Origin of the sequence: Shewanella subflava (assembly GCF_025971955.1) — a bacterium.
Taxonomy (GTDB): domain Bacteria; phylum Pseudomonadota; class Gammaproteobacteria; order Enterobacterales; family Shewanellaceae; genus Shewanella; species Shewanella subflava.
This window is the reverse complement of the sequence record NZ_JAPDMX010000024.1, coordinates 159,562-272,310: the sequence shown is the minus strand read 5'-3', so window position 1 is coordinate 272,310 and position 112,749 is coordinate 159,562. Positions and strand designations below refer to the sequence as shown.

Here is a 112,749-nt window from a genome sequence, read left to right as displayed (position 1 = left end):
GAATTGTCTGATTTACTGCCGTGGAATGTTGATCTAGGTAAAGCAGAATAAGCTTCACCGGTTAATTGACCGCTTACAAATAAAGCCAAATCGAAGCGATGAATGTCGCGGTGTTGATACGGCTGAGGGTATCGCTGTTGAGACCCTTTTGGCCGATGCAAGATGGAATCCTGCAATGTTAATCCAAACGAAGTTTGGAAATACTAAAATGCAGTCAAATCGAAGAGATAGAATAACCCAGTACAGATACAGCTAAGGATATCGATAACAACGACGACTTCGTTAAGCGGCTGCGACTGCATCGATAGCTTCATTCCGGCTAGCTTCAATTGCCGCAATCACATCTTCTGGTTTATCGACACTTAAATAAATCTTAGTCATAGCCTCAGGTAGCTGGCCCATGCCACCGTGGTAAATCACCGGTTTACGCAATAATAAAGTGACATTAGTTTGCCCGCGGCCAATAAAAAGCGCGCGGTCATCATCTTTATTTTCGATAACGGACTCTTGGCGATTCACGTGTGAGATCTCACTACTATCAATCACCATAAAACCCCATAAACCATTATTGATAACCAATTTATTACGCAATAAATACAACGAATAATGACGCGATATACGATGATTGGCGACAATTGCCATTAAGGTATAAGAGATGAAAGAGGCAACTATAATGGCGACTATTTCGCTCCATGATTGCAATAATACATAACTGATTGTCGATGCTACAACACAGCCAAGCACCATTAGCCAAACGTGCCAACGACGGGCGCTTAACAAATTAATATGCGCTATGGTTGGTGGATGTTGGCGTGAAAACCAAGGTATTGAGTAATACCAATTGGTCGCTTCACTGGCCACAATCAATGCCATTGTTAAGGTTTTTTCTGCCCCTTCGTTGTAGGTTTCAACCGCACCGACGCGTGGATCACCTTTAAGCTTGCGTGCATTAAACAACCCGCGGATCACGCTAAATATCAAGTACAGCTCGATAAGCAAGAGCACCGCAATGATGGGGTAACGTAACCACATGACAAACTCAAAATAATGACTCAGTTCGGCGGGATAACTTAATCTAGCGACCAAACTACTTAAACTGAAAATCATAATCAGCTTCCACCATTTTTGCTGGCCAATTTTGATAATGCAGTACCAGTAGCCGATGGGAAGCAGTAAAAAATAAACCGCCGAAATGACCCCAAGTTGCCATTTATCAGCTGCTGAATTCAAGGTATCTGGGGTAAAGTTGACCCCCAAACAAAAACAAATTATTGCCAAGCTTAAAAACAGTAAACGAAATTTCACCTTTGAACGCATCCAACAATCCTTGTAGCTTGATAATAGTGAGTGAAGAAACTCACCTTAGTTCCCCATAAACCCATCGTAATAAACGCGGCGAATTGTGCCCAATTTATCCTCTTAATGAATCAGAATAGGACTCACTTAACGCTAAACCAGCATAAAGACAAACAAATGATTAACAAACCTAAATTTGTCAGTAAATGTATTTGGTGGATGAGAGAAAGCAAAAAGCCGCTATGTAGCGGCTTGAGGGTGATTATACCTAAAAGGCATTTAGCATTTAGCATTTAGCATTTAGCATTTAGCATTTAGCATTTAGCAAGATTAAATCCAGTAGTCTGCACTTAAGGCAGCAAACAAAACAAAACCAGCCCAGTTATTGTTTAAAAATGCTTTAAAGCATGGCGCGCGCTCACGGCCATAAATCAGCCATTGTTGATAACAGCTAAAACCAACGAAAGTCACAATACCCAAACCGTACACTAGGCCGCGTTCGGCTGATAAGCCCGCCATAATAAAACATCCAAGGGCGGCCAGCTGAAATAGGCCTATCCACTGTCTATCATACCGACCAAATAATATCGCGGTCGATTTAATCCCCACTTTGACATCATCATCTCTATCGACCATGGCATACATGGTGTCGTAAGCCACTGTCCAGCACCAATTGGCAGCGAACAACCACCACGCTTCAACCGGAACACTGCCAAGCTGCGCCGCATAAGCCATTGGAATAGACCAGCTCCACACTATGCCTAAAAACATCTGCGGCATGTTAGTGATCCGCTTCATAAACGGATACATCACAGTTAAAATAATACCAACAACGGACAGTTGCACCACTAAGGTATTTAACAATAGCACTAACGAAAATGCGGCAAGACCCAGTATTACAAACAGTATTAGGGCTTCTTTTACCATTATTTCGCCTGACACCAAGGGCCTATTTTGAGTCCGCTCTACATGGGCATCTAAGTTACGATCGGCAAAATCATTAATGATGCAACCGCAGGCACGCATGATCACCACGCCGACCACAAAAATCAGTAACACCTTGGTATCGGGCATTCCCTTTGCCGCAAGCAGTAATGCCATTAAACACGGCCACAACAGCAACAACGTACCGATAGGTCGATCGATACGCATTAAGCGGGCATAAGCATGCAGTTTTTGTTTCACCCTCATCTCCTTTACTTAACACGCTTCCAGCTTTGCTAGGCTAACGAGTAACCATTTACTGCCAAAATCACGAAAGTTAACTTGTACGCGGGCTTTTTCACCCGTGCCTTCAAAATTAGTGACGACACCTTCGGCAAACTTAAAGTGTTTGACCTTTTGCCCCACGCTGAATCCGGTCGTATTCGCCGATGACTGACTAAATGCAGGACTTGCTCCACGAGCCGGAAAACGTTGACTGATTGATGGGGATACCTGTGCACGCAAACGAATTTGTTCAACGTATTGTTCAGGGATTTCGTTAATAAATCGCGACGGGCGCGCATAATCTTCACGGCCGTAAATACGACGAGACTCGGCATAACTGATGTACAATTTTTGCATTGCACGCGTCATACCCACATAACACAGGCGGCGCTCTTCATCTAAGCGATCGCCCTCATCTAATGCCATTTTGCTTGGAAATATGCCTTCTTCCACACCCGACATAAACACCATTGGAAATTCTAACCCTTTAGCCGAATGCAAAGTCATAAGTTGCACTGCATCGGTAAAAGCATCAGCCTGCCCCTCACCCGCTTCTAATGCGGCGTGGGATAAAAAGGCATTTAACTCGCCCATATCTTCAAGCTCTTCGGGAAGTTCAAAGCTTTTAGCCGCAGTAACCAGCTCATTTAAGTTTTCAATACGCGCCTGCGCTTTTTCACCTTTTTCGGCTTCATACATTGCCCGTAAACCAGATTGGTTAATGACGCTGTCTGTCATGCGATAGAGCAACATGTCGGCGGTATCGGTGCGCATATGGATAACCAAATCCATAAAACCACGCACTGCATTTGCTGCGCGACCTGCCAATACTTTTTCTTCTAACAACCGCAGGCTGGCCTGCCATAACGTTAATTGCTGCTGCCTAGCAGTTGAACGAATAATCTCTAGGGTGCGATCGCCAATACCACGGGTAGGCGTATTCACCACCCGTTCAAAGGCGGCATCATCATCTTTATTATTAATAAGACGCATATATCCCATGGCATCTTTAATTTCTTGACGCTCGAAGAAGCGTAAACCGCCATAAATTCGGTAAGCAAGCCCGCGGTGTAACAAGGCTTCTTCTAACACACGGGACTGGGCATTTGAACGATACAAAATGGCGCAATCGCTTAAGCTGCCACCTTTATCTTGCCAGTCATGAATGCGACCAACGATAAACTTAGCTTCATCCATTTCATTAAAGGCACAGTAAACTGAAATAGGCTCGCCATCTTTGTCTTCTGTCCACAGTTTTTTGCCTAAACGATCGGGGTTGTTGGCAATCAAGTCGTTAGATGCTTTCAAAATATTGCCACTTGAGCGATAGTTTTGCTCAAGACGAACGGTTTGTGCACCTGGGAAGTCTTTTAAGAAACGGTGTAGGTTTTCAATTTGCGCCCCACGCCAACCATAAATTGACTGATCGTCATCACCCACTATCATCACATTCGCACTGTTGCCTGCCAATATGCGGATCCACGCATATTGAATGGCGTTAGTATCTTGAAATTCGTCAACCAGAATATGGCGAAAACGGTCTTGGTAATGGGCTAAAATATGCGGTTTATTCAGCCATAACTCATGGGCTCTGAGTAAAATTTCAGCAAAATCGACTAGGCCAGCACGATCGCACGACTCTTGATAGATTTTGTAGATATTTAACAAATTTTGCTCAACCGGAAAGCCACCAGCATCAATGTGCTTGGGTCTTAATCCCTGATCTTTTTTACCATTAATGTAAGCCTGAGCCTGTCTGGGTGGATATTGTTTATCGTCTAAATTGAGGCTTTTTAAAATTCGTTTTAATAGTCTGAGCTGATCATCTGAATCAATAATCTGGAAGCTTTGCGGTAAGTTAGCATCTTGAAAATGAGTACGTAAAATTCGATGGGCTAAACCATGGAAGGTGCCAATCCACATGCGCCCCATATTACTGCCAACCACTTTTTCAACGCGCTCACGCATTTCTGCTGCCGCTTTGTTGGTAAAGGTTACCGCCAGAATAGAATATGGACTTTGTTGTTCAACCTGCATCAGCCAAGCAATACGATGGGTTAATACCCGCGTTTTACCGCTGCCAGCGCCCGCTAACACCAACATGTTGGATAAAGGTGCACCTACTGCTTCACGTTGCTTGTCATTCAGGCCGTCTAATAATGATGATACGTCCATTTTTCCTCCCAGAAATCTGCACGCATTATAACGTCAAAATTACCCCAGATGCGATGACAGTCAGCGGATTTATGTGGCAATCAAGTATTGCGATTAAGCAAATAACCTTATTGCCTAAGTTTTACCCAACTAGTTGTCGCCAAACAGGGCTTAAATTGACAAAAACCAGTCCGAAAACTACTATAATTCCTCATTTATGCGATAGGGTTGAACTAATTTGAATATCAATGATTTAGAGTTATTTATTTTAGTTGCTGAGCAAGGGAGTTTTGCTAAAGCCGCTGAATCATTGAACACCCGCAGGGCTTTAGTCAGCCGCCGCATTGCCGAATTAGAAAAACAACTTGGCGCCTCATTATTTACCCGCACCACCCGCGCAATGTCACTCACGCCTTCGGGTGAGTTATATTTAGAACAAGTTGCCCCACTGATCAAACAACTGAAAAACGCCTCTTTTGTATTCAAAAATCGCTACAACGAAGTGCAAGGACGCGTTCGAGTTGGCTTGCTCCCGTTTGCCGACAAAATGCTCGACCAGCAAATTGCTAGCTTTGTGCACAGTTACCCGCAAGTGCAGTTAGACATTGTGGTGATTTCGGGTGGTTTTAACGATATTGCGCGTCTAGGGTTAGATTTCGTGATTGATATAAACCAGCCGCATGACAGCCTGTTTATCTCTAAACATCTGCTCAGCTTCGAACGCAAAATTTACGCAAGTCCAAGCTATTTAGAAAAGTCATCAGTAATTGAAACGATTGAAGATTTACAACATCAATCATTACTCGGCTTTCGAGTTACCAGCGGTGTAGTTGAAGACAAATGGAGATTTCAACACACGGCTATCACGGCCAACCACAAAGTCATTTGCAGTGATTACAACACACTGTACAACCTCTGTTTAGGTGGGGCGGGGATCACCCTATTACCTGAAATCATTGTGCATAAAGCAATAGAAAATAAATTATTGGTCAATGTGCTGCCCGAATTAAGCGCTGGTTTCAGTGACCTTAATTTGATTTACCCTGAAGACGCTCACTTTTCGAATGCCGCTAAAGTGTTAGTTGAGCATCTTACTGCGGTAAAGTAACGGAACTCCATTGCGTTATTTTTCTTATTTACACGGGCATAAAAATGGGCTTCATTGTTGGCAATGCAGCCCATCATAATTGAATAAATATCAGGTTAACAAAACCGATAACCACTGTTGTTATGTAAAGTAAGTGCGTCACTCACCATTCAATTTAACCCAACGCCATACACCTTAATTGATAACAAGCTGCTGCTGGGCTTGATCAGCGGCGTATTGCCAATGTAAATACTGTGGCTGATTACCATCATAAAACCAAACTACTGCCATTAAATCACGTTGATGGTTAGCAACCAATAGCGATTCATTCAATTGGCCATTATCAAGTGCGCCACGCAGTAAACAGGATTCATAGTTCACACTGATAGTTTGCCCTTGCTGCTCAAACTTATCGCACAACGAAAAATACCCTCTTTTGCCACTAGCGATGTCGACGTTAATCGATAGCGTAAATGTGGCTTGTAAGTCAAAATCAGGATCCACAACCAAGTCATCAAGTGAAGTCGGATCCGGCACAGGCTCGACAACTGGAGGCGTTGGTGTTGTGGGCGTTGGTGTTGTGGGCGGTGTTGTCGTTGTGTTTGTCGGCGGCGTGGTTGTCGGGGGTGTAGTAGCCACAGGCGTCATTTGAGTGGCAGGTGTACTGTCACCGCCACCACCGCCGCCACAAGCACTTAACTGTAGCAAGAGCGTTAACGTTAATAGGCCAAATAAGGGCTGACGTTGAGCCTTGATATTAAATAACTCTTTTACCTTTGAGCTTATGCTTAATCCGGTCATGTTTACATATTTCATATCGTTCACCTTCATTATGAATTAGGTTAATTAATGCTGATAATTACGGGCATTAATCTTCAAAAATTAATGCTTCTATGGCGGTCAGATACCAATAGGGGTTCGTGGTACCACTTGCATCGGCAGCAAAATCAACAAACTCTTGATAACTTCCATCTAAACGCTGATTCTCAACAGGATGCTTCCAAGTATCAGGCACTTCTATGGCCCAGCTCATGCCGTTTTTATCTTGAAAATATTGTCCAGCTGACGCATTGGAAGCATCATCACGTTGACCTAAAAAGGCTGGGTTAAATAAATCAGTTGGTGCATGATTTTTAAGATGAATTTCTAATGCTCTACCGGGCTCTTTACCCCCATTAATATTTTTAGCGGCTAATCCATGATCAGTATTGGGGGTTGCGAAGATAAACGGATCATAGGGAAACTCAGGCATTTGATCTTCATCAACCGCATTGACAAATGGCACTGTCATTTGCCAAGTCGCACGATAAGTTGTGCCACAACCCGGTTCGGTTCTGAAATACTCGCAACCATTCCCACGGGTAGCATGCTGCCACAAATCATCAGTAAACTTGAGCACCGCATTAGTTTGCCCATTTTCGAGCGGTGATTGGGTTTGTTTGACCCCTTGTAATGTCCAATCGATTGCAGACTCTTGGACATTACTGCGTGCAATACCAGGAAGTTGAATCGCAAAACCATTGTGATACCAAGCTCCCATAGCAACTAACTGGGCGTTAAATCCCACACGACGCACTTGGTTGTTTTTGACAAACTGAGTAATACGTAATTGCATCACCACATCATTCATATCAAAATCCCCCTGATCTGGGTACAAATCTTCATAAGCTAATGTGGTAAATCCTGACGATGATGGGTAATAGGTCATGGTAACGCCGGTTTCAGTTACCGTAATGGGATAGTCTTCTACTTCACCATCACTAACACCGCCTGTGGGTAAAATATCTGCAACTGAACTTAATCTAAATCTGGACCAAGTTTCTCCAGGTTTTGCCCAGTTAGGTACATTAATCAATATTGTTTGTACCCCACTGGACATAGCTTTGGCACTAATTACGCGATCCTCTTCATCAAATTTTCCATCTTGTGCCCAATCAATCCACCCATTTAAAAAGCCACCTTGACCTGAAGTCGTCACCAGTAAAATAGCATCTTCACCAATCTCAAAACCCGTAGGCATACTGATACCATCTTCATCATCAATACCATCACTGCTGTCATCAGATAAAGGTGCTGGTGAGCCATCGGCTTCGTTATCATTCAATACCCCTAATGCCAATGATTCGATAATTCCATGACGCGCTCCATTATCTGCCATTAAAGTGCCATAACTTGCAGGGGAATCACCAAAATCAACCGCATCGCCAACAGGCACATCAGCTAAGGCGCATCGTGCGCCATCATTAGACGTTGAAGAAGGCCCATATGAGAACAATTCAGCTTTTGGTGAACTTTGCTCTACATTGACTTTATACACATTACCTGTGCCATTATTGCTTAAGTACAAATTACCTTGCGGATCAAAAAACTGCGCACCAAAAGTAAAGTTTGCATTACCACTGATCACCAAGCCTAAATCTTCGAAGCCACCTGTGGTTGGATCTATTTTTATCAGCCTTCCATCCTTTCCATTGGTAACGGCATACAAAAAGCCATCGGTTGGATGAAAAGCAAAATCAGTAATATTAAAGCTCGCCAGCGAATTACTGCCTGGGACTAATGTCATAGGATGGTTTTGATCATCCAAATCAACACGAAATAAACCCACATTTTTGCGATAACCGTACCAAGCGTTTTCCACTAATGCCACGTCACCGACAAAGAAGTTACCCGCTGCGGCAGCCGCGGTATCTTTGGCTAATGTCAAAGGAATAACTTGATAATCATTACCGACTTGACCTAGTGTTTGATGCTCGTAATCCCAGCCATATAAATAGTTGTCATTGTAACTAAAACCTGTGCCATTGAGTGCCCCATTAAGGCCCATATTATTTGACAAGGTGAGATAACTACCCGTACCTAAGTCAACACCGTAGGCGATGGGTTTAGATGCAGGTGTTTGAATAATAAATGCTTCATGGGGACATGCCTGAAACGGTTCGCTTGCCTGTGCAGAGGGTGTCAATGCTAACGTCAAAGCCCCTAGGGTAAATAAGCCAGATAAGGAATGACGGGGTAACTGAGATAATGGTGTTAATTTCATATTAGTGATCTCATCTTTTGCTGAACGTGACAATCGTATTGCACATAAGATGCCAAAATATAAACTATTGAATATTATTAACTTTTAATTATTTGATGTCGTTTTTTCATTTTGCAAAATGCGAATAAATTGCAAAAAGAGACTTAAGGAGTCCAATTAACACGGTATGAAAATAGATTTTGTCGACCTCAAAAGGAGATCTCAACATCACCCGTTGCGAAATGATAAGTAGAATGAAATGGGGCGTATTACGGATTACGGATTACGGATTACGGATTACAGCAAGGGAAAACGAGATTTAATAAGGATAACAAACGGCAAGATTGGTCGACCAAATATTCAAATAGACTTACTTGTATGCAAGCCTATTTAACCTAAACTGTGGCTAAACGATTCGCTAACACACTTATTTAAGTGTTAATAGGGTTAAAGAGGTCATGCAAAGCCCCCATTATACTAGGGCTTTGCTGTTCACACTCATAACACTATCGGCAAATTCCTTTGGGCCTTTAAGTATTGCTCGGCCAACCGCCGCTAAATCAAACCACTGGTTTTCAAGCGCCATATCGATATAGGCAGCAGTTTCTATCCCCCCGACACCAATAATACACGCCTGTAATCCAGCTTTTTTCAAGTAAGCGGCTTCTTCAACCAAGAAGCCCTCACCACGACGCTCTTTAGGGCGATTCCAACCACCAATACCGGATGAAACATCCAGTATCACCACGCCTGCATCAATGAAATACTTGCAGGACTCGACAATTTGCCTCTGGGTAAGCCCTTGGGGATAAAGATCTTGCCCTGGCACTCTTACCATAATGGATAACTGGGTATGCAGCTTAATTTGTTTTATAATTTCAACAACTAACCGTGCACGATTACGCTGACAACCCCCATATTGATCATCGCGTTGATTGGTCAAAGGTGATAAAAACTGATTCAGACCATAGCCGTGTGCGCAATGTAACTCCACAAAATCAAAGCCGGCTAATTCAACTCTTTTGGCCGCATCGACAAATTGTTGTTTCAGTATCAAGATGTCGTTCAGCGACATCATTTTGGGCGTAGGTAAAATGCGATCATAGGCAGGAACCGTTATCCCTGAAGGCGCCATTAAATCAGGGCAAACATCAAGCTGCGCTTTGCCACCGCAATGGGTTAATTGCAGGCCCGCTTTAGCACCAGTTTGATGAATAACCTTAGCAATCGCCGTAATCCCCTCAATACAATCATTATTATGTACGCCTAGCTGATGAGGTTCACTGCGGCCAGAAAGCGCCACAAAGCTATATTCCACCATCACTAATGCGGCTTTAGATTGCGCTAAATTGGCATAATGGTGCAATGTTTTGTCGGTTACCTTGCCATCAAGGGTTGAAGTTTGCGAGGCCATAGGCGCCACGACTAAGCGGTTTTCCAATACATGGTCGGCGATTGGCAAAACAGAAAAACGGTTCATAGTGACGATTTCATTTCGATTTATTTTTGGTATTGTATCGAGCGCAGGATAATCTTTCGAGGTGAATTTAGCGTTTAGCGGAGGATGACGGCAAAGCGCGATCAAAAATATCTCTTGTAAGAGTGTCTTAGATGTACTTTTTTGTATGACGGCTCACAAATAGCCAAAGATAAATGCAGGGTATCAAGGCAGAATTTTATGGTAAGTCGTTATGCTACAAACTCAAAATTTAACCTCATGATCGAGCATTTTCACAAACCAGCATGAGCGGTTATTGCTTACGATTAACGGTATAAAATAGTCTTTAGGGATAAGGTAAGTATCAAATAATTTATAGCGCCATACTTAAGGCACTATTTTAGCCAACAAATCACGCCATCGTGTTTGTACCTGCTCCCACTGCTCAATAGACCAAATTTGCATCTGAGTATGTTCATCTGGACAGGCCGAATTTGAATAGCGTTCATCTAAATATAATTCATCCGCGCGGCCTATATTTGAGCATTCACTAGCGCGATAAGTTTCATTGTGTGGTGGTTGTTCTGCAGCTGGCATACTCAGCCGCTTATCCCCCGTTGAAGCTGCCTGAGCCTCGTGCCAATCAGTAATAAACGCTTCAATCGCTTGAGTAATCGCGGTTACTGAAACCGCCTTTATCGGGGTAGCAAAAGCCTTAGGGTTACGTGATTTCATCTCAGTCAATTGGTCACCCAAGCCATCAACCTCGGTAGATATGATCCACTTCTGCATGGCTAATGCTTCAATAAACACTAACCCAAAGGGCTCCCATCGAGAAGGAATAATCACTGCATCACAGGACATGAGAAAATCAGCGACATCATCTACCCGACCGACTAATTCAACATGGGTTAACGGCGAGGCTAATTGGGTTAATGCACTTAATTGTGGCCCTTCTCCAGCAAGTTTGAGCTGACATTGGCTTGGCGCAATATTAGCCATAGCCTGAAGTAGTAAATCAAAGCCTTTTTGCTGATGAAACCGCCCATAAGCTGCAATGGTAGGTATTGGATGATTTGAGCTAACACGCCGAGTATGCTTAGTGGCAAACCTACTGAGATCACGCCCTTGTCCCACAAGTGCTATGTTACTTTTGCCCACAAGGTTATTTGTTATCATCCATTGTTGCTGCGACGGAGAAATGGCGATCACGTAATCCATTAAGGCATAGGTCAGTTTTAACATACGATAAAAACGATTTACTGAGGGGATTTGTGACACGACAAATTGCTGGCAGTAATGATGCTCTTGCAACAGAAAAGGTGTCGAAGGATACTGCAACTTTAACCATACTAACCCAATCAGTTTTCGCCAGCTAGCGGCACCATGAAAACAAATAATATCTGCAGAAGTTGATATGCGGCTCAGGCGAGTCAAATCGACATAGCGGATCTCAAAATCATAGTCTTGAGCTAACGATGATTTACACAACGCCTGCAAGGCATAATTCACCCCACCCATGCTATTATCATCAACACAATGCAAAATTTTTGGCCGCATTTAACCCCTATTTAGGCAAGTAACCTGTACGTAAATTGTTGCACAACAAATAATAAATGCAAAATGGGCCAGTATTAACTGGCCCATTTGTCTCTAAATAGCTAAGCAAAATTATTTTTTATCGTCTTTTAAGCCAATACTGTCCATCCAGTATTCAAAATTAACCAAATTACCCGGTAATACAATGCGGCTACCAGGCTTACTTAAGCCATCAAGTTGCTTCATGTACTGCTCACCTAGTTGCATTCTCAAAGCACTTTGACCACCTTCAGATGCAATCACCGAGGCTAAGCGCTCAATTGACTCAGATGTCGCTTTCGCTAAGGTTAAAATCTCTTGGGCTTTACCTTCTGCCTCGTTAATGCGCCGCTGCATTTCACCTTCTGAGCGGTTAATGGTTTCAGCCATCACACCTTCAGAACGATTAATTTTACTTTGTTTATCACCTTCACTTTTCGCCAGTAATGCACGGCGCTCACGCTCGGCGTTTACCTGCATTTCCATGGCATTTTTTACGGTTTCTGGCGGGGTAATATTCTTAATTTCATAACGATGAACTCGAATACCCCAAATGGCGCCAGCCTCATCTAACACTTCCACCACCTTAGCTGAAATTAAATCGCGCTCTTCAAAGGTGCGATCTAAGTCTAAAGTACCAATCACTGAACGAGTGGTCGTTTGGGCGAGTTGAATGGCCGCATAACGATAATCAGTAATGCCGTAACTGGCTTTCACGGGGTCAGTAACAGAAATATAAATGACCCCATCTACTTCTACATTGACTTCATCGCTAGAGAAACACTCCTGTGGCGGCACGTCGATGGTTTCTTCTTTTAAATCGTGAATGTAAGCCACTTTATCGACAAAGGGCACCAAAGCATGAAAACCTGCATCCAATGTGCTGTGATATTTCCCTAAACGTTCAACAATATAAGCGGACTTTGTCGGCACTAAACGAATAGATTGAAATAACTTCATCACAAAGATAGCAAAAATAATGCCCCAAATTGCCATGACGGCTATATCGGTATCAATGCCATTAATAATCATTAGCGAGCTCCTTTTGCTTGAGTTGATTGAGCGCCTGAAACAGCATGTGTTACCTGCTCCATACCTTCAAAAAAACCTTCCAGCTTTGCCATTTCAGCAGGCACAACAGATACATCTGACTCAGCTAAAATTTTGCCAACTTGACCAATAAATTGCTCTTTAAGCAGCATGTTCATCGCATCATTACCGCCATTGACGGTAAGCGCCTTGCAGATCATCGCCATGCCTTCGGCTTTGGCATTAGCAATAATCGAGATTTCTTGTCCGGTACCAATCGCTTCATTAATGCGCTTTTGCTTTTGACCTTCAGATAAGTTGATCGCCTCTTGACGCTCACCCTGCGACATATTAATCATGGCAGCTTTTTCTGCATTGGCTAAGGTAATTTCAGCACGTTTACGGCGCTCGGCTTCCATTTGTTTTTCAAGTGTGTGGATAACATGGTGCGATGGGGTGATGTTTTTAATTTCATAACGCAGCACCTTAATTCCCCAAGGGTCGGAGGCTTTATCAATTTCACGCACAATAGATTCATTCAAGCTGTCGCGCTCAGAAAATGTTTGCGATAAGGTTAATTTACCAATTTCAGAACGCATGGTCGTTTGCGCCAAGTTCACAGCAGCTTTACGATAATTTTCAATGCCATAGCTAGCAAGCTTGCCATCCATTACTTTTAAGTAAACCAGTCCATCCACTTCCAACTGGGTGTTATCTTTTGATATACAGCTTTGTGGCGGAACATCGAGCACTTCTTCACGGGTGTCATGGCGATACGCAACGCGATCAACAAATGGCACTAAAAAATGAAACCCAGGTTGCAACACGGTGCGAAACTTACCTAAACGCTCGATTACGTGCACTTCGCGCATAGGTACAATCAGCATCAGTTTATACAGAATGAAAATGATGAACAAAAATATTATGGTAAACATGAACATACTCTATTCCTTTTGATTAAACATTAGGTGGGCCTAGTTGGGTAGCTGAACCTACTCCAATAAAGGCTCGACCACTAATGCAATGTTATCCCGACATATAATTCTGACTTTGGTACCCGATTTAATTTCACTGCCATCCCCTAACGCAGTCCAATCAGAACCTAAACAACTAATGCGTCCGGTTTGCTGACCAGGCCCAATAGTTTCCTTCACTATGGCTTGCTGGTTGTATAAATCTAACTCTTCATCGGTATTATCAACATGCGCATCACCACCAACTAGTCGTTGCGTGACATGGCGAAAACTTAACAGCAACACCATTGAAGAGATGAACCACAGAGTCAAACTCTGAGCAATACCCTCAACCACGCCAAGCGCCAGCGCCGAGGCGACAATCAGACATGATGAGCCTAATAAAATAACAATACCACCTGGGATAATAATTTCAGACAACATTAAAATAATGCCCAAACAGACCCAAACCGTTATAGGATTTGCAAGCTCCATATTTCCCCCTGAAATAGAAATTTACACCCATTTAAAACACTCAACAGCAGTGCACAACAAATGACATATTATGTCAACCATACATGATAGGGGGGAAATTGCAAAGTGAATTTTTGCTTAACCAATATAAAACAAAACGCCCACCAGTTTGCACTGATGGGCGTAATTTATTTGATTAGCGGTAAAACTAAACTGATATTAGCTCAGTAATTTTTTAGCTGCCGCGACAACAATAGATACTGCTACACCTTCGGTTTTTTTCATGCTGGCTTCATCTGGGATCTCTTGCTGAGTGCGGTTTACGATCACACCCGCAACACAGGCTGCACGCCAACCTTGAGTAGCACACATAGTAAATAAAGTGGCTGACTCCATTTCATAGTTCAGCACACCCATAGACTGCCACTCTTTCATAGAACCGACAAAACGTTGAGTGATGCGGCCTGATACCGTGTCATAACGCTCTTGTCCTGGGTAGAAAGTATCCGAAGATGCTGTAATACCCACATGCGGTTCAATACCCGCATCACGACAAGCCGCAACCATAGCGGTTGTACAGTCAAAGTTCGCTGCCGCTGGAAACTCAAGTGGTGCAAAATGCAAACTGGCACCATCTAGACGGACAGAAGCTTGGGTCACAATCACATCGCCCACATTGACATGCGGTTGAATGGCTCCCGTTGTACCTACACGCAAGAATGTCGTCACGCCTAATTGTGCTAACTCTTCAACCGCGATAGACGTTGAAGGGCCACCAATACCGGTTGAACAAACGACGACAGGCTTGCCATCTATGTAAGCTAAATAGCTAGTATATTCGCGATGACTGGCAAGAAAAGTGGCACCGTCCATTAATTCGGCAATACGCTTCACACGCTCTGGATCGCCCGGCACAATTGCCAAAGTTGCGCCATCTAGCATTTTTTTGGTCAAACCTAAGTGGAATACGTCAGACATGCTGAACCCCTATATTATTTCTAAAATAAAACGCTGTATTTCCTAAACGATACCGTAGTATGCATTAGGAAAAGGTTAACTAGATCACATTATTATTCATCATCTAAATTAATTGTTACTGAATGATTACAACCCCAAAAACAGCCTAGTTAACCAAGGCTGATATTTTAGCAATAATTAACCTCGGCGCGGGATAATAAATGCTTACTAAACAGAACTTTGTCTGGCTAACTGCGTTTGATTAACGTGCGATAGGCTCGCTATTGATTTGTTAATGCGCCTTGCTTTCAAAACAAATGACAAGTTTGCTAAACAATAAGCTAACGCTATTGAGGTTAATTAATCTAAAGCGTTGAAAATTTGATTTACATCAATTTTTTATTACCCATTTAGGCGTAGGTTTAAGTTAAGCAGTAAAACAAATCACCCTACAAGGAGTTAAGCATGTTCCCAGAGTACCGCGACTTAATCACCAAACTAAAAACCACTGATGCGCATTTCACTCGTAAATTTGATGAACATAATCAGCTAGATGAAGAGATTAAACGATTAGAATCCCATAGCAGTAGCGACACCACCCCTGAAGTTAAAGTGCTAAAAGCGAAGAAGCTACATCTCAAAGAAGAGATTTTTGAAATACTCAAAAAGCATGAAACGGCTTAAGCTCTTTAAAGTAATATCCATCACAGTACATAAGTGATCAGAAATAGCACAAGAAAAACGCATGATAATAAGGCATATTTTTACAGTAAGTCGTAATTCTACAAGCTAAAAATTTAACGCCGTTATCGAGTACTTTTCACAAGCTAGATGATTACGATTGATATCAGTCGATAGAAAAATTAAAGGACGCCTCGGCGTCCTTTATGATTTATCTATAACTCAAATTTATAGGTAGTAATCTTTAAGCGGTGGAAAACCGTTAAAACACACTGCGGAATACGTTGTAGTATATGCACCCGCGGTTAGCCAGTACATACGGTCACCAATAGCCAAGTCAACAGGTAAACCATAGCTATAGTGCTCATACATGATGTCCGCACTGTCGCATGTTGGTCCTGCGATGACACACTTATCTAACTCGCCAGTACGGTCGGTATAGATAGGAAACTTAATTGCTTCGTCCATGGTTTCAATCAAACCAGAGAATTTACCCACATCGGTAAACACCCAACGTTCAAGTGCTGTATGTGATTTACGCGAAATCAACACCACTTCAGACACTAATACACCGGCATTTGATAACAATGAGCGACCTGGCTCTAAAATGATTTCGGGTAAATCGTCACCAAAATCTTCATGCAAAAAGTGCTTAATTTGCTGCGCATAGGTTGCAAGCTCATTGGTTTTATCTAAGTAATTAGCTGGGAAACCACCACCTAAATTAATCATTTTTAACACAATACCATGCTCGTCACGTAGACGATCAAAAATGCTTTTAACCTTTCCAATTGCTGAGTCCCAAGCGCCGATATCACGTTGCTGAGAACCAACATGGAAAGAAATACCATGCGGTTGTAAACCTAATTCTTTAGCTAATACCAGTAAATCGTATGCCATCTCATTCTGACAACCAAATTTACGTGATAAAGGCCAATCAGCTGTATGTGTCCCTTCGGTAAGAATACGAACATACACTTTAGCACCTGGTGCTTCTTCAGCAATCATACGTAAATCAGCTTCAGAGTCTGATGCAAACATACGCACACCTTGCGCATAGAACGACCGCACATCGGCACGCTTTTTAATGGTGTTACCGTAGCTTATTCTGTCAGGGCTGACGCCAATGGAAGTCACCATCTCTAATTCATATATAGATGCGATGTCGAAGTTTGAGCCTTTATCACGCAACAAAGTTAATACTTCTTTTGCTGGATTGGCTTTGACTGCGTAATAGACATTTGCAAATGGAAAACTTCTTACCATGTCATCGTATTGTTTCGCAATGATTTGAGTATCAATGACTACAAACGGTGTGGGTTTGTCTTTCGCAAATTCTTTAATACGTGCGAAAGTGTCTTTATCATAATAATCAGCTACATCAATAGATTGAAATTGGCTCATTAGGCCAGTGCCTCCTCATAGTTGGGCAAAAATAACTGGATGGTGCTTTAACAAAATAATCACAATAAATCGTTTTTTTACAACATCAAAAAACACGCGCAGTAAACGCTATTTTAAGCGACAACGCAACGAATTTTTATGCGTTTTTGGTAATTTTTTATTCCTACAAAAAACAGATCTATTACAGCCTGCCCATGGGGCTATTTGCCCGCAATAGACTAGTGTTAAAGTCAGCAGTTGCTGCCTCTATTCAAACAAAAACCAGCCAAAATAACAAATAATTAACCAAATTAAGTTTTACAAGGGGCAGTTACCACTGTGATATAAGCGTTTTTGCATCTTGAGCAAACTCAATTGATTGTATCTTCAAATCGGTGAGTTTTATGATAGTCGCCTGCCCTTTCACTGCGGGTATTGCTGCGGTCATTTCCCCTTCCCTATCAAGTCCTAATAAAAATGGATAATCTTGCATTTTTGGCACAGCAATAAATCGAGCTATTAACGAGGGCATCCCACTGATATCGGCCACATAGGCTAAGTGAGCTGGGCGTTGTTCTTCAGGGGTATCAGCAAATGCAGCCTGAATAATCTCGCCACCATCCATATCACGACTAAAGAGCAACACTTTCGTTTCTGCACTCACCTGTAACGGTTTATCAAACTGATCTTGTAAGCTAATCGGCACCAGTGTATCGCCCACTTTAAATATTGGGGTTTGCGCGATGGCGACAGATGAAAATATCAGGCTGATAATTAAGATTATGTATTGCATTGGTTTCTCCAAAAGGTGTTTTCAGCAAACTATCAACATAATATGAAACCTATCTGAAATGTGCGGCCTAAAGATGACTTTTTATAAAATGGATCAACTTGTTATGATAAGGTTCACAAAAGTGCTTCATGCCTTATCGTATATTTTTTAAAGAAGGGATAGCAGATGGACCAGCCAAGTTTAGACCAAGAACTCGCCCAACTTCAAAGCGCCTACAACCTGATTACCGAGTTTTTAGTGCAATACAGTTTTCAGCTTATCGGTGCCTTGTTGATATTTTTATTAGGCTTGTGGGTTGCCAGTAAAGCGGCCAATTTTGTCGCCAATCAATTTGAAAAACATAACATTGATATCACCTTAAGCAACTTCACCTCAAATTTGGTGCGTATCATTATCATCATCATGGTAGCAGTGATCTGCTTAGGGAAATTGGGGATCAGTGTCACCCCCATGGTCGCTGCTATCGGTGCAGCTTCACTTGGGGCTGGACTGGCATTACAAGGAATGCTGTCAAACTATGCCGCTGGCGTAACCATTATCGTGACCCGCCCTTTTGTTGTTGGAAACACCATAGAAGTGAAAGGTGCCAGTGGTGTGGTTACGCAAATTAAATTAGGGTTAACCATACTGACAAATGAAGAAGGCGAGCAAATTAGTATTCCCAATAAACACATCATCGGTGAGATTTTACATAACTCATTTGAATATAAACTAGTAGAAACGTCTCTGAACATCGACTATCAGGCCGATCCTGGTGCTGTTATTGCCATTATCGAGCAAGCAATTTCCCAATCCGATAAGGTAAACAAAAATCAGCCACCTTTAGTCGGTATTAATGGTTTTAATAGCATAGGCATGGAAGTAGGTATTCGATATTGGGTGCCTACAGCTCATTATTTTCAAACAAAATATGAAATTAATCAGTTTGTTATTTTAGCTTTAAAACAAGCCAACATTCATATTCCTTGCCCCGTAAGAGAAATTCAAATTCAACATTAATCCCTTGCTGCGGGCCGCTGAAAAGCGGTCCTTTTTTATCGATTAAAAAACAAAAGACTTATATGCACGACAAAAAGTCATTAAAACTTGACACAGCTTAATTGTTAACACACTCTAAAGTAAAGCTTGCTTGACATAAAGACAAGCTAACTTAAAAAGGAAAGTGAAATGACATCACCTGAATCATCAAATACAAATTGGAAACAACGTAATAATCTCAACACGAAACGCTTAGCCAAATGGACTGCTGCCTGGGTGCTTTCATTAGCCCTCGCCACTTTTGGCGATAAATTTATCTGGCAACAAAGTGAGTTAATCACCGCAATCGCTATTGGAATCAATTTTCTTATCGGAATAGTGATGATCATGGTCAATAAGCAGCACTTAACCGACTTAGATGAGTTACAGCAAAAAATACAACTCAACGCGATGGCATTAAGCTTAGGCATTGGGCTAATAGTGGGCATCAGCTATTCAACACTGGATACAACCGGACTTATCAGCAGTCATGCCGAAATCTCCCATCTTATTATTGTGATGGCACTGACGTACATGATTGGTATCATATTTGGCAATAGGCAGTATCAATGAAAAATCGTTTAAAGGTATTACGTGCTGAACGTGACTTAACTCAGGCACAACTAGCGGATTTATTAAATGTGTCACGACAAACCATAAATGCGATAGAAAAAGGTAAATTTGACCCTAGCTTACCTTTGGCGTTTAAAGCCGCACGTTTATTCGGGCTCACCATTGAGGATATTTTTGAAGATGAGCCACCCGAGTAATCAATTATTACGTTGGACTTTATTGCTTGATGCAATTAGCTAAGTGTGACTCTGCTAGAGGATGTTGAGTATCAATATTAGAGTCACAACATTTTGTGCATAAACAGACTGTTTGGGTCTATGCCGTAATCGGCAAATTTATCACCTTCCAGAAAACCAAAACGGCTATAAAGCTGCCTTGCGGGAGCAAAAAAATCCATCGTCCCCGTTTCTAAACTTAATTTTTGATAGCCTTTAGCCTGTGCAAAATCCAGTATGTGTTGTAATAGTTTAGCAGCAACCCCTTTTCGTCGATGGGCATTAGCCACACGCATAGACTTTATCTCAGCGTGAGTATTGGTTAATTGCTTTATCGCACCACAACCCGCTAATTGGCCATTATCCCAAACCGTCCAAAACGTGATCTCGGGCTGACGCAACTTTGCAAGGTCAAGCGCATGGACGGACTCTGGCGGTGAGGTTGCGTACATATCCGCTAAGTGCTCATTGAGTAGTATGGCTATTTCTGGTCCAAATAAATCATCAATGCGTATTTCCATAATACGACTCATTTCCTTTAGGCTGCTGAAATCACCTTTATGCGGCTAGTGACTTCCATTCAATATTACACACAACTTATAGGCCGCGCTGCCACTCTTTCCTTAATGGCACCATACCTTGTAATGCCTGAGTAACCTGAGCCAATAATTGCGGCTTATCTTTACCTAAGACGCCTTTTAGCACCAGATAATTAGAAGCATGATCGGATCTAAAAATGGTTTTATCCAGTTCAAGGTGGGTCAACAATGTTTGCATTTCCACTAATAACCCTTGCTGATTGGGCAGCTCAAACTTACCATCAAATGCCGCATCCATTCGCGCCGTCCCCAATGGCAGTGTCACCACCAGCGTCGACAAATATTCTGGCTGAGCATCGTTCATTAATTTAGCGGATGCTATAGCATGTTGGGTCGATAATTGAGTTCCGCCTAAGCCCATTAAAATCATCACCGATGACTTAATACCTGCCTGCTTAATTTTTGTTAACGCTGCAAGTGAAGACTGATAACTTTCACCTTTTTGAATCCGAGTCAGCACTTCATCATCACCACTTTCACAGCCGATATACAATAAAGATAACCCCATTTCACGAAGCTCAGCCAACTGTTCAACGGTTTTGTTTTTTAAGTTACGTGGTAAACAATAACTACTTATCCGGGTCACCGATGGCAAGTGAGTATTGATTAACTCACAAATCGCTTTTAAGCGATTAAAAGGCAAGCTCATTGCATCACCATCGGCAAGAAATACCCGAGTTATGGGATAACCTGATGCTGCGGCGACAAGGATATCTTGTTCAATACTGTCTACCTTTTGGGCGCGGAATTGTTTTTGCGGTTGGGTATACATATCGCAAAAACTGCAGTTATTCCAACTACATCCATTGGTAACCTGCAATATCAACGACTTCCATTCTGATGGTGGTCTAAAAACAGGTTCAATATATTTTAACAAGATCACATCCTTCCATAACGAATAAATTTAAACTTTATCAGAAGTTCGGCAGTATAAATAACTGCATTAGCATTAAAAAGTACGGCCTTTGCTTCAATGGGTTGTTATACAAGCCAAAGAAACACACCATTAGCATAATGAAATGTTAAATAAGAGGTATTAAGATGAATCAATCAGCACTTGATATCAGTGAGCGTCGGGGTAACCCGCTGCCCAATAGCGAACTTTGGGAGCAGGCCACCGCAGAACAAAAACTGGCCTTATATGATTTACATCGTTTTGGCTACCGCTTACTGTTTATGAGACATAGTGTAAAAGGCCCGATCGCTGTGGTTTGCCAGCAAGATGATATTGCCTTGATATACCATGATGGTGAGATAGATTTACACCCCAAAATATCTATACGCCAGCAGCACTAAGGCATTGCAATAATCTAAAAGTATGATTAAAAAGGCTGGACGCATTTATTAACATGAATATTGATATCACTCACAGAGCATATAAAAACAATAAGATAAATATCGCGGGTGTGTTAGATTAGTGGTTGAAATGGATTTCATTTAACACAATAGGTATATCAACATGGATGTCGCTTCCTATCAATTCCAAGAACAACGCAAGCACTGCTTTTCCAATCTCGAACACTGGGATAACGCCTCAGCAGAACAAAAAATCACCTTGTACAAACTGCACAATTATGGCTATCGATTGCTCTTTATACGTCACACCACAGCGGGACCTTTAGCGGTGATATCGCAAGATAATGATATTGCAGTTATCGATGCTGATGGCGCACTAAATTTACAACATCAAATAAAACTGCGGCACAACCCAGCAGAATGAATATTGATAAAAAAGATTGCTGTTGCACTCTTTTTGTCTAAACGTTAAGCCATTACCTGATGAAACACTTCCACATGGTGTGACTCAACCAACTCAGGCATTACGTTATGAAAATAATCTTGAATGGCCTCTTTAGCACAATGCTTATCAAACGCTGCGCGATCAACAAACTTTTCAACAAAAGCGACTTTATTGTCGTCATCCACACTGACATTCAGTTCATAGCGGATACAACCGGGTTCTTGACGTGTATCTGCAATTAAACTGACCAGTGCTGCCACTAATGCATCACGCTTACCTGCTTTAGCAACAAATTGCGCCACACAAACTAACTGAGTGTAGTTAATAACATAATCCGACATTACTACTTCCTTAATCTTGATACATCATATCGATATGGGGGATGCCATCTTCTAAATACACCTTGGAATGATTAATAAAACCAAGGCGCTGATAAAATTTTTGCAGTTGCTCTTGCGCGCCAATTTGTACGCCGGCGTTAGGCCAGTTAGCCAAGGTTTTCTTCAACGCTTGTTGCATTAATGGCTCTGCTAAGCCCTGACCACGATGACTGGGGGTTACAACAACGCGACCAATACTGGCTTGAGGATAACTTAAGCCAGGAGGCAAAATTCGACAATAAGCCACAAGTTGGCCATCTCGGTTCTGGTTCAACATGTGCACTGTTTGTGGGTGACGATCTTTTTCATCTAGCTCAGGGTAAGGACAATTTTGCTCTACTACAAACACATCCACCCTTAGTTTGAGTATTTCATAGAGTTCATCACGTGTTAGTTGGTCAAACTTCAATGTACGCCAAATCACTTCTGACTCCTTTTTCCTATTAATTCAATCGCATTGTAACACTTCTTGTTACGCCACAGTCTATCGATATTGCACCTGCTTTTCTATGCCAAGGTGATAGCACATATTAAACTAATGCTAGACTAAAATATTCTATCCTTACCCTAGCTCAAATTCATTCAATTAGTGCTACGCTGCTTTTACGGATCAGGTAACACAAAAACCTTCATTCTGTTTAAATTATTTCGTAACCGTAAACCCTTACATTTTTGGGAGTGCAACATGAGTAAAGAACGTAATAATTCTAAAGAAGCCAAAAAACAGCCACAACTGTCGTTAAAAGAAAAACGTGCAGCGAAACAAGCTAAAAAGGCACCAACATCAAATATCGTGTCTAAAGCGAAATAAATACCCTTTAGTGATGCTGATAAGAAATACCGAGCATTGCTCGGTATTTTTGTTTTCAGCCCATAAACCACCTATTTCAGTAGGTGATTATCATCAATTAGGCTTTGCCTGAAGGATGTTCAATAGCTTATTAATTCAAGTGATAGGTGAGCTGTGCTAATGGTGCGGTACAAGCTTCTAAATCAGGGATGATTTAGTAAAGCCCATATGGATATATTTACGACGTCTTGTTAACGCACGGCAGGAAAGCGCCCTTTTAGGGATTGATATCAAAGCTACCTTCTTCAGAAGGTGGATTCTTTACTTCTGACGGCACACTTTTACCTTAGGTCTATGACTCCCTTTATCAGCCAGTCATTAACGACTCAATAATCTGTTAAAAATATCTCACATCGCTATCAGGAACAGTATTGTCGATCGCACAACTCTTTGTATGTTGCGATTAGCAAACCAAGCACCATTCAGGATTCGGTGTTTAATCTAGGGCAATAGAGGATACCCATTGTGTGAGTAAAGCATAAAAAATGGGAACTAATTAGCTCCCATTGATGCTTTAACTGTATGCCTTAATCAGCCCTTATGGGCATTCAAGATTACTCAATAGCATAATTAACGTTGGAAATGATGGAACTTATCAATACCGAATGATTTGCCTTCAGCATGACAGGTTGCACAAGATTCACTTGTTGGTTGAGTAAACCAAGTTCCATCGTTGCCATTGCCTTTTTCAGCGCTAATCTCGCCACCATTTTGTTGCATATGGTTTAGGGCTTGTGCATCGCTATGACAAGCAAAGCAGTTAGCTGTGATTGGGCTAGCCATTTTGGTTTGATCGCCATTGTTAAATGCTTTAGCCCGAATGTATTGATTAGGGATTGCATTTAAATCCACACCGTTTGCATGACACGACACACAATTGTCCGCATTTAAACTATCAGCTGAGTTAGCAATGTTATTACCATCCTCATCTTTTTTAGCCCCAGACAATGCATTACCAATTCCCCAGTGCATACTGTGTACCATAGGGCCGAAGCCTGGTGCAGAGTTTTTAGCGCTTCTGTCTTGGCCATTGTTATGACAAGCGACGCAATCGACACCGCCATCGTTATAGGCACCATTTTTATGATAGTTAGTTTCACTATTATGGCAGGTTGTACAACTATCATTGGTTACCGCTAGACGACGTTCATATGGCACTTCTTCGCCACTGATTTGGTTAGTAGCATCAGAGTATGCCGTAAATGATAACGACTCTTTACCGTCATTATCTGTCCAACCATCATAGCTTAGCGAAATACGTGCCGAAGCCATGATATCTGCCGCATCAAAACCTGTTGATGGCGATGGGAAACAATGCGTGCGCGTGCCGTCTGCATTATCGGTTTTAATTTCATCTTTTCCATGGCCTGCAAAGCGACCGACTATTGAGTTATTGTAGTAGCCATGTAAATAAGCCCCAGCATACACAATCGGCGTGTCGGGATGATGACTGGTTAAATCGTGGCTATAATTATCACCTATATGCACCGGTGTTTTGCTATCACCATCAAGCTTAAATAACGCCATTGTGGTACACCAAACACCATTGTCATCTTTAAACGGTACTGATGTTTCAGCAGAGTAACCATTGCGCATAGCTTTCAAATTCGCTAAACCACTTTTTTGTGCGTGGAAATCACGGGCATCAAAACCACTGCTGGTTGCACTCATCACACGATCATACTTAGCGCCTTCGACGCTATGACAATCACTACAACCATTACTTGCAAGATTAGTATTAATTACAGGTTGCGCATGGCAGGTATAACAATTAACAGGGGTGAAATCTTTTTCAAATTTCTGGTGATTAATGTGACCCAACTTCTGCATGCTGTTTTTAGCATAACCACCCGTGTTTAAAGATGAACCATCTTCAGCAATATCCCGTGGAACATTGTTGTGACACACCATACAGCCACCAACAAAATCCACTTCGCCTTCAGTATTTAATGCCACATAACCCGCATGCTTTAAGTCTGAAGTTGCATAATCAACGTGACATGAATAACAGGTTTCAGTGGTTGTAGTATGAGTCATTTCAGGTTTATCAATAATGATATAGGGTGATTTAGCAATTTCACCGCCGCCCACTTGTAAACGGATCAGCCCTTGGGTGTCAGCTTGCACCGCAGCCATTGGCGCAATAAATTGATAATTACCATTATCTAACATTGTCAATGACGCCCCTTCTGTTGGCTTGTCGCCGCCTACCGTGGCATTACCACCGACACTGCCATCACGGCTACGCTGAATACCTTGTTCAGTCATGGCGGCAAGGTATACAGAGGCATCTTTTAATCCTGTAATTGCGATGCCATCTTCGTTTGTTATCGCAAATTCGATAGTCAACTGACCTTCTTCAACCATGTGGTTAATCATTTCCAAATTCGTGACAGTTGATGTTTCCACCACTGGAGGTAATGGACTTGGTCCTGGTTCACCAGGCTCTCCTGGCGCGCCATCTTTACCATCACTACCACAAGCAACAACCCCCATTGCCGTTGCGATGAGAAATGCAATTTTACAGACATTCATCTTTTTCATCATTCACTCCGTTCTTGTTATTATAAATACTACTTATTAGGTACAACCCGTTTAGATAATAAGCAGCTTTAACTTGTTGCAACGAGAGCAAAGTCACATAAAGTTTGCTGAAAAGTATTGAAATATTCAGTTTAAAGTCAAAATCAGACGTAGATCTTATTTTTAACAAACTAATATAAATATGCCTAAATCAGCAAATACTGAAACCCTAAAAAAACAGAACGATACATAATGAAACAAACAAAAAAACTACTCATAAAACCATTGTTCATGAGCAGTTATTGATCGCGATTGAAACTATCAAGAGGCATTTTTAGGCAATAAAAAAGGCCGTAAAGGCCTTTAATATGACGAACGTTAAAATTGCATCACTGTCGGTTCAAGCTATGAGCAACAAGCTGCATCTTTGTTTTTTTTCGGCAATTTATCCCACAATACTTTAGCCATAAGAGCGGCAAGGACTATTCCCGATATCGCCACCACACTTTGAGGTAAAAGTTCGTGTTCTGGGCCAATTTGCGGTAGCACTTCAAATCCGAAGTTGGCAACTAAGTAATTCACCAACATCCCTGAAATCAACGCGACCCCAAGCACACCGCCTAGATACCCCACTAAAGCCCGCTTTCCTAGCTCTTTGCTTACAACGCCAAGGGTGGCAATGTTAGTCGCAGGCCCAGCCATCATAAACACCAAGACCGCTCCTGGTGATACACCAGCAAGTAGCAGCCCTGCCGCAATAGGGGTTGATGCCGTTGCGCAGATATACATAGGCACTGACACTATCACCATCACGAGCATAGCCAGAATACCATCACCCCATTTCGCTAAAAAGTCACCCGGTACATAGGTTTGCACTAAAGCGGCAAAAAATAAACCGACCAACAACCATAGGGTTGTATCGCGCACTAAATCAGTAGCGGCATAGTGCAAACCTGAGCCCACTCGGCTTAAGATTGAGTTTTGCTTTAACGCTGTCGCCATATCATCGGTTGAGGCACAACAACTGTCAGCCATTTCAGTTGCTTTAGGCGTAACCTTCGCTTGATTAGCCGACTTGCTGCTACAACAACTGGTTTTAGCCGGTACTTCGGAATCGTTTTTACCGTGAGCAGGAGTTTGGACTGAAGACAAAGTGGTTGTACTGCAACAGCTCGATTTTTCTGGTGCTTTGTCGACGGATGTTGAACTACAACACGTTTTTGTCTGCTCTAGATTATCCAATGGTTTCTCTGCCACAGCCTTAAATGACTCAGCTTGGAACAACTTAGTTTCAGCCACTACCGGCTTAAAGCTCATTGTGGTTATCGCTTTATTTTTAGCAGGCTGGCTTGCACAACAACTGCTGCTTTTGTTTGCTTCAGCTAATGCAGCGGCAGGTTTTTCCTCCGCGGCTTGGTTAGCTTTATCATTGGGCTTGCCATCATCGTCATCTCGCCCCACTAATAAACCAGCAACAACAGCGCTGGTAATCGCCGCAATGGGGCGCACTATCGCCATAAAGGGGCCAAGTAACACATAAGAAACCGTTACCGAATCAACCCCTGTTTCAGGTGTTGATACAAGAAATGACGTTGTCGCCGCTTTTGATGCACCAGAGCGGCGTAACCCTACCGCAGCAGGAATTACACCACAGGAACATAAAGGTAACGGCGCACCTAAGATGGCCGCTTTTAGAACGGTTTTAAAACCATGGCCACCTAATTGTTTTTGCATCCATTCCATAGGTACAAACACTTTTAACAAGCCAGCCAGCACTAAACCCAATAATAACCAAGGTGCAGACTCTAAAAACAAATGAATAAAGTTTTCAATTAACATAACAACGTCTCCAACGACTTAACTTATATACAAGCCGTTTAAGGCTAAAACAGGTAACAAAAGACCACGGATAAACATCACTTTATTTAGGGGCATGATGATGTCCATTATGCGCAGTCTCATTTCTGGCATTCAGTTGTTTATCTTCAGACTCAAGCGCTTCTAAAATGCTGCAATGCTCTGCACTATCAGGCCCGCCACAACAGGCGTTAGATAAGCTTTGCAGTGAATTAGCAAACTGAGTTAACTCGGCAATTTTTGCTTCAACCTGCCCAAGTTTATTATCCACCATGCCTTTGACGTCAGCACAAGCCCAGTTGGCTTTATCGAGTTCGATAGACAACAGCTCAGATATTTCATTTAAGGTAAAACCCACCGCTTTAGCACGCAAAATAAAGCGTAACCTTGATGCATCTTCTTTGGTATAGAGACGATAGCCAGATTCTGAACGGCTGGAAGGAGCAAGTAAACCGTGCTTTTCATAAAAGCGTAACGTGTCTGCCTTGATATCACATTGACTTGCTAACTCGCCTATTCGGTACATAAGCATCCCGTTTTAGATCAGTAAACCGCTTGAATATAGGTCCAGTATAAACCTTAGAGTTTAATCTAAGGTCAAGGGTTTTAATGCGTTTTATTTTATGTTGCGTTGTTCGGATTTCAATATTGTGAAATCACGCAGAAAAAACACTCAAGCCCTATGGTTTACGGTAAAATACGCGCGCTTTAACGGCACTCATAATAATCACAATAAACAGCTGCACATTTTGTTCAAATAATGAACCCGAGGAGCTTTGGCAAAACAGATTCACTTTTGGTATTACACACCATCAAGCATGATGAATCTGGTTTGCGAAAGATCCTTGAAATTAAATAGTGGACCCTGTACCTACATGAATACTGTCAGACCAATTCGTCGCGCGCTACTAAGCGTTTCAGATAAAACTGGAATCCTTGAATTTGCACAAGCTTTGCATGCTCAAGGTGTTGAACTGTTATCGACCGGAGGCACTGCTAAGTTGCTGGCCGATAACAATATCCCTGTCATGGAAGTTTCTGATTACACAGGTCACCCTGAGATCATGGATGGTCGTGTTAAAACATTGCACCCTAAAGTACACGGTGGCATTTTAGGTCGTCGTGGTATTGATGAGTTAGTGATGGAACAAAACGCCATCAAACCTATCGATTTAGTCGCGGTAAACTTATACCCCTTTGCAGCAACCGTTGCTAAAGAAGGTTGTACATTAGCTGACGCAGTGGAAAACATCGATATCGGTGGCCCTACCATGGTCCGTTCTACAGCGAAAAACCATAAAGACACCACGATTGTTGTTAACGCTAAAGATTACGCGCGCGTGATTGCTGAAATGCAAGCAAACAACGGCAGCACAACGCTTGCAACCCGTTTTGATTTAGCGATTGCCGCATTTGAGCACACCGCAGCCTATGATGGCATGATCGCCAACTATTTCGGCACTATGGTGCCAGCACACAGCAAAGATGAGTGTCACGAAGATTCAAGCTTCCCGCGTACATTCAATACTCAGCTGATTAAAAAGCAAGATTTACGCTACGGCGAAAACAGCCATCAAAAAGCGGCGTTTTATGTTGATGCACACATTGATGAAGCATCCGTTGCCAGTGCAACTCAACTTCAAGGTAAAGCGTTATCTTATAACAACATCGCAGATACCGATGCAGCCCTTGAGTGCGTTAAAGAGTTTGAAGGCCCAGCGTGCGTGATTGTTAAACACGCTAACCCTTGTGGTGTGGCATTAGGTAGTACCATTTTAGAAGCTTACGAGCGTGCTTTTAAAACAGATCCTACATCAGCATTTGGCGGTATCATCGCCTTTAACCAAGAGTTAGATGCAGAAACAGCCAAAGCGATTGTAGACCGTCAGTTCGTTGAAGTGATCATCGCCCCTAAAGTTAGCCAAGCGGCACGCGATATTGTTGCTGCAAAAGCAAACGTACGTTTATTAGAATGTGGCGAGTGGAGCACTAAAACCACTACACTAGACTTTAAACGTGTTAACGGTGGCTTGTTAGTGCAAGACCGCGATCAAGGTATGGTTAATGTTGAAGACGTTAAAGTGGTTTCAAAACGTCAGCCTACAGCTGAACAGCTCACTGACTTAATGTTCTGCTGGAAAGTGGCTAAGTTTGTTAAATCAAACGCAATTGTATACGCCAAAGATGGCATGACAATCGGTGTTGGTGCTGGTCAAATGAGCCGCGTTTACTCAGCTAAAGTGGCTGGCATAAAAGCCGCTGACGAAGGCTTAGTGGTTGAAGGTTCGGTAATGGCATCGGATGCCTTCTTCCCGTTCCGTGATGGCATCGACGCTGCCGCTGCAGCGGGTATCAGTTGTATCATCCAACCGGGTGGTTCAATTCGCGATGAAGAAATCATCGCCGCTGCCGATGAGCACGGCATTGCTATGGTGTTTACCGGAATGCGTCACTTCCGTCACTAATCAGATTTGACGCCACTTATTTTCTAAATTTAAGTGGCGTTTTTGACTTTAATTTTTAACATATTAGAGCCAGCCGTTGTTTCAAGTTCAATGAAAGTAGGCGGAGCTTATAAGTATAAGTGAGCATACTTGAAGCAGAAATTGGAACAATGGCGCAGCTATAAAAGGATTAAAAAATGCAAGTACTTGTAATTGGTGGCGGCGGTCGTGAGCATGCTTTAGCTTGGAAAGCAGCACAGTCTGCTCAAGTTAAAAAAGTGTTTGTTGCGCCAGGTAATGCGGGCACATCACTAGAGCCAAAACTAGAAAACGTTGCAATTAAGGTTGAGGCTATTTCAGAGTTAGTGAAATTTGCGCAGGACAACAAGATTGAACTCACCATTGTTGGTCCAGAAGTGCCGTTATCATTGGGTGTTGTTGATGCATTTCACGAAGCTGGACTGCCCATATTTGGCCCCACTAAAGGCGCCGCGCAACTTGAGTCTTCAAAAGCGTTCACCAAAGACTTTTTAGCACGTCACAATATTCCAACCGCTGATTATTCAAACTTCACTGCTATTGAACCTGCCAAAGCTTACGCCGCTGAGTTAACCGCTAAAACAGGATTCCCCGTAGTAATTAAAGCCGATGGCTTAGCCGCAGGTAAAGGCGTCATTATTGCAGCCAACCAAGCTGAAGCTGATGCCGCCATTGAAGACATGTTGGCGGGCAACAAATTTGGTGAGGCGGGTTCACGCGTTGTTATCGAAGAATTCTTAAAAGGTGAAGAAGCCAGCTTTATCGTCATGGTAGATGGTAAAAACATCTTGGCTATGGCCACCAGTCAGGATCACAAAGCCCGTGACAATGGCGATTATGGCCCAAATACCGGCGGCATGGGAGCATACTCACCAGCGCCGGTGGTAACTCAAGCAGTTCATGACTGGACCATAGCAAATGTTATCCGCCCAACAGTTGATGGCATGGCCGCTGAAGGCAATGTTTACACTGGCTTTTTATATGCAGGGTTGATGATTGCACCAGATGGCAGCGCAAAGGTACTTGAGTACAACTGCCGCTTTGGCGACCCTGAAACTCAGCCAATCATGATGCGCTTACAATCTGACATCGTTGAGCTGTGCCTTGCTGCCACCCGTGGTGAATTGGATAAAGTCAGTGCAGAATTTGACGCTCGTCCTGCTGTTGGGGTGGTGTTAGCAGCTGGCGGTTACCCAGATGCTTATCGTAAGCATGATGTCATTGATGGCTTAGCTTTAGGCGACAACAATGCCAAGGTATTCCACGCTGGTACAGAAATGAAAGACGGTCATGTCGTCACAAATGGTGGCCGCGTATTATGTGCTACCGCATTAGGCAACACAGTCACTGAAGCACAAAAAGCCGCTTACGCTTTAGTTGATGCTATCCATTGGGATGATATCTACTTCCGTACTGATATTGCCTATCGTGCGATTGCACGCGAGCAAGGTAAAGCATAAACAGCAAAGCAAAAGAGGTTGCCATTCGGTAATCATCTTCCTTTAGCGAATAAAAAATCCCTGTGATTGTCACCACAGGGATTTTTTTATTCGAGTATTTAAATACAATCACCATAGCGCTTAGCGACTCATCACACACCATTAATCACTATTCAGCTGGAGGTGTCGGTGTTTTTTTAACAAGTGCTACGGCTTGGTGTTTGGTTAAATTTAAAATCAACGCACCCACCAAAATGGCGATAGCAATGGATAACAAACGTAAAAACTCTGCCGACAAAGATGCGGTACCTTGATGCTTAATCACTTGGTAAGTGAGCACCACAAAATTAGTAAACATTAACTGATATATGCTGAAGCGACATTGACGACGAATGGCATAACAGGCTAATTGAATCCCGCAAAAAATGGTGACGCCAATTAACATCCAAGTCGACACACCAAACATAAACAAAAACATTACAGGTAAAGTAAAGCAGATGCCTATCACTGTGGTGATAATTTTATTATAACTATAGGTGCGATGGTCATTAGCAATAGGGATCATAATCATGCTGCTAATTGTCAGCGTAATCAGCATGGTTTGCGAGCTACCCACCCCTATTAACACCACCATTACCAAACACATGGCTGATGCTTTAAATACAATCAGGCCGATATTGGTTTCCGCTCCCTCTTTGCTAGTTTCATCCATTAAAATATCTTTTTCATCACCCGGAAAAAGTAAGAAACTGATATAGGTAATCACCATAGCTATAAAGAAATCTTTAAACATCAACCAAGGTAGAAAATCTACCTGAGTGCCCATCTGAAAATTCATCACGGTCATAATAATAACCACCATGATAGTCAAAGTGGCAAAGATATCTTTAGGATCATTATGGCTACGGTAAAAACTCCAAAAAAATAATGACCAGCAAAACAAACCGTACCCGGTTGGAGTGTCTTGTAATACTCCACCAACAAACACTAAAACAAAACTAACGAAAAACAATACCAACATTAATTTCAGTAACAAATTCAATGGTGGTTTAGATGGCATTAAGGTTAAAAAGATCACTGTAAATATCGGTGCCAAAACCGGCATCAACGCTCCACTGTATTGCAAGTGAAACAATAAAAGGACCGGAAAAACAACCAGTCGTATTATCGGATTAGCAGCGCTACGAAACATAAGTCCATACACTCACTACGCGGATCCAAAGTTTTGCTAATAATTCACCAAAGCTGCTTTGCTCAGTAAAAAATGCCACCGTTGCCTGTGAGCCATATCGAATATTTTGTGGTACATCTTCATTTTCAAACACAATGTTAACTGGATAGCGTTGTGCTTTCATTGACTGAGTATCTGCCGTTAAAAAACCAGTATTTTGGTCAATATTGTTACTGCCACCTGTTCCCCAACCTATGCTGTCAACTCTGCCACGAAGTACTCGACCTGGAAGCGCATCTAGGACAACTTCGACTAACTGACCCGTTCGAATGTGTTCAAGTGAATTTTCTCTGACTAAAGCTGAAATCCAAACACCACGAGGATCAATGAAAGTTAAAATGGGTGTGCCAACGCTGGCTTTTTGACCTACCGTTAGCTGTAAATTAGTAACGATACCTTTTGAGGGCGCCAGCACCTCTGTGCGCTGTAAGTCTAACTGTGCTTTTTCGAGGTTGGCCATCGCGGCAAGCAATTGCGGGTTATTCTCGCCTTCAGGGCCTAAGTTTTGTTTTGCCTGCACTAACGATGCTTCAGCGGCTTCATAACTGGCTTGGGTTCTGTCGCGTGATTCAGTCGCATTATCTAAATCGGCTTTACTTAATACACCCTGCCCGGCTAATTCCATCACTCGAACATATTGTTCTTTCGCATTGTTACGTGCAGCAATAGCATCAACCACTTTTGCTTGTGCTACAGCTACCGCAGCGGTATTCGCACCAATGCCCTGACCAGCAATAGTCAGATTCGCTTGGGCAGACTGTAATGCGATTTCATAGTTTCGCGGATCGATTTTAAATAGCACACTACCCGCTTCAACCACTTGATTATTTTTTACATTTACCTCAACCACGTTACCGGTCACTTCACTGGCAACTCGCACAAGGTAAGAGTGCACTCTCGCCTCTCCTGTCATTGGCGTAACGCGATCCGCCCATAGGCTATATAACCACACAAATAGGATAACACCGATGATATAAAAACTCAGTTTGCGAGATGATTTTTCCGCAGCAGACATGTCACTACTCTCTAATTATATTGATGTATATGATTCTAACAAAAATAACACTAAGTGAAAGAAATGGATGTTAAATTTCTAATGACCAACAAGCCTATGTGCCCTTTATGACAAAAACAACAAATATCTCCAACAGAATATTCATAAAACAACGATATATTGAATAAAACACAAATAATCTCCAGCATGATGACTTGCATACTTAGGCAGCAAATTCTCACTATTTAGCATAAATACCAACTTTACCGAAAAATTTAATCAATACCAGCATCAAATCTTGATTTTGATTTATAGCCAAACCGCCTCTACACAAGGTTTTAGACTCGACTTTGCTGTGTGACCTGTGTCACGATAAAGTCAGATAACAAGTTAGTAACAAGCTAATACGGCTAGTGTAAAACAGCTTATAACTCCCCCGAATGAGTTCATAAACCCACATAACACACCACTACCCGTTGACCATAAATATAATAATAAATCATCAAAGGGATCCACTTATGCCTGACACTCAGCACAAGCAACCAAGTTTGCTTGACGCGCTTACGCCTGTATTTGCTCTAATCATTATGCTCGCTGCGGCGGTCTATCTTTTTTCATCGGACAGCTCATCTGGTGCCAATCAAATAGCCTTGGTACTAGCTGCCTGTATCGCCATGGTGATTGGGTTTAAAAATGGCTACAGCTGGAATCAAATGGAGCGCGGTATTGTTAAAAGTATTGGTGTAGCAACAGGTGCATTATTGATTTTGTTTAGTGTGGGATCACTGATTGGTACTTGGATTTTAGCTGGCACCGTACCCACCATGATTTATTACGGTATGCAAATCCTTAATCCACAATACTTTTACAGTGCATGTTGTCTATTGTGCGCGGTAGTGGCGTTAAGTATTGGTAGCTCATGGACGGTTGCAGGCACCTTAGGTATTGCGCTAATTGGTATCTCATCGGCCATGGGGCTAGATATTAATATCACCGCCGGAGCCATTATCAGTGGTGCCTATTTTGGTGATAAAATGTCGCCCATGTCCGATACCACCAACCTCGCACCTGCGGTTGCCGGAACCGATATTTTTAGCCACATTAAACACATGACTTGGACAACTGTCCCCAGCATTATTATTGCGCTTATTGGCTTTACCTTTTTAGGCTTAACCGCTGAAGCCACCCCAGTAGAAAATCAACTCACCGACAGTTTAGCTTTGCTTGAACGCACTTTTAATCCTGGCATTCACTTACTGTTTCCGTTACTGGTGGTTTTATATCTTGCCAATCGCAAAATGCCTGCATTTCCAACGGTTATTTTAGGCACATTGGCAGGGGCTGTTTGTGCCGCTATTTTCCAATACGATAACGTGCTGGCATATGTGCATGATGACACTATCTCTCCCCTCTTAGCGTTAGTTAAAGGCATTTGGATTGCCATGTTTGATGGCTATGTGGCTAACACTGGGGATGATGTTTTAGATAATTTATTAAGTCGTGGCGGCATGAGTAGTATGGTTACAACGGTTTGGTTAATTTTGTGCGCTATGGCCTTTGGTGGCGTTATGGAAGTCACAGGTCTGTTGGGGCGAATTCTACAAAGTATTTTAACCCTAGTGACAGGTACGTCTAGTTTGATCATCACCACACTCGGTGTATGCATCGGTGCCAATGTGATTACCGCTGATCAGTACATTGCGATTGTGTTGCCGGGTAGAATGCTAAAAATGGAATATACTAACAGAAAACTAGCAGCAATTAATTTAAGCCGCGCCCTTGAAGATTCTGCCACAGTAACCAGCCCACTTGTGCCCTGGAACACCTGTGGAGCTTTTATGGCCAGCACATTAGGCGTAGCGACCGTGGCATATTTGCCCTATGCATTCTTTAACTTAATTTGCCCTTGTGTCAGTGCATCTTACGCCTACTTCAATTTTAAAATTGAGCCCTTAGATGAAAGCCTAATACATGATGGTACTGTAGTCGGCTAACACCCAAACATATCGCGGTAAACTTGGATGATAAACCGCTTTAACCAAAGCGGTCTTTCATCCAGCCATAATGATAATACCCCCATTGGCCCAAGCGTTTAAGCTGACCAAAAGGCAATATCGAGACTGGCTGAGCGGGTAAAGGTTGACGATATAAAGGCAAGTTAGGTGGTGTGATACCCGCCATACTTTGGGCTAATCGATAGGCCGCCTGACTGCTAAAAGACACCCCTGCACCACAATAGCCTAAGCTGTATCCCACCCCATTTTGTGAAAACACATGGGGCATATCATCAAATGATGCCGCTATCCAACCAGTCCAGTTATAGGCAATGCCTTTGTGTTTTAATGCGGGAAAGCACTTGTCCAAGGCCATTTTTAGCCGTTGCCCATACACAGGGTTAGCACCGTCTTTGCCCCATACAGCGCCTCGACCACCAAACAACAAGCGGTTATCAGGCAAAAGACGGTAGTAATATTTTAAAATCCGTGTATCCATGGTGACTTGCGAAGTATAAATCCCCGCTTGCTGTAATTCTTCAGTAGTCAGTGGCTCAGTCACAATGATATTACTTAAAATTGGCAAATATTTATTATCCATAATTGGCGAAAATTGTTTTGGGGTATAAGCATTGCCCGCACAAATCACCCTGTTAGCCATAAGCTCACCAGACTCGGTTAGCAAGCGATGCTTTGCGCCCGTTTGTTGCCATTCAAGCACGCACGATTGCTCCGATATCGAGACCTTTGCTTGCTGCACCATCTGCTTATAACCCAGTAGCAATTTGAGCGGATTAATCCCAAAACCATCATTAAGTCGCAGTGCACCATAGGCTTGCTGGTGATTCATGTACTGTTCACAAAACGTGTTTCGGTCGATAAACTCAGCACCATCGCCAAAATGTTGTTGAATAAACCCCGCTGCTGCCTGCAGTTGTGCGAGCGCTTTGGGGTTATGAGCCACTTTTAAGTATCCTGTATCTTGTACATCACAACTAATTTGATGTTGCTTAATTAACCCTGAAACGCGCTCGACCGCCTCGGTAAACTCCGCATAAATCCCTTTAGCAGTATCAATATTCCATCGCTGTGCCATGGCGCTATACCCTAAACGGCCAGAGCCTTTAAGCACAAAGCCGGCATTGCGCGCACTGGCACCAAAACCAACTTGATTAGCTTCAAGCACATGACAATCAATATTAAATTCAGTCGCCAAATAGTAAGCGGTTAATAACCCCGTGTAACCGCCACCAATAATAGCCACATCGGTTTGCTGACTGCCCTTTAATGCGCCTTCTGGCGCAGGTAATTGAATTGTACTCGCCCAATAACTATTCGGCAGAGGTTGCTGTTGTGGCGTGGGATTAACGAGGGGATCATAAAGTTGCATTGGGTTAGCCTAATAACGGTAAAATTTGATCCCAGTTGCGTGCCATTAACACTATAAGTTCGGCAGCTGAAGGACTAAAAATTATCAATTGAACACATTTCAAAAAAAGCACCACTTTGACAATTTCAGCTTCTGTAACGCAAGCAGGTTTAATTCGAGTGAAAGTAACTCACGCTCTTGTGCTATTATCTTAGGCGTTTCTGACGTTGTTTGGGTGGATGTTTTCATCATTAAAATACTAATAACATTTCACAGGCGACACAGTGGCAATCAACCCCACAAAGCACGCAGATATAATCTTCACCCATATGTCGTTGATGCCAGCGCTGGGGATGCTGCTTAATTAATTTCCCACCCGCTTTGGTAAAGTATCGAACCGCAGCATTGTTGGGACTTTGTTGCCACAAATGGCTCACGCCAGCTTTCGCCCCTTGCGCCATCACAGCTTGTTTAGAGGCTTGTAAAAGTTGCCCACCTAATCCTTTACCTCGACCATGTTCAGCAATGGTATTGGATTTAAAGTAACACACATCTATAAAGTCAAATCCCCATTCCTCGACTGTGCACCATTGATCCTGCTGCCAATTACCTGCGGCATAGGTTAACCGAAAGCCCAGTAATTCATTGTTTTCAATCGCGACAAAATTGGCATTAATGCCATTTTTTATGCCCTTGTGATAAATGGCTGTTAGCTCATCCATATCCATATACCCTTGGCCATGCACTTGCTCACCAAGCTCTAATACCGCTTTAAAATCATCTTGTTGTAACGTTCTAATCATGTTTTTTATTCTTTTTTGATACCCAGAAAAATTATTTTGGTCCACATTTACAGGCTAATTTAGCATAACAAAAAAGCCTCAAACCAACGATGTTAAACTTTTGTGATAATTTGGCAATAACCTAGTGAACTCCCTTTGTCATACTCACTGCAATTAAACAAAAGGAGCTCAGTTATGAAACGGTCATTAGTTAACGCTAGCCTATTAGCAGCAGGTTTATTCAGTTTATCAACTCAAGCAGCAGACATTGAAGTCAGTGTTACCAATCTTACCCATGGTAATCACTTTACGCCTCTGTTAATAGCAGCTCACACCCGCGACAGCCATTTATTTCACGTCGGTGAAATGGCGACTCCGGCATTACAAAAAATGGCTGAAGGTGGCGACATAGCCGATCTTAATACAGCGGTAATCGGCGCCAATGGCATCACCTCAACTAACCCAGCCATGGGCTTACTTGCCGCTGGCGCTAGCATTAATGATGTCATGTTAGATACAGGCGATAACACTCACCTGTCTATCGTCGCAATGGTGCTGCCAACCAATGATGCATTTATTGGTTTAGACAGTTGGAAAATTCCAACTGAAGCGGGCACGTATACCGTCTATGTTAATGCCTATGATGCTGGCACAGAAGCCAATGATGAAATCATTAATGGCGGCGGTATGTCGGGCGTACCGGGTATTCCTGTCGCTCCCGGTGGCAACGGTGGAGCGAATGGCACCGGCGTAATGGACGGTGCAGATAACATGTACGTGCATACTCACCCAGGCGTATTAGGTGATACCGACCCAATGGGTGGAGCCAGCGATTTAGACAGCCGTATTCACCGCTGGTTAAACCCTGTGGCGAAAGTTGTGGTCACAGTAAAATAAGGAGGTAAAACATGAAAACCACCGACATTAAACTGAAAACCAGCTTACTTGGCTTATTTGTTGCCACAACCTTGCTCAGTGGTTGTGGTAATGATGATGACGATGTTGTTGTCGCGCCAGCGCCACCAGTTGTTGTTATGCAAACCTTTACCGTCACGGTAACAAACCTAACGGCAAATCAGCCTATGTCCCCCATGATTCTTGCCGCGCACAGCGCCGAAGCCAGCTTATGGCAAGCGGGAGAAAAGGCCAGTGTTGCTATTGAAAAAATGGCCGAAGGTGGCGACACCGCAGATATTGCAGCCCTTGCAGTTATTGAAAGCAGTGTTAACGGTACAGGGATGTTAATGCCAGGCATGAGTGAAACCCTTACCCTCACATTAGCACAAGCCGATGTTGCCAATATCAGCCTAGCCACCATGCTAGTGAATACGAACGATGCCTTTACCGGCATCAACAGTTATCACATTGCTGAAATGGAAGTTGATAGGCCACAAATGATGAAATACATGGCTTATGACGCAGGCACTGAAGCCAACAGTGAAGCCAAAGGCACTATGCCTGGCCCAGCAGACGGCGGTGAAGGCTTTCATGCCGCCCGTGATGATGTGGATTTTGTCCATATTCACCCAGGAGTTATCACTATGTATGACGGACTAGCCGACTCAGTATTAATGCCATCACACCGTTTTGACAACCCAGTTATCGCGGTAACCATTACCCGCACTGAATAAAATTTCGACACATTTGAAATTTTATCGCCTCAATACAGGTCTGTTGCAATGGAAGCAAGGACCTGTCTTGAGGGATACACATGAAAAGTTCAGCGAAACATAATGGCCACGCAAGCCCACAACATATTTTATTAGTTGAGGACGAACAAGATTTAGCCAAACTCATTTTGATCAATTTAACTGCATTAAATTATCAGGTATCTCACGCCACCACCTTAAAGCAAGCCATGCAAATAATCGAACATAAGAAACTTGATTTCATTTTAATGGACAGAATGTTACCCGACGGCGACGGCATAATGCTTTGCCAGCAACTCAGACAAGCACAAAATCAGGTACCAATTATGTTATTGACCGCCAAAGATTCTGAAGCAGACATAGTGCTAGGGCTTGAAGCGGGCGCAGATGACTACCTAGTAAAACCTTTCAGCGTGCTAGAACTGCGCGCCAGAGTAAAAGCGCATTTAAGACGGGGGCAAGTTCAGCACGAACTTCAGCAACAACTCGAGTTTAATGGTGTCAGCATTAACGCCAGCACGCGTGAAGTATTAGCGTTTAATAATGCTTTAGAGTTAACCGCACGCGAGTTCGATTTACTCCTGTTTCTTGCCCAACATCCACAACAAGTATTCAGCCGTTTACAGTTATTAGAAGCGGTGTGGGGCTATCATTACAGCGGTTACGAGCACACAGTAAATAGCCATATTAATCGCTTACGCAGCAAATTATCCCGCTGTTCAGAACACGACCTAGTCAAAACCGTCTGGGGTGTGGGCTATAAATTTTCGCCACCTGAGGCCCATACACACTAATGAATCGCCTATTTAACCGATTATTCTTAGTCGCAACCATCATATCGCTGATGTTATTTGTCGCGTTATGGCAGTGGCTGCAATTAAATCACGAGTTTAGCCGCAACCAAATTCAGCAATCACTGCACCAAGAATTGGCTGACCATATGGCACACATTAATCCGCTGTTATCCAAGGGGATCACCTCTGATGCCGCATTAAAAGAAGCTTTTCATGATTTTATGTTGCTGGGTCCAAGCTTCGAAATTTATACCTTAGACCCTGATGGTAAGGTCATCGCCTATGATGCCAAAGAAGACAAAATTAAAAATCATCGTGTCGATATTGGTATCATTGAGCAATTTTTAACAGGCCAAAGCTTGCCCATTTTAGGAACAGATCCCCGTTCAAACAACACCCAAAAAATATTTTCTGCCAGCAAACTCATTAATGCTGATGGACTACACAGCGGCTATTTATATGTGATAATTGGCGGTGAAGATTACGATAGTTGGCAAGCATTAATTAATGCCGAAAACCAGCCGAAGATATGGGGGGCAACTATCGGTTTCTGGGGAATATTCGCCTTATTATTATTTGTGATGTTACTGCGCTATTTTACTCGCCCAATCGATAAACTCGCCCGTGACTTAAACCAGTTAACAGCCTTACCCATGAGCGAAAACCTCACCTTACCCAAACGCTATAGAGGCAGTGTAGAGATAAGCCAATTGAGTCAGCATATCAATCATTTACTGCAAGAAATTCAACAGCAGCAGCAACAGGTCAAACGTCAGCAACAGACCAAGCATGACTTTTTACTGCACTTGTCCCATGACCTAAAAACCCCGTTAACCGCATTATTAGGCTATATCGACACTTGGTTGATTTTGCCCGCTGATGAACGCGATGAAGCCTTGATTCAGTATGCGGCCAATTCAGGCCAAACCTTACAGCAATTATTAGCACAGCTACTCGAACTCGCTGCATTAGAAAATGGCCAAATTCATGCTCAACTTCAATCAGTCGAATTAACTGAGCTCCTCAGTGAAATACAACAAACCTTTACCCCAAGAGCAAAAAAACTCGGTGTAACATTAAATTTCGAGCAAGTTAACGTCAGCTCCATTTTAACCGACCCACAATTGATGCGCCGCATACTCAATAATCTTATTGATAATGCCTTACGCTACACGCCGACCGGTGGCGAAATCACCATTTTTACCCAACAGGACTGCAATCAGGGTAAAAACCAACAATGGCTGGCGGTAAAAGATACCGGCTCAGGCATGCATCAACACGAAGTAGAAGCATTAAGACAGTTATCATTAAGCCCTGCGGCAGTCCAACAGGACAAACTGACCTTTGATAATAATCAGGCACTGCCTCAACTCGGCGTAGGGCTGGCTATTGTGCGTCAACTGTTAGGGCTATTGAAATGTAAAATTGAAGTGCAAAGCCAACCCGGTATTGGCAGTGAGTTTAAAATTGAATTAGTGACGCAATTTTAATGCAACTCAGGTGACAAAAATCAGCATCACGCTTAAATCACATCGATGACACCACTATTTCTGTCACTATCTTTGTTTTTACTGAGTTAGCAATAAAACATTGTTCATGAGCTTGATGATGCATTTTTTCAAGTTGCGCCAATGTAGGCTGCTTATCCCCAGAGCACTGCACAAACGGCCTAAGGGTAACCTGAGTCATACTCATTTTGCCCTCACTATCTTTGGCCATTATACCAACAGCATCATCAACATAGGTATCAACCACATATTGCTTTTTTGCTGCAATCGACAAAAAGAACAACATGTGACAGCTCGACAATGACGCCACAAAAGCCTCTTCAGGATCCACATTATCCGCCACGGAATAAGGCAAAGGCACAACATGTGGAGATGAAGACGCAGGTACCATTATGCCGCCATCAAAAATCCACTCATGTCCTCGACTATATTGATTATCAATATAAACCTCATCATCGGCTCTCACCCACTTCACTTTGGCAAAATATTCTGACATTTCAATTCCTTTAAAATTATCATTTGCTGACGGCCCATAAGCGACCATTCCCTTACTGTCAGCTTAAATAGTCTGTGAAATAGCTAAGAGATACCGTCAACATGAAGCGTTAAACAGTCTGCAAGCTAGCATTTAACCTCAAATATACGATAAAAAAATCACAAAAAAAGCGAGCCATTTGGCTCGCTTTAATTTGTATCATCACGTTAGCTAAGTAGCTTACTTGTGGTATTTAACTGACAGCTCAGTAACTGACTTAATAAATGCGCCTGCATGCTCAGGATTAACATGCTGGTGAATACCGTGACCTAAGTTAAATACATGGCCAGTACCTTCACCGTAAGAAGCTAAAATTTGTTCAACTTCTTGACGAATACGCTCAGGTGAAGCATAAAGAACTGATGGGTCCATATTGCCTTGTAAAGCCACTTTGTGCCCTACGCGACGACGTGCATCACCAATATCAACAGTCCAGTCTAAACCTAAGGCATCACAACCGGTTTCAGCCATGGCTTCTAACCATAAACCGCCACCTTTAGTGAATAAGGTTACTGGAACGGTACGACCTTCTGCTTCACGGGTTAAACCATCAACGATTTTCTGCATGTAACGTAATGAAAACTCACGGTAAGCGTGGTGAGATAGTGCACCGCCCCATGAATCGAAAATCATTAACGATTGCGCACCGTTAGCAACTTGTGCATTAAGATATAAAATCACTGAATCAGCTAATTTATCCAACAACATGTGTAATGTTGCAGGCTCTTCGTAAGCCATTTTCTTAATTTTTTCAAAGGTCTTACTTGAACCACCTTCAACCATATAGGTGGCGAGTGTCCAAGGTGAACCAGAAAAACCAATTAAAGGCACTTCACCTTTTAGCTCACGACGAATGGTGCTAACAGCACGCATTACATAGCCTAGCTCGTCTTCTGGATCTGGCACGCAAAGCTTTTTGATTGCATCGATTGTGTCAGTTGGACGCTGAAAACGTGGGCCTTCGCCAGTTTCAAAATACAAACCTAAGCCCATTGCATCTGGCACAGTTAAAATGTCAGAGAAAAGAATAGCGGCATCTAAATCATAGCGGCGTAAAGGCTGCAAAGTCACTTCACACGCTAGATCTTGATTCTTACATAGAGACATAAAGTCACCAGCTTCAGCGCGGGTTGCTTTATATTCTGGAAGATAACGACCTGCTTGACGCATCATCCATACTGGCGTTCTGTCTACAGGTTGTTTTAATAAAGCACGTAAATAACGATCATTCTTTAGTTCTGCCATGGGGGCTATTTTCCTAGATTGTTATGAATTTTGCAGGGCGGTAGTTTAGCACTTACGCGATTAATGTAACCACTTATGCGATATTTATGTGAGCTATTCCTAAATCTGTTGCTAAAAATATCAAAACACATCACATTTCGCTCAAAAAACCAGCAATATCGATATCAAAAACACATAACATCGATTATTAGTTGCACCACGAGTGTGCGTTTGGTATAAAAAGTATGCGCTAGCAAGAACAATCAAGAAGCTCGATTTATCGAGCCCTTAAAAGCTTATTTACCCAGTGATAGCCTACTATCGCTGGGTTTTTTATTTTAAATCCCAGCGGAATAAAATTAAGCTGGTTTGTCCTTTGATAAATAAAGCATAAAACAGTTGATCAATTGAGCACTTGTCCAATACAGTAGGTAATATTGTAAGGTAGCAAGTTAAGGGCATCAACATGCTTACACAACTCGAAAAAGCAGAACAACGTTGGGGTGGGGCCAATAAATTAATTGATCAATGGTTAACCCATCGTCGTAAATTGCTTATACAATATTTCTCCCTCGCTGGCCTTGCTCCTTCTACCCGTGCAGAAAAAAGCTTACCCAGTATTAAAGATGTGAAAGAGTTTTGCGCTCAGCTGGTTGATTATGTCTCTGAGGGGCATTTTGAAGTATACGACCGTGTCGTTAGTGAATGTGCAACTTACGGGCAAGACAGTAAAGCCACCGCACAAAACTTACTACCAAAAATCAGTGAAAGTACCGATACGGCGCTTGATTTCAATGATAAATATACTGAGTCTGAGGACGATAAAGTGCTTTATCAACTGGATAAAGATTTAGCGCAGCTTGCTCAAGCCATGGAGTCTCGTTTTGAGTACGAAGATGAATTAATAGAAATTCTTCATAGCCGTCATTCATAAAGCACCATACAAAAAATAAGCCCTAAGTGTTATGCATTTGGGGCTTATTTTTATCTGCACTAACGCTATTTTACTGACGTTTACGCCAATTTTCCGGTAATTCAACCTGCGACCATAGCTGATCACACAAGTGTTGTGGCTGTTGCCAATCACCTAATGTTAACCAATCGACTAAGGCATCTCCCACTTTTGGATAATGGATCGCTTCTGGTGACGGCGCTTTTAACCAACGGGTGAGTTTGCCACTATCTAATGTTTGCATACTGTCTGCTGCAGCAAGTAATTCCAATGCTGCCACATTTGCCGATTGCTCAAACTGCCCTAGCAAGGGTTTTACCAACAGTTTTTTACCTAATGCCATTGCTTCACTGGCCAGTTCAAATCCTGCATTGGCCATCACACCGCCGCAATGTGATAAATGTTGCTTAAAGCCATCTCGGCTAAAACCATGCCATTGAATATGTTCAGGCAAAGGCTTGATTGGTTTGACACTGTGGTAAACAAAAAATTGGTAATCATCAAACGGCGTTAAAAACGCTGCAATGTCATCGGCATTTTCGAATGGTAGATATACCAGTATTTGATGGCAAAATTGCGTTGAAGACTCATCCACTTCCACAAATGGCGGTAAAATAGGAAAACCAAAGTGATGCCAGTGACAACCTAAAGCAATATCTACCGGGGCAAAATGATTAAGGATAACCTCATCAAACCAACTGCCACCTTGCTTAGGTACTGGGTATTGCAATGCCGCTTGATGACTAATTGAAACGGACTTTACCCCTTGCTGCTTCGCCGCCCAGGCGGTGATAGGCTCAAAATCATTTAGCACCAGATCATAGCCCTGCAAATCCAATTGTTTTACCTCATTGAATATTGAGCTTCTGACACTATTTTGCGCGGTTTTAAGCATATTAATCCGGCCACTTTCAGTCACAAATGATAAACCTTTGCGCACCTGATAATCACCAAACTCTTGCATATCAAAATAATGATCTTCTGGCCTGCCACTAAATAAAAAATCAACTTCAATGTTTCTGTTTTTCATTGCTTTGGCCATGACTCGCGCGCGACTAATGTGGCCATTCCCTGTGCCTTGTACCCCATATAGGATTTTCATGTTTTTGATCCCTATTACACAATTCGTTGAGTTAACATTACCGAACCTATGCCTAGTCCCATACCTGCAACAATATCTAACGGATAATGCACACCTAATGCGATACGGGATAAGCCAACTGTTAGCGCCCATAAATAAGCCAAAGGGGCCAAAACAGGAAAGCAAATATGAATAACACTGGCCATAACAAATGCACCCGCTGTATGTCCAGAGGGTAAGCTAAATTTATCCGATGGTTCAAAATGACCATTGAAATCGACCAAGGCATAACAAGGACGCTGACGACGAATTGCATTTTTAAAAACTAGGTAAAGCGGCAATTCGATGATAAAACTGAGTAGCAGTAGATTAAAAAACTGCTGCCCTTGTGCCTGCATCAACAGCATGGTCACTGAAATGTACACATACCAATGGCCATCACCCGTTGAGGACACGTTCAAGGCTGCGGTTGAGAGTCGTTGTTTACGTGTAAAATCAATAATGCAATAAAACAGGTATTGATCGACTTTGTTAATCAAATTCATTGCCACTCCTGTCGCGCTCCATGCGCTCATTTTTTCTGTCTATTGCAGATTAGTCAGATCCAATGAATACAAAGTGACAATTATTCGAAGCTTTTATGACAAGGTAAAAAAAGGCGTAAAGAAGAGATAAAGAGAATGGGGTAAATTATTCAGTCTTAGTTGTTCAAGTGAACAATTAATGCTGAATACATTAAATAACCTCAACCCGGGTTAAGAGATAGACTGAGTATCACGGGCTGAGGTTAAATAGCACTTAAACAGAGGCGGCTTGTACTTCAGGGGCTTTAGTGCGATAAATTTTCACTAAGTGATAGATATTAATCCCCGCCACAAACGCATTCATTCCGGCAACTGGCCATGCATCAATAGCATATCCGTAGGCAGCAAACAAACCACAGCCAACAAAGTTTAACCAACGTAACATGATGATATCTTTCATCATTAACGAAATTGCGACCATAACAGAAGCAACATAGCCTAATATTTCAATCATATTCGTACTTTCCATAAGAACCTCTTTAAGGCTCTCTGCCATCCTTAAGCGTAACGAGGGATCCGTGCCCCTAAAGCAAATAAATAAAATAATCTGATGCCTAAAAACCACTGATATGTTAACAATTCGCTAGCTATGTTAGTAATTTATAAACGTATTTTAGTGATCATGATCTATAGTTGATGGATAAATAGTTAAATTTTAAAGTAAATAAACTTCAAAATCAGCAATTGTTCTCAATACAAATCATTGCGTTCTATATATAGTATTATCATTCAGATTTGATTTGCAACAAGGTCGTGACGAATAACGCTTTTAATTTAAAAAAAACCCCATATAATTCATTTAACTTTGCCTTTATTAGCAATTAAACTAGTGCAATGAACCTATTGCAGCCATTAGGAGTTATCTATGGAATACAACACCTCAGAACTGTGCGACATGTATATCGATGTGGTAGACGTGGTAGAACCCATGTTCAGTAATTATGGTGGTTGCAGCTCTTTCGGCGGCTCAATTAGCACCATTAAATGCTTTGAAGATAACGGTTTAATTGCTGAAGCGTTACAAGAAGATGGCGAAGGCAAAGTATTATTGGTTGATGGTGGTGGTTCATTACGCCGTGCATTACTGGATGCCAGTATTGCTGAAATAGCAGTTGCTAACAACTGGGAAGGAATCATCATTTACGGTACGGTCCGCGATGTTGATGCATTAGAAGAACTTGATATCGGTATTCAAGCCATTGCTTCAATTCCTGTGGGTGCAGACAGCAATGGCGTCGGCGAAGTGGAAATTCCAGTGAACTTTGGTGGTGTAACCTTCTTACCTGGCGATCATATTTATGCCGATAATACTGGCGTAATTTTATCTCCAGAGCCATTAGATATCGACTAAGTTTTAAATAAATAAAAAGCCAGCATTGCTGGCTTTTTTTGTCTCTGCTTAGTGCAATTTTGAGGTATTCCAATGCTAACCCTATTTAATAAAGCTGATATCGCATCATTAGTAAACCAACGAGACGGCGAAACAAAACTCGGTGAACAATTTCTCACATTAGAAAACACCTCAAAAAAACCAAATGATATATCTATCGGGCTCGAGCATGCCGCTGCACAAGGGGCGAAATTTGCCATTGTTGGGATAAGTGAAGACATTGGTCCTCGAGCGAATTTAGGCCGAGGGGGGTCAGATGATGCTTTTACCGCCAGCGTCAGTCAATTTGCTAATTTACAATCAAATCGTTTTTGTCAGGGGGGCCAATGCCTTGTGGTTGGCATTATTAGCCCTGACAATTTAATCGCAGATAATGCCGATACAGAAAGCTTACGCCATGCTACCGCAGAATTAGACCGTCAAGTCATGACCTACATGGGTCAAATTTTTGCTGCTGGCTTAGAGCCCATCGTCATTGGTGGCGGACATAACAATGCTTTTGGTTTACTGACTGCTGCCAAGCAAACATTCAATCAACCTTTGGCGGCAGTCAACCTTGATCCGCACAGCGACTTTAGGCCTCGTGAAGGCAGGCATAGTGGCAATGGTTTTAGTTATGCTGCGGCTAATGGCGCGCTAGATCATTATCATATTTTAGGATTACACGAACTGAAAAACAGCGAAGCTACGTTGGAACAACTCAGCTTATTTGGGGCAAGCTGGCACAGTTTTCAACAAATTTGGGTTCGTCGTGAAATCAGTTTAGATAGCGCGCTAAGCCAAATATGCAAAGAGTTAAACAATACCAATCTGCCTGTAGGGCTAGAGTTGGATGTGGATGCGATTGCAAAAATGCCAAGTAGCGCATCCACTTTTGCAGGCGTACCGCTGTTAGATGCCTGCCACTATGTGTATCGCGTCGCAAAACAATGTGATTGTGCTTACTTACATTTAGCTGAAGCTGCGCCGTCCTGTCACGAGGCTGGTATTAGTGCGGGATATCGAGATGTGGGACAGGGCATAAGCGAACTAATTTACAGTTACATACAAGGCAGAAAAGCAAAACTGAGTTAACCTAAGCCTGACTCTATCAGTCAATTTATGTGGTTGACCACCATGGCAGAGTAGATTTTCATGCCAAAATTATGCTCTAATGCGGAGCAAAATTATGCTCTACTTTGCCGAAATAGGCACCACGATTTCACTGTGGTCTTATTAAGTTAATGCTACGTATCACATATTATCGGCTTGATTGTTATCACACTCTCGCATTTAGGTGATGTTGCAAGTTACAACAATGGCATAAACTAGCAATTCATTATCGCACATTATAGGAATATACCCATGTCTGAGGGCGAATCAAAAAACACCCACTTTGGCTACAAAACCGTAGAGGCTGAAAAGAAAGCCGATCTCGTTGCGGATGTATTTCATTCTGTTGCTGCAAAATATGACATTATGAACGACGTGATGTCGTTTGGCGTTCATCGTTTCTGGAAACGTCACACGATTGAAGTTGCCGCAGCACGCCCCGGCATGAAAGTGTTAGATTTAGCCGGCGGTACTGGTGACTTAACGGCTAAGTTTTCTCACCTCGTTGGGGAAACGGGCCAAGTGATTTTAGCTGACATTAATGACTCTATGTTAAAAGTCGGTCGAACTAAACTGCGCGATAAAGGCATTGTGAGTAACGTAAGTTACGTACAAGCAAATGCCGAAGCCTTACCGTTTCCTGATAATCACTTTGATATCATTACCATCGCATTTGGTTTACGCAACGTTACCGATAAAGATGCCGCATTGCGCTCAATGCAACGCGTATTGAAACCAGGTGGTAAGTTATTAGTGCTTGAGTTTTCTAAACCTCAGCATGAAATAATGCGTAAAGTCTATGACCTTTATAGCTTTAAAGTGTTACCCAAAATGGGCGCGTTAATCACCCAAGATGCTGACAGTTATGAATACTTAGCGGAATCTATTCGTATGCACCCTGATCAAGAAACCCTGAAACAAATGATGATCGATGCAGGGCTAGAACAAGTAGATTACACCAACATGACTGACGGTGTTGTCGCCCTACACAGAGGTTATAAGTTCTAATGCGCGTGAATCACTTTGCCTTGTTAACCTGCGCAGCCATCGAAACAGCATTCGCTAAACTGCCGCCGCAAGCACAACAAAATTATGCCCGTTTAAAAAATTTACACGGCAAAGTGTTCTGTATTCAACTCACCCAACTGTCTTGGCCACTGTATTTTATTTTTGCTAAAAACATTCAGGTCATGAGTCAATTTGAGGGTGACGTTGCGGTCACCGTGCATGCCGATGCATCGACCCTCAATAAACTGCGCGAAGGCGCAAACCTGACTGAACTTATCAAACAGGATAAGCTCAGTATTGATGGTGACATTCAGCTACTCCAAACCTTTAGCCATTTTATTCAGCATATTGAGTTTGATTTTGCTGAACCTTTATCTCGCTATATTGGCGATGCTCCAACCCATAAATTACTGACCACTACCCAACAATTGGGGCAGGATATAAAATCAGTATGGTTAAAAACCCGTTCACATATTGGTCAACTCACCACAGAAGAATATCGACTAGCGCCGCATAAAATAGATTATCTGCATTTTCGTGATAACCTTGAACAACTTGTTTCGCAAACCGATAATATCGCTGCGCGAATTGCCAAATTAAGAGAAAAATTCCCCTCATGACAGTTGCTAGTATCAGGCGTGGTTACCATGTCATTAAAACCGTACTTCTCTTCGGCCTAGATGATTTATTACCACGACACAAAACGCCTTGGTACTTCAAATTATTGCGGATGTGTTTTTTCTGGTTACGCAACCACCATAAAGACAAAAAGCCCGCTGAACGCCTAAAGCTGGCCATGCAAGAGCTAGGGCCTGTTTATATTAAATTAGGCCAGATGCTGTCCACTCGACGAGATTTATTAGATGACGAGTGGGCATATCAACTGGCAATGCTGCAAGATCGCGTGCCGCCATTTGACTCAGCCTTGGCTCGAGAAGCAATTGAAACCGCCCTGGGCGAACCCATAGAAAACCTCTTTGATGATTTTGAAGATACGCCTCTTGCAAGCGCCTCAATTTCTCAGGTGCATACCGCTATTTTAAAATCAAACGGCAAAGAAGTGGTGTTAAAAGTGTTACGCCCCAATGTTGAAGCCAACATCAATGCCGATTTACAGCTTATGGTACAAACCGCCAATCTATTGGAGCGCTTACTCGGTGAAGGTAACCGCCTGCGCCCTGCCGAAGTGATTGATGATTATCGCACCACGATTTTGGGTGAGCTTAACCTTAAACTAGAAGCGTTAAACGCCACAAAACTAAGAAACAACTTTTTAGATTCAGATGCACTTTATGTTCCTTATGTATATGAAGAACATTGTTATCAACGCCTCATGGTGATGGAACGTGTATATGGTATTCCCGTCTCCGACACGGCAGCGCTTCGTGCCCAAGGCACTAACTTTAAATTACTTGCCGAACGCGGAGTTGAGCTATTTTTTACTCAGGTGTTCAGGGATAACTTTTTCCATGCTGACATGCACCCTGGCAATATTTTTATTAGCACTGAACACCCAGAAAACCCTTATTACATTGGTTTAGACTGCGGCATTATGGGCACCTTAACCGAGATAGATAAACGCTATCTTGCTGAAAACTTTTTGGCATTTTTTAATCGCGATTACCATAAAATTGCCCAGCTTTACATTGAATCGGGGTGGGTATCTGAACACACTGACGTATTGGCATTTGAACAAGCTGTAAAAGTGGTTTGTGAGCCTATGTTCAATAAACCCCTTGATGAAATCTCATTTGGCCATGTGTTATTAGAACTGTTTAGAACCGCCCGTCACTTTGACATAGTGGTGCAACCTCAACTGGTATTGCTTGAAAAAACCTTATTGTATATTGAAGGCTTAGGCAGACAGTTATACCCCCAACTTGATTTGTGGCAAACTGCTAAGCCATTTTTAGAAAACTGGATGGCAGAACAGGTTGGCCATAAGGCTATGTTTAATAAAGTTAAAACTAATGCCCCCTACTGGGCTGATATGCTACCTGAATTGCCTGAATTAATTTATGACAACCTTAAAATTGGTCGTAAATTATTAGGCACTCAACAACAAATGCTTGATAAGTACTTGCGTTACCAACAAAAATCTCACAAAAGTAACTACTTGCTTATCACTTCTGCCGTTTTGTTGATCTGTGGCACAATATTATTCAATCAAAGCGCTACACTATGGCCCGCTTACACTTGTATCTGTGCTGGCAGTATTTTATGGATAGCAGGATGGCGATCTAGGCCAAAAAATCGTAAATTTTAGCTAGCACTAATTTATTAGAAGTTCATAATACTTAAATAAATTGACCTTATTATGGTTTTTTAAGTTTTGTGCAACAAAACACCATTTATATTAAAGAGGAAATCCCATGGGCGGCATCAGTATTTGGCAGCTTTTAATCATAGCGCTTATCGTTATTCTATTATTCGGTACTAAAAAGCTCCGTTCATTAGGTGGTGATTTAGGCGGTGCGGTAAAAGGGTTTAAAAATGCCATGTCATCTGAAGATGAAAAGAAATCATTAGAAGATACCACTGTGCAAACAGCACAAACCTCACAGCAGGCGACTGAAAAGAAACCTGAGTCTAAGGACAAAGAACAGGCGTAATTTATTATGTTTGACGGTATCGGCTTTATGGAGCTGCTGCTAATAGGTATTTTAGGGCTGGTTGTTCTCGGCCCTGAACGTCTACCTGTTGCAGTACGTTCAATTACAGGATGGATCCGTGCCATAAAACGCATGGCAAATTCAGTGAAAGATGAACTTGAGCAAGAGCTTAAGATTGAACAATTGCATGCCGACTTGAAAAAAGCCGAAAGCAAAGGTTTATCAAATTTATCACCTGAATTACAGCAGTCCATCGATGAGCTAAAACAAGCAGCCCAGTCGGTTAATCGCCCTTATCAGGTTGAAGACAATAACCCGACGCAATCATCTGCACCCACTGCACCAGCAGTAGACACACCTGCCGATGAGGCCGCTAAATCTTTATCAGATACTAGCAACTCTAGTTCAACTAAATCCAACGGATAATTCATGTCGCAGCAGCAACCGCTTATTAGCCATTTGCTAGAATTACGCACCAAATTACTTAAAGCAATCGGCAGTGTTTTACTGGTTTTTATTGCCACAGTATATTGGGCTAACGATATCTATCATTACATCGCGCTACCGCTAATGCAGTCTTTGCCTGAAACGGGTAGCATGATTGCAACCGATGTTGCTGCCCCGTTTTTTGCGCCGTTTAAACTCACATTAGTGCTATCATTTTTTGTCGCAATACCTTATGTGCTGTTTCAAATTTGGTCTTTTGTGGCCCCCGGCTTATACAAGCATGAAAAACGCTTAGTTTTGCCGTTATTAGCCAGTAGTACCTTTTTGTTTTACTTAGGTATCGCGTTTGCTTATTACGTTGTGTTTCCTGTGGTATTTGGCTTTTTTACCAGCGTTGCGCCTGAAGGCGTGCAAGTCGCAACCGATATCAGCAGTTATTTAAGTTTTATTTTAAAACTGTTTTTCGCCTTTGGTTTAGCATTTGAAATCCCAGTCGCTGTAGTATTACTGTGTTGGGCAGGGGTAACTACACCAGCTGAATTGAAAGAAAAACGTCCATATATTGTTGTAGGTGCATTTGTTATTGGCATGTTGCTTACTCCTCCTGATATCATCTCCCAAACTATGCTAGCCATCCCTATGCTACTGCTGTTTGAAGGTGGTTTGTTAGCGGCTAAATTGTATACACCCAAAGATGACGAAGAAGATGTGCCGGACAACGAGCACACCCATAACTAATCCTTAATGCATCAGTGATTAGTTAATAATAACAAGGAATAAATCATGCGCTTAACTTGGATTGCTACAGCCCTTATACTGGCATCGACGACTGCTCAAGCAAATACTGGATTAGAACAACAACTTTCAATTTGTGCGGTTAAAAGCGATAAGCTTGACCGCCTAATTTGTTATGATGCTTTAGCTGAAAAAGTACAGCAAGCTAATCAAAATGGCCACGCTGTAGCCGTAACATTACCCGCGGTTGCAGTGCAATCAACGGCCGCAACTCCTACTGTCGCAACTCCAGCAGTTGCCCCAACACCCGTTGTAAACAACACAACTCCTGTAGTAAGCAATACTGCGCAAGATCCTGCTGCAGCTTTTGGTTTACAAAAAACCATCGAAGAGGAAGTCGGTAAGCTATACTTTGAAGTCGCAGAAGTGAGTAAAGATCCCTACGGCGCTTTTATCATCACGTTAAACAACGGTCAGGTATGGAAACAAACTGAAAGCGATCGCTTTAAAATCAATAAGGGCCAAACAATTTATATTGAAAAAGGCGCATTAAGTTCATTCTTACTCGGCACTGATGATCGTAATTCGACCACTCGAGTAAAGCGCTTAAAATAAGTTATCAATGACCCAGCACATTGATATTGCCGTTAATCTACTTAACCCAAGTTTGGTAGATAAATGCGGCGACATTATCGAACAAGCGGCGAAACAACATGTTTCGCCTTTGATCGTGATTGGCAGTGAACTTGACGAAAGCCGTCAAGCGCTCAATCTATGCGATCAATATCCTTCGCAGTTATTTTGTACTGTTGGGGTTCACCCTCACTACGCCAGTCAATGGACTAATGCCAGTGCGGATGAGTTAACGCAACTTGCCAAACAATCCTCCGTGGTTGCGATTGGTGAGTGTGGCTTAGATTACAATCGAGACTTTTCTCCCCGAGATCAACAACGACGCGCATTTAGTGCCCAACTGGAACTAGCCTGCGAGCTTAACATGCCAGTTTATATGCATTGTCGTGATGCTCACGATGATTTTATCGAAATCGTTAACCAGTACAGAGCTGATTTGCCCAATGCTCTTTTGCATTGTTTTACAGGAACTAAGACTGAGTTAGATGCTTGTTTAGCGGCGAATTTATATATTGGTATTACGGGTTGGATTTGTGATGAACGCCGAGGACAAGGGTTAGCTGATCTGGTTAAGTTCATTCCGAATAACCGCATTATGGCCGAAACCGATGCGCCTTACCTATTACCTAGAAGTATGCGACCTAAGCCCAAATCCAGTAAAAACTTACCTCAATATCTCCCCTTTATTGTCGAGGAAATGGCAAAACTTCGAAGCCAAGATTATGCAGAGCTGGCTCAACACTGTTATCACAATAGCCGCGCATTTTTTAATTTATCCTCGACCATTTCAGGCAAGCAATAATGCACTTAATTGGCCCTGCGATTTATAAACCAGAATGGTTGTTTGGATTAATATTCGTCATATTAAACTTGGTATTGATTTGCCCAGCAAATGCAGCAAATAATCAAAACCAACCTGCTGTGCGCTTAAGTAATAGTTCAATTACGCAAATTAAATTGACCGATTGGCTGTTTATTCAAACTCAAAATGACATAAAAGATTTACATACGTTAGAGCTGCAGCCGGCATCGACATGGCGAAAGATCACCCGAGATGACACCCAAATAATCGGTGTCAAAGATATGTGGCTGCGTTTCAGTATATATTCACCAGATGATTATCAAACTCGCATACTGGCTTTAGATAATCCTTTATTGGATAGCATTGTTTTATACCATAAAGTGAATGACACTTTAATCACCAGCACTCAAATGGGTGACTCCTTAGCTTTTAAACATCGGCCGCTGCAAAGCAACACGTTTTTGTTTCCTTTTGCGCTTAAACCCGGCGAAACGCATCAATTTCTTCTCAAAATTAATACTAATGGCAGCTTAAATTTACCGCTGGTGCTGTGGTCACCGAATGACTTAACTCAGGTAATCGAAACCAAGAACCTCAATCATGGATTACAAATAGGTTTTCTGCTCGCAATTGGTGTGTTCAGTCTGTTTATCGCCCTCGCATCTGGCTCATTCAGTTTTAGTTACTACAGTGGTTATGTGCTCAGTTTAGCTTTATTGATGGCGACAATTTACGGTGTATCCTTTCGATATTTATGGCCTGACTGGCCTGAGATTCAAAATGTCATTATTCCCTTCATCATTCCTATGGTGATGGGATTCAATTTAATGTTCACCGAAAAAGTATTATTGCTGAAGTACCACAACCTACAAATGCTGCGGTCATGTCGTGTACTCGCTGCCATTTCTTTTGCCTTGGCCTTTATACTGCCGTTCATTTCATACAATATCGCCATCCAAATTTTGATTTATTTCGTCAGCTTGGTGTGCACTATTTTAACCCTTTTTGCTGCTATGCAAGTGTGGGCCGGCCAGCGCAATGCACGGCTGTATGGCTTGGGTAGAGTGACCTTATTGATTAGCTGTATTGTGTCTGGCGGGATCTATATTGGCCTATTTGACATCGATATCCCATTGCAAACACCCATGATGCTGGGGGTAACACTTGAAGTGATCACCATGGCAGCAGTACTTGCCATTCGTTATAACGATGAACGCAAAGCGAAACTTAATATCCAGCAACAAGCCTTAGAACAAGCCGAACGCCTGAGGATAACTCGAGAAGAGTCTCTTAAAGCAGAAGCTGAATCGAATGAGCGTTTAGAACAAATGGTGCAAGAGCGAACCTTAGAGTTAGAGATCACTTTGCGCGAATTGAACGAAGTGAACCAAAAGCTGACTGAACAAAACACCATTGATAGTTTAACCGGAGTAAAAAATCGCAGCGTTTTTGACAGACGCCTGATAGCCGAAGGTCGTATTAGTCGACGCCAACAAACCCCGATGGCATTACTCATGCTTGATATTGATAAGTTTAAAAACATCAATGATCAATATGGTCATTTGGCTGGGGATCATACCTTACAAATTATAGCTCAATCTTTATCTGAAAATTTAAAGCGTCCAACCGATCTGGTGTCACGTTTTGGCGGTGAAGAATTTGCTATCATCTTGCCTAACACTGATGAAGATGGTGCAATACAAGTTGCCGAAATGATACGTAAAGCCATTGAAGTATTGAGTATTAAGTGGGATAGCCATGATATTCCGCTTACCGTCAGTATCGGAATTTCAGTGGCGATTGTCGACAGCGATGATCACCCAACAATTTTATTAGACCAAGCTGATAAAGCGCTATACCAAGCTAAGCGCAATGGTAGAAATAAAGTCTGCCTTTACTCGGCTGAATCAGAGACATCTTAACCCTGGAGTAGAATGTGAATATTATTACTAGTGCCTTTCCCCAGCGCAGAATGCGCCGCATGCGTAAACATGAATTTAGCCGTCGATTGATGTCTGAAAACACACTCACAGTGAACGATTTGATTTACCCAATGTTTATTTTAGAAGGTACCCAGCGCACCGAAAAAGTAGCGTCTATGCCAGGTGTAGAACGTTTTTCTATAGACTTACTGCTTAAAGAAGCCGCTGAGTTAGTTGAGCTAGGTATTCCATTAATCGCTTTATTCCCTGTCACGCCAGCGGACAAAAAGTCATTAATGGCTGAAGAAGCTTATAATCCTGATGGTTTAGTTCAACGCGCCGTGCGTGAATTAAAAAATGCTTTCCCACAACTGGGCGTAATGACCGATGTCGCATTGGATCCCTTCACAACCCACGGTCAAGACGGCATCATTGATGACACAGGGTATATCTTAAATGACATCACCACTGAAATTTTGGTGAAACAAGCGTTATCTCATGCAGAAGCCGGTGCCGATATTGTGGCACCATCAGACATGATGGATGGCCGTATTGGTGAAATACGTAAAGCATTAGAAGCAGCAGGTCATGTCAATACCCAAATTATGGCTTACTCTGCAAAGTATTCTTCTAACTATTATGGCCCTTTCCGTGATGCAGTCGGCTCTGCTGGTAACTTAAAGGGTGGCAATAAACACAGCTATCAAATGGATCCAGCTAACAGTGATGAAGCCTTACATGAAGTTGCTTTAGACATCCAAGAAGGCGCTGATATGGTCATGGTTAAACCCGGTATGCCGTATCTTGATATTGTACACCGAGTTAAAACAGAATTGGCGGTGCCGACTTTTGCTTATCAGGTCAGTGGTGAATACGCCATGCACATGGCAGCTATTCAAAACGGTTGGTTAGCTGAAAAAGCGATCGTGATGGAGTCATTACTTTGCTTTAAGCGGGCCGGGGCTGACGGTGTATTAACCTACTTCGCCAAACGTGCCGCTCAATGGCTTAAAGAAGAAAAGTAACCCATTGATGGTGAGATACCAAAAGGAAGCATAATGCTTCCTTTTTTTATGTATAGTTCGCTGCATCAACTCGCAAAAAATACCTAAATAACGCCATATCCGTGATCAGGATAACATCAGCAATGGTTAATACTTAACAGTTAATACAAGCCGTGTTTGAATGACGAATGCACTCTTTCTCTTCTTCATTGAGGCTTTATCATGCACAATAACGTTAAAACATTATTAGCCACTACGGCATTATTCTTTAGCAGCCAAATGATCACACCTAATGCTTTCGCCAACAGCGGTTGCAGTTTTGATGAGGCATCACAAGGCTTTATAGCAACCTGCAGTGAGGAGAAAAAAGAAGTGATTATTACTGGTATTGTAACGACCGAAACCCTTGCAAAAGATTTACCTGGCTACAGTGATGAGTACCAAAACTATGCAACTGATGCGGCTCAAATTGATATATTAAAAACCATTTCTGAGCCAACCAACATAGTGGTAATCATTGGTACTTGGTGTCCAGATTGCCACCGTGAAACGCCCCGTTTTATGCGCTTAATCGAAGCTGCTGCAAACCCAAATCTGACGGTCACCTATATTGGGGTTGATAGAAGCAAACTTGATCCACAGGGATTAGCTGCACAATATGAGTTTTCACGTATTCCGACCTTTATTGTCGAGCAAAAAGGTAAAGAGATTGGCCGTATTGTTGAGCGTCCACAAGTGACACTGGAAGCTGATTTAGTCAACATTTTACAATAATACCCATCAGAATGATTGTGATGGGTATAGTAAAGAATCCACCTTCTGAAGAAGGTGGCTTTGATATCACGCCCTAAAAGGGCGCTTTCCTATCGTGCATTAACAAGACGCCGTAAATATATCCCTATAGGCTCGACCAAATCATCCCTGATTTAGAAGCTTGTACCGCACCATTAGCGCAGCTCACCTATCACTTGAGTTAATCAGCTATTGAACATACTTCAGGCAAAGCCTAATTGATGATAACCACCTACTGAGTAGGTAGTTTATGGGCTGAAAATCAAATTCAGCTATGACTTGTCCTGAAATAAGTTGACACTTTTTGCAGTTTAAAACGCTCGATGAACTTGATCGGGCGTTTTGTTTTTTAAGGCCATACGCCGCGTAGGGTCATGTATTCAAGCGTTGAGTTTGTGCCTCGGCTAAATCTTGAAGCACGCCTTCACGCAATGCCCCGCCAGCCAGATGTAACTGCTTAATTGACAGCAACTCAAACAAAGCCAGAAGAATGGCAACACCGGATGCAAAAGTCGGTGCTTGCTCTGGCGTTAACCCTCTAATATCAGATAATGCCAAATCTGCTTGCGCTAAAATTTCATCTCTAAATGCCTGCAATACATTAAGGGTAATGACTTCTGAAACTTGTCTATGCTGCAAAACCGACACCACAGATTGAATCACCCCCGAAGCCCCTACTACAGTATCCCAACCTAAGTCTGTCAGCGCTGACATATGCGGGAGTAATGTGGCTTTCACGGCGTCTTTAGCTTGGGAAAAGTCGAGTATTTGAAAAGGAGTAGTATGGAAAAAACGCTGGTTAAATACCACGCCGCCCATAGATAAACTGGTTTTAAATAACACCTTTCGACCTTTACCAACAATAAACTCAGTACTGGCGCCGCCAATATCAATGACTAGGCGTTTTCCTTCCCCCGCAGTTGTCGCCACCATACCTTGATAGATTAGTTCAGCTTCGCGTAAGCCTGAAATAATCTCAATCGGGTGACCCAATATAGGCAATGCTTTTTGTTGGAAGGTGTCGGCATTGGCGATCAGGCGTAAAGTCGCGGTAGCGATAACGGCAACATCATCATGGAAAACTTGATGTTTTTTAAGCATAGCCGCAAACAGACCTAAACAATCTAAGCCCCGTTGCATCACCTCATCCGACAAATAACCATCGTCTCTAATACCTTCCGCAAGGCGAACCTTGCGTTTGTATTTAGCGATAATCTGTGGCTTGCCAGCAACCGTGGTGGCTACCAGCATATTAAAACTGTTAGAGCCTAATGTAATTGCAGCATAAGGCGTTAAGGTCGATAAGGTTGGCATTTACGAAGGTCTACGAGTCCTATGACGTGGAGCTCGGCTATTGCTATTACTACCACTTCGGTGTGCACCTTTACTTGCACCATCACGAGTACGACTTGTCGGGTGCTTACGATGAATGCGCACTGGAGGCGGAATATCATCTAATAATGCTTCACGATCATAATCTGACACGGGGATAGAGTGAGTGATGTAGGTTTCAATAGCGGGTAAATTTAGGGCATATTCTTCACAGGCAAAGCTGATTGAAATCCCTTTTTGACCCGCACGGCCTGTACGACCAATACGGTGAACATAATCTTCACAGTCATCTGGTAAGTCGTAATTATAGACGTGTGACACATCGGAAATGTGTAAACCACGCGCAGCAACATCTGTCGCCACCAGAATATCTAGCTGACCGCTAGTAAATTGCTCAAGAATACGAATACGTTTCTTCTGTGGAACGTCACCAGTTAATAATCCAACACGATGACCATCACCTTCTAAATACGACCACAATTTTTCACAGCTGTGCTTTGTATTGGAGAACACAATGGCTTTATCTGGCCAATCTTCTTCAATCAAAGTGAGCAACAAGCGCATTTTATCTTCCATTGAAGGATAGAAGATTTCCTCTTTAATATTTTTCGAGGTTTTTTCCAATGGCTCAATTTCAACTTTTTCAGGATCATTCATATGATCATAGGCCAATTCCTGCACTTTCATTGAAAGTGTCGCAGAAAACAGCATATTCAAACGCGCTTTGGCGTCTGGCATACGACGAAATAAAAAGCGAATGTCTTTGATAAAGCCTAAATCGAACATCCGATCTGCTTCATCTAACACCACGGCTTGAATGTGATTTAAGCTAATAACACCTTGGCGAACATAATCAATAATCCGGCCAGTGGTGCCGATAAGAATATCAACGCCTTTATCTAATACTTCACGTTGGGTCTCGTAGCTTTCACCGCCATAAACAATACCCACTTTTAAACCGGTATGTTTTGCCAGTAAGTTAGCATCTTTGGCAATTTGAATCGCTAACTCACGCGTTGGCGCCATGATAATGGCACGAGGTTCAGTATTTTTTCGGTCTTCGGGTTCGGCAACCGTTAATAAATGATTAAACGTGGCCACTAAAAAAGCCATGGTTTTGCCTGTACCTGTTTGCGCTTGGCCGGCAATGTCTTTCGCTTGTAATAAAATAGGTAATGATAAGGCCTGAATTGGGGTACAAAACTCAAAGCCGTTCTCGTTTAAGGCTGATAAAACTGCATCTTGCAGTGGAAAGTCAGCGAACTTTTTGGTCGATAAATGTGTTTGGCTCATGGCACCAGCATACTAGTTGGGGTTGCAAAAAAAGATACGATAGTTTGAAATAGCTGCATTGTTTATCCGTTCATATTGTATATGCAAAGTTTCAGAGCACCTCACTGCCCAGGCTTCTTTGTTGGTAAACAATGAGTTATCAAAAAAAGACTGGGCACTGAGAAGCTCAAAAAAAGTCATTACTGTTGTTTAACAACAGGTGAGGCTCTGCGTATAATGGCAAATATAAAATTTGCGGATATTTACACGTTCACTTGAAAAGCTTTTCAACGAACCCAATATACATGGTAAGCCATTAATAAACTAGCAATGGAACCAAATCTGGAGAACAACATGAGCGATAAAATAGTATACCTAAGCGACGACAGCTTCGAAAACGACGTATTAAAGTCTGACACGCCTGTGTTAGTCGATTTTTGGGCTGAGTGGTGCGGTCCTTGTAAAATGATTGCCCCAATCTTAGATGATGTTGCACAAGAGTATGCTGGCAAAGTCACTGTTGCAAAACTAAACGTTGACCAAAATAACACCACTCCGGCTAAATACGGTGTTCGTGGTATTCCTACATTGCTTATGTTCAAAGCTGGTGAGTTAGTTGCAACTAAAGTTGGCGCACTGTCTAAAACGCAATTAAAAGAGTTTATTGACGCCCAAATCTAAACCGACTTTGAGTCGGATCATAAAATGGCACAAGTTTTATACAATTTGTGCCATTTTTGTACCTAAAATTCTGGACGCCAGCGCCATATAGTGATAACTTTATCCACAGATTTTTTCAATAAACCTTTTCTCGCTTATCAATCATAACAATGTTCAATACCCTTACTGATTGATTGCGGTAAGCTTCGTCGCGTAACACAAGACTCCCATACATGAATTTAACAGAATTAAAAGACACGCCTATATCGGATCTCGTTTCACTTGCTGAAAGCATGAAACTCGAAAACATGGCTCGTACTCGTAAACAAGATATTATCTTCTCAATTTTAAAAGCACATGCAAAAAGCGGAGAAGACATCTTCGGTGGCGGTGTATTAGAAATCCTCCAAGATGGATTTGGATTTTTAAGAAGTTCAGACGGTTCATACCTTGCGGGTCCGGATGACATCTATGTTTCCCCTAGCCAAATTCGTCGTTTCAACATGCGTACTGGCGACACCATTTTTGGTAAAATTCGCCCACCGAAAGAAGGTGAAAGATACTTTGCGTTATTAAAAGTATCTGAGGTTAACTTCGACAAGCCAGAAAGCTCACGCAACAAAATTCTGTTTGAAAATTTAACCCCACTACATGCTGAAGAGCGTTTGCGCATGGAACGTGGTAACGGCTCAACAGAAGACATCACTTCACGTATTCTTGACCTATGTTCTCCTATCGGTAAAGGTCAACGTGGTTTGATTGTTGCTCCGCCCAAAGCGGGTAAAACACTGTTGCTGCAGAACATCGCCCAAAGCATTACTTACAACAACCCAGATGTGGTGTTGATGGTATTGCTAATTGACGAACGTCCTGAAGAAGTGACTGAAATGCAGCGCATGGTTAAAGGTGAAGTTATTGCTTCTACTTTCGATGAGCCAGCCAGCCGTCATGTCCAAGTTGCTGAAATGGTAATTGAAAAAGCCAAACGTTTAGTTGAACACAAAAAAGACGTGGTGATTTTGTTAGACTCTATCACGCGTCTAGCCCGTGCTTATAACACTGTCATCCCATCATCAGGTAAAGTGCTGACGGGTGGTGTTGATGCTAACGCCCTTCACCGTCCAAAGCGTTTCTTTGGTGCAGCTCGTAACATTGAACACGGTGGCAGCTTAACTATCATTGCAACGGCACTGGTTGATACGGGTTCTAAGATGGACGAAGTGATTTACGAAGAATTTAAAGGTACAGGTAACCAAGAGTTGCACCTTTCTCGTAAAGCGGCTGAAAAACGGGTATTCCCAGCGATTGACTTCAACCGCTCAGGTACACGTCGTGAAGAAAAACTGACTACGCCAGACGAACTACAAAAAATGTGGATCCTGCGTAAAATTCTTCACCCAATGGATGAAGTTTCAGGCATGGAATTCTTAATTGATAAATTGGCCATGACCAAAACCAATGAAGACTTCTTCACCGCGATGAAACGCGCTAAATCTTAACTAAGTTGTTTACTCACTCCTTGTTAGTTGAGTCTACCGTTTTAGAAAGATAAAAAATGCCGCTACTCAATCGAGTTAGCGGCATTTTTATATTGAATGACGTCACTCACGTTCAAGGTATTTGACTACAAAATCCGATTTGGGTTAGTCATTGCCATTTTTCTGCGTAAATAGGCAATTTGGGTCATATGAGGTAAATCCTTAGGGCAAGCATCCTGGCAACCCAGTAAAGTCATACAACCAAACACCCCATCTTGATTCCCAATAACATGATAAAAATCATCAGCGGTACGGGTATCTCGACTGTCTAATTCAAAACGGGCAATTTTCATCATGCCGACTGCGCCCACAAACGTCTCGCGCATTTGTTTGGTGGCACAGGCGGAGACACAGACACCACATTCTACGCAGCGCTCAAGTTCATACAGTTTGGCGGCCTCTTCAGGGTCCATAGGTTGCTCCATGCGATGGATATCACTATCAAGGCTATTGGGTTGCAACCATAACTGTAAGCGCTCTGACAACTCGCGCATAAACTTACCTGTGTTAACAGACAAATCACCGATTAATTCAAACCCCGGTAACGGCATTAATACAATGTCACCTTTGGGGTAATTGGCGGTTAGTGTGCGGCATGCTAATGTTGGCTTGCCGTTAATGACCATGGCGCAACTGCCGCAAATACCTGCTCGGCAAACAAAATCAAACTGTAATGAGGGATCCTGCTGCTCACGTAACATGTTCAGCGCAATAAACACTGTCATACCCGGCGCTTCGGTCACTTCATAGTTAACCATTTTAGGTTTGTCGTGAGGGTCTTGGGGATCAAACCGAAAAATTGAAAAACGGATAGTTCTTGCTTGGCTCATGTTATTTGTCTCCCGCCACGTTTGCGGTTTTTACTAGCGACGATAAGGTGTCGGATAGTCTTTCATTATTTGGCAATAAAGCATCGGGTAATTCAAACGGCATAATGGCAGCTTGCTTTACATATCTGTCGGCATCGGCGTCTAGCTGGGCAAGTATGTCAGCTATTTGTTGCTCACGCTTTTCTGTATCAGGGTGAGCAATCGCATTGTTCACGCCATAGCCTCGATAACCTGGTGGTAACTCCATCGCCATCACATCAAGCGGTTCGTAGCTGAGCGTGGGGATTAAGGCATTGGCATCTGGCCAGCTTGATAACGTACGGTTTAGCCAATCTTTATCATTACGCTGCGGGAAATCTTCACGTGAGTGTGCACCGCGACTTTCAGTACGCGCATTGGCACCGCAGGCTACCGTTAACGCAACCTTGAGCATTCGTCTAATGCGTAAAGCCTCAACCAGCTCTGGATTTGCATGGCGTTTTTTGCACTTCAAGCCGATATTGCTAGCGCGTTTGAGCAACGCGCTTAATTCATCTATCGCTTGCTGCAATTCAACCCCATTTCGGAAAATCCCTACGTAATCCATCATAATTCTTTGCATCGTAAGCTTTAGCTCAAACGCATTTTCACTGCCATTGCCGTCAACGAGTTGATCAATTTCATCGCTTAAATCCTTACCAAAACGATTGATCAATGCCGTATCGACAACCAAATCATGCTGCTCACCAAAATCTGCCACATACTTGCCAATAATCATGCCGCCAACCACGGTTTCAGCAAGGGAGTTACCTCCTAAGCGATTAAAGCCATGCATATCCCAACATGCCGCTTCACCGACACTAAATAGTCCCGATAATTGCGGACTTTCACCGGTTGGCGTGGTGCGTATGCCGCCCATAGAATAATGCTGTGTTGGCCTAACAGGGATCCAATCTTTAGCCGGATCAATCCCGAGGAAGTTTTCACATATTTCTTTGACTTCACGCAAGTTGGTTTCAATATGCTTTCGGCCTAATAAGGTGATATCTAACCATAAATGTGGGCCGTAAGGGCTCTCTACCCCCTTACCTTTGCGCATGTGTTCGGTCATTCGTCTAGAGACCACATCCCGTGATGCGAGTTCTTTCTTTTCTGGCTCATAATCGGGCATAAAGCGATAACCGTCTTTATCTCGCAACAAGCCACCGTCACCACGACAACCTTCGGTAGTTAAAATGCCCACGGGCACAATCGCTGTGGGATGAAATTGTACTGCTTCCATATTACCCAGTGTTGCCACACCCGTTTCTAAGGCTAACGCCTGGCCAATACCCTCACAGATAATGGCGTTGGTAGACACTTCATAAATACGGCCATAGCCGCCGGTCGCAATGGTGGTGGATTTAGCAATATATGCCCTCAGCTCACCCGTAATTAAGCAACGTGCGATCACCCCATGGCAGCGCTTGCCATCATGAATAATCTTTAAGGCTTCCATACGCTCGTGTACCGGAATACCTAACGAAATCGCTTTATTGTCCACCGCATACAGCAGTGAATGTCCGGTACCATCGGCGGTGTAGCAGGTGCGCCATTTCTTAGTGCCGCCAAAATCGCGCGCATTAATCAGCCCATGGGCGGCGGCAGCTTCATGAATCGTGACCTTTTCGGCATTGACTATCACCTCGCGGTCACCCTTTGTTACCCGTGTCCAAGGCACTCCCCAGTTTGCTAACTCACGCACCGCTTTAGGGGCACAATGGGCGAACATTCGGGCAACGGTTTGATCGCAGCCCCAGTCAGACCCTTTTACGGTATCTTGAAAATGCACATCTTCATCATCGCCCATGCCTTTTACTGTATTGCCAAGGCTTGCCTGCATGCCTCCTTGGGCAGCTGCGGAATGTGAACGCTTAGCGGGGATCAGGGATAAAACTAAGGTATCAAGGCCACGTTCTTTTGAGGCAATCGCAACCCGTAATCCGGCTAATCCTGCGCCAACGACTAATGTATCGGTATAAATTATCTGCATCTTTATTCCTTATAAAGTTGGCACAAAGGGAATAATAGGCAGTTCAAGCGTCCGCCCAATAACAATATAAGTGACTAAACTGGCAATACCGATGATCATCAAATACACCACTAACACTTTGGCAAACTTCAATAAGGCAAAGCGTTGTTGCACTAATCCCCATTTGACACACACACGATATAAACCAAATATCGCATGAACCACCACAGCAGGTAGTAAAAAGACATATAAGATCCAAGCGTTGTCGTGATACACCCGCTCAGCTGAAAGGTGCGGGCCAATTTCAGGATTCATTATCATGGTAAATAAATGCACTGGCGCTAGAAAAAATAACAAAAATCCCGTCACCATCTGCCAAAACCAGATTTTGGTATCCTCGTGGGGTAAAAAGTGCAATTGCTGCCGTAAAGCCCGCCATTGGCCAATTTGGGTAGGGAAGCGACGTAATGCAAACACGGCATGGATCATGACGACAACCAGCATGAATGCAGAAAAGACTTGAGTCAGGATCGGGTAGCCATGACCCGTCTCACTAAAAATGCCACCTTCTAAAAATTGCACCACATAATAGAATGCTTCTTTACCCAGCAAAATACTGGACTCAAAATGTAAATGCATAATGATAAAAAGCCCAAGTAACACGCCTGATGCACTTTGTAATCTATCGGCTCTTGCTGCCCAAATGGGATGAGAAAACCCTTTAGCAGCGCTGGCACCTAAATCGACTTTTGCGGGCAAGGGATTGTTAGCCATAAATTGTCGCATCCTGTCCTGATATAATTAGAGACATTGACCTTAGCAAGTCTTTTCAAACAACATCACTGAACACAAAACAAATCGTGACCATGCTCACCTACTAACACGTGGGAGTTAGAGGCAGATCACATTAGGTTAACAATATAATTTCAAACAAGAATAACAACTTGGTCAATAACTCAAACCAGCATCCTATATTGAAAACAATACAGCGGATCAATCCCTCAAAATTTCAGCCAAATGAGTCACACTACTGGCACGCAAAGCGGACGCTAATAGATAAAATTAGCACTAAGATGCGCATCTATTAATTGGTTTGGGTATAATAGTCGTCATCTCCCCCATTTTATCAAAGATTAGGAACACCCCATGGCTTGGATCCAATTACGCATTCACACTCACCGTGACAATGCCGACATGTTAGGCGACTTATTAATGGATCAGGGTTCAGTTTCCATTACCTATGAAGATGGTCAAGATGAGCCGATTTTTGAACCTAAACTGGGTGAAACGCCGCTTTGGCAAGATACCGTATTAATTGCCTTATTTGATGCAGGAACCGACTTAGCGCCGACGATTGAATTTTTAGAATCTATGCCATTTTTAGGTAAAGGGTTTACCCACAAAATAGAACAGGTAGAAGATAAAGATTGGGTTCGTGAATGGATGGACAGCTTCCACCCCATTCAATTTGGACAGCGTTTATGGATTTGCCCAAGCTGGCGTGAAATCCCCGACCCTCAAGCGGTTAACGTTATCCTTGATCCTGGCTTAGCTTTTGGTACGGGCACTCACCCAACCACAGCATTATGCCTAGAATGGTTAGATAGCTTAGATTTATCAGATCAAGAAGTGATTGATTTTGGCTGCGGCTCAGGCATTTTGGCCATCGCGGCAATTAAGCTTGGCGCCAAAAAAGTCACAGGTGTGGATATTGATTACCAAGCCATTGAGGCATCAACGGCTAATGCAGAGCGTAACGACGTAGCCGATAAACTGTCGCTGTATTTGCCAGAAGATCAACCTGCCAATCTGCAGGCAGATGTGTTAGTGGCTAACATTCTTGCTGGTCCACTTAAAGAACTCGCCCCGCTGATTGCAGAAAAAGTCAAAACCGGTGGCAAATTAGCACTATCAGGTTTATTGCGGGAACAAGCCCAAGAAGTCGCTGATTTTTACAGCCAATGGTTTGATATGGAACCCGCTTGCCATAAAGAAGACTGGACACGCTTAAACGGTACGCGCAAATAAAGATATTTTTAACCCCATAGACGTGTTTATGACAAAATTTACATCCCTCATACACACGTCTATTGCTTCATTTAACCCAACAATTACCTCGCTGTAACACGCACCAGTGCTCAAAAAGTCAAATTTACTGTCTAAAAACCGTACAATTGTCACAAATCGTAGCCTAAGCACAAAAGTCAAGTAAAAAAGTTTTATTTAGGTCATTTATTGACCTTTTCAAGCCCGTAAAAAAGGGCTACTATAGCGCCCCTTTGAAGAGCAAGGTGAATAAAGCAAATGCAAATTGGCCCTTATCAACTGTCAAATCAGCTGATTGTGGCACCAATGGCAGGTGTCACCGATCAAGCCTTCCGCAACCTTTGTTTACGTTATGGCGCGGCCTTAGCGGTATCAGAAATGTTGTCGTCTAATCCAGATGTTTGGGATTCAGATAAAAGCCGTGTGCGTATGGCGCACTCTGGCGAAGAAGGAATACGCTCCGTACAAATAGCAGGTGCAGATCCTGATTTAATGGCCAATGCTGCTCAGTTCAATGTTGAACAAGGCGCACATATCATTGATATCAATATGGGCTGCCCCGCAAAAAAAGTGAATAAAAAGTTAGCTGGATCAGCACTGATGCAAAACCCTTGCTTAGTAAAAGAGATTTTACAGGCGGTGGTAAGCGCAGTTGATGTTCCTGTTAGCCTAAAAATTCGCACCGGGTGGGATCCAGATAATCGTAATGGGATCCAAATCGCCCAAATTGCCCAAGATTGTGGCATTGCTTCGTTAGCGGTTCATGGCCGTACACGACAATGCATGTATAAAGGTTTTGCCGAGTACGACACAATTAAAGCAATAAAACAGAATATCTCGATTCCTGTTGTTGCCAATGGCGATATAGACAGCCCCGAAAAAGCCAAGTTTGTACTTGATTACACGGGCGCTGACGCGGTGATGATAGGAAGAGGTGCACAAGGAAGGCCCTGGATTTTTAAAGAAATTCAGTACTACTTGGAAACAGGTAAAAAGTTAGCGCCAATTAAGGCCGAAGAGCAGCGTTTAATCATGCTTGAACACCTTAATAAACTTTACGAATTATATGGCGAGTACAAAGGTGTCCGTTTTGCTAGAAAGCACATCGGGTGGTACCTAAACCAAGAAGAACAACGCCAATGGCGTGCTGACTTCAATCGGCTTGAAACCGCTGTCCAACAGCATTCCTTTGTGGAATGTTATTTTGAAGAATTAGTGTAAAATTAATTAAAGAGCAGAATAGAATGTTTGATCAGACAACTAACACAGAAGTTCACCAGCTTACCGTAGGCAAAATCGAAACAGCAAACGGCACTATCAAGCCGCAGTTATTACGCGACGCAGTAAAACGCGCCGTAACCAACTTCTTCTCTCAGTTAGACGGTCAGGAAGCTTCAGAAGTGTATGAAATGGTATTAAGTGAAGTGGAAGCCCCTTTACTAGACATCATCATGCAACACACTCGTGGCAACCAAACTCGCGCAGCGAACATGTTAGGTATCAACCGTGGTACTTTACGTAAAAAGCTAAAGAAATATGGCATGAACTAAGACTTAACGTCTAAGTGATTGTAACAAAACGGGCTTTACAGCAATGGAAAGCCCGTTTTTGCTATTAAGTTACACGCATGGTTACACGCACACTAGAGTCACTCAATTTTTTTCATTAGAAAATATCATAGTAAAATGAAGTTTTAAGAAGCTTCAATCAAGTCTTAAAACCTCCCCAAAACCTCACCTATACAAATTAGTCAGAAACCTTTTTTAAGGACTCTAATAACTATTAAGTTATGCTGGAAAAATGAAAATCTTAGGTAAATCTTAGGTAATATTTTTTGTGGTAGCTTTAGGTGAGCTTTGGCGCTTTCGCCTCAATCGACTATGGCCATAGTTATGCGAACCAGTTTGGAGATAACCTTTACCACGCCCTTTAAATAGATAACTGACATGATAAACAAATCCAATCACACAGCCAGACTCTTTTAGTCTATGCTCAGTCATCAAAATAACGTCATGGCTATTCACCAACTCTTTACGCTCTAATCTATAAAACCTTACCCATGTGGGAGTTGAACCGCCAACATCCATCCAAATGCGGCTAATGCGAGACTGTAACCATTTAGGGCTTTGTACTTCGTGACCATTCAGCATTAACACCACATGATAATGTTGGTTTTTACTTGTCTCTGTCTCGCCTGACCATGAATACCCTATTTTGCTTAGTTGATAATGGTTTTTTATTTGCTTCTTGAAGCGAGTCAAAAACTTTTCAAATTGAGTATGATCATTAATGCCTCTCAAGCTGTCAGCAGGAAAGCTCAAATCAAATCGATAAGCGAATACTTTAGAATGCGCTTCAAACATGGCATTAAGCTGTTCTAAGAAGCGCTTAAAAGGCTTAGTGTGCATACCGCTTTTCTTGGTGTTAATTCGCCAAATTAGCCCATCATGTTCTATGTAATCTTGATAGCTAAGATACAAAGCGAACACCATAGATATTATTAAGTAACCTAGGCGAAAATGGCGGTAAATCGAGTTTAGTTATCTGGCCAGTTAAGGCTTTAGCCTGATAGTAATAACTAACATTTGAGGGGTAGTAAATGCGGAAGTAATGTTTAAGTTTGTTAACCCATTGGTATACGTAGATTTCAACGATAGCAATTACTAACTTTATGTTATAAAAAAAATGCTCTGAATAAATTGTGAAATTCATCGTGCTTGGTGTACTCTTTAAAAGCTGGTGGCGCTAGGTCGCCAAACTTCACACCACCAGCAAACTTTGAATGATGCCCTTAGCTAGTTAGTTAGGGGCGTTTTCTTTAGCTCCTTTCATTTCCCAATATTCTTTTAGCTGTTCCTCATTCATCCACACCACATCAACAAGTTGAGGCGGAACACGTTTAGTTTTTGGACAAAATACCGCACTATGTTTTATAGCGTAAGGAAACCTCTGTTTCTGCATAGTGGAAACTATCGAATGTAAATTACCAATGCCGATATAACGAGCAATACGTGTATTAATAGAGCGCCCACTGGCCAGTAAACGCTTTACGTAATCAATTTGTTTTTCACCAGTAAGAGGTAAAGGCAGCCCAAGCTCTAAGCATTCGTCACTATAAATCATCGACATTATGCAGCCTCCCACTCGCCACGAACCCACGACTGGATGTCAGACTCTAACCAACGAACACATCGTTTAGTTAATCTTCGACCTTGAGGAAATTGACCAGCCTTTTCAAGCTGCCAAATACGCGTACGACTGAATGAGGTCGCCATTTTGATATAATTTATGTCTACTAATTTTTCTGGATATGTCATCGTTTAATCACCATTGTTGTTTGCCTATAACAAATAATGCTTAAACTTGTTTATTTTGCCCATGACACCAAAATGGAGCTTTTTGGTGTCCACCTATTTTTTTAAATATTTTTTAACTCTTTGATCACTAAAATCTATTGAATTAATAAGAGAGTTTGGGAAAAAAAAGTATTCACTTTCATTTTCACAAGCTTTTTTAAGCTCGATTAGTTGATTGTTTATTTGAGTAAACCATACATCCTTTCTACCTAAAATCTCGTTTATTTCTCGCCTGTATCTTCCAATTGTTCTGACATCTAAAGGCGCAGTAAAACGCTGATTATTAACTGACATTTCAGCTAACGCTTCCTGCGTAAAAACCTCTGATAATAAATAAACACACTGCTTCAACGGTAATGGCACTTTGGGAGATACTATTGGAAATGGCTCTTTTGCTTCATTATTTTGATAATTCATTGTCAATGTATGTAGCCCATTCAGAAGCCATTGAAGCCACTCATCATTCAAAACCTTACCTTGTGCGAGCGTATTCTGAATATCAATTAAACGCATAATTCTAATATTAGGATCTACCTTTTTTTGCTTCACCACTTACCCTCCCTAGCATTACCACATTGTTTGTATCACCGCGCAATAGCGCTAATCTATCCTGCCACTTGTTAAGCGCATCAAGCTTTTCAGGTAAATACTGGCTTCGGTTATATATGCCCGCCACGCCCTGTATCGAATGGCCGAGTAAAGCCTCAACAACATGTGGCGCTATGCCCATATCATTTAGCCCTGTCGCCACAGTGCGCCTTAAATCGTGTAAACTCCAAGCATCTTCATGGCCGAGTAATTTATACACTTTGCCACCCCAACCACTAACCGCTTCTGAGTTTTTTAATTCACCCAGTAAATAACCGTCTTTATGCTGTTCACACAAGCTTTTTAGCATGGGGATTAATGCTTGTGGGATTGGCCGTTTTATCTCACCACTTTGGCCTTTCGCTTGGTCTTTATCGCGGGTTTTATTGTGTGCTGCGGGAACTGTCCACACTTGAGTATCAAAATTAAACTCTTTGCTTTCAGCCAGCCTGACTTCTTGAGTACGGCAACCAAATGAAATTAGCAGCAAAGTTAAGTTGCGGTAATAAGGCATCATATTGCCTGTATCAAGCCATTTAACTAAATCCTCTAATCTTTGCCAGCTATCATCCTCCACAAGCCTTTGTGAGCGTTTATTTTGCTTCTTAGCGTCTATGTCATCTAAATCAATATCAAACACGCTACGGTCAATTTCATAGCCTTTCTTTGAGCAATACTTGAGTGCTTGCTGCAAATTTCTAAGTACATAACCAGCCGCTACAGGATATTGTTTTGAGCGTTTGCGGATTGTTTTTATCCAATGTGATTTTTTAATACTGGATAAGGGCAAATGCCCTAGAGCTGGCACTAACCATTTATTAAATTGCTGCCTATGCTTGAGCGCATTAGTACGTTTGCCTATGGCGTATTCATCAATCCAGAAGTTAAGCGCATCAGCGACCGTAATTGGCTTAATGGTTTTATCAATTGCTAACGCTATTTCAAATTTAGGATCTTTGTTGTCAGCTAACCAAGCTCGGCACTCATCCCTTTTCTTTCTCGCCTTTGCTAATGACAAGTCAGGATAGTTACCTAACACTATGGTCTGTGGGCTTGTAGTGCGGTCGCCTATACGGTATCGATACAGCCAATTCATATTGTTTTGCTTGTCGGTCTTTGAGGGGCGCACACGCACACTTAAACCTAAGCCATCACTATGAGTAACCGCCTTTGTTATAGACTCCTTTAACAGCTTATCTAAAGCCGTATTGTTTAACTTATCCTTACCCGCCATAGTCGCCTCTGGTTACACGCATGGTTACACACACTTGATAGTCTAACCCTAAACATAGATAAACAACATACAACACAATATTGAGTTAACACTATGTTTTAAAATGAATTAGCTAAACTAAGGCAAAATAAGATAAACAACGAAAAACACTAAAATTGATTGTATGGCATGAACTAAGACTTACCGTCTAAGTGATTGTAACAAAACGGGCTTCCCAGTAATGGGAAGCCCGTTTTTGCTTATATGTACCTCAATATGTACCCTCGTTGTTTTTTCTGCCTTCCTGTTCCTCTACAAATGCATGCTAATCCATATTGAATATATAATATTATTTTTCAAAAACTTAAGATTGACACTTAGAAGATGTAATCATTAATTCTTTGATACCCAAGCAAAACGATAAATTTATATTATTAAAATAAGAATTTTTGATAATTTTTATAACGTGGTAATTCCACCTATACTTCACTCATCAACACGAACAAGCAACAAATTCACCAATCACACAAAAGGTAAATTGATATGAAGATGAGTCATGTAGGTATTATGGTTGGCGACATGGACAAAGCCGTTGAGTTTTATACCAAAGCATTAGGGCTTGAAATTGTGATGGGCAAATCAGCCGTCACAGAGGAAAAACAATCAGCCATAGGTAGAATGTGTATCGCCGTTTTTGGTGAAGGCTTTAAAGGCTTTAATATCGCCCACCTAGTTACATCAGATGGTATCGGCTTTGAACTGTTTGAAATGAAAGAAAGACAAGAAAAGCATAATGTCGACTTCAGCCGCATTGGCATCTTTCATTACTGTTTAGAAACGGATGACTTTGAAGGCGTGATTGAAAGAGTTCAACAGTACGGTGGTAAGACACGCATGGATATTATGCGCTATCACCCTGAAGATGATAGCAAACCATACAAAATGGTTTATTTAGAAGACCCATTTGGTAATCTGTTTGAACTTTACTCTCATTCATATTCTGAAACTTATTCTTCTGAATACGAATAATTAAGTCTGCATGCAGCACAATCGGTGGTCAATTCACATCCATTGACCACCGAGGTGTTATTTAACCTCTTTCCCCAAGTTGAGGTTATATAACAAAGACTGATACGGTATGAATATGCTAATAACCGATGTTCTCATTGATAGCTAGGCCATATTATCGAATTATTGGTCAACATTTCCGGTAAAAAAGAACTTAACATCTGTTAACAAACAACCACAACAAATAGAATTTACTTATCCTGATTACCAAAAACAACATCTCACATACCAATCAACAACTTAAATCAGTTTAAAACACTAGTAAACAAGACTTTTTCAGGATCTTATGTCAGAATAGGTCATTCCATTCTGCTTGTGTGCCCCATAATACAAGTGACTTATTTTATTAGCCTTTACGCTTTTATAGCTAAGCATATTAGGCCAATCTACTGACTAGGAGTCTTATGGATACCACTTTCACTATTGGCGAGATCGAATCATTTCTCATTGCCTTATTGGTATTATTTATCGGTCACTCGGTTAACCGTCATGTTCTTTTTTTACGCAAATACAACATCCCAGAACCGATAGTCGGCGGATTAATCATTGCCACTATTATCACAATCCTTCACTTCCAAAACATACATTTACAGTTTTCACTATCGATGCAAAATACCCTAATGTTGATGTTTTTCAGCTCGGTCGGATTAGCAGCCAGTTACAAACTACTGATGAAAGGAGGGGCAAAAGTGTTCCTTTTTTTAGGGGTTGCTTCTGTTTACATTGTGATTCAAAACGCCGTCGGTGTGAGTCTTGCTTCAGCACTCGGCCTAGAGCCTATTATGGGGTTAATTGCCGGTTCGATTACCTTATCGGGCGGCCACGGTACAGGCGCAGCCTGGGCACAAACCTTTGAGCAAGATTACGGTATTCAAACATTTGAGTTTGCCATGGCAGCGGCAACCTTTGGATTGGTGATGGGCGGGATTATAGGTGGCCCTGTTGCACAAAGGCTGATTAATAAAAACCAACTGACATCTTCATTTGGATTAGGAAAAAAACATCACAAAGCACATCCAGATCTAATCACTTACGACCAACTTGAAGAAGACCGAGTGACCGCTAAAAGCATTTTAGAAGTGCTGTTTATTATGTTGCTCTGTGTGGCGGGATCACAATGGACTAGCCATCTAGTGGCAACATACCATCTTACATGGTTAAAAATGCCTGACTTTGTTTATGCTTTATTTTTTGGTGTTGTGATCACCAATATCACAGAAGTTTCTCGCGGCTTCAAAATTAATCGTGAATCAGTAGATGTGATAGGCACTGTCTCACTGTCACTGTTTTTATCGATGGCATTGATGAATTTAAAGCTATGGGAAATTTTTGATTTAGCCATTCCACTTATCGTCATTTTAATTGCACAAACCATTATTTTAGGGCTGTTTGCATACTTTGTGACTTTTAAAGTGATGGGATCTAACTATGATTCAGCGGTAATGGCTGGCGGTCATTGTGGATTTGGCATGGGTGCTACACCTACCGCGGTAATGAATATGGGCGCGTTAGTCTCTCGTACAGGCCCTTCGCCGCAAGCTTTTATGGTTGTGCCGATTGTAGGGGCGTTCTTTATTGATATTGTTAATGCAATCATCCTACAGGGATATTTAAGCTTTATCAGTTAAGCATTGATCCCACGTTCAAAAAGTGAGTCAATATCCCCATGCCATACATGGCCTTGCATAGGAAATTAAGCATGTTGAGACATTTTGTTGCATAGTCGTTTAAGTTAACCCGTTTTAATCGGCTCAAAAGCCTAAAGACCCACGCGCTATAGCAAACTACGCAATCACATACTTAAGGCCGTGTTAGTCGCTCATTCAACGTCAGCTCAACCGTGAATGTTGATTGGTCTGATAAACCACACGCCCATTTATCTTTGAGCAATAATAAAGGCAGCTTATTCGCTGCCTTTATTATTGGGAGAGATAACGAAGAATAAAGATTAAATTTCAAACTTTTTAATTTCAACTTCAAGTTTGTAAGTTAATTGCTTCACCTCTTCACTCACGCTATGGGCTTGCGCTGAGACATTATTCGTTTTAGCGGCCGTATCGGCAATCACCACGATACGCTGGGCGGAATCTTCACCTGCAGCAAGCTGCTCTGTGGCCGCTTCTGAAATCTGCTGACTCATATGGGCGATGTCGGATAACGATTGAGCAATATTTTTAAGTTCATCGGTCACGCGAGCTGATTTAGTCACGGTTTCTTCACTGGTTACAATGCTTTTCACCACAGATGCTTTGGCGTCTTTGGTGGCTTTTTGCAGCTTGTCGATCATTTGTTTAATTTGCTCTGTGCTGGTTTGGGTTCGTTGCGCCAACTGCCTGACCTCATCGGCAACCACAGCAAAACCACGACCTTGCTCGCCCGCTCTAGCGGCTTCAATCGCCGCATTTAAGGCCAATAAATTAGTTTGTTCGGCAATGCCTTGAATCACCAATAATACGCTGGCGATGTTATTAACTTCATCGTCTAAAACCTGAATATTTGTCCCCGCACTTTCAATTTGATTTTCGAGCAATGCTATCGTGGTTGCTGACTCCTGAGTCAGCCGATGTGCATTAATGCCTTGCTGCTCGGCAGCATTGACTGATTCTGCCGCTTGCTTGGCATGCTCAACCACATTAGCCGACGATGCGGTTAATTCGGTAATCGCTGAGGCAACCATTTGCGTTTCATCGTGCATTGCTCGAGTGAGTTGGTCTAATTCATTTGAACGTTTTGCTGAGCCATCGGCCTGATGGTGTAAAATGTCAGTCACATTTTTAATGCCTTGTACCACACCTTGCAAGCCCACTTGCATGTAATTCATTGCGCCTACCACACTGTCTTCTTGGGCATGGGCAAAACTGGCTTGCTGGCGCAAATTACCGCGGGACACGCTTAATACAAATTGATGAACCTGTTCAATTTCAGCGCCTAAAGAGTGACGCAATTTAAAACCAAACCGCGCTAAACTGATCGATAACACAATGGCGATAATAATCGCAAAAGTCAGCAGGCCACTGGCAACCGACCAATACCGAGCATCGGCTTCAGCATAACTGATCCCCGTTCCCACATACCAGTGCCATAAGTCAGATTGCTGCACCACAGAGGTTAAGGCAACCACTTTACCTTCACGTTCTGAAGTCCATTCATAGGTTAATATTTTACCCGTTTGACTACCCACAAGTTGCTGCACCTTACGGCCAATACTGCTGCCATTGGCATCGACAAAGTCATTAAAGCTTGTGCCATGTAATTGTGGATCATGGGGGGTAGCCACAAAGTCCATATTATTATCAACAACATAAACATACTCAGAATCATGGTATTTGTTTTCACGCAGCACTTGTATTGCTAACGCTTTGGCCTGAGTTTCACTAAGCTCACCTGATAGTTGAAATTGTTCGAATTGAGTCACAATATTAGCCGTACTGCGCATTAATTGATTAATGCGGGCTATATTGTCGCTGTGACTGGAGTCGGATAACGCATGTAAACCACCAAATGCGATACCAAGAGTAGAAACAAATAACAGGGTAGCAAAGAATATTATTTTTGTTTTCAATGTCATAGAACAACCTTACTTCAGTTGGCATGCAGAGTTATTATTTTTAGACTTAACCTCTCTACTACACCATAAAAATGACAGCGATGTCATTAAATATTTAACATAAATATAACCTTGTTAAGTGTAGTGGTTAAAATGAAAAAAGCCTGCAAAAGGCAGGCTAATAAATGAGAAGCAAATAACGCCTACAAGGTAAGGCTTACATCGGAAGTGATCACCGTTGAGCAAGCTAACACAAAGCCTGCGGCAATCTCATCTGCGGTTAATGTTGCCGTACTGCTGGTAGTAACACTGCCTTCGGTCACCTGGCATTTACAGGCACCGCACACCCCATTTCTACAGGCAGCAATAATGGGCAAACCTTCTGACTCAATCCCCTCAAGTAAGGTTTGGTCACTGCCAATGGGAAAATCTTTACCGGCGATTTTTAACATAAAACCACCCGAGGCAACATGTTCACTCGGGCTAAGTGATCGTTTATTTGAGGCTGTTTTAGGAGCTGTTGCGAAGCTTTCTTGATAAAAATTAGCCATATTAAACTGCGCCTGTTGCAACATGGATTTTACTGCTGCCATGTAAGGTTCTGGCCCACAAATAAACACCGTCCGTGTTTGAAAATCAGGTACTAGGGCGGTTAACTTAGCAATGTCTAATCGTCCTGACTCACATTGTATATTCGGGTGACGATCGACCACTTGCTGTTTGGCGCTATCATCTTCTAACACATAACTTAATGCCAAACTGTTGCAACGAGCAGCCATCGTCGCCATCGTTTCAGCAAAAATAATATCCTCGGCACTGCGGGCGCTGTGCACAAAAGCAATATCACTGCCCACCGTGGTGTCACATAACCAACGCGACATGGAATACATTGGCGTGACGCCACTCCCCGCACTTAAAAATAGATATTTATCTGCCTGAATATCAATAAGATTAAAGGCACCATCAGGCCCCACTACGGTTACTTCATCATCTACATTTAATTGATCTGCAAGATAATTAGACACTAAGCCACCGTCTATTTTTTTGATGGTCACAATCAATGAATACGGCCGTGAAGGTGATGAGGCGATGGTGTAACTGCGATACACGGGTTTCCCGTCTATTTCAAGTTTGAAGGTGATAAATTGCCCTGGTTTGTAGTTAAACTTTACCGGTTCAATTCCTTGAAATCGAAAGCTGACAACATCATGGGTTTCATGCCATTTTTCAACGCAGCGTAATATGACTTCCCCGCGTAGCCAATTATCTGCAGCCAGTAATTTAGCCGCATTAACGGACTTGGTTTCTAAAGCGTTAGCTTTCGCCCCTAAAGAGGATAATGCGCCTGCCATTGAAAACCCAGTGGATTTAGCTGTGGTTGATGTGGCATTTAATGGCTTGTCAGTTTGAGCAGTAGCCAAGACTTTTGCAAACGAAAAACCACCCGCTTTAGGCACTGCGGGCTGAGGTTCGGTTGTCGATAATGACGAGGTTTTCTCGGTTTGAGCGGAGGCTAATGCGGCTGAAAATGAAAATCCTGAGGCTGTCATAAAACACCTTTAACTGAACAAATCACAATAAAAAACGGCGATAAAGCCTAACGCTTTCATCGCCGCTAAACCTCTTTACGCCGCGGTCATCATGGCTTTTAAATCGGTTGCTACATCCGTTGTGGTGCGTAACCCAAACTGCTGCTCTAAGATGTTGGCTAAGTTTTCAGTCAAGAAACCAGGTGCACTTGGACCTGTACGAATGTTTTTCACCCCTAAGGATAACAAGGTGAGTAAAACCACAATCGCTTTTTGCTCAAACCACGACAACACTAAACTTAATGGCAATTCATTAATGTCACACTCAAACACATCTTTTAGCGCTAACGCTAATTGAATTGCTGAGTAGGCATCATTACATTGGCCCACATCGAGTAAACGTGGGATACCATTGATGTCACCAAATTCCAGTTTATTAAACTTAAACTTACCACAACCCAATGTCAGAATAAGTGAATCGTCAGGTACCGATTTAGCTAAGTCAGTAAAGTAACTGCGTTCAGCTTTATCACCGTCACAACCACCGATTAAGAAGAAGTGCTTAATAGCACCATTTTTGACATTTTCAACCACAGTTGGCGCAGCAGCCATCAGTGCGTTACGCGCAAAACCAATGGTGATGATGTGCGGGATTTCATCGTATTTAAAGCCCTCAAGCGATAAAGCTTTGTCGATCACTGCGCTGAAATCGTCGCCTTCAATGTGACTCACGCCCGGCCAACCCACAATACTACGGGTAAAAATTCGGTCAGAGTAATCGCCCACGTTAGGGTCAATAATACAGTTTGACGTCATCACTACCGCACCAGGGAAGTTTGCGAATTCTTTTTGCTGGTTTTGCCAAGCACTGCCAAAGTTACCCACTAAATGTGAATACTTTTTAAATGCAGGATACGCTAATGCAGGCAACATTTCACCGTGGGTAAAAACGTTGATCCCTTTGCCTTCGGTTTGTTGCAAGATAAGCTCTAAATCTTTCATATCGTGACCAGAGACTAAAATCGCCTTACCTTTGACAATTTTGGTATTAACTTCAGTAGGCTCTGGATGGCCGAATGCTGTCGTTTCGCCCGCATCTAACATCGCCATCACACGATAGTTAAGCTGACCAATTTGCATTGCGGTGTTAAATAACTTATCCACATCAACCGAGTCTTCACCTAAAAAGGCCATGATTTGGTGGAATTCGGCGGCGATATCGGCATCGGTTTGATCAAGCACACGGGCATGTTCCATATAAGCGGCTGCCCCTTTCAAACCATAAAGACATAACAAACGTAAACCTAAAATATCTTCATGTACCTCACCGCGATTCAGCAACGCTACGGGTGCTTGTTCAAGCATTTCAAGTTTACTTGCGGCAAGATTTAAGGTGCCCTGTGCAGGGATCACTACGGCATCAATGCCCTTTTCTTGGCAGGCGGTTTCATAAGCCGTTTTTAATTGCTCACGGTAAGTTTGAGCTTGTTGGGCGTAACCGATTAAACGGTCATCATCAAAGTTCACGTTAGTCAATGTTGAGAAGAATGCTTTAGGCACAAAGGTATCAATATTGCTATCAACAATTCCCATTTCACGGGCTTTAACTGCATAAGCTGATACGCCCTGCAGCATATAAATAAGCAGGTCTTGTAGATCGGATGTTGACGCTAATTTGCCACACATACCTTGAGAATAACTACAGCCATTGCCCGCTGGGGTTTTAATCGTTTGCTCACATTGCACACAAAACATAACACACTCCTGCTTTACTTATTTAATCATGTATAATTTTTACATGTTTTAATGCAGTTTACTCTTTACAGCGTAAAGCTAAAGCCTCTTTTCAGGTTAATGTGTGTTTTTATGATCGCTGTCACTTTAAGCAAATGCTTAAGTATTTGGATAAAGATGGTTAAAAATCACCCAACAACAGCAGACCAATTAGTACTGTAGTGGCGTGAATCTGACCATTTATTGGCGGTGATATTACTTTGCTGAGGGGGAAGCTACCGACTTTACCTCTAACTATACCCATTTTGAACTCGTTTAGAGGGCATAAATGCGTTACGAGTGATCGTTCTAAACCGTTCTTGAACAAAAACGTTTTAGACCACGATTTGTATAGTTTATTTATATTGGTTTTTTCTGTAGTTCATAGCTTCAATCTAATCAATTGCCTGCCGCTGGGATGTTCAGGATGAACGGAATGTCGCGATCACATGGATGTGAAAGAGCGACCTTATGTGCAAGCACGACCGTGACACGCTGCGAGTTCGTCCCTGAAAGCTCGGCCATGACGTCCATGTCATGGACGGTCACCGCCGCGATTACACCTGAAATTTTCGCTTCTTCGATTTGACCATGTTTATAATCAATAGAAAAAACATCAAAATTTAATTCAAAGTATCACTTTCGCTTTTAATTTTGGGTTCGAATAAAGCCAAATCGAAGAGATGAATGTCTCTGTGTAGATACTGCTGAGGGGATCGAAAACAGGACGTTTTCGTTAAGCGGCCATGGATGGCGTACAGCGTTCCGAAGCATTATCTACAAAGGGATTATTACCTGATAGATTAAAATTGAGGTCATCGAGACTCTTTATTTCGTGAACCCGTGAGCTTGGCATGAATGCCAAGCTAGCTTCCGTTAGGCCATGGTCACTCTTTGGCATCCCTGCCACCGTGACATTTTCAAATCCATTTACTTCAGTCGCCTATTGGAAGCGTTAGGGAGATTTTGTATTAGCTGACAATGGCCGAAGCAAGCTACAAATGAAGTTTAAAGCTGGATCAAACCCCATCGAAAATATGCGCTTTCAGCATTTTTCGTTAGGGGCGGCAGGGCCTAATTCTTGAATCAAAAGTAAAGAGGGTATTGCTGTTAATACCCTTTTGGCCGGTGCAGGATGGAATCCTGCGATGTTAATCCAAACGGAGTTTGGGAAACTCATTTTGGGGCAAAATCAAGTTAGCTTTTAAAGCTTAATGAATACCTAATAAAGCTAAATCGAAGAGATATAATGAATCCTGTGTCGATACGGCTGATACCTGATAATAAAACCTACCACTTAGCCACAGAGTTTAAACCTAGAGTGTCATGTATAACTGCGGTCAGTTCATCACAGCCTTCAGCATTATTGAGCAACAAACACAATCACTTTGCGCTGCAAGTCTTTGGCATCCTGACGGCCATAATGCACCACTAAATCATCTTTACCGTCGTGATTGATATCGGTGACTGACACCATTGACCCTTCTGTCGGCAACGTGAAGGCTAACTCATCACTGCTTTTAGCAAAGGGGGATTGACCACTTTGGCCTTGAAATATTTTTAGGCGCTTTTCGGTATCAGATAACAATAACTCTTTATAGCCATCGCCGTTTAAATCGCCCAAGGTAATCACAGGCTCACCCGTTTGGCCTGAGGTGAGGCTAAAACTTAACTCGACCTCTTTGGTCACATTGGCCTGTTTTGGAAATTGAAATGCATTGTCCATTTTGAACACGTACACATCTTGATCAATACTGCCTGACAATAAGGCACCAACAATTTGTGACACACCAATATCAAAGCCTGACACGACTGCGTCTAAGCGACCATTTTTGTCTAAATCAACAAAGTTCAGCCCGGTTAAGGTGCCATCAGCTCGGATCACGCTGCTAGGTTTGCGACCAAAACTGAGGGCGTTGTCTTTGTTACTACCAAGATACACTTCATAGTCGTTACTTCTGTCAAATACGCCACTGCTTTTGGTATATCTCAGCACTAAATCGGTTATGCCATCGGCATTAATATCAGCAATTTTTTCCACTTTTCGATACATCAGATCACTTTGATCTAATTGACGGCCATAGGCATCACGCTTTTTCCACCAGTCCACGCCACTGATGGGCTGGCTAACGGGAATAAATGTCGCACTCGGCATAAACTGACCATTATCTTTTTGAAAATACACCTCTAATAAACCTTCACCTACTTTAATAATGTCATCACGGTTATCAAAATTTGCATCGGTAAAATACAATTCTGGCTGACTGTATTCCGCCCCTGTATCTGTTAATTCAATATTGGGTAAGAGTGGTAGTGACTGCACGGTAAACGTCTGTAATTCGCTAACGGCATGATTATTGGCCAGCAATAAGTGTAGGCTTTTGAAGTCGCTTAAGAAGATATCAGCAATACCATCATTATTAATATCTTTAACAAAATTCCCCCGCGAAATGTAATCGGCTTTTGGGGTTAACGTAATGGAACTGATCGCGGCGACTTGGCTTATTTGGCCTTGCGTTGACGCCTCTGAGACGGTTGCCAGTACAGGGTGGCCTGGCTGATATTGCCACACACTTTCTGCGCTCAAAAAGTACAGTTTTTGTAATTGAACTTTTTCACCTTCCTCTTCTGGTTGATACACATCATAACGAAACCATGAGGGGTCAACTGGCTGCTTATCAAGTAAACTCAGTTTGTCCTCTTTAAAACCATACACATATAACCAGCGCTGAAATGCTTCATCAATGCCAACCACAATTAACTCATTGCCTTCATTGTCCATAATATTGGCTGATATAACGGGTTGAACCAGTTCAATGTCGGCTTCAAGGGTATATTCTAAAAACGTCAGTTTTTCATTGGCTAATGCAGCACCAGCACTCAATGCTGATAACATGCCTATTGTGCCGATAATCCCTTTAACCTTGGTGGATAATCCCATTGTTATTCTGTCCTTGATGTTGATGAAGTAGTCAATATAGCTTGTATTACTCAATAGCCTCGTATAACGCCCTTATCTGTTGCTGGCCATATTTTCGTTCTAGCCCACGAACTACAAAATGCCCTCTTGCCATATCCTGAAAATGGTCGATAAATAATGTATTGATAATGGCACCGCCTGCGGCACCAATAGCAGGCACAGCTTGTGCCGCTACTTTTTGAGTCACTTGTACGCCAAATCGTTCCGCTACAATGGTGACAATTTTTACCATCATGGGCGCAGCTTCTTTAGTGAACCCTTTGGTTGCTACATATTGTGCCGATTCGGCAATTGAATTAGCCAATACGGTGCGAACCGCAAAATAGCCCGTTTCAGCTTGATCATCATCAAGGCTTTGCCCTCCAAACGCAAACACTTCAAGGCAAGCCATTTTGGTTGCTAAATCACTCAACTGCTCACCTTCACTGCGAGCGATGTCTGCTATCGAACGTAACATGATGGTGGTTGAAATAGGTAACTCAATGGCTAAGGCGCTTAAGCCAAAAAAGCCGCCGACACCGCCACTCAAAGCCACACCAAACTTGTGCCATTTATCAGAAGAATGCAGGTTCGCGCCATCTTTTAAGGTAAACAGTGCCGCATCAACAGCCTTAGTTAATGCCATTTGCGTGACCTTACCAATGCCATTGCTTACGGTTTTGGGCAATAACGCAAAACCTTGTTCAATCGGCTTACCTATTGCATCAGTAATTTTGGCGGCCAGCCCCGGATTTTCTAGCAACTGCTTTGCTTGCTTTAAACGCTGAAAATCGATATCAGTAAGCTGCATAGTATCCTTAATCGAGTGAACACAAGTGTGAGTAATTAAAGCGGCATTGATAGTTTTAACATTAATGCCCAACAGAATGAAGATGCTAGCGGTATATGATTAAACTGAAATGAAACAAACAGTGAAAAACGATAGATTACATATCCTTATTAGGGCGTGTTTATCTTTGTTGATAAATTATGCCCTAGGCTATATTTCTGTCAGGCAATCACAAATAAACACCATTCAGCCTGCCAAATAAGTGAATTTGCGAGCACAATGGCAGGGGAATAGCCACCGCCCCTCGGGTGGAAACTAAAATGACTTTATACTGCATGGGATAATGTTGACGTATGGCCCATTGCACATTATTGAGACACAGTTAGCAAAGCAAAGGGCTGTTTACTAAGCGTTTATAATCCCGAGCTAAGGGTACTAGTAGATTGCCATTTGAGTATCAAGGCAAAAATTAATGCCATAAAAAATGGACTAACAACCAGCGGTGTCAGTCCATTTCATATTTATCGACTTTTGTGTCAAGGGTTAAGTGAGCTATCGACTATTCAACAATAGTAACGCGCTCAATCATAATCGGCGTTTTAGGCACATCATCATGTCCTGCAACCGTTGCTGTTTTGACTTTTTCAATCTGCTTTATTACCTCAATACCCTCAGTAACCTTGCCAAATACGGCATAGCCCCAGCCATTGTTAGTCGTCGCAGTGTGATCGAGAAAGCGATTATTTGCGGTATTAATAAAAAATTGCCCAGTGGCAGAATGCGGTGCATCAGTGCGCGCCATTGCAATGGTGCCTAATACATTACTTAAACCACGATTCGCCTCATTGACAATCGGCGCATGGGTCGGCTTTTCTGCCATTTGGGCGGTAAAGCCACCACCTTGAATCATAAAGCCTTTAATAACACGATGAAAAATAGTCTGCTCGTAAAAGCCTTCTTGGCAATATCTTAAAAAGTTTTTTGAGCTCACAGGCGCTTTTTCTAAATCAAGTTCAATGTGAATATCGCCCAGGTTAGTGGTAAAAATAATGGTCATAATAGCTCGTTAATTTTATCGAAAGGGCTGACTCATCTGTTATTCTGACGATTCTGGCTCCAAAAATTGTAATTTTATCTGCTCGACTTTATCGCGACATGCTAAGAAGGCGGTCACTAAATCTGGATCAAATTGTTTACCTGCGCCTTCAACAATATAATCTAGCGCAGCTTGTGTCGACCACGGTTTTTTGTAAGGTCGCGCAGAGGTTAACGCATCAAACACATCAACTATGGCAACGATTCTGGCACTTAAAGGAATATCTTTACCACTTATGCCTGTGGGGTAACCATTTCCATTCCAATGTTCATGGTGATACAACGCGATTTCTTTTGCCATCACCAGTAATGGGGCATTGTCATCATCACCTAGAATTTCAGCTCCCAGCGCGGGATGTTGCTGCATGATGATGCGTTCGTCATCCGTTAACCGACCAGGTTTTAATAAAATCACATCTGGAATACCAATTTTGCCAATGTCATGCATAGGTGAAGCATGCAGTATATGCTCACACCACGTCGCTGTGGCACCAATATGTTGTGCCAACATCTGACTTAAATGGCCAATTCTAACAATATGTAAGCCGGTTTCATTATCCCTAAATTCAGCCGCTCGGCCTAATTTTAGAATAATTTTATGCCGCGTTTGCTCTAACTCCTTAGTACGAAGTTTCACTAGGTCTTCAAGCTGCCTAGCTTGATTAGCTAACGCCAGTTGGTTTTTCACTCTGACATTTAACACCGCAGGGCTAATGGGTTTACAAATATAATCGACGGCACCTAATTCCAAACCCGTTTGTTCATCCATTTCTTCTGTTTTAGCTGTCACAAAAATAACCGGAATACGGCTTGTGTTTGGATCAAGCTTTAGCTGCTGACACACTTCAAAACCACTCATAGTGGGCATCATAACATCTAATAAGATCAGTTCTGGGATGGGTTCAATACGAGCCAGCTCAAGGGCTTTTTTGCCTGAAGTCGCGGCTCTTATGGTAAATTTATCGGCTAAAATACCGTGAATAATTCGAATATTATCCGGCATATCATCGACAACTAAAATAGTCGGTTTCAATGTCATTTCACTCACTGTCATATTTCCACCTTACTCTCAAAAATACCCAACAGCACTGTTATAAAACCCATTATGACCCTCTAACTATTTAGACTGTTTTTTAATCAACTTTTTCGGGGGTGGGAATATAACTGAAGCCTAATAAATAACCTACAACAATTGGTAAAGCACCACTCACAAGCTCCAAATAACAACAAACAGCAAACCAAACGCAACAAATAAAGCCGCAAAAATTAACATAACGAATCATAACTGTTATTACAAAAAACAAATGCAACAAGGTGCTACCGACTTATACTGAATGTGTAGTTTATGAGCGTTTCATTAAGTAATAATTCGATTATATTATTTACACAATGCGATAAGGTTAGTGTAAAAATAGACCATATCAATCATATTTTGATCGATGAGCTACGTTATATTGTTGTCAACGCAGAAAAGAATGCCGCTGCAATGGACACTCTACTAGTGCAAATAACAGCTTAAACTTAGATGGCTTGTTGCAAAACCACATAACGCTTTTGGAATGAATAATGCTAAAAAATGTAATCAACCTCATACACACAATTCCAATGGCCGCTGCATACATTCGATTTAATGCACCGTGTTTCTTACTCTTGCTGATATTTTTTTCCATCAATGGAAACAGTGCACAGGTGACAACTCAATTAACCGCGTTATCGAGTATTGAAACAGCTTCATCTGAGCGTTTAGAAGCACCACAAAGTGCCCGACAAGAGCATCCCAAAAAGAACATCACCATGATCCTAGAAGCGGATAGACCGTTCTGGCGTGAAATTGCAGCTTATTCTCAATTTGCAGCCAATGATCTCAATATCAATCTCGATATTATTTATAGTAATAATACCAGTGCAATGCTGTTAAATTTAAGTCGAAAAGTAATTCATGAACAGACCGACGGCCTGATTATTTCTGAAAGTACCGATATTTTACCCACACTGCTAAAAGAAGCCGATGAACATGGTGTTCCCGTCATCACGATTAATTCAAACTTAAAAGAATCAAAACTGTCACTCAAAGCAGACAGCTTAAATTGGATTGCCCGTTTTGGCCGAGATGTAGACTCAGGTCAAACCCTGATCAAGAACTTAGTCAATAAAAATAAGGCCGCGGATTGGCAACCGAACATTTTAATTTTAGGCGGTAATCCAGATGATGCTTCGGTGATCAGCAGAGTTAATGACATGGTCGAGTATATTTCTGCTCGTTGGAAAAATGCGGTTATCACGGTTAAATACACCAACTGGGATCCTCAAGCGGCACGAGAACAATATGCCCTCGCCCTATCTGAAAACAACATAAACTTAGTTGTTGCAATGAATGCTTCAATCGCCAAAGCTGTCGCCTTAGAAGCGGAGCAACACCCTTCTTCTAAGCCCCTCATTGGTGCATTAAGTTGGCTTCCTGAATTAGTCTCTGATATTCCAAATGATAATATTAACGCCGCATCAATAGGTGCTGACATGATGGGAGGGTTTGCAACCGTACTCATGTTTGATTATCTAAATGATAATCACATCAAGCGCCAAGGTTTTGATTTTGTGATCCCGCCCGTAGTAGTGACTTCACATAATTATAAAAGTTACCTGCCACTGTTAAACCTTAACGAATCGAATATTGATTTTAAAAAAATATCGCTCACGTTCAATCCCAATATGCTGTTATTGGACTTTAAAGTAGCTGATTTAATTAACAGCTATGATACACAGCAATTTTTAAATAATTTAACCGAAGAAGAAAGGGCATTTATTAAGCAACATCCTATTATTCATTTAGGAGTTGATCCCGATGCCGCCCCTTTAGATTTTATTACCGACAACGGTGAGCAACAGGGTATTATTGCCGACTATTTAGCCGAAATCAGCCCACTACTTCCGTTAGAATTTAACATCAGCTCCGCCAAAAATTGGCAACTGCTGGTAAATGATTTTAAACAACAAAAAATTGATGTGCTTTCGCCCGTGTCGGATCATCACTCGCGCGACAAAGACATGTTGTTCACTGATGCGCTGGCCTACTTCCCTGCTGTTATTGTGACGAGAAACGATACCGATAATATTAACGGCCTTGATGACTTAGCCGGAAAAAAAGTGGCTGTGGTGGCAGAAGATATCACCGAACTGCAATTAAAATCAGAACATCCAGAGCTGATTGTTGTGCCCTACAACACCCTAGAAGATGTGCTTAATGCCGTTAATCAACACCAAGCCTTTGCTGCTTTTATTCATTATCCATTAGCCTCCAACATGTTAGAGGCTTTTGGACATCGTCATTTAAATATTGTTGATTTATCAGATTATCGGTTCGGGGTATCCATTGGTATCAGAAAAGACTGGCCTGAACTTAAAAGCATTTTAAATAAAGCCTTTGCTTATATTCCTGATACACGAAAACAAAATATCAAAGATCGCTGGATTAATGTTCGCTACGATTTTGGCATCAAGAGACAACAAGTGATCAATTGGATTATCAATTTAGCCTTTATTCTGACCGTTACTTTTGGGATTTTCATCTATTGGAATCGACGCTTAAATAAAGAAATTGCCCAACGCAAACAAACTGAAGAGCAGCTTAATCTCAGTAGAGCAAGGTTCCAATCTCTCTTTGATGTCTCTATTGAAGCTTGTATGCTATCAGACACCAATGGCACCATACTCGATTGCAACCAGGCGCTATTAGACCTGGTTGCATACAACACCAAAAATGATGTGTTAGGTATGCAACCCACATTATTTTATGCCGCCGACGCCACCCAACGCCAGGCCTTATTCAAAAGCCGCCTAGCACAAACACTGCAACAAGGCATGTATACGTACGAAGCGGAAATGTTGAGCTCAACAGGGCAACGCATCCCGATTGAAGCAACCCTTAAAGTTGTCGAATTAGAAGGGCTACAATGTATTTTAGGCTCCTACCATGACATCAGCGAAAGATTACGCATTAATAAACTGCTGATACAAGAGCGCGATGTGCTGCAAAATATCTTAGGTAAAAGTCCAATTGGTGTATGGGTTTGCGTGCAGAATACCTGCCGATATACCAATAAACGCATCACCGAAATGACCGGCCTGAATATCGGTCATACCGTTGCAGATATCTTCACCAACCCTAATGATTTCAATGCTATTTTGCAACTCAGTGGCAATGAAGAATTACAACTTGAAACCCAATTTAACACCCCCGATGGTACCAGGGATATCTTCATCACCGCCTACCCAACCATTCACGGGGGGCAAAATGCTAATTTGTGTTGGGCGTTAGATATTACAGATGACAAACTGATTCAAACGGAATTAGCCAGTGCCAAAGAAGCGGCTGAATCTGCCAATCAAACCAAGTCTAATTTTTTAGCGAATATGTCACATGAAATACGCACTCCGATGAACGCGATTCTCGGTATGTCTTATCTAGCACTGCAAACAGACCTCTCGGGTAAACAACGTGACTATGTTGATAATGTTCACCGCGCAGCAAGCTCTTTACTGGGTATTTTGAATGATATTTTAGACTTTTCAAAAATTGAAGCCGATAAAATGGATATCGAATCGGCAGAATTTGATATTTTCGATGTATTTTCCAATCTCGCCAACATCATCAGCTTCAAAATTGAAGAAAAAAACATCACTGTTTTATTCGATTTCCCGTCTGATTACCCAAGATTTTATATGGGTGACAGCATGCGACTAGGTCAAATTTTGATCAACTATTGTAATAATGCGATCAAGTTTTCTCACCCCAATAGCAATATTATTATCAGGGGAACAGCCACACCCAATGGTAACAATATTGATCTCACTTTCTGCGTCGAAGACTTTGGTATCGGTATACCAAAGCATAAGCAAGGCAAGTTATTCGGGTCATTTGAGCAGGTTGACGCCTCTACATCAAGAGAATATGGCGGAACAGGCCTTGGATTAGCAATCAGTAAACGTCTTGCACACTTAATGGGTGGACAGGTTTACCTAGAAAGCGAAGAAGGTAAAGGCAGTCGATTTTATTTAACCCTAACCTTACCCAAAGGTAGAGGTCATGACCCAATGATTCGCTATGAAGCTGCCAAAGGTAAAACCTTTACCTTTATTGGGCTCCCCACAATCATTACCAATAATTTGATAAAGCATGCTGATTTTTTAGGCATAAATATGATTGTGGCTGATGAAACGAGTACAGCGCTTGCACAGCATGGAGCATTCGAGCCAGGATCTGGCGACCCGTTTTATGTTATTTGTGATTTTGAATGTTGCAACACGACTTTATTGGATGCGTTGAGGCAAAATTCAGCATCAAAACTGGTCATAGTCAATAAGCTTTCTGAACAAGATGACGTCAATGCATTGATTGGTGAAAGCGATCAAATTTTCTCTATCACTAAACCACTCACACCGGCAAGCATGGGTGATGCTGCGGTTAAGCTAATAACGGGTGAGGCACCTACAGCAAGTGAATTACATGCTCAGCAATCCATGTTTGAGCTTAAATCTAAGTTAGCCGGGGCCGAAATATTATTAGTCGAGGATAATTTATTAAATCAAGAGTTAGCCATAGAACTGTTAAGGCAAGCAGGAATGAAAGTTACTGTGGCCAATAACGGCATTGAAGCCGTTGAATTAGTCCAAAACCAGCGATTTGATGGCGTACTCATGGATGGTCAAATGCCACTGATGGATGGATACGAGGCCACAAGGCGAATTCGAGCCAATGAACAATTTGCGGATTTACCCATTATTGCGATGACGGCTAATGCGATGAAAGAAGATGTCGATAAAGGTATTGCATCGGGAATGAACGATCAAATCAATAAGCCAGTGCATGTCAAAGACCTTTACAACATTATGGCGCGCTGGATTTCACCTAAAAAACAGTCAATCATTACTGCCCAAAAACAGACACAAGCCGCCGTCTCACTGCCTAAAATCAATGGGTTAGAAACTCATCGAGGGTTGATGCATTGCAACCATAATGCAACCTTATATAGCAAATTGCTGCGCACTTTCATTCAAACTGGTGAATCGCTGATTAAACAACAAAAGCAAGCAATTGCCATGAAAGACCTCGCTGAAATGCAACTCAGTAGTCATACCTTAAAAGGCGTTAGCGCCAATATCGGCGCTAACGAGGCCAGCCATCTTGCGGCTAATATTGAGGTGCTACTGAACAACATTGATGGCCCTGACTGGCACTTGATTGAGCAAAATACGCATCAGTTGCATCAACACCTTACTGTATTACTCACCGAACTCGATAAATGGCATCATAAGAATCAACCATCCTCCATTACACGCGAGGTAAATGATGAGGGGATAATTGAAATGCTTACACAGCTTAATATCTGTTTAGAACAATATAATACTGAAGCATTAGAATGGGTGAGTCAGCTAGAAGGTATAGCGCAGTTAATACCACATAAAACCTTACTCAAGTCATTAAAACATGATGTAGAGCAATTTGAATTTGATTCGGCTATCGAAAAACTGATCCAATTAACCACCTCATTAAATGTAGTGAAGGAATAACGTGATGCAATTGAACCAGATGACAGCAATGATTATCGAAGACATGGATGCAATGCGTAATATCATGGTTGAACAACTACGCCAACATGGTTTTGGACGCGTACTACCCGTTGAAAATAGCCGACGCGCATTAGAAATTCTCGAAAATAATAACGTAGACATAGTACTGCTTGATTGGATTATGCCCGGTGGCAACGGCATTGAAGTATTAAAAATGATGCGTGCCAACCCTCTATGGCACTCGATTCCGGTCATTCTCGTTACCGCTCACACCAACCGAGACATGGTGACACAAGCCATAAAATATAATGTGTCTAACATTATCGCCAAACCCTTTACGGCAAAAGCATTGCAAACCAGGGTGTTACAAGCCTTAAAAGCTGAACGCAAAAATCTATTCGAACAACTGACCCCAAAAGAGCCTGATGAAGTGACAACGCAATCACTCGCGGATGAGACTAATAGCATTTTAATTGTTGATGACGTACCTGACAATTTGGCATATTTGGTGGGTTTATTAAAAGATGATTATAAAATTCGATTTGCCAAAAATGGTGCAGCAGCCTTAAAAATTTGCCAATCAGCCACACCACCGGATTTAGTGTTACTTGATATCATGATGCCAGATATGGATGGCTACCAAGTGTTAAAATCCATGCGCGAACATCCACAGTCTGATCAAATCCCAGTGGTATTTGTTACAGCACTCACAGAGATTGAGCATCAAGTGGCTGGACTAAAAGGCGGTGCAATCGATTATCTTACCAAGCCCATTCAGCCAGAAATTTTAAAGTTACGGGTTAAAAACTTGCTGGCCACGGTCAATTTACAACGCGGCCTACAAGCTAATTATGACAATATGCTGGCTATGGCCAAGCTTAAAGACAGTGTTGAAGATATCGTTCATCACGACTTAAAAGGCCCATTAGTGTCGATAAGTGCCATGGCACAGCGTATTGCGCAAGACAAAAGCTACCCAAAAGAGTTACAAACCAAAATCAGCCAAATTGAAGAGATGGCACAGCAATCAATTAACACTATCAGCTTATTTTCAGTGTTATATAAAATTGAATCAGGTCGATTCCAATTATCGCCAGAGCGCTTTTCGATCCACAATATAATTAAGCGTATTTTGAACGTGATGCATGTTACTTTTCACCACAAAAAACTGGTGGCATATCAGATCCCTGATGAAGACCCTAATCAAGAATTTTTTGTTACGGGTGATCCAATTTTAACTTATTCATTGCTACTAAACTTGATAAAAAATGCCTTTGAAGCCGCCAAAATCAGCACAAAAGTAGCCATTCATTTTGAATCGGATGACAAAATGGTCAATGTTAAGATTGAAAATACTGGCGTAGTACCCGAAGAGATACGTGATACTTTTTGGGATAAATACGTATCATCAGGTAAATCTAAAGGCTCTGGGCTGGGGACATATTCAGCTAAAATACTCACCCAAGCTCAAGGCGGCACCATCGAATTATCCATTGATGACTTACAAAACTTAACCAGTATCACGGTATCTTTGCCTGTGGCAAAAAACTGAAATGGTTAACCTGAATACCCTATTCAACCTCAACTTAGGCTAAGACACAAACAAAACAAACTTTAAAAATCGATAATTCAACGACTTAAAACAAAAATAGAATTTAGACTGATATCTAGGCGAATGAATGCGTCATGATTGACGCAATGCCCCTTTGCACATCTGGTTATTTAATGCCTGTATCAAGCATACAGGCACGGTTATCATTATTGATTAAACAAGTCCATCGCTGTGCGGGTCATGGCTTTCACCCCCGTTGCGATAGTGGCTGGGTAGTCTGGGGCAAACTGGCTTGAATGCAATGATGGTAAGCTTGTCCCCTTTGCGACACTGTCAGCATACAATGTGGGTTCCACCGCCCCTAACCAAAACAGTGTAATGGGCACTTTTTCTGCGGTTCTTCCATATAAGCCAAAATCTTCGCCGGCCATTACAGGCGGCGCAACTTGCACATTGTCAACACCAAGCTCAGCTTCGATACTGGCTTTCACTGTTGCCGCTAATGCTGGATCGTTGTAGGTAGAAGGGATGGTTTCATCGTCATGCACCTTCACTTCAGGCATTAAATCATCCGGTAGACCCGCACTGAGTGCAATTCCCCGAGTAATACGCTTAATCGCTTCAATTTGTTGGGTTCTCACCTCTGGATTGTAGGAGCGTAGGGTTAACTGCAACATGACTTCATTTGAAATAATATTATGTTTCGCGCCACCATGAATTGAGCCCACGGTAACCACATTTGGCTCCAGCGGCGAAATCTCGCGACTAGGGATCGTTTGCAAAGCAAGTACCGTTCTCGCCGCCAATACCACGGGATCGATGGTGGTATGGGGGTAAGCACCATGGCCGCCTTTGCCTTTGATTTTTATATCAACAGAATCAACATTGGCAAGTGCATAACCGCTAATCACACCGACTTTGCCAGCGGGAATACTGGCGCTAACATGCAAACCTAACACTGCATTTGGCGTTGGAAACTGACTAAATAAGCCTTGCTTTAACATCGCTTTAGCCCCGCCACCGACTTCTTCAGCGGGTTGAGCGACCATCATAAGCGTGCCTTGCCATTCCGCTTTATGTTGCATTAACTGTTGTGCCGTGCCAATTAAACTGGTCATGTGAATATCATGGCCACAGCCATGCATGATGCCAACGGTATTATTGTTGGCATCTACAGTGGTCACAGTTGATGCATAGGGTTTGCCCGTTTGTTCAACAATCGGTAAACCGTCGGTATCGGCGCGGATCATTATGGTTGGTCCCGATCCATTTTCAAAAATGCCCACAACACCGTAACCGCCAAAATTTTTGGTGACGGTAAACCCTAATGCCGTCAGTTCTTTTGCCATACGCTCACTGCTGTTTTTTTCTTGATATGACAACTCAGGATTTTGATGAAGATGCAGATATAACTTTTCTAACTGCGGTAGCGCCTTCGCTACAGGTGCATCTAACGATGATGCCATCACATTTGCTGCTATCAATGGACTGATTGATATCGAAACCGCTAAAGCAAGTTGGGTTAATTTCATCTATATCTTCCTGATCATATTCTGGTTTTTTTGGCTGTTCATTCACTCTAAACGAGGTGGCTAAAGAACACCAGCAACGAAAGTAGCACTGATGTCTGCGGTACTTGTGTATTAAACATACATCAATTTTAATCTGACTCTTGTAAATCTGAACTCGAGGCCACTTAACCAACTCAGCGCAACAATGCGCCAGCCCCATCAACAACGCCTGCCTCTTTGCATATTTAAGGCACCCAAACCAGCTCAGGCAAAGCCGATAAATCTAAACAATTGCCCTTTTCAGCGATTACCGCATGCTGCGGAGCTAGAGCGGGGTCGGCTGTTAACTTATCAATTAAGATTTGCTGTGATTCAGGTTCGCCATGCACTAGCACTACTGGCGGTTGATTGACAAAATGACGATACCAATTCAATAGCTCCACTTGATCCGCATGGGCAGATAACCCCCCAATAGTATGGATGCTGGCCGCCACCTTAATACTCTGACCGTGAATCGTAAGCGTTTCGGCCCCGTCAACCAATAAACGCCCTGGTGTCCCCTGCGCTTGATAACCACAAATAATGATATCTGTGCCCTTACGCGCAAGATTATGGGCTAAATGATTACGAATACGTCCGCCATTACACATGCCACTACCCGCAATAATAATCAGCCCTTCATGTATATCATTCAGCTCGATTGACTCTTCTGTACTGCTGGTAAATTCAGCGGTTGATAACAAGGGATGTTGGCCTGGTGATAAGCGAGTAAAACGCTTAAAGTCATCATCCATTAATGGGTAATTATTGACATACACCTGAGTTGCTTTAATCGCCATCGGGCTATCAAGACAAATTCGCCAGCGCGATAAATCCCATTCTTTGGCATAAATATGGAATAAATACAGTAACTCTTGCGCACGCCCCACAGAAAAAGCAGGCAGTAAAATATTGCCACGGCTTTTATGAATGGTGGTGGCAAAGATGCCTTTAAGCTCAGTCAGAGTCTCTTGCCAACTGCGATGCTGACGGTTGCCATAGGTGCTTTCCATCATGACTAAATCAGCATGTTCTATCATGGTGGGATCTGACAAAATCGGCATTCCCTCTCGGCCAAGATCGCCGCTGAATACTAACTTTTTTTGTTCGGGCGGCTGACCCAGCCACAACTCAACCACTGCAGATCCTAAAATATGCCCTGCATCGGAGAGCGTTACCTCAATATCATCTGTCATCGCAATACGGTGGCCATATTCTAAAGCGACAAATTGGGTTAAAACCTGATCAACATCGTCTTGGGTAAATAAGGGGTCAAGCGGTGCTAAGTCATTTTTAGCACGCTTTTTATTTTGCCGCTCTGTATCTCGCTCTTGCAGCATAGCGGCATCTTTTAACATAATAGCGCATAGCTCTGCCGAGGCTTTATGGGTATAAATTGGCCCTGTAAACCCTTGCTTTACTAATAGTGGTAATCGACCCGAATGGTCAATATGGGCATGACTTAGTACCACGGCACTCATCAATTCAGGCTGAAAATCAAACGGCTCATGGTTACGTAGCTCGTCCGCCTTACTCCCTTGAATTAATCCACAATCAAGTAATATAGATTGCTGGTTAACTGTAATTAGGTGGCAAGATCCAGTAACCTCTTGTGTTGCGCCTAAAAATCGCAATGTCATTTGCATGCCAACCTCCAGTTTATGTGCCAGATACCCTCTATTATTTAATAGTAGGCTGTTCAGGGCAAAAAGGCGGGAGCTGGATCATAAATGTTCAAAAAACACACATTGGCTACGATAAGGAACTGACTTATGGCTCAAAACGATCGCTATTTTTATCAACCAAGTCAGGGGCATGGCTTAGCTCACGATCCGCTAAATGCCATTATCAGCCCGCGCCCAATTGGCTGGATATCATCAAAAAATGCTCAAGGGCAACGTAATTTAGCGCCTTATAGCTTTTTTAATTGTTTTAATTACACCCCACCTATTATTGGTTTTGCCAGTATCGGTAAAAAAGACAGCGTCGCCAATATTGTTGAAACAGGTGAATTTGTGTGGAACTTAACCACCCGAGCATTAGCTGAAAAAATGAATCAAACCTCTGCAGCTTTACCCCGTGGGGAAGATGAATTTGCTTTTGCAGGATTAACCCCGTTACCGAGTGAATTGATAGGGGCGGATAGAGTTGCCGAAAGCCCAGTACACTTTGAGTGTAAACTCACCCAATGCATTCAATTAAAAGATGCCAATGGTCAAGATATTGATACTTGGCTAGTGCTAGGTGAAGTGATTGCAGTGCATATTGCTAATTATCTGATTGCTGAGGGTATTTATCAAACAACACTTGCCGAACCTGTGCTCAGAGCGGGCGGCCCAAGCGCTTATTACACAGTGAGTGAAAACAATCGGTTTGATTTATTTCGTCCGGTAATGCCAAAGTAATATGCAATCACAACATTTAGCAAAAATCATTCAAGCCATTGAGGCTCATAGTGTTTCCCATGTAGACACGCTTCAATCACTTTGGGGCGGTTACGGTGAGCTTGTGAGAGTGTATTTAACAGGGCATCACTGTACATCGGTCATTGTGAAACATATTCAATTTCCACAGCCCAAAACTCACCCTAGAGGCTGGGCAACGGACTTATCCCACCAGCGAAAACTTAAATCTTATCAAATAGAAAGTTATTGGTATCAGCATTATGCCCATCTCTGTAAGGCTGACTCTTGTGTGCCCAAATGCCTGTGGATTGAAACCTCTGAACACGAGACACTGCTTATTTTAGAAGATTTGGCGGTACTGGGTTTCAATCGTGTTAACCCTCAACCCACGCAAGCGGTTATTCAAGCCGGTTTTACCTGGTTGGCGCATTTTCATGGCCAATTTATGCAACACACTGGCGAGGGATTATGGCCTATTGGCAGTTACTGGCACTTAGCAACAAGGCCTGATGAACTGGCCGCTTTGCAAGATATTAAGTTAAAAAACGCAGCAATCCCCTTGGACAATCTACTTAACAATTGTCCATTTCAAACGGTAATACACGGCGATGCCAAGCTGGCCAACTTTTGTTTCACCCCCGATTTAGCTCAGGCCGCAGCGGTCGATTTTCAATACATTGGCAAAGGCTGTGGTATGAAAGATGTGGTCTATTTTCTCAGTAGTGTGATGGCCTTTAACCAACCCACTGCGAGTATCGAACAAGCCGTACAGCTGTATATTGATTTTTACTTCGAACAATTAGCCCTTAGCACAAACTACTACCATCCCACTATCGATTTAGTACAACTCGAAAAAACATGGCGTCCGCTATACGCTATTGCTTGGGCTGATTTTCATCGTTTTATCAAAGGCTGGAGCCCTGAGCATCCTAAAATAAATGCCTACTCTGAAACGTTAACCTTAACAGCATTGGCACAATTAGCTGCTGAAAACAGTGACACAGCTAAGCAATAGATGACCTCATTAACTGTTTAAGTGACGCAGTTTATAGTCAGTGGGGCTCATGCCATAACATTGTTTAAACAAGCGGCTAAAATGGCTAGTACTGTGGTAACCCAGCGAAAAGCAAACCTGAGTAATTTGCTGACCTTGGGCAATAAATTTTGCCGCCTGCTTAAGCCTAAGTTGTTGCTGAAAAGCCATCGGCGTACAACCAAAATGATGTTTAAATTGGCTAAAAAACTTGCTGCGACTCATGCACGCTAAGCGGCATAACCCATCAATATCTAATCCTTCATGCAAATGGGTTTTCATATGGTGCAACACTGAGTTCAGACCATTAAATTCAGGATTTTGCTCACTATGAAACAATAAAAAATCGCGCGTTTGAAAACGCAATAGTCGAATCACTAATTCTGAAATGGCTAAATCGATCAAGCAACGTCTGTCTTGGTCGTTTTCAGTAAAGATATGCACCATCCGCTCAAGCAGTGCTTGGGTTTGTTGATTATGATGGGTGTGAATGATGGATTGTTGATGCTGCCAAACACCGTAGGCTTTATCAAGTGGGGAACACATTTGCAGTTGTTCTGCCACCTGCGTCACTTTATCGGTCGCGATTTCAATGGCTAAACAGGTCGTTGGCTGATGAATTTTCGCCTCTGGAAAATCAATTTCTACCGCCTGATTGGGTGCCATGATAAACGATTCGTGCGGGTAAAAAGCCGCCTCATAATCATCTGCCGAGTGCATGACTTTTTTACCTGTCACCATGCCACAAAATAATAATTGATCTGACTTCAACGCCACCCGGGACGCTTGCTCAAAAGTATCGTAAATACTCAGCTCTGCCTCAGGGGCCGAAAAAGTCATTTTATTTTCTACCAACACCTGAGGTGCTGCGCGCTTTTGTTGTAAACATCCTTTTATCATCGTTTCACCTATAGCAGGGTTATACCTCTGGAATATAACAATCCTGTACAACAATCCTTGCTATCGGCGACAACATAAAACACAGGTTACATTATCAATATGTACTGTGAGTCAACAGCTGTGGATTTTCAGAATAGCGCCCTTGTCAATATTTGTTCTAGGTTAATTAGTCATCCCAAAAATACAATTAGAGGAAAGTATATGATTTATGCAGCACCCGGCGAAACAGGATCTGTCATCACATTCAAAGCTGTCTATCAAAACTACATCGGGGGTCAATGGGTCGAACCGGTTAATGGCAAATACTTTGATAACATCAGCCCAGTCAATGGCCAAGTTTTTTGCAAAATTCCACGTTCAGACCAGCATGACATCGATTTAGCATTAGATGCAGCCCATAACGCCAAGGCGGCTTGGGGCTCGACCTCGGCAACTGAGCGGTCAAATATTTTACTCAAAATAGCCGACCGCATTGAGGCTAATTTAACCCAACTTGCAGTAGCAGAAACCTGGGATAATGGTAAAGCCGTACGTGAAACATTAAATGCGGATATTCCATTGGCTGTAGATCATTTTCGATATTTTGCGGGTTGCTTGCGCGCGCAAGAAGGCACTGCGGCTGAAATTGATGCCAATACGTTGTCTTACCATATCCATGAGCCTTTAGGCGTGGTCGGCCAAATTATTCCTTGGAACTTTCCTATCCTGATGGCCGCTTGGAAACTCGGTCCAGCATTAGCGGCGGGTAACTGCGTGGTATTAAAACCGGCAGAACAAACCCCAGCATCGATTTTAGTGCTAATGGAAATCATTGGCGATTTATTGCCCGCAGGCGTGCTGAACATAGTCAACGGTTATGGCGCCGAAGCTGGCCAAGCCTTAGCCACCAGCAAACGTATAGCCAAAATTGCCTTTACCGGCTCAACACCTGTGGGCTCACATATTATGAAATGTGCCGCTGAAAACATTATTCCGTCTACCGTAGAGTTGGGGGGGAAATCACCCAATATTTTCTTCAATGATGTTTTCAATTTTGAAGATGAATATCTCAGTAAATGTATTGAGGGTGCGGTGTTGGCATTTTTCAATCAAGGCGAGGTATGCACTTGTCCGTCAAGGTTGCTGGTACAGGAAGATATTTACCCGCAGTTCATTGCAAAAATCATTGAGCGCTCTAAAGCCATTAAGCGTGGTAACCCACTGGACACCGACACCATGGTGGGCGCGCAAGCCTCTGAAGAACAATTCGATAAAATCATGAGCTATATCGCTATCGGCAAAGAAGAAGGCGCTGAAGTATTGCTTGGGGGAGGTGTTGAAAACCTCAGTAGCGCCTATCAAAAGGGGTTTTATATTCAGCCGACGTTATTAAAAGGCACCAATAACATGCGCGTGTTTCAGGAAGAGATTTTTGGCCCAGTGATTTCGGTCACCACCTTTAAAGATGAAGCTGAAGCACTGGCCATGGCCAATAACTCTGAATTTGGTTTAGGTGCAGGGGTTTGGACCCGCGACATGAATTTAGCTTATCGTATGGGGCGAAAAATTGAAGCCGGAAGAGTATGGACTAACTGTTACCACATGTACCCTGCCCACGCAGCATTTGGAGGTTATAAAAAATCGGGTGTCGGGCGTGAAACCCATAAAGTGGCATTAAACCATTACCAACAAACTAAAAACTTGCTGGTTAGCTATGATGTTAATCCATTGGGATTTTTCTGATCAAATAAGTGACTGCTACTCGCGGTAATCGCACTATGCGGTTGTCCAGTACACAGGGCTGAAGTCATTCAGCCCTAATATTTTTGTCTTCATCGCTATAAACTCGCCAACATAACACACTGGATTTTTAGCTGAAATTACATACACTGTCATCAATGATGATTAATTAAACGGGACAGGTATGACAGCTAAAAAAATATTAGTAATCGATGACGACCCCATTTGCTCAGGCGTGTTATTGGCAATTATTGGTGATGAACATCAAGTAATATCTGCTAACTCAGGTTCTAGCGCGTTAGAAATTATCACCACATTCAAACCCGATCTCATTTTACTTGATATCAATATGCCCAACATAAACGGCTATCAAGTTATAAAACTGGTAAAAAATAATCCGCTGACAGAGCATATCCCCATCATTATTCTCAGTGGCCTAGCGGAAGATTCAGACAAAGAGTTTGGCCTGCGCATCGGTGCAGACCATTACCTTACCAAACCTATCTTGCCTGATGAGATTGAAAGCACAATTAAACAATATTTAGGCCATTAACTGCGCCCCATAAAACGAAAGCATTTTGGGCTTTCGTTTTAATCTCGCCCCCATCACCAGTGTTTATTAGCCTTCGTTTGTAGTATCTGATTACTACCACTGTATTTCTTGAGCTATTACAGTAAGGAAGTCATTTGAATATCAATGGAGTTAATCATGGCTAATGTATTAATTATTGCGGGCGATTTTGTCGAAGATTATGAACTGATGGTGCCGTTTCAAGCATTACAAATGGTGGGACATCAAGTTACGGTTGTGTGCCCCAACAAATCGACTGGAGACACTATAAAAACCGCTATCCATGATTTTGAAGGCGATCAAACCTACACCGAAAAACCTGGACATTTGTTCGCATTAAATGGCAATTTCGATACTATTGTCGAATCTCAATTCGATGCCTTACTGATCCCCGGAGGCCGCGCGCCTGAATACCTTCGTCTTGATAAAAAAGTCATTGCTTTAGTACAAGCTTTTGCTGCCAGTCATAAACCGATTGCGGCAGTGTGTCATGGTGCGCAGTTATTAACGGCGGCAAATGTAGTACAAGGTAAAAAGATATCAGCCTACCCAGCTTGCGCCCCTGAAGTGACTCAGGCAGGAGGGGAATATTGTGAGATAGCCGTCACCGAGGCCATTACGGATGGCAATTTTGTCACCGCACCTGCATGGCCTGCACATCCAGATTGGTTAGCACAATTTAATCAATTGCTAAGCCGCTAATTATCAAACTAAAAGTTTCAAGTTTGGATTGCATCAACATATATAATCCGTCACGATGGACAGGCCTTAATAAGCCAACGTGACGGAGCATGATATGTGTGAAATTTATTCTGGAGCTGAGCCAGAACTCTTTGCATCACAAACCCGATCTATTCGCATTGACGGTGTGGTGACCAGCATTCGACTTGAAGCAGTGTTTTGGCAAATTATTCAACAAATCGCTGATGACGCCGATTTATCTATCGCGGAGTTTCTCACTCGCATTTATCGTGAAGTTATCATTAAACGCGGCGAAATTAATAATTTCAGCTCTCTTTTGCGCGTGGCCTGCACCACTTACTTAAATCAGGGCACCCGAATCGCGCTAACACCCTCTCTGGCTAAAAACGATTTTTGGTCACAAAAAAGCTAACGATAACGCAGGCTAACCTCGGTTAATCGTAATATCGGCAATATAACCATGCTGGCTGCTCACTAATGCCTGTTTAAGCATATTGGCGGCTTCATCTGCCTCCATAAAGCTAGAGGTATCTAAGGCTTTACCACTGGTTGGCCAAAAACCTGTATCCATTCCACCTGGATACACTGCGATAATTTTCATTGGGCTACCTTTTAGTTCAAGGCGCACAGACTCAATAAATCCTCTTACAGCCCATTTAGCTGCGCAATAGGTAGACTCTCCGGCTTTTGCTGACAAGGCTGCTGTTGACATCACTACCACCACATTCACCGCTTGATCTTTATAACGTTTGACCGTCTCACGTACCAGCAAAATGGCTGACATAATGTTGTTTTGCAATAACTCAGAGATAGCTTCGGGCCGCTGAGTTTCTATCGCACCAAAATAACCACTGCCCGCACAATGAATCACTGTATGTAATCTCAATTGTGCTTGTTGTGTTTGTTGCACCAGCTCAACTTGGTCAAAAAGGGCAGACACACTAGCTGCCGAGGTTAAGTCGGCAGTAATCGCGCAAATGTTTGCTCCCAGCCCTTGCCTTATGGCATCTAAACGGGTGGTATTACGCCCTGAAATAATCACCTGTTGATTATCGTTATGGTAACATTTGGCTAATGCCGCCCCTAAACCACTGCTTGCACCGGTAATCAAAATCATAATAGCCTCTTAAAGCAAACCCAAAATGCGTGTAGTTAACCTCAGATCAGGATAATAAACGCTTACCTAACAGCCAGCCTAATTGAATTGACCCGCAAACACTAGCAACTGAGTTTAGGCGCAATCAGCTAACATCAAAGTGAGAGGTCAATAAAAAATCCGACATCATCTCTGACATCGGATTTTAATGGCTAACTGAAATATTGCCTAAGCATCGCTAGGGGGCGACTTTCTCAACACGTTTTACCCAGCCATCAGGACCTTGCAGATTCCCTTTTTGAATATCGGTAAACACCTTGTAGATTTTTTTGATATTCGGGCCAACTTTACCATCGCCAACGGTTAAGACACGGTGATCTTCAAAAATATATGATGTCACTGGAGAAACCACAGCTGCCGTGCCAAAACCACCCGCTTCAACAATCTCACCTGACTCAATATCAGCAATAAATTGATCTAGCATGACGGTTTCTTGGCGCACTTCACAACCCAATAACTCGCCTAACTCAAGAATCGATTGCGAGGTAATAGATTTTAAAATGGTGTCAGTAAATTTAGGAATAATAACGGTGCCATCTTTTAAAATATGGAAGTGGTTCATTGCCCCCACTTCCTCAATTTGCTTATTGTTCGCATCAAGATACAACACCTGGGCTGCACCATATTCCGCTGCTGCTTTACCCGCACGAAGTGATGCTGCATAATTACCCGATGCTTTTGAGGCGCCTGTTCCACCAGACACAGCACGGTGGAATTGGGTGGTAATAAGCAAGCGAATACCATCATTCACACCCGCCGCATAATAAGCACCAGAAGGGCTTAGAATCACGCAAAAAGTGTATTGCTGGCTAGGGCTAACAGACAAGCGGTCTTCGGTAGCAAAAATAAACGGACGAATGTATAAACACGCCCCCTCTTGCATCGGAAACCATTTTCTATCAACATCGATTAGGCTATTAATCGCCTTTAACTGAATTTGCTCATCAATATTCGGGATACAGACGATATCGGCTGAACGATTCATACGCTCGGCATTTTTGTTCAGACGGAAAGTATAAATCTCACCATCTTCATGCATAAAGGCTTTCGCCCCTTCAAAAATGGATTGACCATAGTGTAGGGTCATTGCCCCTGGCGCCATTTCAAAAGGACCATAAGGCACAATGCGCGGATCACACCATTGGCCGTCACGATAATCCATCAAAAACATATGGTCGGTACGTAATTTACCAAAACCAACATTACCTTCGGGAGTGAACTGCTCAGTGCGGCGCTCTGACGCGGGTTTTAAATTATATTTTATATCCATTGCATACCACCTTAAAAACTGAGCTTGAAGACTATGGAGAGCAGTAAATAAAGTCAAGTTTACTGTCTCGTTAGTTGCGAAGATTACGTCAATTGAACGTAACAAGCATCAGTATTTTTTTTCAATTTCGTCAATGCAACCACTGACACTGAACAAGAAAGTCATCCAACAAAAAACAGCATCACGACTAAAGTGAGCGTAAATTTTGTGGAGAGTTATTCGATAACGGCGGCAATCACCGACACTTCCACTAAATATTCAGGTTCAGCTATTGCCGCTTGAACACACGCTCTTGCTGGAGCATGACCCGAGACTAACCAATTATCCCATACCGCGTTCATCGCATCATAATCTTGCATGTCTTTAAGGTAAATCGTCGCCGATAAGATATGATTGCGGTCACTGCCAGCTTGTGCAAGCAAGGTATCAACTTCGTCAAGCATCGTTTGGGTTTGGGTGGTGATATCAGCAAACTTATCCGTCGCCACTTGGCCGCATAAATACACAGTGTTATTGTGAATAACGATACTACTCATGCGTTGATTTACATCTATTCGGGTGATCATCTTCTCTGTCGTCGCCATCATTATTAATTTTTCGGACTTAAAAAGTATCACGAACATCGGCTTTTTCGCTATAGAGGATAGGTGAATCTAAGTTGATTTTATTGCGTGATCTGAGGGTGATTGATAAAACAGAACGACAAACAGCAAAATAGTATTAAATTTGGTTTATTTTTTGCCCACTTAGCGATAAAGACTATTCTACAAGGCCTTGTCACTGCTAGAATCGGGGTTCCATCCAGAAACCATAGGACTCCCCATGAGCCTTGAATTATTGTCCCAACTGGAAACCAAAATCCAGGCAACTCTTGAAAATATTGAGCTACTAAAAATGGAGCTTGAAGAAGAGAGGCAAAAAAGCGCTGCACTGACAGAAAAAAACCAACAATTAGAGCAAGACCTAAACTCATGGAGTGATAAGGTCAACGGCCTTGTTGGTTTATTGAATAGCGAAATCTAATCTAAATTGGCTTCGCTACACGGCTTGATGATGCTGTGATTCTATTAGCGCATTCAATTCTAAAACAGCCTGCTTTACTTTCGGCAGGCTTTTTTTCGGCAACAAAAAACGCCCTCGATTAAATTCTAATCGGCCTAAGTCTTTTACCCAAACCACCCCACAGAAAAATATTCTTGCGTGCTTCACTATCAATTTAGGAGCATAAACGGGGAACATTCTCATAAAGCCTCCTGTTTAATTATTTATTTTTTGATAAGTCGCTATACATCTCACCTCAACAGCCCAGTTGTACTGTATTCATGTTCGACAACATCTCTGACAAGCTATCTTGATACATGTTGATGGTGCGCTGTCTATACACAAAATATTTGACTATAAAACATCCAATAAGTTGCATGATGGACAGTGTTTTTTAGTTAAATAATATTTAACCTTAGATGCGAATATTCAAAAAGCAAAGCGACAAAAAAATGCCACTTGCCAATATTTTGACGCACTGATATTATCTTATACGTTACTCAGGGTATAAAGAGCTATTTAGCTCGACACCGTATCGCTTTATAAGCATACGGTTTTTTTTTGCCTATTATTTATGCCCATGACTTAATAATAAATAGTCAGTCATTCCAGCCCTTCTTTTCAGAACACACGAGTGACCAGATCCAACTGCAGCGATATTAAGCTATGCACCTGAGTGAGTCTCTCGAACCAGTCAGTACGACTCAACGGCAAACAATTTGAGCCAGTAAAGAATCCAGCTTCTGAAGAAGGTGGCTTTGATATCACTCACTAAAAAGGAGCTTTCCTAAACATGCGTTAACAAGACGCCGTAAATATATCCCTATAGGCTCGACTAAATCATCCCTGATTTAGAAGCTTGTACCGCACCATTAGCACAGCTCACCGATCACTTGAGTTAATCAGCTATGTTCAAATGAACTGATAAGCCGTGTATCGCATGGATACGTAAGCGAGCTGCCATGGAAGCAATCTCGGCATGTTTATAAGTCGTTAAACATTACCTGACTCCTCAATACCATTGAACGTACTTCAGGCAAAGCCTAATTGATGATAACCACCTATTGGAGTAGGTGGTTTAGGGGCTAAAAACAAAAAAGGAGCCTAAGCTCCTTTTATTGACAATGCGGTTACAGCATCAATTACTGCTTATTCATCTCGGCTAAATAGTAAGCAATATCAAGCAATTCTTGATAAGACTTGATTGAACCCGTTTCAACACGGTACTTACCATTAACCACTAAAGACGGTACGCCTGAAATTTTTGCATTTTTAGCATCACGTGCCATTTTAGACATCTGGGCATTTACCATAAATGAATTGGCTGCGGCATCAAAATCTTTGCCTTCTACGCCATTAGCAATAAATAACAAACGAATGTCATTTTGGTTAGTGAAGCTTTGCTTTTTCTCGTGAATGGCAGAAAATAATGCCGCTTCAATTTTTTCTTCTACTTTCAACTGGTGCGCGATAGCAAAGGCACGCGACATTTCTACCCCCATTTCACGACCAATAAACTCAACATGGGATTGATTAAACGTCACGCCTTCTGGCAAGGTCTTTTTAATTGTTGGAATAACTGTTTTTGAGAAGTTAAAACAGTGGCCACAGAAAAAGGAGAAAAACTCAGTGATTTCAGGCTTGGCAGAACCTGGGCCATCATTGATCACTGTGTAGTGCACACCTTCTTTATAATCTGCAGCGGTTGCCGCTAATGGAGTAAATAGTAACGCTGCCGCCATTAATAATGCTTTTTTCATTTGAGTTCCTTTTATCTATCGCTTTATTCGTAATGTTTTAAATGCGCTATCAACCAATGCAGCTATCTTACCTTTAGCATTGAATAAAATCACAACCTTAAACTGATTGTATTTGTAACAATTTACACCAACCAGTAAAAATTAAGTTTAATTAACCTTCGCTCAGTGCTGTCGTTAAAACAGACTTAACGGAGCTTCATCGAGTGCCGCTAACTGCTCCTTGAATGCCAGAGTTTGTTGTTCCCAATATTTGAGATCACCAAACCATGGAAAGTTCATTGGAAATGCAGGATCTTGCCAACGTTTTGCCAACCACGCATTGTAATGCACCATTCTTAATGCGCGCAAAGGTTCAATTAATACCAATTGACGCGGATCAAAGTCCGCAAACTCTTGATAGCCCTCGAGTAAGGTATCGAGTTGCAATATTTGTTGTTGGCGATCACCGGTTAACATCATCCAAATATCCTGCACCGCAGGCCCTTGCTTAGCATCATCTAAATCGACAAAACCAGGTCCATCAGGAGTCCACAAAATATTCCCTGGATGCAAGTCACCATGTAAGCGAATTGATTTAAATGCTTGTCCTTGCCAAATGGCCGTGGCTTTTTGTAACACTTGTTCGACAACGGTAAAAAAAGCATGCGCCATTGAAGGGGCGACCATACCACTTTGACGTAAGTAATTTAGCGGCTCGACACCCAAGACTTGTGGGTTTAATGCTTCACGGTGCACAAAGGGTTGCTTGGCGGCATATTGATGAATACGTCCAATAAAGCGCCCCACCGCTTCAAGCTGATCAAGATTATCAACTTCAAACGCTCGCCCGCCAATAGAGGCAAATAACGCCATTCGAAAGCCTTTGTAATGATGCAATGTTTTACCATCAATCAGTAGCGGGGCGGCAACGGGCACTTCGTTCTCGGCTAACTCAAGCGAATAATCATGCTCTTCTTGGATCTGTTCATCCGTCCAGCGGTGTGGTCGATAAAATTTAACGACATAACGTTTGCCGTCATCACAGCGAAACTGATATACCCGATTTTCATAACTGTTTAAGGCCAGTAAGCCTGTTTCAGGGTAAACACCTATGCTTTCAATCGCATCTAATATCAAATCGGGTGTCAGTGCCTGGTAATGGAATTCCGTTGCGTGTTCGATCATATTATCCGCTTGTTAGGGTATTGAGTCATAATTAAGACTGAATATAAGGCTGTAGTAAGCTATGTAGATACACTAGCACGTCGAATTCATCTTGGCGTTCGGTGCTGATCCAGCAAATATCGCCGTAGAACTCATAATGCAGCCATAACTGACTGCCTTCGAAATCCAATAGCCATTGGTGACGATCGGCGCCCCACTGACGTTCACATACCTGACAATCTAATGCGCTAGCTAACGGCTGGGCAAAGTCGGCAAATTGCTCAAAATCTATTTTGGCACTGATTAACAAACTTAAATTGTCGCTGTCTAAACTGGCAGAGAGTAACTTCATTTTTATGCTCAATTAACTACTACAGGACATGATTAAACCTTGTCCCCACTCGGGTGGACGTTTGGCAAAATCTTCCATGGTAGGATGCTCTTTAAAAGGTTGACGTAATAACTGATGTAATTGTAATAACTTGCTGTTATCACCTTGCTCTTCTATCGCGATAATCGCTTCTTGAGCTAAGTAATTGCGTAAAATATATTTGGGATTAACGGCATGTCTTTGCAGCTGCCATGCGGAAATATCATCCACGCACCCCACGCGCTGCTGGTATCTTGCAAACCAATGATCAAACTGAGTTACATCAAGCATGTCATCTCGCAAACTGGATGTTTGGCTGTTTATATCCAGTTCACCTATACGACGTAAGCTGTTGGTGTAGTCTAGTTGATTGGTTTCAAGCAAGGTAGTGAACTCGTCCACTAAATGTAAATCTTGCTTTTGCTGCTCAGCTTTCTCTGTGGCGGTTAATGACGCACCTTGAGTGGATTCAAGCTCAGGTAAACCCAATTTTTGTCCCATCAACGTTAAGTAATGATCAACTAGATGACCTTGATATTGATTAAGGGCTTGGATTAAATCATCCGATGCAATAAGCGGCGTCAGGGCTTGTGCGAGTCGCTGCAAATTCCAAAAGCCAACACCAGGTTGTTGACCAAAAGCATATCGACCTTCATGGTCAGAGTGATTACAAATGAAGTCTTGTTTAAAGGTGTCTAAGAACGCAAATGGACCAAAATCAAAACTGTCCCCCAGAATCGACATATTGTCGGTATTCATTACCCCGTGGGCAAAACCAATGCTTTGCCAATGGGCAATCATTTTAGCGGTTGCAGCCACCACTTCATTGAACCATTGAATATAGCCGGCTTTATCGGTCGATAAATGTGGAAAATGCTGCCTAATGGTAAAGTCCGCCAACTGTTTTAGTTTGGCATTACTGCCCTTTTCGGTATAACTAAAATACTCAAAATGGCCAAATCGAATGTGGCTTTTTGCAAGCCTGACCGTGATGGCAGCGGTTTCCTGACCTTCACGCCATACGGGTAAATCCGATCCTATCACAGCTAATGCTCTAGTAGTCGGTACATGTAAAGCGGCTAGGGCTTCAGAAATCAAAAACTCTCGCACGGCTGATCGCATTACGGCTCGACCATCCCCCATACGGGAATAAGGCGTCGGCCCCCCTCCTTTTAATGCCACATCCCAGGCATCCTCAGGTCCAATCGCTTCACCTAAAATGATTGAGCGACCATCGCCAAGTTTAGGCGTATACCCCCCAAATTGATGCCCACTATAGACTTGGGCATAATAGCTCGCTCCCTCTGCTGCATGATTAGCAGAAAGTTGCATCAGTAACTCATCATTGGGTGCAGTCAAGCCAATCAAAGCCGCTGCATCATCGCTCCAACCTAACCAATGGGGATTTGAAATTGGTTGTGGGTAAACCTGACTGTAAAACCCGGTTAGCTGTTCAAAAAAGTCTTGCTTAAAGCGCATTAGCAATATCCTTTTATAGCTGCTTTAAAAAGTCTTTATCACTGATTAGTTGCTGACAGTCTATTTGATTATTGTCTAGGGTTTCGCACTTTTGGCCACATGTGAAATCAACTTGCTCTGTGACGGTAATCCCTTGAATACGCACCAATCCTGAGCCTTTAGCCTGGCATTGCTCTAACGTATCGTAATAACCCTTTATGACATCGTGTTGCAAACGTTGATCTGTATTATCTGTCGCATCAGCAAAGTAGAATAAAGTCCATTCGGGGGTACGAATACAGCCGCTCAATGACAGCGCAACAAGCAAAAGACCCATGAATTGATTAAATGAGGTGACGAGCATGTTAATATCCCTTAAGTGACATCGAAGTGGTTGTGTATCAGCCAAGCTTTATCCAACCTAGGCACAGAAAAAGTGCATAAAAAAGCGGACTGATGTCCGCTTAATTCTACTTCAGTTAGCAATATGATACTCGATATTACTCACATCGGTTTATATTTTAAGCTTTAGCTTTACCTAGGCATCGATCTCAATATGTTAATCATGATTGCGCCTTCAACTTAGCCTTTTCAATTCGACCAATACGACCTTCAAATCCAGTTATTGTGCCATCTGACAATTGATGTGCGATAGCATGCTGGCAGAGCGCAAGCGCTTTATCAAACTGGCCGACATCGCTTAACAAGGTGGTTAAGTGGAGATGGCCCACCGCTTTTCCATCCGCGAACTGTGACTTATCCTGTTGATATAAATTATCAAATAATCCTAAATACGCTTTATGCAATTTAGCACCATATTGGCAATAATCAGCTTGTTTACGCATTTTATAGCTGTGGCCTATGACCTGTAAAAGGGCATCAAACTGAGCCTGCTCACCTTCAGATAATTTGGCTTGTTCCACTATCTTTTTGAACGTGTCACTGGCCCAACTTCCGGGTTTTACTAAGGCCAATTTTTTGATTGGCTCTGGCTCTGGCTCTGGCTCTGGCTCTGGCTCTGGCTCTGGTTCTGGTTCTGGTTCTGGTTCTGGTTCTGGTTCTGGTTCTGGTTCTGGTTCTGGTTCTGGTTCTGGTTCTGGT

At 42.4% G+C, this 112,749-nt stretch carries 103 protein-coding genes and 1 pseudogene; 45 read left to right on the top strand and 59 right to left on the bottom strand.

From position 1 onward, the window contains the following. Positions 1–282 precede the first annotated feature (282 nt). From OHT75_RS10390 to uvrD, 3 genes are all read right to left on the bottom strand, one after another. Entirely contained in the window at positions 283–1,317 is a 1,035-nt protein-coding gene (locus OHT75_RS10390) for a hypothetical protein (RefSeq protein ID WP_264726402.1), read from the bottom strand. 309 nt (positions 1,318–1,626) lie between these two features. Further along, entirely contained in the window at positions 1,627–2,487 is an 861-nt protein-coding gene (gene ubiA / locus OHT75_RS10385; RefSeq protein ID WP_264726401.1) for a 4-hydroxybenzoate octaprenyltransferase, read from the bottom strand. A gap of 9 nt (positions 2,488–2,496) precedes the next feature. Beyond that, the gene (uvrD, locus tag OHT75_RS10380; RefSeq protein ID WP_264726400.1) at positions 2,497–4,680 is read right to left on the bottom strand and encodes a DNA helicase II; all 2,184 of its coding nucleotides are present in this window, start codon (positions 4,678–4,680) and stop codon (positions 2,497–2,499) included. A gap of 217 nt (positions 4,681–4,897) precedes the next feature. Here uvrD and OHT75_RS10375 point away from each other — a divergent pair, with 217 nt between their 5' ends. After that, entirely contained in the window at positions 4,898–5,767 is an 870-nt protein-coding gene (locus OHT75_RS10375) for a LysR family transcriptional regulator (protein WP_264726399.1), read from the top strand. Positions 5,768–5,941: 174 nt separating this feature from the next. Here the strand turns inward: OHT75_RS10375 and OHT75_RS10370 are convergent, their stop codons facing one another. The 8 genes from OHT75_RS10370 to udp form a co-directional block, all read right to left on the bottom strand. Continuing rightward, positions 5,942–6,562, bottom strand: coding sequence for a hypothetical protein (locus OHT75_RS10370; protein WP_264726398.1), 621 nt, complete (start codon positions 6,560–6,562; stop codon positions 5,942–5,944). A gap of 52 nt (positions 6,563–6,614) precedes the next feature. Further along, positions 6,615–8,789: an LruC domain-containing protein gene (locus OHT75_RS10365; protein ID WP_264726397.1), complete on the bottom strand. Its 2,175-nt coding sequence runs from the start codon at positions 8,787–8,789 to the stop codon at positions 6,615–6,617. 451 nt (positions 8,790–9,240) lie between these two features. Further along, positions 9,241–10,248: an NADH:flavin oxidoreductase gene (locus OHT75_RS10360; RefSeq protein WP_264726396.1), complete on the bottom strand. Its 1,008-nt coding sequence runs from the start codon at positions 10,246–10,248 to the stop codon at positions 9,241–9,243. 345 nt (positions 10,249–10,593) lie between these two features. Next, a complete protein-coding gene (locus OHT75_RS10355) occupies positions 10,594–11,766 on the bottom strand; it encodes a glycosyltransferase family 4 protein (protein ID WP_264726395.1) in 1,173 nt (390 codons plus the stop codon). A 111-nt stretch (positions 11,767–11,877) separates the two neighbouring features. Continuing rightward, positions 11,878–12,816 (bottom strand): SPFH domain-containing protein, encoded by a 939-nt coding sequence (locus OHT75_RS10350; protein WP_264726394.1) that lies wholly within the window; start codon positions 12,814–12,816, stop codon positions 11,878–11,880. Next, entirely contained in the window at positions 12,816–13,754 is a 939-nt protein-coding gene (locus OHT75_RS10345) for an SPFH domain-containing protein (RefSeq protein WP_264726393.1), read from the bottom strand. The genes OHT75_RS10350 and OHT75_RS10345 overlap by 1 nt, the downstream gene beginning before the upstream one ends. 51 nt (positions 13,755–13,805) lie before the next feature. Next, a complete protein-coding gene (locus OHT75_RS10340; protein WP_264726392.1) occupies positions 13,806–14,261 on the bottom strand; it encodes an NfeD family protein in 456 nt (151 codons plus the stop codon). 198 nt (positions 14,262–14,459) lie between these two features. Beyond that, positions 14,460–15,218, bottom strand: coding sequence for a uridine phosphorylase (gene udp, locus OHT75_RS10335; RefSeq protein ID WP_264726391.1), 759 nt, complete (start codon positions 15,216–15,218; stop codon positions 14,460–14,462). A gap of 444 nt (positions 15,219–15,662) precedes the next feature. On the opposite strand from udp, the gene OHT75_RS10330 reads away from it, so the two are divergent. Then, entirely contained in the window at positions 15,663–15,881 is a 219-nt protein-coding gene (locus tag OHT75_RS10330) for a YdcH family protein (protein WP_264726390.1), read from the top strand. 225 nt (positions 15,882–16,106) lie between these two features. On the opposite strand, the gene OHT75_RS10325 is transcribed toward OHT75_RS10330, so the two are convergent. After that, positions 16,107–17,282, bottom strand: a complete 1,176-nt coding sequence (locus OHT75_RS10325; protein ID WP_264726389.1) for a type III PLP-dependent enzyme — start codon at positions 17,280–17,282, stop codon at positions 16,107–16,109. A gap of 310 nt (positions 17,283–17,592) precedes the next feature. Next, on the bottom strand, positions 17,593–18,054 hold the full coding sequence (locus OHT75_RS10320; protein ID WP_264726388.1) for a hypothetical protein: 462 nt from the start codon (positions 18,052–18,054) through the stop codon (positions 17,593–17,595). A 165-nt stretch (positions 18,055–18,219) separates the two neighbouring features. Here OHT75_RS10320 and OHT75_RS10315 point away from each other — a divergent pair, with 165 nt between their 5' ends. The 3 genes from OHT75_RS10315 to OHT75_RS10305 all read left to right on the top strand — a co-directional run bounded on the left by OHT75_RS10315 (position 18,220) and on the right by OHT75_RS10305 (position 19,841). Continuing rightward, positions 18,220–19,053, top strand: a complete 834-nt coding sequence (locus OHT75_RS10315) for a mechanosensitive ion channel family protein (RefSeq protein ID WP_264726387.1) — start codon at positions 18,220–18,222, stop codon at positions 19,051–19,053. A gap of 168 nt (positions 19,054–19,221) precedes the next feature. Continuing rightward, positions 19,222–19,644 (top strand): hypothetical protein, encoded by a 423-nt coding sequence (locus OHT75_RS10310; protein ID WP_264726386.1) that lies wholly within the window; start codon positions 19,222–19,224, stop codon positions 19,642–19,644. After that, positions 19,641–19,841, top strand: a complete 201-nt coding sequence (locus tag OHT75_RS10305) for a helix-turn-helix transcriptional regulator (RefSeq protein WP_264726385.1) — start codon at positions 19,641–19,643, stop codon at positions 19,839–19,841. Before OHT75_RS10310 ends, OHT75_RS10305 begins: the two co-directional genes overlap by 4 nt. Positions 19,842–19,924: 83 nt before the next feature. Here the strand turns inward: OHT75_RS10305 and OHT75_RS10300 are convergent, their stop codons facing one another. Both OHT75_RS10300 and OHT75_RS10295 read right to left on the bottom strand, forming a co-directional pair. Next, a complete protein-coding gene (locus OHT75_RS10300; protein WP_264726411.1) occupies positions 19,925–20,380 on the bottom strand; it encodes a GNAT family N-acetyltransferase in 456 nt (151 codons plus the stop codon). 76 nt (positions 20,381–20,456) lie between these two features. After that, entirely contained in the window at positions 20,457–21,338 is an 882-nt protein-coding gene (locus tag OHT75_RS10295) for a radical SAM protein (protein WP_264726410.1), read from the bottom strand. Positions 21,339–21,499: 161 nt separating this feature from the next. Between OHT75_RS10295 and OHT75_RS10290 the strand changes: the two genes are divergently transcribed. Together OHT75_RS10290 and OHT75_RS10285 are read left to right on the top strand one after the other, a co-directional pair. Further along, positions 21,500–21,754, top strand: coding sequence for a hypothetical protein (locus OHT75_RS10290; protein WP_264726384.1), 255 nt, complete (start codon positions 21,500–21,502; stop codon positions 21,752–21,754). Between the two features lie 163 nt (positions 21,755–21,917). Further along, positions 21,918–22,178 (top strand): hypothetical protein, encoded by a 261-nt coding sequence (locus tag OHT75_RS10285; RefSeq protein ID WP_264726383.1) that lies wholly within the window; start codon positions 21,918–21,920, stop codon positions 22,176–22,178. 44 nt (positions 22,179–22,222) lie between these two features. Here OHT75_RS10285 and OHT75_RS10280 read toward each other — a convergent pair whose 3' ends face one another. Both OHT75_RS10280 and OHT75_RS10275 read right to left on the bottom strand, forming a co-directional pair. Beyond that, a complete protein-coding gene (locus OHT75_RS10280) occupies positions 22,223–22,540 on the bottom strand; it encodes a putative quinol monooxygenase (protein WP_264726382.1) in 318 nt (105 codons plus the stop codon). A gap of 10 nt (positions 22,541–22,550) precedes the next feature. Beyond that, positions 22,551–23,003, bottom strand: a complete 453-nt coding sequence (locus OHT75_RS10275) for a GNAT family N-acetyltransferase (protein ID WP_264726381.1) — start codon at positions 23,001–23,003, stop codon at positions 22,551–22,553. A 261-nt stretch (positions 23,004–23,264) separates the two neighbouring features. Here OHT75_RS10275 and OHT75_RS10270 point away from each other — a divergent pair, with 261 nt between their 5' ends. After that, the gene (locus OHT75_RS10270; RefSeq protein ID WP_264726380.1) at positions 23,265–23,390 is read left to right on the top strand and encodes a hypothetical protein; all 126 of its coding nucleotides are present in this window, start codon (positions 23,265–23,267) and stop codon (positions 23,388–23,390) included. 609 nt (positions 23,391–23,999) lie between these two features. On the opposite strand, the gene OHT75_RS10265 is transcribed toward OHT75_RS10270, so the two are convergent. From OHT75_RS10265 to zntR, 3 genes are all read right to left on the bottom strand, one after another. Beyond that, positions 24,000–25,976 (bottom strand): multiheme c-type cytochrome, encoded by a 1,977-nt coding sequence (locus tag OHT75_RS10265; RefSeq protein WP_319803631.1) that lies wholly within the window; start codon positions 25,974–25,976, stop codon positions 24,000–24,002. Between the two features lie 381 nt (positions 25,977–26,357). After that, positions 26,358–27,791 (bottom strand): SO_0444 family Cu/Zn efflux transporter, encoded by a 1,434-nt coding sequence (locus tag OHT75_RS10260; RefSeq protein ID WP_264726379.1) that lies wholly within the window; start codon positions 27,789–27,791, stop codon positions 26,358–26,360. A gap of 82 nt (positions 27,792–27,873) precedes the next feature. Then, positions 27,874–28,335, bottom strand: coding sequence for a Zn(2+)-responsive transcriptional regulator (gene zntR, locus OHT75_RS10255; RefSeq protein ID WP_264726378.1), 462 nt, complete (start codon positions 28,333–28,335; stop codon positions 27,874–27,876). Positions 28,336–28,684: 349 nt separating this feature from the next. On the opposite strand from zntR, the gene purH reads away from it, so the two are divergent. Together purH and purD are read left to right on the top strand one after the other, a co-directional pair. Continuing rightward, positions 28,685–30,274, top strand: a complete 1,590-nt coding sequence (purH, locus tag OHT75_RS10250; protein WP_264726377.1) for a bifunctional phosphoribosylaminoimidazolecarboxamide formyltransferase/IMP cyclohydrolase — start codon at positions 28,685–28,687, stop codon at positions 30,272–30,274. A gap of 176 nt (positions 30,275–30,450) precedes the next feature. Beyond that, positions 30,451–31,752, top strand: a complete 1,302-nt coding sequence (gene purD, locus OHT75_RS10245; protein WP_264726376.1) for a phosphoribosylamine--glycine ligase — start codon at positions 30,451–30,453, stop codon at positions 31,750–31,752. 148 nt (positions 31,753–31,900) lie between these two features. On the opposite strand, the gene OHT75_RS10240 is transcribed toward purD, so the two are convergent. Together OHT75_RS10240 and OHT75_RS10235 are read right to left on the bottom strand one after the other, a co-directional pair. After that, positions 31,901–32,923: a DUF2955 domain-containing protein gene (locus OHT75_RS10240; RefSeq protein WP_264726375.1), complete on the bottom strand. Its 1,023-nt coding sequence runs from the start codon at positions 32,921–32,923 to the stop codon at positions 31,901–31,903. Next, the gene (locus OHT75_RS10235) at positions 32,913–33,977 is read right to left on the bottom strand and encodes an HlyD family secretion protein (protein ID WP_264726374.1); all 1,065 of its coding nucleotides are present in this window, start codon (positions 33,975–33,977) and stop codon (positions 32,913–32,915) included. Before OHT75_RS10235 ends, OHT75_RS10240 begins: the two co-directional genes overlap by 11 nt. 497 nt (positions 33,978–34,474) lie before the next feature. Between OHT75_RS10235 and nhaC the strand changes: the two genes are divergently transcribed. Continuing rightward, entirely contained in the window at positions 34,475–35,950 is a 1,476-nt protein-coding gene (gene nhaC, locus OHT75_RS10230) for a Na+/H+ antiporter NhaC (RefSeq protein ID WP_264726373.1), read from the top strand. A 40-nt stretch (positions 35,951–35,990) separates the two neighbouring features. On the opposite strand, the gene OHT75_RS10225 is transcribed toward nhaC, so the two are convergent. Continuing rightward, a complete protein-coding gene (locus tag OHT75_RS10225) occupies positions 35,991–37,340 on the bottom strand; it encodes an NAD(P)/FAD-dependent oxidoreductase (RefSeq protein ID WP_264726372.1) in 1,350 nt (449 codons plus the stop codon). 230 nt (positions 37,341–37,570) lie between these two features. Further along, positions 37,571–38,122, bottom strand: coding sequence for a GNAT family N-acetyltransferase (locus OHT75_RS10220; protein WP_264726371.1), 552 nt, complete (start codon positions 38,120–38,122; stop codon positions 37,571–37,573). Between the two features lie 174 nt (positions 38,123–38,296). Between OHT75_RS10220 and OHT75_RS10215 the strand changes: the two genes are divergently transcribed. The 4 genes from OHT75_RS10215 to OHT75_RS10200 all read left to right on the top strand — a co-directional run bounded on the left by OHT75_RS10215 (position 38,297) and on the right by OHT75_RS10200 (position 42,034). Further along, entirely contained in the window at positions 38,297–38,998 is a 702-nt protein-coding gene (locus tag OHT75_RS10215; protein ID WP_264726370.1) for a spondin domain-containing protein, read from the top strand. Between the two features lie 11 nt (positions 38,999–39,009). Further along, a complete protein-coding gene (locus OHT75_RS10210) occupies positions 39,010–39,732 on the top strand; it encodes a spondin domain-containing protein (RefSeq protein WP_264726369.1) in 723 nt (240 codons plus the stop codon). Between the two features lie 80 nt (positions 39,733–39,812). Next, a complete protein-coding gene (locus OHT75_RS10205; protein ID WP_264726368.1) occupies positions 39,813–40,544 on the top strand; it encodes a response regulator transcription factor in 732 nt (243 codons plus the stop codon). Then, positions 40,544–42,034 carry a HAMP domain-containing sensor histidine kinase gene (locus OHT75_RS10200; protein ID WP_264726367.1) on the top strand — a complete coding sequence of 497 codons (1,491 nt, stop codon included), beginning with the start codon at positions 40,544–40,546 and terminating at the stop codon, positions 42,032–42,034. The genes OHT75_RS10205 and OHT75_RS10200 overlap by 1 nt, the downstream gene beginning before the upstream one ends. 37 nt (positions 42,035–42,071) lie before the next feature. On the opposite strand, the gene OHT75_RS10195 is transcribed toward OHT75_RS10200, so the two are convergent. Continuing rightward, positions 42,072–42,548: an OsmC family protein gene (locus OHT75_RS10195; RefSeq protein WP_264726366.1), complete on the bottom strand. Its 477-nt coding sequence runs from the start codon at positions 42,546–42,548 to the stop codon at positions 42,072–42,074. Positions 42,549–42,767: 219 nt separating this feature from the next. Continuing rightward, positions 42,768–43,832 (bottom strand): uroporphyrinogen decarboxylase, encoded by a 1,065-nt coding sequence (gene hemE / locus OHT75_RS10190; protein ID WP_264726365.1) that lies wholly within the window; start codon positions 43,830–43,832, stop codon positions 42,768–42,770. A 445-nt stretch (positions 43,833–44,277) separates the two neighbouring features. On the opposite strand from hemE, the gene rsd reads away from it, so the two are divergent. Beyond that, complete coding sequence (gene rsd, locus OHT75_RS10185; protein ID WP_264726364.1) at positions 44,278–44,745, top strand: sigma D regulator; 468 nt, start codon at positions 44,278–44,280, stop codon at positions 44,743–44,745. Positions 44,746–44,815: 70 nt separating this feature from the next. Here rsd and OHT75_RS10180 read toward each other — a convergent pair whose 3' ends face one another. The 3 genes from OHT75_RS10180 to OHT75_RS10170 form a co-directional block, all read right to left on the bottom strand. Then, positions 44,816–45,865, bottom strand: coding sequence for an MJ1255/VC2487 family glycosyltransferase (locus tag OHT75_RS10180; RefSeq protein WP_264726363.1), 1,050 nt, complete (start codon positions 45,863–45,865; stop codon positions 44,816–44,818). A gap of 14 nt (positions 45,866–45,879) precedes the next feature. Further along, positions 45,880–46,389, bottom strand: coding sequence for a phosphatase PAP2 family protein (locus OHT75_RS10175; RefSeq protein ID WP_264726362.1), 510 nt, complete (start codon positions 46,387–46,389; stop codon positions 45,880–45,882). Positions 46,390–46,642: 253 nt separating this feature from the next. Next, positions 46,643–46,897: a uroporphyrinogen decarboxylase gene (locus tag OHT75_RS10170; protein ID WP_264726361.1), complete on the bottom strand. Its 255-nt coding sequence runs from the start codon at positions 46,895–46,897 to the stop codon at positions 46,643–46,645. Between the two features lie 396 nt (positions 46,898–47,293). On the opposite strand from OHT75_RS10170, the gene rraA reads away from it, so the two are divergent. The 13 genes from rraA (at position 47,294) to OHT75_RS10105 (ending at position 58,847) form a co-directional block, all read left to right on the top strand. Then, positions 47,294–47,779: a ribonuclease E activity regulator RraA gene (rraA, locus tag OHT75_RS10165; protein ID WP_264726360.1), complete on the top strand. Its 486-nt coding sequence runs from the start codon at positions 47,294–47,296 to the stop codon at positions 47,777–47,779. Between the two features lie 66 nt (positions 47,780–47,845). Further along, positions 47,846–48,892 (top strand): formimidoylglutamase, encoded by a 1,047-nt coding sequence (locus OHT75_RS10160; protein ID WP_406682007.1) that lies wholly within the window; start codon positions 47,846–47,848, stop codon positions 48,890–48,892. A gap of 270 nt (positions 48,893–49,162) precedes the next feature. Then, positions 49,163–49,918, top strand: coding sequence for a bifunctional demethylmenaquinone methyltransferase/2-methoxy-6-polyprenyl-1,4-benzoquinol methylase UbiE (gene ubiE / locus OHT75_RS10155; protein WP_264726358.1), 756 nt, complete (start codon positions 49,163–49,165; stop codon positions 49,916–49,918). After that, a complete protein-coding gene (locus OHT75_RS10150; RefSeq protein ID WP_264726357.1) occupies positions 49,918–50,538 on the top strand; it encodes a ubiquinone biosynthesis accessory factor UbiJ in 621 nt (206 codons plus the stop codon). Before ubiE ends, OHT75_RS10150 begins: the two co-directional genes overlap by 1 nt. Further along, entirely contained in the window at positions 50,535–52,184 is a 1,650-nt protein-coding gene (gene ubiB / locus OHT75_RS10145) for a ubiquinone biosynthesis regulatory protein kinase UbiB (RefSeq protein WP_264726356.1), read from the top strand. The genes OHT75_RS10150 and ubiB overlap by 4 nt, the downstream gene beginning before the upstream one ends. A gap of 106 nt (positions 52,185–52,290) precedes the next feature. After that, complete coding sequence (gene tatA, locus OHT75_RS10140; RefSeq protein WP_264726355.1) at positions 52,291–52,530, top strand: Sec-independent protein translocase subunit TatA; 240 nt, start codon at positions 52,291–52,293, stop codon at positions 52,528–52,530. Between the two features lie 6 nt (positions 52,531–52,536). Beyond that, on the top strand, positions 52,537–52,956 hold the full coding sequence (gene tatB / locus OHT75_RS10135; RefSeq protein WP_264726354.1) for a Sec-independent protein translocase protein TatB: 420 nt from the start codon (positions 52,537–52,539) through the stop codon (positions 52,954–52,956). 3 nt (positions 52,957–52,959) lie between these two features. Further along, a complete protein-coding gene (gene tatC / locus OHT75_RS10130; protein ID WP_264726353.1) occupies positions 52,960–53,715 on the top strand; it encodes a twin-arginine translocase subunit TatC in 756 nt (251 codons plus the stop codon). Between the two features lie 45 nt (positions 53,716–53,760). Then, positions 53,761–54,327 (top strand): hypothetical protein, encoded by a 567-nt coding sequence (locus tag OHT75_RS10125; RefSeq protein WP_264726352.1) that lies wholly within the window; start codon positions 53,761–53,763, stop codon positions 54,325–54,327. 7 nt (positions 54,328–54,334) lie between these two features. Beyond that, positions 54,335–55,147 carry a TatD family hydrolase gene (locus OHT75_RS10120; protein WP_264726351.1) on the top strand — a complete coding sequence of 271 codons (813 nt, stop codon included), beginning with the start codon at positions 54,335–54,337 and terminating at the stop codon, positions 55,145–55,147. After that, the gene (locus OHT75_RS10115; protein ID WP_264726350.1) at positions 55,147–57,069 is read left to right on the top strand and encodes a sensor domain-containing diguanylate cyclase; all 1,923 of its coding nucleotides are present in this window, start codon (positions 55,147–55,149) and stop codon (positions 57,067–57,069) included. Before OHT75_RS10120 ends, OHT75_RS10115 begins: the two co-directional genes overlap by 1 nt. Positions 57,070–57,083: 14 nt before the next feature. Then, positions 57,084–58,094 (top strand): porphobilinogen synthase, encoded by a 1,011-nt coding sequence (hemB, locus tag OHT75_RS10110; protein WP_264726349.1) that lies wholly within the window; start codon positions 57,084–57,086, stop codon positions 58,092–58,094. A 201-nt stretch (positions 58,095–58,295) separates the two neighbouring features. Next, entirely contained in the window at positions 58,296–58,847 is a 552-nt protein-coding gene (locus OHT75_RS10105) for a thioredoxin family protein (protein ID WP_264726348.1), read from the top strand. A 390-nt stretch (positions 58,848–59,237) separates the two neighbouring features. Here OHT75_RS10105 and OHT75_RS10100 read toward each other — a convergent pair whose 3' ends face one another. Beyond that, on the bottom strand, positions 59,238–60,179 hold the full coding sequence (locus OHT75_RS10100; RefSeq protein ID WP_264726347.1) for a Ppx/GppA phosphatase family protein: 942 nt from the start codon (positions 60,177–60,179) through the stop codon (positions 59,238–59,240). Continuing rightward, positions 60,180–61,490: an ATP-dependent RNA helicase RhlB gene (rhlB, locus tag OHT75_RS10095; protein WP_264726346.1), complete on the bottom strand. Its 1,311-nt coding sequence runs from the start codon at positions 61,488–61,490 to the stop codon at positions 60,180–60,182. It abuts the gene before it with no gap. 333 nt (positions 61,491–61,823) lie between these two features. Between rhlB and trxA the strand changes: the two genes are divergently transcribed. Next, entirely contained in the window at positions 61,824–62,150 is a 327-nt protein-coding gene (gene trxA, locus OHT75_RS10090; protein ID WP_264726345.1) for a thioredoxin TrxA, read from the top strand. A gap of 212 nt (positions 62,151–62,362) precedes the next feature. Then, positions 62,363–63,628: a transcription termination factor Rho gene (rho, locus tag OHT75_RS10085; protein WP_188840066.1), complete on the top strand. Its 1,266-nt coding sequence runs from the start codon at positions 62,363–62,365 to the stop codon at positions 63,626–63,628. A 125-nt stretch (positions 63,629–63,753) separates the two neighbouring features. Here the strand turns inward: rho and OHT75_RS10080 are convergent, their stop codons facing one another. The 3 genes from OHT75_RS10080 to OHT75_RS10070 are packed head-to-tail and all read right to left on the bottom strand — an operon-like array spanning position 63,754 to position 67,261. Beyond that, entirely contained in the window at positions 63,754–64,497 is a 744-nt protein-coding gene (locus tag OHT75_RS10080; RefSeq protein WP_264726344.1) for a fumarate reductase iron-sulfur subunit, read from the bottom strand. A 1-nt stretch (position 64,498) separates the two neighbouring features. Next, the gene (locus tag OHT75_RS10075) at positions 64,499–66,508 is read right to left on the bottom strand and encodes a fumarate reductase flavoprotein subunit (RefSeq protein WP_264726343.1); all 2,010 of its coding nucleotides are present in this window, start codon (positions 66,506–66,508) and stop codon (positions 64,499–64,501) included. 9 nt (positions 66,509–66,517) lie between these two features. Beyond that, on the bottom strand, positions 66,518–67,261 hold the full coding sequence (locus tag OHT75_RS10070) for a fumarate reductase cytochrome b subunit (protein ID WP_264726342.1): 744 nt from the start codon (positions 67,259–67,261) through the stop codon (positions 66,518–66,520). A 372-nt stretch (positions 67,262–67,633) separates the two neighbouring features. Between OHT75_RS10070 and prmA the strand changes: the two genes are divergently transcribed. From prmA to fis, 3 genes are all read left to right on the top strand, one after another. Then, the gene (prmA, locus tag OHT75_RS10065; RefSeq protein WP_264726341.1) at positions 67,634–68,515 is read left to right on the top strand and encodes a 50S ribosomal protein L11 methyltransferase; all 882 of its coding nucleotides are present in this window, start codon (positions 67,634–67,636) and stop codon (positions 68,513–68,515) included. Positions 68,516–68,791: 276 nt separating this feature from the next. Beyond that, positions 68,792–69,754 carry a tRNA dihydrouridine synthase DusB gene (gene dusB / locus OHT75_RS10060; RefSeq protein ID WP_264726340.1) on the top strand — a complete coding sequence of 321 codons (963 nt, stop codon included), beginning with the start codon at positions 68,792–68,794 and terminating at the stop codon, positions 69,752–69,754. 23 nt (positions 69,755–69,777) lie between these two features. Further along, entirely contained in the window at positions 69,778–70,083 is a 306-nt protein-coding gene (gene fis / locus OHT75_RS10055; RefSeq protein WP_011494902.1) for a DNA-binding transcriptional regulator Fis, read from the top strand. A 270-nt stretch (positions 70,084–70,353) separates the two neighbouring features. Here fis and OHT75_RS10050 read toward each other — a convergent pair whose 3' ends face one another. The 5 genes from OHT75_RS10050 to OHT75_RS10030 all read right to left on the bottom strand — a co-directional run bounded on the left by OHT75_RS10050 (position 70,354) and on the right by OHT75_RS10030 (position 73,711). Then, positions 70,354–70,941, bottom strand: a complete 588-nt coding sequence (locus OHT75_RS10050; protein WP_264726339.1) for an inovirus Gp2 family protein — start codon at positions 70,939–70,941, stop codon at positions 70,354–70,356. Between the two features lie 391 nt (positions 70,942–71,332). Further along, entirely contained in the window at positions 71,333–71,662 is a 330-nt protein-coding gene (locus tag OHT75_RS10045; RefSeq protein WP_264726338.1) for a hypothetical protein, read from the bottom strand. After that, the gene (locus OHT75_RS10040) at positions 71,662–71,850 is read right to left on the bottom strand and encodes a helix-turn-helix transcriptional regulator (protein WP_264726337.1); all 189 of its coding nucleotides are present in this window, start codon (positions 71,848–71,850) and stop codon (positions 71,662–71,664) included. The genes OHT75_RS10045 and OHT75_RS10040 overlap by 1 nt, the downstream gene beginning before the upstream one ends. A gap of 93 nt (positions 71,851–71,943) precedes the next feature. Continuing rightward, positions 71,944–72,441 carry a hypothetical protein gene (locus OHT75_RS10035; protein WP_264726336.1) on the bottom strand — a complete coding sequence of 166 codons (498 nt, stop codon included), beginning with the start codon at positions 72,439–72,441 and terminating at the stop codon, positions 71,944–71,946. Beyond that, positions 72,413–73,711, bottom strand: a complete 1,299-nt coding sequence (locus OHT75_RS10030) for a tyrosine-type recombinase/integrase (RefSeq protein WP_264726335.1) — start codon at positions 73,709–73,711, stop codon at positions 72,413–72,415. Before OHT75_RS10030 ends, OHT75_RS10035 begins: the two co-directional genes overlap by 29 nt. Positions 73,712–74,233: 522 nt before the next feature. Between OHT75_RS10030 and OHT75_RS10025 the strand changes: the two genes are divergently transcribed. Both OHT75_RS10025 and gltS read left to right on the top strand, forming a co-directional pair. Next, positions 74,234–74,719, top strand: a complete 486-nt coding sequence (locus tag OHT75_RS10025; RefSeq protein ID WP_264726334.1) for a VOC family protein — start codon at positions 74,234–74,236, stop codon at positions 74,717–74,719. A 443-nt stretch (positions 74,720–75,162) separates the two neighbouring features. Continuing rightward, positions 75,163–76,386 (top strand): sodium/glutamate symporter, encoded by a 1,224-nt coding sequence (gene gltS, locus OHT75_RS10020; RefSeq protein ID WP_264726333.1) that lies wholly within the window; start codon positions 75,163–75,165, stop codon positions 76,384–76,386. A gap of 320 nt (positions 76,387–76,706) precedes the next feature. On the opposite strand, the gene OHT75_RS10015 is transcribed toward gltS, so the two are convergent. The 7 genes from OHT75_RS10015 to OHT75_RS09985 form a co-directional block, all read right to left on the bottom strand. After that, positions 76,707–78,326, bottom strand: coding sequence for a methyl-accepting chemotaxis protein (locus OHT75_RS10015; RefSeq protein ID WP_264726332.1), 1,620 nt, complete (start codon positions 78,324–78,326; stop codon positions 76,707–76,709). Positions 78,327–78,508: 182 nt separating this feature from the next. Further along, the gene (locus OHT75_RS10010) at positions 78,509–79,657 is read right to left on the bottom strand and encodes an FAD-binding oxidoreductase (protein ID WP_406682006.1); all 1,149 of its coding nucleotides are present in this window, start codon (positions 79,655–79,657) and stop codon (positions 78,509–78,511) included. Positions 79,658–79,930: 273 nt separating this feature from the next. After that, positions 79,931–81,589 carry a hydroxylamine reductase gene (gene hcp, locus OHT75_RS10005; protein WP_264726330.1) on the bottom strand — a complete coding sequence of 553 codons (1,659 nt, stop codon included), beginning with the start codon at positions 81,587–81,589 and terminating at the stop codon, positions 79,931–79,933. A gap of 1,381 nt (positions 81,590–82,970) precedes the next feature. Then, on the bottom strand, positions 82,971–84,548 hold the full coding sequence (locus OHT75_RS10000; RefSeq protein ID WP_264726329.1) for an FG-GAP repeat domain-containing protein: 1,578 nt from the start codon (positions 84,546–84,548) through the stop codon (positions 82,971–82,973). Positions 84,549–84,594: 46 nt separating this feature from the next. Then, positions 84,595–85,377, bottom strand: coding sequence for an EcsC family protein (locus OHT75_RS09995; RefSeq protein WP_264726328.1), 783 nt, complete (start codon positions 85,375–85,377; stop codon positions 84,595–84,597). Positions 85,378–85,915: 538 nt separating this feature from the next. Next, positions 85,916–86,413: a peptidylprolyl isomerase gene (locus OHT75_RS09990; protein ID WP_264726327.1), complete on the bottom strand. Its 498-nt coding sequence runs from the start codon at positions 86,411–86,413 to the stop codon at positions 85,916–85,918. A 39-nt stretch (positions 86,414–86,452) separates the two neighbouring features. Next, positions 86,453–87,505: an HD domain-containing phosphohydrolase gene (locus OHT75_RS09985; protein ID WP_188840052.1), complete on the bottom strand. Its 1,053-nt coding sequence runs from the start codon at positions 87,503–87,505 to the stop codon at positions 86,453–86,455. A gap of 512 nt (positions 87,506–88,017) precedes the next feature. Here OHT75_RS09985 and OHT75_RS09980 point away from each other — a divergent pair. Both OHT75_RS09980 and OHT75_RS09975 read left to right on the top strand, forming a co-directional pair. Next, a complete protein-coding gene (locus tag OHT75_RS09980) occupies positions 88,018–93,018 on the top strand; it encodes a response regulator (RefSeq protein WP_264726326.1) in 5,001 nt (1,666 codons plus the stop codon). 4 nt (positions 93,019–93,022) lie between these two features. Further along, a complete protein-coding gene (locus OHT75_RS09975) occupies positions 93,023–94,570 on the top strand; it encodes an ATP-binding response regulator (RefSeq protein WP_264726325.1) in 1,548 nt (515 codons plus the stop codon). A 206-nt stretch (positions 94,571–94,776) separates the two neighbouring features. Here the strand turns inward: OHT75_RS09975 and OHT75_RS09970 are convergent, their stop codons facing one another. Beyond that, positions 94,777–96,102: a M20 metallopeptidase family protein gene (locus OHT75_RS09970; protein ID WP_264726324.1), complete on the bottom strand. Its 1,326-nt coding sequence runs from the start codon at positions 96,100–96,102 to the stop codon at positions 94,777–94,779. Positions 96,103–96,326: 224 nt separating this feature from the next. Beyond that, on the bottom strand, positions 96,327–97,766 hold the full coding sequence (locus OHT75_RS09965) for an MBL fold metallo-hydrolase RNA specificity domain-containing protein (RefSeq protein ID WP_264726323.1): 1,440 nt from the start codon (positions 97,764–97,766) through the stop codon (positions 96,327–96,329). 126 nt (positions 97,767–97,892) lie between these two features. On the opposite strand from OHT75_RS09965, the gene OHT75_RS09960 reads away from it, so the two are divergent. After that, positions 97,893–98,525 (top strand): flavin reductase family protein, encoded by a 633-nt coding sequence (locus OHT75_RS09960; protein ID WP_264726322.1) that lies wholly within the window; start codon positions 97,893–97,895, stop codon positions 98,523–98,525. A gap of 1 nt (position 98,526) precedes the next feature. Then, entirely contained in the window at positions 98,527–99,540 is a 1,014-nt protein-coding gene (locus OHT75_RS09955) for an ecdysteroid 22-kinase family protein (protein WP_264726321.1), read from the top strand. A gap of 9 nt (positions 99,541–99,549) precedes the next feature. Here the strand turns inward: OHT75_RS09955 and OHT75_RS09950 are convergent, their stop codons facing one another. Then, positions 99,550–100,458, bottom strand: coding sequence for an AraC family transcriptional regulator (locus OHT75_RS09950; protein WP_264726320.1), 909 nt, complete (start codon positions 100,456–100,458; stop codon positions 99,550–99,552). Between the two features lie 201 nt (positions 100,459–100,659). On the opposite strand from OHT75_RS09950, the gene exaC reads away from it, so the two are divergent. The 4 genes from exaC (at position 100,660) to OHT75_RS09930 (ending at position 103,862) form a co-directional block, all read left to right on the top strand. Further along, positions 100,660–102,180, top strand: coding sequence for an acetaldehyde dehydrogenase ExaC (exaC, locus tag OHT75_RS09945; protein ID WP_264726319.1), 1,521 nt, complete (start codon positions 100,660–100,662; stop codon positions 102,178–102,180). A 181-nt stretch (positions 102,181–102,361) separates the two neighbouring features. Beyond that, the gene (locus tag OHT75_RS09940) at positions 102,362–102,730 is read left to right on the top strand and encodes a response regulator (protein ID WP_264726318.1); all 369 of its coding nucleotides are present in this window, start codon (positions 102,362–102,364) and stop codon (positions 102,728–102,730) included. Between the two features lie 156 nt (positions 102,731–102,886). Next, the gene (locus OHT75_RS09935) at positions 102,887–103,450 is read left to right on the top strand and encodes a DJ-1/PfpI family protein (protein WP_264726317.1); all 564 of its coding nucleotides are present in this window, start codon (positions 102,887–102,889) and stop codon (positions 103,448–103,450) included. A gap of 94 nt (positions 103,451–103,544) precedes the next feature. Then, positions 103,545–103,862: a ribbon-helix-helix domain-containing protein gene (locus OHT75_RS09930; RefSeq protein WP_264726316.1), complete on the top strand. Its 318-nt coding sequence runs from the start codon at positions 103,545–103,547 to the stop codon at positions 103,860–103,862. A gap of 12 nt (positions 103,863–103,874) precedes the next feature. Here the strand turns inward: OHT75_RS09930 and OHT75_RS09925 are convergent, their stop codons facing one another. From OHT75_RS09925 to OHT75_RS09915, 3 genes are all read right to left on the bottom strand, one after another. Further along, positions 103,875–104,567, bottom strand: coding sequence for an SDR family NAD(P)-dependent oxidoreductase (locus OHT75_RS09925; RefSeq protein ID WP_264726315.1), 693 nt, complete (start codon positions 104,565–104,567; stop codon positions 103,875–103,877). 217 nt (positions 104,568–104,784) lie between these two features. Next, entirely contained in the window at positions 104,785–105,876 is a 1,092-nt protein-coding gene (locus OHT75_RS09920) for a branched-chain amino acid aminotransferase (protein ID WP_264726314.1), read from the bottom strand. 215 nt (positions 105,877–106,091) lie between these two features. Then, positions 106,092–106,460 (bottom strand): RidA family protein, encoded by a 369-nt coding sequence (locus OHT75_RS09915; protein ID WP_264726408.1) that lies wholly within the window; start codon positions 106,458–106,460, stop codon positions 106,092–106,094. Between the two features lie 238 nt (positions 106,461–106,698). On the opposite strand from OHT75_RS09915, the gene OHT75_RS09910 reads away from it, so the two are divergent. Further along, positions 106,699–106,899, top strand: a complete 201-nt coding sequence (locus OHT75_RS09910; RefSeq protein WP_264726313.1) for a cell division protein ZapB — start codon at positions 106,699–106,701, stop codon at positions 106,897–106,899. A 15-nt stretch (positions 106,900–106,914) separates the two neighbouring features. On the opposite strand, the gene OHT75_RS09905 is transcribed toward OHT75_RS09910, so the two are convergent. The 7 genes and pseudogenes from OHT75_RS09905 to OHT75_RS09875 all read right to left on the bottom strand — a co-directional run. Beyond that, positions 106,915–107,121, bottom strand: a complete 207-nt coding sequence (locus tag OHT75_RS09905; protein WP_264726312.1) for a DUF1107 domain-containing protein — start codon at positions 107,119–107,121, stop codon at positions 106,915–106,917. Between the two features lie 938 nt (positions 107,122–108,059). After that, on the bottom strand, positions 108,060–108,677 hold the full coding sequence (locus OHT75_RS09900) for a thiol:disulfide interchange protein DsbA/DsbL (protein ID WP_264726311.1): 618 nt from the start codon (positions 108,675–108,677) through the stop codon (positions 108,060–108,062). 174 nt (positions 108,678–108,851) lie between these two features. Further along, positions 108,852–109,841 carry a serine/threonine protein kinase gene (locus OHT75_RS09895; RefSeq protein WP_264726310.1) on the bottom strand — a complete coding sequence of 330 codons (990 nt, stop codon included), beginning with the start codon at positions 109,839–109,841 and terminating at the stop codon, positions 108,852–108,854. A 31-nt stretch (positions 109,842–109,872) separates the two neighbouring features. Beyond that, positions 109,873–110,172, bottom strand: coding sequence for a DUF3630 family protein (locus OHT75_RS09890; RefSeq protein ID WP_264726309.1), 300 nt, complete (start codon positions 110,170–110,172; stop codon positions 109,873–109,875). A gap of 12 nt (positions 110,173–110,184) precedes the next feature. Continuing rightward, positions 110,185–111,669 (bottom strand): protein adenylyltransferase SelO, encoded by a 1,485-nt coding sequence (locus tag OHT75_RS09885; protein ID WP_264726308.1) that lies wholly within the window; start codon positions 111,667–111,669, stop codon positions 110,185–110,187. 13 nt (positions 111,670–111,682) lie between these two features. After that, positions 111,683–112,012: a hypothetical protein gene (locus OHT75_RS09880; RefSeq protein ID WP_264726307.1), complete on the bottom strand. Its 330-nt coding sequence runs from the start codon at positions 112,010–112,012 to the stop codon at positions 111,683–111,685. Positions 112,013–112,211: 199 nt separating this feature from the next. Beyond that, a pseudogene (locus OHT75_RS09875) lies at positions 112,212–112,749 on the bottom strand (hypothetical protein); the annotation flags it as partial.

Bases quoted from the DNA above. Each gene is read 5' to 3' on its own strand.
- OHT75_RS10390 (WP_264726402.1), bottom strand. From the start codon at position 1,317: ATGCGTTCAAAGGTGAAATTTCGTTTACTGTTTTTAAGCTTGGCAATA.
- ubiA (WP_264726401.1), bottom strand. From the start codon at position 2,487: ATGAGGGTGAAACAAAAACTGCATGCTTATGCCCGCTTAATGCGTATC.
- uvrD (WP_264726400.1), bottom strand. From the start codon at position 4,680: ATGGACGTATCATCATTATTAGACGGCCTGAATGACAAGCAACGTGAA.
- OHT75_RS10370 (WP_264726398.1), bottom strand. From the start codon at position 6,562: ATGAAATATGTAAACATGACCGGATTAAGCATAAGCTCAAAGGTAAAA.
- OHT75_RS10365 (WP_264726397.1), bottom strand. From the start codon at position 8,789: ATGAAATTAACACCATTATCTCAGTTACCCCGTCATTCCTTATCTGGC.
- OHT75_RS10360 (WP_264726396.1), bottom strand. From the start codon at position 10,248: ATGAACCGTTTTTCTGTTTTGCCAATCGCCGACCATGTATTGGAAAAC.
- OHT75_RS10355 (WP_264726395.1), bottom strand. From the start codon at position 11,766: ATGCGGCCAAAAATTTTGCATTGTGTTGATGATAATAGCATGGGTGGG.
- OHT75_RS10350 (WP_264726394.1), bottom strand. From the start codon at position 12,816: ATGATTATTAATGGCATTGATACCGATATAGCCGTCATGGCAATTTGG.
- OHT75_RS10345 (WP_264726393.1), bottom strand. From the start codon at position 13,754: ATGTTCATGTTTACCATAATATTTTTGTTCATCATTTTCATTCTGTAT.
- OHT75_RS10340 (WP_264726392.1), bottom strand. From the start codon at position 14,261: ATGGAGCTTGCAAATCCTATAACGGTTTGGGTCTGTTTGGGCATTATT.
- udp (WP_264726391.1), bottom strand. From the start codon at position 15,218: ATGTCTGACGTATTCCACTTAGGTTTGACCAAAAAAATGCTAGATGGC.
- OHT75_RS10330 (WP_264726390.1), top strand. From the start codon at position 15,663: ATGTTCCCAGAGTACCGCGACTTAATCACCAAACTAAAAACCACTGAT.
- OHT75_RS10325 (WP_264726389.1), bottom strand. From the start codon at position 17,282: ATGAGCCAATTTCAATCTATTGATGTAGCTGATTATTATGATAAAGAC.
- OHT75_RS10320 (WP_264726388.1), bottom strand. From the start codon at position 18,054: ATGCAATACATAATCTTAATTATCAGCCTGATATTTTCATCTGTCGCC.
- OHT75_RS10315 (WP_264726387.1), top strand. From the start codon at position 18,220: ATGGACCAGCCAAGTTTAGACCAAGAACTCGCCCAACTTCAAAGCGCC.
- OHT75_RS10310 (WP_264726386.1), top strand. From the start codon at position 19,222: ATGACATCACCTGAATCATCAAATACAAATTGGAAACAACGTAATAAT.
- OHT75_RS10305 (WP_264726385.1), top strand. From the start codon at position 19,641: ATGAAAAATCGTTTAAAGGTATTACGTGCTGAACGTGACTTAACTCAG.
- OHT75_RS10300 (WP_264726411.1), bottom strand. From the start codon at position 20,380: ATGGAAATACGCATTGATGATTTATTTGGACCAGAAATAGCCATACTA.
- OHT75_RS10290 (WP_264726384.1), top strand. From the start codon at position 21,500: ATGAATCAATCAGCACTTGATATCAGTGAGCGTCGGGGTAACCCGCTG.
- OHT75_RS10285 (WP_264726383.1), top strand. From the start codon at position 21,918: ATGGATGTCGCTTCCTATCAATTCCAAGAACAACGCAAGCACTGCTTT.
- OHT75_RS10280 (WP_264726382.1), bottom strand. From the start codon at position 22,540: ATGTCGGATTATGTTATTAACTACACTCAGTTAGTTTGTGTGGCGCAA.
- OHT75_RS10270 (WP_264726380.1), top strand. From the start codon at position 23,265: ATGAGTAAAGAACGTAATAATTCTAAAGAAGCCAAAAAACAGCCACAA.
- OHT75_RS10265 (WP_319803631.1), bottom strand. From the start codon at position 25,976: ATGATGAAAAAGATGAATGTCTGTAAAATTGCATTTCTCATCGCAACG.
- OHT75_RS10260 (WP_264726379.1), bottom strand. From the start codon at position 27,791: ATGTTAATTGAAAACTTTATTCATTTGTTTTTAGAGTCTGCACCTTGG.
- zntR (WP_264726378.1), bottom strand. From the start codon at position 28,335: ATGTACCGAATAGGCGAGTTAGCAAGTCAATGTGATATCAAGGCAGAC.
- purH (WP_264726377.1), top strand. From the start codon at position 28,685: ATGAATACTGTCAGACCAATTCGTCGCGCGCTACTAAGCGTTTCAGAT.
- purD (WP_264726376.1), top strand. From the start codon at position 30,451: ATGCAAGTACTTGTAATTGGTGGCGGCGGTCGTGAGCATGCTTTAGCT.
- OHT75_RS10240 (WP_264726375.1), bottom strand. From the start codon at position 32,923: ATGTTTCGTAGCGCTGCTAATCCGATAATACGACTGGTTGTTTTTCCG.
- OHT75_RS10235 (WP_264726374.1), bottom strand. From the start codon at position 33,977: ATGTCTGCTGCGGAAAAATCATCTCGCAAACTGAGTTTTTATATCATC.
- nhaC (WP_264726373.1), top strand. From the start codon at position 34,475: ATGCCTGACACTCAGCACAAGCAACCAAGTTTGCTTGACGCGCTTACG.
- OHT75_RS10225 (WP_264726372.1), bottom strand. From the start codon at position 37,340: ATGCAACTTTATGATCCCCTCGTTAATCCCACGCCACAACAGCAACCT.
- OHT75_RS10220 (WP_264726371.1), bottom strand. From the start codon at position 38,122: ATGATTAGAACGTTACAACAAGATGATTTTAAAGCGGTATTAGAGCTT.
- OHT75_RS10215 (WP_264726370.1), top strand. From the start codon at position 38,297: ATGAAACGGTCATTAGTTAACGCTAGCCTATTAGCAGCAGGTTTATTC.
- OHT75_RS10210 (WP_264726369.1), top strand. From the start codon at position 39,010: ATGAAAACCACCGACATTAAACTGAAAACCAGCTTACTTGGCTTATTT.
- OHT75_RS10205 (WP_264726368.1), top strand. From the start codon at position 39,813: ATGAAAAGTTCAGCGAAACATAATGGCCACGCAAGCCCACAACATATT.
- OHT75_RS10200 (WP_264726367.1), top strand. From the start codon at position 40,544: ATGAATCGCCTATTTAACCGATTATTCTTAGTCGCAACCATCATATCG.
- OHT75_RS10195 (WP_264726366.1), bottom strand. From the start codon at position 42,548: ATGTCAGAATATTTTGCCAAAGTGAAGTGGGTGAGAGCCGATGATGAG.
- hemE (WP_264726365.1), bottom strand. From the start codon at position 43,832: ATGGCAGAACTAAAGAATGATCGTTATTTACGTGCTTTATTAAAACAA.
- rsd (WP_264726364.1), top strand. From the start codon at position 44,278: ATGCTTACACAACTCGAAAAAGCAGAACAACGTTGGGGTGGGGCCAAT.
- OHT75_RS10180 (WP_264726363.1), bottom strand. From the start codon at position 45,865: ATGAAAATCCTATATGGGGTACAAGGCACAGGGAATGGCCACATTAGT.
- OHT75_RS10175 (WP_264726362.1), bottom strand. From the start codon at position 46,389: ATGAATTTGATTAACAAAGTCGATCAATACCTGTTTTATTGCATTATT.
- OHT75_RS10170 (WP_264726361.1), bottom strand. From the start codon at position 46,897: ATGGAAAGTACGAATATGATTGAAATATTAGGCTATGTTGCTTCTGTT.
- rraA (WP_264726360.1), top strand. From the start codon at position 47,294: ATGGAATACAACACCTCAGAACTGTGCGACATGTATATCGATGTGGTA.
- ubiE (WP_264726358.1), top strand. From the start codon at position 49,163: ATGTCTGAGGGCGAATCAAAAAACACCCACTTTGGCTACAAAACCGTA.
- OHT75_RS10150 (WP_264726357.1), top strand. From the start codon at position 49,918: ATGCGCGTGAATCACTTTGCCTTGTTAACCTGCGCAGCCATCGAAACA.
- ubiB (WP_264726356.1), top strand. From the start codon at position 50,535: ATGACAGTTGCTAGTATCAGGCGTGGTTACCATGTCATTAAAACCGTA.
- tatA (WP_264726355.1), top strand. From the start codon at position 52,291: ATGGGCGGCATCAGTATTTGGCAGCTTTTAATCATAGCGCTTATCGTT.
- tatB (WP_264726354.1), top strand. From the start codon at position 52,537: ATGTTTGACGGTATCGGCTTTATGGAGCTGCTGCTAATAGGTATTTTA.
- tatC (WP_264726353.1), top strand. From the start codon at position 52,960: ATGTCGCAGCAGCAACCGCTTATTAGCCATTTGCTAGAATTACGCACC.
- OHT75_RS10125 (WP_264726352.1), top strand. From the start codon at position 53,761: ATGCGCTTAACTTGGATTGCTACAGCCCTTATACTGGCATCGACGACT.
- OHT75_RS10120 (WP_264726351.1), top strand. From the start codon at position 54,335: ATGACCCAGCACATTGATATTGCCGTTAATCTACTTAACCCAAGTTTG.
- OHT75_RS10115 (WP_264726350.1), top strand. From the start codon at position 55,147: ATGCACTTAATTGGCCCTGCGATTTATAAACCAGAATGGTTGTTTGGA.
- OHT75_RS10105 (WP_264726348.1), top strand. From the start codon at position 58,296: ATGCACAATAACGTTAAAACATTATTAGCCACTACGGCATTATTCTTT.
- OHT75_RS10100 (WP_264726347.1), bottom strand. From the start codon at position 60,179: ATGCCAACCTTATCGACCTTAACGCCTTATGCTGCAATTACATTAGGC.
- rhlB (WP_264726346.1), bottom strand. From the start codon at position 61,490: ATGAGCCAAACACATTTATCGACCAAAAAGTTCGCTGACTTTCCACTG.
- trxA (WP_264726345.1), top strand. From the start codon at position 61,824: ATGAGCGATAAAATAGTATACCTAAGCGACGACAGCTTCGAAAACGAC.
- rho (WP_188840066.1), top strand. From the start codon at position 62,363: ATGAATTTAACAGAATTAAAAGACACGCCTATATCGGATCTCGTTTCA.
- OHT75_RS10080 (WP_264726344.1), bottom strand. From the start codon at position 64,497: ATGAGCCAAGCAAGAACTATCCGTTTTTCAATTTTTCGGTTTGATCCC.
- OHT75_RS10075 (WP_264726343.1), bottom strand. From the start codon at position 66,508: ATGCAGATAATTTATACCGATACATTAGTCGTTGGCGCAGGATTAGCC.
- OHT75_RS10070 (WP_264726342.1), bottom strand. From the start codon at position 67,261: ATGGCTAACAATCCCTTGCCCGCAAAAGTCGATTTAGGTGCCAGCGCT.
- prmA (WP_264726341.1), top strand. From the start codon at position 67,634: ATGGCTTGGATCCAATTACGCATTCACACTCACCGTGACAATGCCGAC.
- dusB (WP_264726340.1), top strand. From the start codon at position 68,792: ATGCAAATTGGCCCTTATCAACTGTCAAATCAGCTGATTGTGGCACCA.
- fis (WP_011494902.1), top strand. From the start codon at position 69,778: ATGTTTGATCAGACAACTAACACAGAAGTTCACCAGCTTACCGTAGGC.
- OHT75_RS10050 (WP_264726339.1), bottom strand. From the start codon at position 70,941: ATGCACACTAAGCCTTTTAAGCGCTTCTTAGAACAGCTTAATGCCATG.
- OHT75_RS10045 (WP_264726338.1), bottom strand. From the start codon at position 71,662: ATGTCGATGATTTATAGTGACGAATGCTTAGAGCTTGGGCTGCCTTTA.
- OHT75_RS10040 (WP_264726337.1), bottom strand. From the start codon at position 71,850: ATGACATATCCAGAAAAATTAGTAGACATAAATTATATCAAAATGGCG.
- OHT75_RS10030 (WP_264726335.1), bottom strand. From the start codon at position 73,711: ATGGCGGGTAAGGATAAGTTAAACAATACGGCTTTAGATAAGCTGTTA.
- OHT75_RS10025 (WP_264726334.1), top strand. From the start codon at position 74,234: ATGAAGATGAGTCATGTAGGTATTATGGTTGGCGACATGGACAAAGCC.
- gltS (WP_264726333.1), top strand. From the start codon at position 75,163: ATGGATACCACTTTCACTATTGGCGAGATCGAATCATTTCTCATTGCC.
- OHT75_RS10015 (WP_264726332.1), bottom strand. From the start codon at position 78,326: ATGACATTGAAAACAAAAATAATATTCTTTGCTACCCTGTTATTTGTT.
- OHT75_RS10010 (WP_406682006.1), bottom strand. From the start codon at position 79,657: ATGGCAGGCGCATTATCCTCTTTAGGGGCGAAAGCTAACGCTTTAGAA.
- hcp (WP_264726330.1), bottom strand. From the start codon at position 81,589: ATGTTTTGTGTGCAATGTGAGCAAACGATTAAAACCCCAGCGGGCAAT.
- OHT75_RS10000 (WP_264726329.1), bottom strand. From the start codon at position 84,548: ATGGGATTATCCACCAAGGTTAAAGGGATTATCGGCACAATAGGCATG.
- OHT75_RS09995 (WP_264726328.1), bottom strand. From the start codon at position 85,377: ATGCAGCTTACTGATATCGATTTTCAGCGTTTAAAGCAAGCAAAGCAG.
- OHT75_RS09990 (WP_264726327.1), bottom strand. From the start codon at position 86,413: ATGACCATTATTTTTACCACTAACCTGGGCGATATTCACATTGAACTT.
- OHT75_RS09985 (WP_188840052.1), bottom strand. From the start codon at position 87,505: ATGACAGTGAGTGAAATGACATTGAAACCGACTATTTTAGTTGTCGAT.
- OHT75_RS09980 (WP_264726326.1), top strand. From the start codon at position 88,018: ATGCTAAAAAATGTAATCAACCTCATACACACAATTCCAATGGCCGCT.
- OHT75_RS09975 (WP_264726325.1), top strand. From the start codon at position 93,023: ATGCAATTGAACCAGATGACAGCAATGATTATCGAAGACATGGATGCA.
- OHT75_RS09970 (WP_264726324.1), bottom strand. From the start codon at position 96,102: ATGAAATTAACCCAACTTGCTTTAGCGGTTTCGATATCAATCAGTCCA.
- OHT75_RS09965 (WP_264726323.1), bottom strand. From the start codon at position 97,766: ATGCAAATGACATTGCGATTTTTAGGCGCAACACAAGAGGTTACTGGA.
- OHT75_RS09960 (WP_264726322.1), top strand. From the start codon at position 97,893: ATGGCTCAAAACGATCGCTATTTTTATCAACCAAGTCAGGGGCATGGC.
- OHT75_RS09955 (WP_264726321.1), top strand. From the start codon at position 98,527: ATGCAATCACAACATTTAGCAAAAATCATTCAAGCCATTGAGGCTCAT.
- OHT75_RS09950 (WP_264726320.1), bottom strand. From the start codon at position 100,458: ATGATAAAAGGATGTTTACAACAAAAGCGCGCAGCACCTCAGGTGTTG.
- exaC (WP_264726319.1), top strand. From the start codon at position 100,660: ATGATTTATGCAGCACCCGGCGAAACAGGATCTGTCATCACATTCAAA.
- OHT75_RS09940 (WP_264726318.1), top strand. From the start codon at position 102,362: ATGACAGCTAAAAAAATATTAGTAATCGATGACGACCCCATTTGCTCA.
- OHT75_RS09935 (WP_264726317.1), top strand. From the start codon at position 102,887: ATGGCTAATGTATTAATTATTGCGGGCGATTTTGTCGAAGATTATGAA.
- OHT75_RS09930 (WP_264726316.1), top strand. From the start codon at position 103,545: ATGTGTGAAATTTATTCTGGAGCTGAGCCAGAACTCTTTGCATCACAA.
- OHT75_RS09925 (WP_264726315.1), bottom strand. From the start codon at position 104,567: ATGATTTTGATTACCGGTGCAAGCAGTGGTTTAGGGGCGGCATTAGCC.
- OHT75_RS09920 (WP_264726314.1), bottom strand. From the start codon at position 105,876: ATGGATATAAAATATAATTTAAAACCCGCGTCAGAGCGCCGCACTGAG.
- OHT75_RS09915 (WP_264726408.1), bottom strand. From the start codon at position 106,460: ATGGCGACGACAGAGAAGATGATCACCCGAATAGATGTAAATCAACGC.
- OHT75_RS09910 (WP_264726313.1), top strand. From the start codon at position 106,699: ATGAGCCTTGAATTATTGTCCCAACTGGAAACCAAAATCCAGGCAACT.
- OHT75_RS09905 (WP_264726312.1), bottom strand. From the start codon at position 107,121: ATGAGAATGTTCCCCGTTTATGCTCCTAAATTGATAGTGAAGCACGCA.
- OHT75_RS09900 (WP_264726311.1), bottom strand. From the start codon at position 108,677: ATGAAAAAAGCATTATTAATGGCGGCAGCGTTACTATTTACTCCATTA.
- OHT75_RS09895 (WP_264726310.1), bottom strand. From the start codon at position 109,841: ATGATCGAACACGCAACGGAATTCCATTACCAGGCACTGACACCCGAT.
- OHT75_RS09890 (WP_264726309.1), bottom strand. From the start codon at position 110,172: ATGAAGTTACTCTCTGCCAGTTTAGACAGCGACAATTTAAGTTTGTTA.
- OHT75_RS09885 (WP_264726308.1), bottom strand. From the start codon at position 111,669: ATGCGCTTTAAGCAAGACTTTTTTGAACAGCTAACCGGGTTTTACAGT.
- OHT75_RS09880 (WP_264726307.1), bottom strand. From the start codon at position 112,012: ATGCTCGTCACCTCATTTAATCAATTCATGGGTCTTTTGCTTGTTGCG.